Source organism: Collinsella sp. LCP19S3_A6 (assembly GCF_052122015.1).
GTDB lineage: Bacteria > Actinomycetota > Coriobacteriia > Coriobacteriales > Coriobacteriaceae > Collinsella.
Genome location: NZ_JBQKDD010000006.1, coordinates 1 through 115,343, shown reverse-complemented (window position 1 = coordinate 115,343; position 115,343 = coordinate 1). Strand labels below are relative to the sequence as shown.

The window sequence follows — 115,343 nt, the reverse complement described above, 5'->3', positions numbered from 1 at the left end:
TGGAGACCAGACCGTTCTTGGATTCGACGACCTCGTCGCCGGTGTTCATGAGCATAAAGCAACCAGTACCATAGGTGTTTTTGGTCTGGCCGGGATGGAAACAGCAGTGGCCGAACAGCGACGCCTGCTGGTCGCCCGCCACGCCCATGATGGATGGCATGTTGGTCATGATGTCGCTCGCGACGCGGCCGTAGTCGCCCGAACTCCAACGAACCTCGGGCATCATGGAACGTGGAACGTCAAAGAGCGCCAGCAGGTCGTCGTCCCAATCGAGCGTATGGATATTAAAGAGTGCCGTGCGGCTGGCATTGGTGTAGTCGGTGGCAAAGACCTGGCTGCCGGTGAGGTTGTAGATGAGCCAGGTGTCGATGGTGCCAAACATGAGGTCGCCCGCCGCCGCGCTCTCGCGTGCGCCGTCGACGTTGTCGAGAATCCACTGCACCTTGGAGGCCGAGAAATACGGGTCGAGCGTAAGCCCCGTGCGGGAGCGCACCAGCTCTTCTGCGCCCTGCTCAACCAAATTATCGATCAGAGACGCGGTGCGACGGCACTGCCATACGATGGCGTTATAGATGGGCTGGCCGCTCACGCGGTCCCAGACCACCGTGGTCTCACGCTGATTGGAGATACCGATGGCGGCGATGCGATCGGAATGAATCCCGCTCTTAAACTGAACCTCCATCATGACCGCAATCTGGCTGGCAAGGACCGCCATGGGGTCTTGCTCCACCCAGCCGGGACGCGGGAAGCTGGTTTTGACGCTGCGGCGCGCTTGGGCGACAATGCAGCCGTACTCGTCGACGATGGTCGCAAGTACCGAGGTGGTGCCGCAGTCGAGCGCCATGATGTAGGAACCGCCAAAGTCAAACGAGGCATCTTCCATGCCCAGGCTGCCCAGATTCAACGACATCGCTTACACCTTTCTGTTGCATCGGGTCGGACAGGACCCGCTCAATCTCTGACGCGGGAAGTGCGCCTTGGCGCAGGATCTGGAGCCCGCCGTGCTGGAACGACACGATGGTCGAAGCGTCGCGGCACGGCGTCTCGCCCGCGTCGACGGCCACGTCGACCCCTTCTAGAATGCGGTCTTCAACGTCGGCAAAGCTTGCCGGTGCGGGCGCGCCGTGTGTATTGGCGCTCGTACAGGCAAGTGGGCTGCCACAGGTGCGAATGAGCGCCTGTACCACGGGCGAGGCCGACGCGCGAAGAGCCACCGTGTCGTCGGCGGCACGCATAAAGGTCGGCACGCAGGGAGCCGCCTTGACCACAATAGTCAGGGCGCCCGGCCAGCATCGTCGGGCAAGTATGCGTGCCTCTTCTGGGATATCCACGCCGTAGCGGTCGAGGGCCTCGGCATCATCGACCAGCCAGGCGACCGTTTGGGTGAGCTCACGCTGCTTGAGGGTAAAGATGCGACGGTAGCCGGTACCGAGCGCGGGCACCGCGGCGCCGTTGACGGCAGCCTGCGGATCGCGCGGCCACGGCAGAGATTCGCTTGTATCTTGGGGCACGGCGTCCGAGAAGGTGTTGACTGCCACAGCGACGCCATAGACGGTCTCGGTTGGGATCAGGGCCAGGCCGCCACGGCCGAGCACCTCGGCCGTACGCTCGACGGCGAGCCGATGCGGCTCGCGCGCTCCCTCGAATACCCGATAGACCGTCTGCATGTGTATGCCAGCCCCTTACGCTCTGGTGAAAGTTTGTTTACTGAGGGGCATTCTCGCACGAAACGTTTAACCTATTTGTCCACAGCGCATGTTGGTTTGGTGAGCGGCTATAGCAGTCGGTGAAAGTGAGGGGTAATTGAGCTGTGACAAGCCTCTTTACATTTCCGGCGCAGCGCTCCCGCCGCCGCGCCGCCAATACGTTTCGTACTTTACTGACGTTGTTTGGGCTCGGTGACGATAGCTCGAACGATGCGGGGACGATCGGTGAGGTCACGGACGATGCGTACGTCCGAAAGACCCGCCTGGCGGCAGAGCTCGGCCGCGGCGTCGAGGGCACCCTCATAGAGCTCGCAGGCAAACAGGCCGCCGGCGCGCAGCATATAGGGCGCCGCATTGAGCAGGCGGCGGAAGATATCAAGGCCATCGGCGCCGCCCTCGAGCGCCAAATCGGGCTCAAAGTCCTTGACCTCGTGCGGCAGCGAGCGCATGACGTCAGTCGGGATATAAGGCGGGTTGGAAACGAGCACGTCAAAGGTGCCCCACTCCTCGCGGGGGATAGAGCTCACCAGGTTCGTGAGGCTGAAGGCGACCTCATCGGACGTAAGCCCGAGTGCATCGCGGTTTTTGGTGGCCAGGTCGATGGCACGCGGCTCGATATCGGTAGCGGTGCAGGCGACATGGCCGCGACGCTCCCAAGCAAGGGAGAGCGAAATGCAGCCCGTGCCGCAGCCGACCTCGAGAACTCGGGCAATGCGGGGGTCGGCAGGCACAGACGCGGCGGCATCCTGCACTAGGGCCGTCTCTTGTTCGACGCCTTCGATGGCAATGCCGTATTCGTCGAGCTCGGGCTCAGCGACTTCCGCGGTCTCGGCCTCAGCTGCCTGCGCGGCGGCTTCCTCGGCCTCACGATCGGCCAGCTCCTCGGCATAAGCTCGGCTGCCCAGCACGTCTCCGCCCAACGCCGCCTCATCGGCAGCCGTGAGGTTGGCGGCACGGCGCTCGGCAGTCGCGCGTTCGTCAGCCAATGCGACTTCGGCTTTACGCGCCTGCTCGACCTCGTCGTTCCATGGCAACTCTACGCGCTGGCGGGTGGCAGCCTCGGGGCTCAGAACCTCGGCATCCAGATAATTGAGGACTTCCTCGACGAGCATCTCGGTCTCGGGACGTGGAATGAGCACGCCGGGGGCGCACGCGACGTCGATCATGCGGAACTGCGTGCTGCCGGTGATGTACTGCAGCGGCTCGCCCTTGGCGCGACGGACAACCGCCGCGTGCATGGTCTCGAGCTGCGCTGCATCGAGCGTGTCGTCCATACGCATATATAAGTCGATGCGCGCTAGGCCTGTGGCTGCGCACAACAGCCACTCGGCAGAAAGACGGGGGTGCTCTTCGCCGCGCTCGGCTAGGTACTCCTTGGTCCACTCGAGACAACGCCTGATGGTCCAGATCTCGTTTGCCATGGGTCCTCCCCTCTTAAGCGCCGGGCGGCGCGCGAATGTCGGAGCAGATTGTACGCGAGGGCGGCACGCGGCAAGAGACGATTGGAAGCGATTATCGAGAATCAGCCCAGAATTTTGCACCGGGCTCGTTCAAAGTGTTCATTCGCCGACGTCTAGATTTGCATTCGTCAAGCTTTTGGCAAGGTTGCCCCAAAACTGACCAATATCTAACCAAGAACTTGCCAAATCACTTAACGTGCGACGCACCAAAAATGGCCCCGCGACTTCTTGGACGATTTTTCGAGCAATATTTTCAATAGCAGATGAAGGTTGTTAATTACTTTAAGCAGGTAGACAGCTCAATTTCCAACAAAGCAGATTAAATAAACTCGAAAAGTAATTTACCCAACCTAGTCATTTAAGAACGTCCCCAATGACTACCTCTGAGGCGCCGCAGGCTGAGCATAAGTCCCCAATGACTACCCGCCGCAGGTAGAGGACGGACAGCGAGCGCCGTCCAGGGCGAACAAGTTGGCATGAAAAAGGCAAGGCATAGACCTTCTGGTCATGCCTTGCCTTTTGAATGACAAATTGTCGCCCTGGGCGGCGCGCAGCGTCGGCCGGTCCGCCGTTCGGTAGAACGGCGGAACCTACTACACGGCCTGTGCCAGCTTCTCGGCACGCTCGGCGGCGGCAAGCGCCTCGATGACGGCACCGAGTTGGTCGCCCAGAAGGACGCCGTTGTAGGTGGAGTTGAAACCGATACGGTGGTCGGTCACGCGGTCCTGGGGCTGGTTGTAAGTACGGATCTTCTCGGAACGGTTTCCGTGGCCAATCTGGCTCTGGCGCTCGGCGCCGAGCTCGGCCTGCTGCTTCTCGAGTTCCATCTCGTACAGACGGGCACGCAGCATCTGCATGCAGACCTCGCGGTTTTGAATCTGGGAACGCTGCTCCTGCGACTGCACCACGGTATTGGTGGGCAGGTGGGTAATGCGCACGGCGGAGTAGGTGGTGTTAACGCACTGACCGCCAGGACCGGAGGCACAGTAGGTATCGATGCGCAGGTCGGACTGGTTGATCTGAACGTCGATCTCCTCGGCCTCGGGAAGCACGGCGACAGTTGCCGTGGAGGTCTGGATGCGGCCCTGGGACTCGGTCTTGGGAACGCGCTGGACACGGTGCACGCCGGACTCGAACTTCATGACGGAGTAGACACGGTCGCCCTCGACCTTGAACTCGATGGACTTAAAACCGCCGGCCTCGCTGGGGCTGGAGTCGAGCACGGTGGTCTTCCAGCCACGCGACTCGCAGAAGCGTTGGTACATCTTGTACAGGTCACCGGCGAAAATGGCCGCCTCGTCGCCACCTGCGGCGGAGCGGATCTCGACGATGGTGTTCTTGTCGTCATTGGGGTCACTCGGGATGAGCATGTACTTGATGTCTTCCTCGAGCTGGGGAAGCTTGTCCTCGTTCTCGGAGATGTCCATCTGGAGCATCTCCTTCTCGTCGGCATCGGTAGTGTCACGGAGCATTTCTTTGGCAGCCTCGATGTCGTCGAGCGCGCCGATGTACTCGCGCGCAGCGGCAATGAGGTCGGACTGGTGCGCGTACTCCTTGTTGAGACGCGTGAACTCCTTGATGTCGGAGGCGACGGCCGGGTCGGAAAGCTTCTTCTCGAGCTCCTCGTAGGCCTTGATGATCTTTTCGAGCTTGTCGCGCATGGCGGAACTCCTTTATATGCGTGAAGGTGAAAATCGGCGGAATTGATGGGGCGCATGGCGCCGTTGCGGGGTAAGCCCAGCTAGAACATGTCGATTTTCAGATACATGCGCATCCCTTCGCGTATAGGGTACATAGTTGCGGTCTAACCCATATATGATAGCGTGCGCAGGCAAACCTGCATATAACCCGCACGGAATGAGTGGACGTAGTCGTTGGGGACGTTCCTTAACGACGAGTCGTTTAAGAACGTCCCCAACGACTACAACGGCTAACAAAGGGACTGTCGCTTTGTCACATTCTAGAGCGTTTGAAGCAGAGCGATGAAAAAGTGGACACCTTGGAGGTAGGCACGGCGGGTAATGCGCTCGTTGGTGCCGTGGACACCGCGATCGCACTCGTCATCGTCGACCACAAACGCCGAAAAGCGAATGCATTCAGAGCAAATACGCTGATAGTTAGCCGCATCGGTGGCACCGATCACAGTTGAGGGCACAATGCCGACAGCAGCCCCGCCCGCCGCATTCGGTACGTTTTCCTCCGCCCCCTTTTGATCACGAAAGTAGCGGGCGGCAATAGCGCGAACGGCCTCGAGCCCCGGTCCGCCAACACGTGGGGACGGCGAAGGTTCTGAGCTGCCGGGGCCAAGTTCGACCTCCACGCGCCCGGTAAGGCCCGCAGCGGCAACGGCCTCGCGGCAACGATCAACAACATCAGCCACGCCCGTGCCCTCGAGCATGCGGAAGTTAATATTGGCCCACATATCCTGCGGCATCACGTTGGCGCCAGTGCTGCCGCCCTCAATCTGCGTGGGCGCACAGGTAGTGGTCACGAGCGGATAGAGCTTGTTGCTGGCGAGGCAGTCGCGAACAATGACGCCTCCGTTGGCGGCAATCTCATCCGCCGTGTAGAGCCCCAACTCGACAAGCTGCGCGGCAAGCAGATCGGTCACGCGCGTCGGCCACTCGATATCGCAGATTGCGGCGATAGCGCGGCTCAATACCTCGAGCGATGTGCCGCCGTAGGGGTTGGACGAATGTCCGCCTTCGCTCTTCGTCTTGAGCACGATATCGGCATAGCCCTTCTCGGCAAGGTCGGCATGCATAAGCCAGCCCTCGCCCGCGCCGTACTCGGCAGCCGAAACAATACGGTAGTCACCCTCGTCGATCAGGTATTCAAGTTCAACGCCGCGCTCCTCGAGCACGCGGCCGATGGCCCCCGCTCCATACTGCGTGGTTTCCTCGTCCTGGCCAAAGGCGAGCAGCAGCGTCCGCTCGTGCTCCCAGCCGTGCACCAACGCATACTCAACCGCCTCGAGAATACCTGCGACCTGGTCTTTCATGTCGATAGCGCCGCGACCCCAAATGTAGGTGTCGTCCACGTGACCGCTAAAGGGGGCATGCGTCCAGTCGGCCTCGGTGCCGGGCACCACGGGAACCACGTCCATGTGGCCCATGAGCATAACGGGCTTGAGGGCAGGGTCGGAACCGCCAAGTGTCACCAGCAGCGAGTGGTCGATGAGTTCGACCTCGCCCGCCGCGAACACATGTGGCCACGCCTGCTGCATATAGGCGCGCAGGTCATCGAACGGCTGCCAGTTCACCGCCTCGGCATCCATACTCGAAACGGTCGGAAACGACAGCACGCGCCCCAGACGCTCGCACGCGCCAACTTCGTCCAAATCGGCAAAATCATCCTCATGCGCAAAGAAGCGCCAAACCTCGGCCATGACATCCTTTCGATTGTGATGACGAGGGCCGCCCCACCGGAACGGCCCTGCCATGCAAACATTTGCGGTTGGTTATTTGTCCTCAAGATAGCGCGAGAGGAACTCGCGGGTACGCTGGTGCTTGGGGTTGCCAAAGAGCTCCGCCGGCGCGGCGTCCTCGAGGACCACGCCCTTGTCCATAAAGACCACGCGATCGGACACGGTGCGGGCAAAGGCCATCTCGTGCGTGACGACGACCATGGTCATGCCGTCGGCAGCGAGCTTGCGCATGACCTCGAGCACCTCTCCCACGATCTCGGGGTCGAGTGCGGAGGTCGGCTCGTCGAACAGCATGATCTGCGGATTCATGCATAGGGCACGAGCGATGGCCACGCGCTGCTTTTGACCACCGGACAGGCGACCCACGGCGGCGTGCGCGAACTTTTCGAGTCCCACGCTCGTCAGATGCTCCAGCGCGACCTTTTCGGCCTCGGCCTTGCTCATCTTTTTGAGCGTGACGGGCGCAAGCGTGCAGTTATCGAGCACGTCCATGTTGTTAAACAGGTTGAAGCCCTGGAACACCATGCCGATGTCCTCACGCAGCTTGTTAATGTTGCAGCGCTCGGCCGTGAGGTCCTGGCCATGGAACCAGATATGGCCCGCGTCCGGGGTCTCGAGCAGGTTGAGGCAGCGCAGAAAGGTCGATTTGCCCGAACCCGAAGCGCCGATAATGGTAACGACCTCGCCGGGGTTAACGGACAGGTCGATGCCCTTGAGCACCTCGAGCGAGCCGAAGCTCTTGTGCAGGCCCTCGACGCGGATGAGCGGCTCATTGATCTGTGCGGCGGCCGCAGCGCCGGTAGTGGCGGTATCTGCCATGATGATTCTCCTCGTCTTGAGCCTAGTTGGAGCTGGGCAGCGTGGCCGGGGCCTCGGCGCCGAGCTTTTTGCCAAAGGCCTCGAGCAGGCGGCTCGCCACGAGCGTCAGGATTAGGTAGACCACGAGCGTCACGCAGTAGACCTCCATCTGGCGGTAGTACACGCCGGCGACGGTGGTAGTGGCGTACATGAGGTCGAACACGCCGATGACCGAGAGCACCGACGAGTCCTTGATGTTGATGATGAGCTCGTTGGTGAGCGCCGGAATCGCGTTTTTAATGCCCTGGGGAAACACGACTTTACGCATAGCCTGCCACTGCGACAGACCCAGCGAGCGCGCCGCCTCGGCCTGACCGGAATCGATGGACTCGATGCCGCCGCGCAGGACCTCCATCATGTAGGCGGTGGAGTTGAGCGAGATGGTGACGAGGCCGGCGGTAAAGGTACTCCAAATCTGGTTGGCCTGGGCGGTCTCGAAGCCCATGCCGCGCAAAACGGTGAAGCCCGCGTAATAGATGAGCAGACCCTGGACCATCATGGGCGTGCCGCGCACGATGGTAGAGTAGACGGTCGTAAAGCCGCGGCCGATGCTCTTAAAGAAGCGCACCAGGTCGTTGTCCACGCGATCGAAGGTCTGAATGCGCAAAAACACAAAGAGCAGTGCCAGGAAAAAGGCGATAACGGTGCCGAAGGTCGCAAGTGCGACGGTGATCTCGATGCCGCGAATGAAGAAGTCGCCGCTTTTGTAGGTCATGTAGACCAGGCTCGACAAAAAGTCGCTGGGGTTGGAATCCGAGACAATGCTCACCTGCACCAGGTCGATAAACGACATGACGCAGCGGTCGATAAAGAAAACTGCCGCGATGGCGGCCGCGACGTAACTGCCCAAGCGTGCTCCACGACGGAAACGCTCGGATGCGAACGGCGACTTTTCGCGATAGTCGCTCCAGTGCATAAGCTTGGTGACCAGCGCCGCCGCCGACACGACGAGCCACGCCCACAGGATCGCCCAAAGGCAATCTTGGAACACGCCCGTGGGGGCCAGGAAGCTCAGCGGCGTGGGGTTGCGCTGGCTAAACGCCAGTCCGAGCGCCGCGATGACGCTCGTGCCCAGGTACACATAACGATGGTCGGCTTTGATAAAGGAGACCAGACGATTGATGGCTTTCATGCTGCCTCCCTATGCCGGCTGACGGTCGAGGCACGCGTCCCACATCTGGTCGCGCTCCTCCTGGCTGACGCCCTTGAGCGTCTTGTCGATGAGCTTAAGCAGCTTGTCCGAGCCCTTGCGGCAGCCGACGTTTGCCGCGACCTCCTGCTTAAAGCCCTCGCCCTCGGCAAAATGAATGGGGACGATACCGGGATTTTGGGCCATGTAGCCCTTTTCGTTTTCGGTGTTGTACGTCACGGCGTCGCAGGTGCCCTGCAGCAGGTTCGAGAACACCGTGGGGACGGAGTCGACCGGGTTTTTGTGAACGACGCCCGGGATCTCGTCGATGACGGTATCGAGCATGGTGTCCTTTTGGCCGAGCACCGTGGCGCCGCTGAAGTCACTGAGCTTGGTGGCGTTTTGGTAGGGGGAACCCTCTTTTACGAACAGGCCAAAGTAGCCAATAAAGTACGGGTCGGAGAAGCCGACCGACTCCTCACGCTCGGGCGTGGCGCTCATACCGGCGATGATGAGGTCGATCTGGCCGTTGTTGAGCGAATCGATAAGGCCCGAGAAGCTCTGCTTGACGGCAACGGGCTCGCCACCGAGGGCCTTGCAGACAATCTTGGCGATCTGCACGTCGTAGCCATCGGCATAGGCGCCTTGTACGTTGTCGATGGGGATGGTGTACTCACTGGCTTCGGAAACCTGCCAGTTGTACGGGGCGTAGGCCGCCTCCATGCCGATGCGGATCTTATCCTTGCCGATCACGGAATCGGACAGGTCGTCGCGACCGCCGCCCGTCGTGGGCTGAACCACCTTGAGCGTGGACGGGCGCTGACAGCCGGCGAGCGCGCCGGCGACGGCGGAAGCGCTCGCGGCAAGAGCGCTACCCAAGAAGATGCGACGGCTGCACACCGGCTGTGGATGCACGTCGCGCTGATGGGGAGAATGCATAATCTGCCTTCCCTGTTGAATCGTATGCTAATGACTTAACAGGATACCGCTCAGCGTTGCCTCCAGCAGATGCATATATACAAATTAACAAACTGAAAACGATTGGTAGCCGTTGGGGACGTTCTTAAACGACCAGTCAAACAAGTAGTCATCGGGGACAGTCGTTGGGGACGTCGATGATTCGGCAATGCCAGCGAGCGCCACCCAGAGCGAACAAGTTGGCATGAAAAAGGCAAGGCATAGACCTTCTGGTCATGCCTTGCCTTTTGAATGACAAATTGTCGCTCTGGGTGGCGCGCAGCGTCGACCGGTCCGCCGTTCGTTAGAACGGCGGAACCTCTAGAGCAGCGTAACCTCGAAGGCGCGCTTGTCGGTGGCGCCGGGAGCCAAGGTGATGGTGTTGACCTTGTGCTCGAAGACGTCGTCCTCGGTGTCCATGGTGGTATGTCCGGTCCAAGGCTCGAGCGCCACGAACGGGGCGTCGTTGGCGGCAGACCACACGCCAATGTACTTAAAGCCCTCAAAGTCAATCTTGACGCCGTGGCCCGACTTGCGACTGCGCAGCGTGAGCGTGGAGCCCGGGGTATCGGTGAACATAATGGCGTCGTTGTCGAAGCTGCGGTGTGTGATGGGCAGCACGTCCGAGTTATCGGGAGCCTTGTAGCTTCCCTCGAACGTCATAAGGCCATCGGGCGTGATGATGGGGGCCTCGTTAGTCCAAGCCTCGGTAAACGCCAGCTCGTAATCCTCGAACGCCTCGTCCTCGGCACCGGGAACGGGCACGTTAAATGCGGGGTGGCCGCCCACCGAAAACGGCAGGTCCACGTCGCCGGTGTTGGTGACGGCAAAGGTCTGCGTAAGAGTGGCGTCGCCAGTCAGGGCATAGGTCATGTTGAGCTTAAAGTGGAACGGGAAGGCCTTGAGCGACTCGGGCGTATCGGTGATCTCGTAGGTGACGGACGAACCGTCCTCCGACACCTCGACCAGCTTGTGCTCCACGATACGCGCGATGCCGTGGCGCGCCATCTCGCAGCTGCCGGCCGCAGACGTCGCCGTGTTGTTGCGCAGCGAGCCCACAATGGGGAACAGGATGGGCGCATGCTTGCCCCAAAAAGCGGGATCGCCCTGCCACAGATACTCGTTGCCGTTGAGGGCAAGGCTCGTGAGCTGGGCGCCCATGGAATCGATGGCCGCGGTGAGGCCGCCGCGCCTGATGGTAGTGACGGTAGACATGCTACTTCCTCCAAAAGTAAACAATAGTGTCGAGAACTATTGTCCCACTCTTGGCGGCGGGACGGGACGGCAGGCGATTATTGAGTAGCCATAGCGGAAATGGGCGGCGAGCGCCTACTGGGTATCCACGTAAAGGTCAAACCCGCCCTGCGAGGTGGTGTCGACCGTATCGGGCGCCCGCGAGTTAAAGCTCGCGGGAACCATTCTTTTCGAGGCACGAAAACGCGTGCCGTCGGTGGCGACAGGTGGCTCATCGACCGTAAGTTCGTAGTCGCCGGGCTTGAGCTCGATACCGTCACCTTCGGAATTGACGTATTGGTGCTCGTCGATCGCTTGTCCCTTGAGCGTACGGCCCACGATATGGATGAGCATCTGGCTGTCGCCGCGCGCGGTATCCCACGTCGCGCCGTCCTTGACCTCGACCGACACATGCACCGAGCGCGTACGGCTGAGCGATTGTTCGACGGAGATCTCGACCTTGGCGGCGTCTTGGCGCTGCTGCTCAACATGGCTCCAAACGCTGCCGATTGCCGAGCAGGCGATAACGCCGGCCATGAAGGCAATGAGGATGGGGCCGAGCGGAGAGCGCCGGCCCGCGCCTTCCTCGCGAGCCAGATCGGGGCGATGCGTGGGCGCAGGCGCCTGAGCGCCTTGCGCGGGCACGTCGAGAATGCTAAAGGATGCCGTGCTGTCTGGGTCGATAGTGTGACGCGGCTGCGGAGTCTTTGCCGGCGAGATGGACATGTCGGCCGGCTCACCCAGTGTGGCCGTAGCATCGGCCTTTGCCTCGTCGGCCTCAGCCTGGGCCCAGGCCTGTTCAAAGGTTAGGGGTTCGGCCGAGTCGGAAGCGGCATCCGTCTCGACGGTGTCGTTGCCGCTCTCGTCCTCGTCGCTCGACACGTCATGCGGCGCGGGCTCGTCCCACTCCTCGTCCGGAACCTCGCCCTCGCTATACCACCATTCAAAGTTATCGATATCCATACGGGGCGCCCCTTAGGCCTCGCAAATAAACACTTGCTAGCCTTATACCCCCAGACGGCACGAGGGCGCGCACGGAATGCGAAAAGGACTGCTCCTTTGTCGCATCGAAACGGATCTGTTTACGTTTAGCCGCGGGTAATCTTATTTCTCAACAAGAAGTCGACTGCCCCCACGATTCTGATGCCATCGATGTCCGTTGGATGGTCGCCATCCCTGACAATCAGGATCTTCTCATACGAATCAGGAATTTTTCCTAGCGTGCTTAGCTTGAGCGGTCGCAGCTCGCGTTCCCTCGTCGCCTCGGCATCGATCCGTTCGGTAACCTGGATATATTTGCGGTCTGATCCCTCGCCGATTGCGACAAAGTCGATTTCCCCCGCGCGTAGATGGCCGCAAAACACTTCGTATCCTTCAAAGACAAGCTGGTTGTAGATAACGTTCTCGAGCATCCTTCCGCTATCGCTACCTCTATATCCGTCAAGATAGCTGCGAATTCCCGTATCAGCTATGTAATATTTACCGCCTGTCTTAAGAAGCTCCCGCCCCTTGATGTCATACCTTTTTACTTTGGTAAACAGGTACGTCTCTTCCAGAGCGTCAATATATGCCGACACCGTCGATGCGTTGGTCTTACCGCCCGCTGATTCGTTGAGCGTCCCTACGATTTTGTTGACCGAGGTTTGGTTGGAGATGTTGTCTGTCAGATACGCACAGAGCCGCTCGAGAACATCGCGCTTGGTGATAGCTCCGCGACCCCTACGCGTCACACGCGACAGGATATCGCGCGCGACGATCGTCTGGTAGAGGCTACGGATATAGTCGCGACACAGCTCACGTCTCGGCTCATCATGGGCCAGAAACGGCATGCCGCCATAGGTTATGTACTGCTCAAGCACGGTATTTGAATTAAGGCGATCGCCCGTCTTGGAAACAAGTTCGACCCTCTCACCAAGCCCTTCAGCGGCGACCGCATCAATCGAGCGAAAATCAAGATATTCGCCAAACGTGAGAGGCTGCATCTTGACCTCGACATATCGGCCCGAGATAAGCGTTGCGAGCTCGCTCGATAGCAAAAAGGCATTGGAGCCCGTGACATAGATATCGCACGGCAAATCCACTCGGAGCGAGTTGACCGCCTTTTCCCAACCTTCGACATTCTGGAGCTCGTCAAAGAACAGGTAGGGATGATCGATGCCGTCGATGCGCTCCCGAACCATACGATAAAACGTCAGATAATCCGTAATTCCCGCGTACTCTAGAGATTCCATCTTAAAGGTCAGCAAACGCTCGGTTGGCACCCCCTGTTGCGCCAGATAGTCCCTCATCATGTCCAATAACGTTGATTTGCCACAACGGCGTATGCCCGTCACGATTTTGATGAGGTCGGTATCCTGAAAAGCAATGAGTCGATCAAGATAACGGCTTCGGCGAACGATATCCATAGAGTCTCCCTAGCGCCCGACCAGACATGAAATCTTATAAACTTGCATTTTTTGCAAGTTTATAAGATGTTACCTTAGAAACTTGCAGAATTTGCAAGTTTATAAGGCATGGAATGTGACAAACGGACTGCCCCTTTGTCACATTAGCTTGGCGCTGCTCATGTGCCTGTTCTCGGTGTCATGCTTCACGCACTTCATGGACGTGGCACGCCGCCGCCATCCCAAGTCGATGGTACTCGCAAGCTCGGTTAAGCCCATGGGTTTAGCGTCGGCATCACGTTTGGCACCGCAGTGGGCGGAGCCGTGGTAAGCAACATTGGCATTGCGTACGTAGGCGCAGTGGGCGCCGCGTTCTCGCTTGTGGCCTGGGCGCTCACGCTGGTGACGATTAAGCTCGCCCGCTGGGAACGCCGTCGTCAATCAACACAGCCCCGGATGCAGGCATAGGGGCGAACATAGCCCAAGGTGGCGAGCAACCGGTGAAAACCGTCCCATACGAGTAGTGTCTATCCGCCTGCAAGCTCCGACAGTGCAATTTCGTGTATTTCAAATACACGAAATGCGCGTGGGGCAACTCAAAGGCGGCGGCAGACACATTGTCTGCCACCGCCTTTTATACAGGATTTTATAGATATGTGGGGCGTTTACTCCATACCCAGCAGCTCGCGCATCTGGATTGCGTAGTTAGATGCCATGTTGCCGTAGACAATCTGCACACCGCCGTTAACATGCACGATGCCACGCGCTTCGAGCTTTTCGGTAAACTCGGCGTCATCAACCACCTTGTCACAGTCATTGAGCTGGATGCGCAGACGGGTGAAGCAGGCCTCGACAGACTTAATGTTGTTGTCGCCGCCCACTGCCTCAACGATGGCGGGAATGAGGTCGCTGATCACGGTCTTGGGAGCCTTTTCGGCCTCATCGCCAGACTCTTCCTCACGGCCAGGGGTCTTTAGATCCTTCTTAAGAATGATGAACTTGAAGACGAAGTAGTACACCACGAAGTAGATGGGGCCGAGGAACAGGATAACCTGCCAGTTGGAGCCCTTGGCTGCACCCATAATGCCGTTAAAGATCAACGACAAGAGCGGGCCGCCAAAGGATGCGGAGCCGGCCACGTTGAACTGCAGGATATAGGTCAGCGCATAGGCAAGACCAGCCATGAGAGCGTGGAACACGTAGAGGATGGGCGCGATAAACAGGAAGGAGTACTCGAGCGGCTCGGTAATGCCGGAGAGGATGCAAGGCACCACGATGGCAATCATGAGCGCTGCGGTCTTCTTCTTGTTCTTGGGAAGCGCCGTCTTGTAGAAGGCGAGTGCAGCACCGGGCAGGCCGAACATGGCGAAGATAACCTTACCGTTCATGACAAAACGGCTGACCTCGATGTTAAACGGCGTGCTAGGAGAGCCCAGGATCGCGTTGTAGATATTGATAGCGCCCTGAACGGTCTGGCCGTCGATGGTCTCGACGCCACCGAGCGACGTGAAGAAGAACGGTAAATAGACAAAGTGATGCAGACCAAAAGGCAGGAGCATGCGCTCGCCAGCGCCGTAGACAAATGCACCAAAGGCACCCGTAGTCTTGATGAACTCGGACAGCGCACCGAGAGCGTTCTGGATAAACGGGAAAACAAAGGACATGACCAATGCGAGGACACTGCATGAGAGCAGCGTTACCGCCGGGATAAAGCGTGTGCCGTTGAAGATGGAGAACACGGCAGGCAGCTCAATCTTGTAGTAACGGTTATGCAGCCATGCGACGATTGCACCCACCAGAAGACCGCCGATAACGCCCGTGTCGAGCGTGGTGATACCGAGGATCGTGCTCTGGCCCGTCGTAAGATTGGCGGGATCGATAACGCCAGTCGCCGTAAGGAACGTGCCCATCACGGAGTTCATGCACATGTAGCCCAAAAAGCCACAAAGCGCCGCGGTAGCCTTCTCGGACTTGGCGAAGCCATAGGCGAGGCAAATCGAGAAGATAACCGGGATGTTGCTCATAACGATGCCGGCTGCGGCCTTAAGAATCGAAAAGAAAATCGCAAAGCCCGGAGCAGCAAGCCAGGGAACAGCTGCCGTAAGGGTGGGGCTGGTAAAGGCATTGCCAAAGCCCTGAAGGATGCCGGCGATTGGCAGGATCAGGACAGGCGTCATGAGGACTTTGCCCAGGCGCTGGAACTTTGCCAGCAGCTCATCTTTGTTCATGGGATACCCCTCTTAAAGAAACGGGGCGTGCAGTTCTACAACCCACACGCCCCATAACAGTTATCAAACGCTATGGAACTAGCTACTTAAGCTCCGGCCAGTAATCCTTATTGGCCTCGATGAGCTTATCGAGCACCTTACGCGCCTTCTTTGCGTCACCGACCAGACGATTAAGCGTGAGTGCCTGCAGGGCCTTCTCGTAGGAACCCTCCATCCAAGCCTCAACAGTCAGGCGCTCATAGGCGTACTGGTTCTCCATAAGACCGCGATAGAAGGTGCCAATCTTGCCAACAGCATAGGGCTGCGGGCCATTGGCGCCCACGCTTGCCGCGACCTCGACCATGGCGTCATCGGGCATACCCTCGATAATGCCGTTGTTGGGCACGATGACAATGAAGGTCTTGTTGGTGTTGCGATAAATGGCCGAGGTGATTTCCACGATCATATCGCCATGAGCATCGTTCTGCACAACCGAGGAGTTCTTTGCGGTGCCGACTTTGGCAACACGCTCGCACTCGGCGAACACGCGCTTCTCGCGACCGTTGATAACCTCGTCGGAGCGAGTGTAGTCGGGGTCGAGGTGAGCGACCTTGTACTCGGGATACAGATAGTACTGCAGATAAGTGTTGGGCAGATAGTCGGGGAAGTCCTCGAGCATATCCTTGACCATGGCGTAGGTATCAAGCCAGGACTGGTCACGCTGCTCGGCATCGGCAGGAAGGAAGCCGTTCTTCTCCGTGTACTCCTTAATCTGCGGGACGAGGTCATGGCCCTCTTCATCGTAGATGTGCTTGAACCAACCGAAGTGATTGAGGCCAAAGTACACAGGCTCCGTCTTGCTCATATCGCGACCGAGCAGGCGACCGTAAGAGCGCATGAGGTTGACAGGCTGGTCGCAGATGTTGAGAACGCGATGCTCATCGGGCAGGACGCGCTCGAGACCATATGCCACAATAGCAGCCGGATTGGTGTAATTGATAATCCACGCCTCCGGGCTATGGGCGCGAACGTCGTTGACGATCTCAACCATGTCATGCATGGAGCGCATACCGTAAGCCATGCCGCCAGGGCCCACCGTTTCCTGGCCGATGATTCCCATATGCAGCGGAATCTTCTCGTCCTTGCTACGCATCTCGTAGCCGCCGGTACGAATCTGGCAGAGCACAAAGTCGACGTCGGTGTAAGCCTCGTCCTTATCGGTGGTGTAACCAAACTCCACACCGGGCTCCTCCTCGGCGAAGAGAATCTTGCCAAACTCGCCGATCGGACGCTGGCGCTCGGCATCGATGTCATAGAGCATCACGCGGTTCAGCGGCAGAATGTCCATGTGCTTGGTCAGGGCTTTAAGAATGCCAGGGCACCACGTGGAGCCGCCGCCAACGATCACAATATTGAGCTTATCCTTCATGTTCCGTCCCTCCAGGGTTGGCTGATCGGTGTTCTCGAAGACCTTGGGCTCCGCGGCTGTCCTCGGCTTGCTTCGTTTCGATTGGTATTTTGCGACATAAGGTCATTTGCAAGTCCCCGTGTGGGCCAATGCGAAACGGGGACACATGATTTCGCTCACGACACAGATATGTGTAGGCAGACACGCGCGTTTGCCCAGTTCATGGGCAATAGGCAATCTTGACCGATTACCGATTTCTCACCTGGCTACACAAAGCGGTACCATATGTACGGCGAGGTGCGAGGGGCTGAAACATCTTATGAAAGATCAAGAATCTTTTTATGATCATGTGCGAGCTGGCGAGAGCAAGCTCAACGATCTCGAAAGCGAGATCATGCGCTACATCATCGAGCTGCGTGATGATATTGACGATGTCACGCTTAAGAGCGTTGCCGAACGGTTCTTCGTCGCTCCCAATACAATCGTCAGGCTTGCCCATAAACTTGGCTTCTCGGGGTTTACGGAGCTCAAACAATCGTATTCCGCCTCGCTCGATCGCAATCGATTCACTATCGAGGCACTTCCTCTTGATACCCAGCTCGTACAGACCAAAGATCTGCTTAACGACCGGGTCATCGATTCGGTTGTGAGTCTTATCCAGGACGCCTCGCATATCGTCTTCTTCTGCTCGGGCTTTTCGAAATACCCGTGCCTCGAGATGGCTGAAAAGCTCAAAATAATGGGCAAGAATACCGACACGCTCAGTGAACGCCACGTCATGAGGCATTACGCAGAACTCCTCGGCAAAAACGACCTGGTCTTCAGCGTTTCCGTAAGCGGCGAGACGCAGGTGTCTATTGACGCCACATCGATAGCCAAAACGCGCGGATGCAAGGTTGTCACGCTCACCGGCTTTTCTCGAAATTCCCTCTCGAAACTAGCCGACTACCCTATCTACACCGTGCAAAAAGAAATCCGCTTGGGCAGCATGGACCTCGACAGTCGATTGATGTTCTATTACGTTTTCGAATTGATATTTGAGCGCTACTTCAAACTGGCCAAGAAATAAAACTTGGTATGCGCCCGGCTTCGACTCTTTAGCAGCCTTCTATATGAAAGGTATCGCCCTATGCAACGCGTACTGTTTATCTGTCATGGGAACATCTGCAGATTCAGAAAAATGCCTAGCTAGTTAGGATCCCGGCGAACCATATCGCGTACCTTACGACGTTTTTACGACTTTGAGCCCCGATGCGATATTGCCGTGATGGAGAAAAGCAACTCCTTTCGCCTTTCCCCAGTAGCTGAAGAACGGAGAATCGAGCATAAGCATTCCTTTCCGGTCGTCTCAAACCTCTGCAATTTGGAGGGTAAATCGCGAAAGCTAATATCTCAAACACCAGAAAAATCAAGTCGATGACCTCGCTCAACATTCACGATGTTAGTGTCGGAAAAATTTAGCCAAATATAGTCGGCCGAGATTGACCAATCCCGGCCGACCCATTTTGGCCAACACGCCCGCATCTATGACTTTCCTATCGCATTCCTACATCCCCTCGGGCTGGATCCCCCTCACCTTCACCGCCTGGGGGACGGCCTCCACCGAGTACGTGTCGAGCCCCCTGCCGCGGTAGCTCGGGCCCCGCATCACGAACACCGACGCCTTGTCGAGCAGCCTGTCGAGGGCGGCGTGTTGGCGCCACCAGCGTAGTGGCGGCGGGGAGGCACGGTGGCCATTATTCGGTGACCGGGATTGGTCAAAATCGGTTGACTATTAGCGGCTAAAATCGCCCGGCGCTAACAACGACGCCCACCATCGCATGCTAGTTACAAGAAGCGGATGCACTAGTATTCTTTCAATCGACTTGCAAACCCCTTCAAGCGTCCAACGCAATGGCGTGCTTTCAGACGCAACGCCTCCTTGCGTCCGCATTATTGCTTTGTTAGACTCTACGGAAGAATTCAGCGCAGGCCCATATGCCAAGCCAGCGCCCCGGAAAGGAAAAGGATTCGTGAAGCTGTAGACGATACATATCGACGCCAATTTGCAAATTGCCATCTATCCAAGAATAAATCTGGCTGCACATTTGTCGTATCGTCTTTTCACTGATCCTCGTATATCCTAAACACTACCTTTGCGAGCATTGCCGTCGACTCATTTTCTTTCAGCTTGACTCGAGTCGACGGGCGTTCACGTTGGTCGGAACGAGCCAATCAGAGCATATGCGGCAAAACGCGGCCTCCCATGCCGAGGAGGCACAATGTCAAGAACCAATTTGAACAGCTCCACCACCCTCGTTCTTTCCCATATTACTTATGCATATCCTGGCAGCGCAATGCCCGCACTCGACAACGTGTCGGCGACATTTGCCCCCGGCTGGCACGGCATCGTCGGAGACAACGGGTGCGGGAAATCAACTTTCGTCCGCATTGCGTGCGGACTTCTGATTCCAGATCGCGGCGTCGTTTCACCGCGTCTCGTCTCCGCATATTGCGCGCAAGAAGCCGGAGTCGAACCGCCCATGCTCTTCGATTTTGCGTGCGACTTCGCCCCGGCGACCACGCACCTCAGAAGGATGCTCCGCATCACCGATGATATGCTCTGGCGTTTTTCCGAGCTCTCCGGTGGCGAGCAGAAGAAAATTCAAATAGCCGTCGCGCTTTGGCAGAATCCCGATCTTCTGGCAATGGATGAACCGACTAACCATGTGGACGCAGAATGCAGAAGGCAGATTTGCAAAGCACTCGCCGAGTACAAGGGTATTGGCCTCCTCGTCTCGCACGACCGTGCGTTGCTCGACTCCTTGGCAAATGACTGCCTGTGCTTTGAGTCGGGGCACGTCACCATGCGCCCCGGCAACTACTCCCAAGCTCGCTCGCAGGCGAATCTGGAGCGCGAAAGCGCGGCGCGGGCCAAATCGATTGCGCGATCCGAAGAAAAGCGCATGAAGGCTGAGTATATCAGGCGCGTTGAAAACGCCTCACGGTCCGCATCCAAGAGAAGCGCCCGTCATGTCGATCCGAAGGATCACGACGCGAAAGCACGAATCAAACTCGCCATTCTCACTGGCAGAGACGGCGTTGCGGGCAAGCTCGCTTCGCGCATGGACTCCCGAATCCAGCGCGCGCAAGCCGCCGTCGACGCCCACCATGTCGAAAAGCGCTACGAAAGCACCTTGTGGATGGAAGCGCAACCCAGCCCGCGCAAAACACTGATTCACGTCAGCTCAGATCGCATACCGTGCGGCCCGAGGCAATCTTTGCGGGTTCCCGAGATTTATCTGGGAAATACCGATCATCTGGGCATAAGCGGCCCCAACGGAGCGGGGAAAACAACACTGGTCAAGCATATCCTGGAGATATTGGAAGGCCGCAAGGCCACGGGATTGGACATTCGCACGCTGTATATCCCTCAGGAAGTCGACGATTCATCCTCAATTGAATTCCTCTCGGAAATCAAGGACCTGCCCCAAGCCGAACGTGGAGCCCTGCTTTCGATCGTTGCGCAACTCAATTCGGATCCCGAACGAATATTGTCCGGCGAGAACATCAGCCCGGGGGAGCTGCGGAAGCTCATGCTCGCCCGCGGTATACTAGATGCCCCCGAAATCATCGTCATGGACGAACCCACGAATCACCTGGACCTGCACTCGGTGGAGGCACTCGAGCGAGCGCTTTCCGCCTTTCCCGGCGCGCTTGTTTTGGTGAGCCATGACGAGCAGTTCCTCTCGGCCTCATGCCCCCTCCGCTTGGATTTGGCCCCAGAAGAGGAGCACACTATTGGTCAGCCCCTCCTCTAGCGCTCAGGCATGTCTTCTGCAAGCCGCCTTCTTCTGATATCCCCTCCCCCGTTTTGCAAGCAACTCAGCGCAAATGGCCCATCCCCCTCAGCCTGAAGGCTCAGCGACACCAACGATACCGACGATTCAATATCTGGATGTCCATATTTGCCCCATCTGGGTGATTATTAAATTGTGTTTGTTCCGTGATTGAATACTTTGTCATCATTACGCCCCACTTCTTCTCATCAGAGGACGTCGAGAACGACAGGTCCTTGCGAAATAATCCCAGCTCAGAAGCTTATGGCATGATGTGCTCACCGAGTGCTCGATGACGGTTGACGAATCGTCGGTAATATCCAATTTTAGGAAAGAGGTGTGTATGACCCGACCGAAGATCATGCGCGGACCGTTTGAATGCGGCTCCATCTCAACAACCAGTACGGCAATGTCGTCTATAAAGGAGTCTTCGGCGAGCATGCCGACTTGTTCTGAACGAGCTGTTCGACATGCCCTGAAGGCCGAAGAGATGTTCTCTCGCGTCATGTATCGCCAGATTCTTTGTGCCCACACGAAGCTCCATGGGGCAATGTTTGGGGACGATGATCTTCATGCCGCAACAAGAAATGTCGAGGAGATCTTGCGCAACGTCCTGCGCCTCTATCTCGATGTCCACGGCGAGCCGCAACGCGGAGTCAGCAAATAATTGGATTGAGAGGAGTTCGAGTATGAGGAAATTGAATCAGTTTATGAAGTTCGATTGGGAAGCTTTTGCGAAAGGCAAGCGTTTCCTTTGTGTCGGAGGTGGTAAATGGGTTGATTAAAACACCAAAGAGCATCGCGGCACCAAGATCGACGTGGTGATCACAACCGATAACACGCAGTATCACCAAAACGAAGGCGAGGTGGTCAGCAATCGTTTCGAGAAGCTTTCCATCAAGGTTTCGAACGATATCGAGATTCCCGTCAATCAGCACGTCATTCCCACCGGCGTGGTCGCAAAGGTTTACGGTGATTATCGCAACCAGTTGTCCATCACGGCGGACGGCATTACCGTCATCCCCGCGAAGGGCTAGGTGATTGTGGTGCGTTACTCCAGTGGCGCACCGGCGATCGTGTATTCGACCCCCAGCGCAAAGCTTTGTGTGCTGGGGGTCGCTTTATTTGCGGTCGCCGCGTGCGTTTATTGCATCGGGCTATTCGTGAACACCATTCTTGCGCCCATCGCCATAGAGCCCAGTACGGTGATGGCGTTTGGCGGCAACCTTACCTCCGCAGCGGCCACTCTTAGCCTCGCTGGGACCATGTTGTTTGCGGGAGGGATCACACATTACGTCATGCTATCTGAATCAACACGGTTGCATGCACGCATTAGGAAGGGGCTCTTTGATCCACGTTACGGGAATCCTCTACACCTGCGAGAAGGCGAGCTTCTTCCCGACATCTCTTGCAAAGAGACGGCTCCTGGACAGTTCGAGCTCGCCATCTCAACCTCATCCTCAACGGCAGAAGAAATATCGAAGATGGGACCTAGCATTAGCTCCCGACTTCGCGGAAGGTTCTCCCGCTACGCCGTCGTACTTGCCGAAGCAGACGTCGCATGCAATCAAGTGACCTTCTTCCTTGAAGATGTGACGTTGCATCGAGAGATCAAGGCATCGCGTGTCGAGGATTTGTGCCCGGCGAACGCCTACGAATTCCGCGTTCAAAACGGCACGAGCATCGACCTCCGCACCTCCGGTTCCATGCTCATCGCTGGAAAGACCACGGGCGTGATCGCCCTCTTGCTCCAAGCCCTGTTGGCTGGTCCTGACGGACACGGATCGCAAGTCCTCATCATAGACCCCAAGCAGGCCGAGCCCTCCCGACTTCCTCGCGTGGTTTCACTGAATGCTGACAGGGACGCTCGCGCAATCCTGTCTGCGTTATCACGGTTCGCCGACAGCATCAAAGAGCGACAGAGCTTCCTCAACGACAGGTCGACAGAGACGGGAGACGCCGTGCACTGGTGGGATGCGAGGCTTCACGTTTCGCTTCTCTTCATGGATGAGTACGTGGCACTCCGCACGCTGTTTCCCAAGCGCGCGAGCAAGGAGGACCCCGATTACTGCCTCGCGACGTTTGATGGGCTGGTGAAGCGCATCGTAACGATGGGGGCGAGCGCGGGCTGCTACGCCATCATCTCGATCGCCGAGGCGTCTGTTGAGGAGGGGGGCTTGCCGTCGATGCTGCGCTCGGCGTGCAGCACCCGCGTCCTCTTCAAGCCGACGCTTCCCGAGGCGCGGCTCATATGGGGCGCGGAACGCCTGCTCGACCTCGGTGCACCTCGCACCTTCTCCCCGGGCGACGCTTGGTTCAGCAGTACGGACGGGGCGCACGACCGCATCGGCTTTGTGCATTTTCCGATCATGGACTTCCCCGTGTACCGCGAGCTTGGGCGGCTCCTTGACCTGTACTTCAGAGAATAACCACCGCGGGGTCCGCTTCGCGCAGCAAAAGCGGACCCCGTCGATTGTTCCATTACTTGAAATTCTGCTCATTTATGCGCCTTGGGGAGCTTGTTATCCCAAGGCGCACCCTCGGGCGCGTTCCAAAATCGTCCCGAAATAGCTCATTTACGAGAAAGGACTCGGAACCATGACCAATTCTCTGCCCATGAAGACCCGCGCGATGATGTACGAGCAGCAGCTCGATCACCTGCCCCGTCTTGTGGACGAAATGTACCGAAGAATCGAAACACTCGCCCCGAAGCGCTATGCGGGCATCGTGCACGACAGCGACACGACGGACGCGGGACGTCCGGCAGCCGCGCATCTTCACGTGATGATGGAGTTCCAGAATCCGCGCTCGCTCAATAGCATCGCGAAGCTCCTTGGAGATAAACCTGAGCGCATCGAGGCTTGGAAGGCAGGTGTGGAAAACGGTTTTTCCTACCTGTGCCACAGAACGGATGGCGCACGATCCAAGCATCAGTACGACCCCAAAATCGTGCGCTCCAATTTCGATTACCCAGCGCTACTTGCTTCTATTGAGTCGCGCGTTGCTCGAACGAGGTCCCATAGCAGCATCAAAGTCCTTCTCGATGACCTTCTCGAAGGTCGTATCGACAAGGAGTCCTTGATCTCTCAGCTCTCCGGATCCGAATATGCCCGGACATAGCGTCAGATCGAAGACGTTTATGCACGCCGCCTTCAGGTTCAGGCCCGGGAATGGCGGGGGTTGATGCTCAAGGGCGAAAGAAGGGTGGAATCAGTTTGGATCTTCGGGCCTGCTGGAACGGGGAAGTCCACCCTCGCAAAGCTCTATGCGAAGCGGAAGGGCGAACCGTTCTTCGTCTCTGGATCTACGAGAGACATCTTTCAGGGGTATGAGGGCAAGCACACGGTGATTCTTGACGAACTTCGTCCCTCATCCATCCCCTACGCCGACCTGCTTCGCATCACGGATCCCTATGCGATGGAGCATGAGGTGATGGCACCGTCCCGATATTCCGACAAAGCGATAGCCGCCGATCTCGTAATCGTCACGACGCCCTACAGCCCCTTGGAATTCTATGGAGAACAGATGCGCCGATCCGCGACTTATCGTCCGCAAAACGATGTCGACGGATTTGGTCAACTTGAGAGGCGCCTCTCCGTCGTTGCGGAGATGCAGACGAGGGAGATCTGTCTCTCTGAGTTTAGGCACGATCTCGACGGATACTGGCCGGTCGAAGGTTCCTCTCGTACAAACCCATATTCGAGTTATGCGCGAGGACTCGCCCCCTCGTCCTGCGCCAACGCTCTTTATAAAGAGCTTCTCGACACCGTTTCGCACTTGACAGCTTAACCAATCGGGCCCCGTGCGATAATCTTGAAATATCGCATCGGGGCTCTTTTCTGAACAGGAAGGAGCCTGCTAGTGACTGTGAGAAAAGACAGCAAAGGGCGAATCCTCAGACGCGGGGAAAGCCAGAGAAAAAACGGCCGTTACTGCTTCAAGTATGTGGATGCAAGAGGTAAAACGCGGAGCGTCTACTCGTGGACCTTGACAACTCATGATCTAACTCCGAAGGGGAAGAAAGCCAGTCCGTGCTTGCGCGCGTTGGAGCATGAGATCCAGCGCGATCTGCTTGATAAGGTCGCGCCGAACAATATGACAGTCTACGAACTCGCATCTCGTTACACTGAAACAAAGACTGCCGTGAAACAATCCACTCGAGCCGCCTACAAGACAATCCTCAATTTTCTTGCTACAGATGAATTCGGCTCGCGACGAATATGCGGTGTCACCTCCCTTGATGCCAAGGAATGGCTCATCAACCTGCAAAAAATCCACGGCAAGCGCTATAGCACAATCCATAGCATCCGTGGTGTTCTGAGACCGGCGTTTCAACTGGCAGAGGAGAACAGCCTGATTCGCCGAAATCCCTTCTATTTCGAGCTCGCAACGATACTGACAAACGACATGGTTACACGCAAGGCCTTGGCCACTAACCAAGAACGCAGATTTCTTGCTTTCGTGGAGGGCGATGAACACTTTCACCGCTATCGTGACGCCATCTACATCCTTCTAAATACGGGCCTGCGCATTTCTGAATTCTGCGGTCTTACCGTCGAAGACCTTGATTTCAAAAACGGAAGCATTCGGGTAAACAAGCAACTTCAGCGGACCAGCAACATGCGATACTACATCGAACGTCCCAAGACGGAGAGCGGGATCCGCTATGTTCCCATGACTCAAGCCGTGACAGAGTGTTTCAGGAGTATCCTTGCGCAACGTCTAAAGCCTTCGAGTGAGCCGGTCGTTGACGGTGTTAGCGGTTTTCTGTTTCTTGATAAAAACGAGATGCCGCGTGTTGCCCTGCACTGGGAGAAGTACTTCCACCACGCGATAGAGAAACATAATCGCATCTACAAGGATGAGCTTCCCAAAATCACACCACATGTCTGCCGACATACCTTCTGCTCGAAGATGGCACGCAGGGGAATGAACCCTGCGAAGCTAAAATGCATCATGGGCCACTCCGACATCAACGTGACTTTTAACACATACACCCATCTTGATTTCGACGACGTCAGAGAGGATATGCTGAAAATTGGATGCAAAGGACGGTCAACATTGTGACAACAAGTCGTAAACCCTCGTTCTTTACGACAATTCTTACGACGCTGGAAAGAAGAATAATCCGCTCATTTATGAATCAATTTGATATTCTGTCCTTGACGAGGGATCAAAAAGCAGTGCGATTATCTGCGAAAACTCTGATATTCGAGAGGTTTTAGCCAATGCGCAAAATCCTATTTGTCTGTCATGGGAACATCTGTCGCTCGACGATGGCTGAGTCGGTGTTTGCCGAGCTGGTGCGCCGTGCTGGGCGCGAGGCGGAGTTCGTCATTGATTCTGCCGCGACCTCGACCGAGGAGATTGGCAACCCTCCGCATCATGGCACCGTCGCCAAGCTGCGCGAGGTCGGGATTCCCGTCGTTGCGCACCGCGCGCGCCAGGTTCGTCGCGCGGAGTATGGTGACTGGGACCACATCGTCTATATGGATGCCGAGAACGCGCGCGGCCTGCGTCGCATCTTCGGCGACGATGCCGACGGCAAGATTTCGCGGCTGCTGGATTGGACCGATCGCCCCGGCGACGTCGCCGATCCCTGGTACACCGGCAACTTCGATGCCACCTACCGCGATGTGCTCGCCGGCTGCACGGCCATGCTCGAGCAACTGTAGGCGCCCGGGCGGCGCGGATGCGTGAGCCACGCCATCGGCATAAAATGAGCGTGGATAATCTCCCGCATACAAATTGAGCGTGGATAATCTCCCACTTTGAACGCAAAACGGCGCTCTAAACGGGAGATTATCCACGCTCATTATCTTGGTGGGAGAAAATCCACGCTCGATTACTCGTCGACGATCTCGGCGAGCCAGACGTTCAACGTATCGACCTCGGGGCAGCAGAACTTTGCCGTACCGGGCTCGTTGCCGGGCACGGTTCCGCCGTAGCGCAGGATGTCGATATAGGGAAAGCCCACATGGCAGGCCATGGAGCACATCTTGCCGCGATCGCGGTCGAAGTCGAAGACGTCGCCGGGCGTGTGGCCATGGTGGCAGCGGCACGTGCCCAGCTGGTCCACGCAGCTAATGCGGATACGTGGGCGCTTGCCGCGTGGCGCGCCGAGCAACTTGCCCTCGCTCGCGGGCTCGGGGCCGCTTTCGCTGGCGCTACTCATGGTCGATCACATCCAGGCAGGCCTCGATGGGCAGGCCGGCAGACTTGTCCTCCTGGTCAGCGTTGCGCTCGATAAGCTCGGCCACCACACGCATGGCATCGGCCGTTGCGTGCTGCAGGCTCCAGCCAGCCATAACGCGACCGACGAGCACCGCCGAGAACGTGTCACCGGTGCCCGGGAAATAGACCGGGATCAGGTCGAAGGGAATCGTGAAGTACTCCCCCGCCACGTGGTCGTAACCGATGACGGCGTTCGTGCCGTCGACCACAGCGCTCGTAATGACCACCGACTTGGCGCCCAGCGCGCGCATGGCGTCCACAAGGGCGTGGGCCTCTTCGGGCGTAATTTGCTCGGCAATAGGCCTATCGGCAAGCAGGCACGCCTCGGTATAGTTGGGCACCGCGTAGTCTGCGCACTCCAGCAGGTGCCGCATAAGGCCAATCGTGGACTCGGGCACGCCCGCATAGAGCTTGCCGTTGTCGCCCATGATGGGGTCGACGAATACCTTGGTGCCCTTTTGCGCGCGGCGGTGGCAAAAGTCTGAGATGATGCGCGTCTCTTCTTCGGTCACGATAAAGCCGGTCGAGATGGCGTCGAACTCAAAGCCGAGTTCTTCCCAGATGGCAAGACTCTGACGCACGTACTCCGTGGTGTCGTGGATGTAGAACTTGGGATAGTTGAGCGTATCGGACACAAGTGCCGTCGGCAGATTGTGGATACGGTAACCCATGTGCGACAGCACCGGCAGCATGGCGGAAAGCGCGACCTTGCCGTAGCCGCACATATCGTTGATCAGCAACAGCTGAGTGTTCTTCATGAGTGTCCCCCTTGGGTCGGGCGCGGCGCAACGGCGCCACAGTGCGACTAAGTGTAGCGCAGGGGACGTTGCGAGCGGAGTCGAGCGGCACGAAGGGCAAATTGTTGCGGAAAGGTTTCGGAAACGAGGGGCTAGCTTGCTTCATTGCGGCTCATTTGCCGCCACTTATTCAGTGCCATTTCAAAACTATGCCGGATTACGGGGCTGAACCTGAATGAGCCAACCACACCCCTTATTTTCAAATCATAGCGAACCTTCTACCTGCGGTTTTCTTTTTACCAATTTCGGCATGGTCGGCAATCCGTCATTCAGCCCCGTAATCCGGCATAGTTTTTAAGTTAGTCGTTGGGGACGTTCTTAAACGACTAGTCAAACAAGAACGTCCCCAACGACTATCCCAACAAGGGCAACGCCGATGTTTTGGCGAAGTCAGCGAAAACCCGCCAGAGTGAGCAAGGTGCCTTGAAACGAGGCGGCATTGACCTTCTGGTCATGCCGCCGAAGTTGAAAGGCAGATTGCCGCTCTGGCGGGTTTGCAGCGTCGAGCCGTTACGGCGTTTGGCAAAACGCCGTAACTATAAGTTTGGTACCTTGACATTGATTTCTCACGCTCCTAAATTGGTTAGGCACAAAACAATTCCACTACCTAACTAAAGAAAGGAGCAGCACTCATTCATGTGCGATGAACCTCTTAGCCTTTGTTCGCACGAGCCCGGCGGCGACCCGTCACAGCCGGCGGATGTATCCGAAGCGGTTAGCTCGGAAGACAAGCTTGCCAAGCGCATCCTCAATAACCTGGGCTTTTGCGGCCATTACATGCATTTTCATGGCGGAGGCGTGTCCGGCAAGGCGCCCATCATCTGCCTACTGGCCAAGCAGCCCGGCGGCGAGATGTCGCAGCAGGAACTCGGCATGCACTTCGGCCTCAAGCCGGGGTCGCTTTCCGAGATCCTGTCCAAGCTCGAGCTCAACGGCCTCATTGAGCGCAGCCGTAACCCCCAGGATCGACGGCAACTCACCATTCGCCTAACCGAGATCGGCTGGGAGAAGGCCCGCATCGACCAAGCCTCGCGCATCCGCTTTAGGGAACAGGCCTTTAGCGCGCTCACCCACGACGAGCGTGAACAGCTCGCCGAGATGCTCGAGAAAATCCGCGTAACCTGGGAGGAACTGGATGATTAAAACCCTTATGGGCAGCATCCGCGATTACATGAAGGTCACGATCGCTACGCCGCTGCTGGTGCTTGGCGAGGTAATCTGCCAGATGATGATCCCGTTTATCACCGCCGACATGATCGACGCCATCAAGGACGGCACCGCCGTTACCGAGATGCTGCCCACCGCCGGCCTTCTCGTACTCATCGCACTGACGTCACTCGCCTTTGGCGCCGCCGCGGGCATCACCTGCAGCCATGCCAGCTGCGGCTTTGCCAAGAACCTGCGTCGCGACCTGTTCTACAAGATCCAGACGTTCAGCTTCGCCAACATCGACGAGTTCTCGACCTCCTCGCTCGTCACGCGCCTCACCACCGACATCAACAACGTGCAGCAGGCCTTTATGATGCTCATCCGCATCGCCGTGCGCTCGCCGCTGGTGCTGGTCTTTGCCTTTACCATGGCATACGCCATGGGCGGCAGCGTCGCCATGGTCTACCTGGTCATCATTCCGCTGCTGGGCTTTGGCCTGTTCTTTATCATCTATAAGGTGCGCCCGATCTTTACCCGCGTGTTCCGCAAGTACGACGCGCTCAACGAATCGGTCGAGGAAAACGTCACCGGCATGCGCGTGGTCAAGAGCTACGTGCGCGAAGACTTTGAGAAGGAGAAGTTCGCCACCGCCGCGCGCGACGTCCAGATGGACTTCACCCGCGCCGAGAAGTTGCTCGCCTTCAACAACCCCATGATGAACATCTGCGTCAACGGCGCGTTCGTCGTCATCATCTACCTGGGCTCCAAGCTCATCATCACGAGCCAGGGCACCCTGTTCGATGTGGGCCAGCTCTCCTCCATCTTTACCTACGGCTTCCAGATTCTGATGAGCCTAATGCAGCTGTCGATGATCTTTGTCATGGTGACCATGGCAGATGAGTCGGCACACCGAATTACCGAGGTGCTGGCCGCCGAGCCCACGATCGCTAACCCGACCGAGCCCGTGCACGAGGTTGCCGACGGCTCCATCGACTTCGATCACGTGAGCTTTAAATATTCCGAGCATGCCCGCCGCCAGGCGCTCGACGATATCGACCTGCATATTAAGAGCGGCGAGACCATCGGCATTATCGGTGGCACCGGCTCGGCCAAGTCGACGCTCGTGAACCTGATCGCCCGTCTGTACGATGTCACGGAGGGCACCGTGCGCGTCGGCGGCGTGGACGTGCGCGACTACGACCTGGACGCGCTGCGCCACCAGGTAGCCATGGTCCTGCAGAAAAACGTGCTGTTTAGCGGCACCATCGCCGAGAACCTGCGCTGGGGCGACCCGAACGCCACCGACGAGGAAGTCCGCGAGGCCGCACATCTGGCCTGCGCCGACGAGTTTGTCGACGGCTTCCCCAAGGGCTACGACACCTGGATCGAGCAGGGCGGCTCCAACGTTTCCGGCGGCCAGAAGCAGCGCCTGTGCATCGCGCGTGCCCTGCTGCGTCGCCCCAAGATCTTGATCCTGGACGACTCCACGAGCGCCGTCGACACCAAGACCGACGCCAAGATCCGCGAGGGCCTGGCGAGCTACCTGCCCAACACGACCAAGCTCATCATCGCCCAGCGCATCAGCTCCGTTCAGGACGCCGACCGCATCATCGTCATGGAGGGCGGCCGCATCAAGGACATCGGCAACCACGATGAGCTGCTCAAGACGAGCGAGATCTACCGCGAGACCTTTACCTCGCAAAATAAGATGAGTGCCGAAGGCGAGGACGCGGTCGAGACCGCCGCAGCCGACACCGAGGCATCCGCACCGCAAGCTCAGACTCAGGAAGGAGGCGAGGCACATGAGTAAGGCCGCTACCGCCGAGCGCGCGCGCAACCGCAAGGGCGGCACCATGACGCGCCTGATCAAGATGCTCTTTGGCTTCTACCCGGTGCTTTTGCCCCTCGTCGTCGCCGGCGTTGTGCTCTGCGCCATCATCAACTCCATCGGCGCGACGTTTCTCCAGAGCGCGCTGCAGGTCATTAGCGAATCGTGGCAGTCGGGCGACTGGACGGCCGCGCAGCCCAAGATTCTGAAGCTCGTGACCACCCTCGGCTGCATCTACGCCGTGGGCGTCGCCTCCTCGCTCTTCTGGAACCGCGCCATGGCCGTCATCACGCAGGGCTCGCTCGAGAAGCTGCGCGAAAAGATGTTCAACCGCATGCAGGACCTGCCGATTCGCTACTTCGACACGCACCAGCGCGGCGACATCATGAGCCACTACACCAACGACATCGACACGCTGCGTCAGATGATCAGCCAATCGCTGCCCAACCTGCTCATGACGATCATCGTCATCGTCACCGTGTTCTTCATCATGCTGTATTACAGCGTGTGGATGTGTCTGGTCATTGTTGCCGGCGTCGCCTTTATGACCTTTATGACCAAGCTGCTCGGCTCCAACTCCGCGCGCTTCTTTATCGCGCAGCAGACCGAGCTCGGCGTGGTCGAGGGCCATATCGAGGAAGTCATGAACGGCCAGAAAGTCGTCAAGGCGTTCTGTCACGAGTCCGCTGCCGAGGCCGATTTTGACGAGCGCAACGAGAAGCTCTTCGAGGTCTCGCAGAAGGCCAACATGTACGCCAACATCCTCATGCCGATCCTCGGGAACCTGGGCGACTTGCTCTACGTGCTGGTCGCGCTGGCGGGCGGCATCTTCCTGGAGCTGGACGTGCCCAACCTGAGCCTCTCGGGCATGACGCTGTCCATCGCCGTCGTGGTGCCGTTCCTCAACATGACCAAGCAGTTCTGCGGACAGATCGGCCAGATCTCGCAGCAGATCAACGCCGTGGTCATGGGTCTCGCCGGCGCCGACCGCATCTTTGAGCTCATCGACGAGGAGCCCGAGGCCGACGAAGGCTACGTGACGCTCGTCAACGCGCAGGTGAACCCCGATACCTGGCAGCTCGAGGAGGCCGACCACCACACCGGCATGTGGGCATGGAAACACCCGCACCGTGCAACCGGCGAGATCGAGTACGTACCGCTGCGCGGCGACCTGGTCATGGACAACGTCGACTTTGGCTACACGCCCGACCACGAGGTGCTGCACGGCGTGTCCGTGTTTGCCAAGCCGGGCCAGAAGGTCGCGTTTGTCGGTGCCACCGGCGCGGGCAAGACGACCATCACCAACCTCATCAACCGCTTCTATGACATCGCCGACGGCAAGATCCGCTACGACGGCATCAACGTCAACAAGATCCGCAAGGCAGATCTGCGCCGCTCGCTGGGCGTGGTGCTGCAGGACGTGAACCTGTTCACCGGTACTGTAATGGACAACATCCGCTACGGCAACCTGGACGCCACCGACGAGGAGTGCATCGCGGCGGCCAAGCTCGCGGGCGCCGACGACTTTATCACCCGCCTGCCCGACGGTTACGACACCATGCTCACCGGCAACGGCGCGCAGCTGTCGCAGGGCCAGCGCCAGCTGATTTCGATCGCACGCGCTGCCGTCGCCGATCCGCCGGCAATGATTCTGGACGAGGCCACGTCGAGCATCGACACCCGCACCGAGGCCATCGTGCAAGCGGGCATGGATAAGCTCATGGAGGGCCGCACGACGTTTGTCATCGCGCACCGCCTGTCCACCGTGCGCAACGCCGACGCAATCATCTGCCTGGATCACGGCCGCATCATCGAGCGTGGCAACCACGACGAGCTGATCGCCAAGCGCGGATATTACTACCAGCTCTATACCGGAGCGTTTGAGCTGGAGTAGCTCAAAACATCCCCTACGCTCCCAACGGACCTCCCCGAGGGAGACGGGGTGTTTACTCCGTGCTCAAACATTCTCGCTTCGCTGCGGAACCGCGCGCGGAGCAAACACCCCGTCTCCCTCGGGGAGCTCCTGCGCACACGGTCTTTTCTCGCAGCCTGAAAAGAAGTGGTGAGGCCCTGGCCGTTTGGCCAGGGCCTCGTTTTGTAAGGATGATTTGGGAGGTGGTGGAGGACCAGTCTTTTTGGGACGGGGCTAAATTAGCTGGTTCTCCATCCCAATATCGATGAATCAACAAATCGCAACTGAGCCCTAATCCAAAAACAGCTAATTTAGCCCCGTCCCAAAAAGACTGCTTTGGCAGAACGTCGGGTGGTATCCTTGGTAGCCCTGTGCTGCAAACGCACCTTAAACGCAAGGAGTCCCATGGATCTTATCGCCCAGCTCGCCCGCGAGCTCAACTTTAAGGCCGCCAACATCGAGTCAGCCGTCAAGCTCATCGACGAGGGCAACACCATCCCCTTTATTTCGCGCTACCGCAAGGAAGCCACGGGCGGCATGGACGACGTCGCCCTGCGCGCACTCGACGAGCGCCTGTCCTACCTGCGCAATCTTGAGCAGCGTAAAGAGGACGTCATCCTGCTCATCGACGCCCAGGGCAAACTCACGCCCGAACTCGAGCAGCAGATTCGCGAGGCCACGCAGCTCCAGCGTGTCGAGGACCTCTACAAGCCCTACCGCAAAAAGCGCATGACTCGCGCGCAGAAGGCCCGCGAGGCAGGCCTTGAGCCGCTCGCCAACATGATCATCATGCAGGCCTCGGTCAAGGGCAGCGCACTCGACGCCGCCGCGGCATACGTCAACGAGGAGGCCGGCTTCGACACGACCGAAAAGGCGCTTGCCGGCGCGGCGGACATCGTGGCCGAGACGGTGGCCGAGGACCCCGAGAACGTCGCCGACCTGCGCGCCTTTACGCAGAACACCGCCGACATCGTCGTCGAGGCCACCGACCCCACCGAGAAGACTCCCTACGAGCCGTACTACAGCTATGACGAGCCGCTGCGCCGTATACCCAACCACCGCGTGCTGGCTATCGACCGCGGTGAGCGCGAGGGCAAGCTCCGCGTGCGCGTGAACGTCGACAGCGCCGCCGCCACGGCGCGCCTCGGCAGCCGCTGGCCCCGTCGTCAGGGCGTGTTCGCACCCGTCTTTGACGCCGCCATCGCCGACGGTTACAGGCGCCTCATGGCCCCCTCGCTGGAGCGCGAGGCCCGCGCCAAGCTCACCGTCCGCGCGCAGACCGAGGCCATCAACGTCTTTGCCAAGAATCTCGAGGGCCTGCTCTCGGCACGCCCCGTGCGCGGCGCCCGTGTGCTCGCACTCGATCCGGGCTACCGCACCGGCTGCAAGGTCGCCGTCATGGACGAGACCGGCAAGCTACTCGACCACGGCGTGGTCTACCCCACCAAGCCGCGCCACGACGTTGCCGGCACCAAGCGTGAGCTCGCCCGCCTCGTCAAGAAGGACGGCGTCAACACCATCGTCATCGGCAACGGTACCGCCAGCCGCGAGACCGAGGAAGTCGTCTCGGAGTTTATCGCCGAACAGGCGCCTGGACTGCGATACACCATCGTCAACGAGGCCGGCGCATCGGTGTACTCCGCCTCCGAGCTCGCAAGCCAGGAATATCCCGACCTGGACGTCACCGTGCGTGGCGCCATGAGCCTGGGCCGCCGCCTGCAAGACCCGCTGGCAGAGCTCGTCAAGATTCCGCCCCAGTCCATCGGCGTTGGCCAGTACCAGCACGACCTTGACCAGGCCGAGCTTTCGCGCACCCTGGGACATGTGGTGGAGGACGTCGTCAACCGCGTGGGCGTCGACGTAAACACTGCAAGTGCGAGCCTGCTGGGATACGTATCGGGCATCACGCCGAGCGTAGCCAAAAACATCGTGGCCTACCGCGAGGAGAACGGCGCCTTTACCGATCGCCGCCAGCTCAAGAAGGTCCCCAAGCTGGGACCCAAGGCATATCTCAACGCCGCGGGCTTCCTGCGCATCAGCGGCGGTAAGAACCCGCTCGATGCGACGAGCGTCCACCCCGAAAGCTACGAGGTGGCCACGGCCGTCCTGGAGCGTGCGGGTGTGGCGGCAAGCGAGCTCAGCCGCGGCGGCGTGCCCGACATCGAGCGACGCATCGGCAGCATCTCGGCGCTGGCAAGCGACCTGGACTGCGGCACCCTCACGCTCATCGACATCGTCAACGAGCTCAAGAAGCCCGGCCGAGACCCGCGCGACGACGCGCCCGAGGTGGTCTTTAGCCGCTCAGCACTTTCCATCGACGACTTGGAACCCGGCATGGAACTCAAGGGCACGGTGCGCAACGTTGTGGACTTTGGCGCCTTCGTCGACGTGGGTGTGCACCAGGACGGCCTCGTGCATATCTCCAAGCTGGCCAACCGCTTTGTCAAGCACCCCAGCGACGTGGTGCGCGTCGGCGACACGGTCAAGGTGTGGGTCGAAAAGGTCGATCGCGACCGCAAGAAAATCTCCCTCACCATGGTGCAGGGCAAATAGCCGCCAAAGCGGACGTCCCCCTCTTCGCGGCGTGCAAAATTGCGAGTATTCAGCATCTCCCGATAGCCCCGCGGCGCTTCAGAGGGCCATAAAAGCAAAAACGGCCCCCGTTTTGGCGTTTTAGGGCCAAAACGGGGGCCGTTCCGCGCTTCAACCAGCTGGTAAAAGTCTTTACCATGCTGAAAACTCGCGATTTTGCACGTCGCCGCAGGGGGTACCCTTGCTTAGGGCAGAATATGGAAACCCAAAGCGGCGATATCCTTGGCAAAACCGCGCACGGTATCAAGCGAGACCTCGTACGGGTCACGGCCGATGTTCTTGCGCTTGGCCAGGATGCTATTTGGCACCGTGATGATCTGGCAACCGCAGGCCTCGGCCTGGTAAATGTTGATAAGCTCGCGCGTGGACGCCCACAGGACCTCACAGTTGGGCTTGGCAGCGGCCTTCTTGACCGACTCCGTCATAAACGGAATGGGATCGACGCCGGTATCGGCAATACGGCCGGCAAAAAGCGAGATGATGGACGGCGTTTCGGCGTCAACGGCATCGATCATCTCGTCAACCTGCGTAGGCGTAAAGATAGTGGTGACGTTGACCTTGATGCCATCGGCCGAAAGCTTGCGGACCAGCTCGGAGGTGGACTCGCTCTTGGTGGTCACGCATGGAATCTTGACGTAGACGTTATCTGCCCAGGTAGCAATCTCGCGGGCCTCGACCTCCATGGTCTCGACGTCGTCGGCAAAGACCTCAAACGAGACGGACACATCGGTGATGTGGGCCAGAACCTCCTTGGCAAACGCGCGGTAATCCGTCACGCCACCCTTCTTCATAAGGGACGGGTTGGTCGTGAAACCCTGAACGTTGCCGTTCTCGTACATGTCGAGCATGCCCTCGAGGTTTACACCGTCAGCGAACACCTTGATTGCCATCTGCCTGATTCCTTTCGTTTGCATACGGGCATTGAGCTGCTAAACACTTTACCTACGTTTATTAAGGCGTGAACTGCGGTTTTTTATCTTCTCGGCGAACGGTTTTGCGGTTTTACCATTTTTATATCGACGCCCCAGCGGCAAAACGTTTTTGCTAATCATCGCGGTTGATTCCGTTGGCGGCGCTGAGACAGCGCTTCACCGGCGCGTTTTCGCAATCGCTCCAAAACAAAAAGCGGCGACGCCTCATTTGAGACGTCACCGCTTCCGTGTAGGAGCCGGTTATCGGAGCTCCGCCCGATTAGGGCTTAACGTATGCCTGGATTACTCTTCCTCAACGTGGTTGATCACAGCACCCTTGGTGTGGATGAAGTTGGGGACGAAGGCGACGATCAGAAGGACGGCGAGAATCGCGTAGACACCGGTGGTACCGAAGGCCTCGGCAGCGCGGCCGAGCGTAATACCAATGACGGAGAAGTCGAAGTCGCCGAACGTAGTGTTCTTGAAGCCAAAGACGTCAAGAACGGGCAGGAGCAGAGCAGGGGCAAAAGTGATGAGCAGGCCGTTGACGAAAGCGCCAAGAGCTGCGCCCTTGCGACCGCCCGTGGCATTGCCGTAGATACCGGCGGTAGCACCGCAGAAGAAGTGGGGAACCATGCCCGGGATGATGAAGATGCCCAGGGTAGCGCCCACGATGAACATACCGACAACGCCACCGATAAAGGAAGCGACAAAGCCGAGGATGACGGCGGTGGGAGCATAGGGGAAGAAGACAGCGCAGTCGACGGCGGGGATGGCACCGGGGATCAGCTTGTTGGAGATGCCCTGGAAAGCCGGGACCAGGTCGGCGAGAATCATACGGACGCCGTTGTAGACGATAGTGACACCGACGGCGAAGGACAGGGCACAAGTCAGGGCATAGACGATCACATTGTCGCCGCCAGCGGTCTTGGTAACGACCGCAGGATCTGCGATGTAAGCGGCAAAAGCGGTAACCAGGTAGAAGAAAGCCATGGTAAGAGCCGTGGAGATGGTGGTGTCGCGCAGGAAGGCAAACTTCTCGGGAACCTCGATCTTCTCGGTGCTGTTCTCCTCGGCGTCCTTAGCAAAAAGCGTACCGACTGCAGCGGAGATGTAATAGGCGAGTGAACCGAAGTGGCCCATGGCGATTTCATCGCCATCGGTAACCTTCTCGGTGAAACGCTGACCAACGGCGGGAAGCATAGCGCTCACGAGGCCCAGGAACATGCCGCCCACGATGACAAGCTGGACATCCTGGAAGCCAGATGCCTGCAGAACGGCAGACAGCAGGCAAGCCATAAACATGCTGTGATGGCCCGTCAGGAAGATGTACTTAAACTTGGTAAAGCGGGCAATGATAATGTTTACGACGTAGCCGAGAATCAGGATCATCATGGTCTGAACGCCAAGGACGCTCTGAGCCATCGAAACGACGACCTCGTTGTTAGGCACGACGCCGGTGATGTGGAAACCGGTCTCGATGAAGGTCCCCAGCGGAGCAAGGTTCTCCTGAACAACAGCGGCGCCAGCAGACAGCATGATGTAACCAAGAATGGGCTTCAGGGTTCCCGTCATCACCTTGTGGGCAGGGCGCTTGAGCGCAACAAGGCCCACAAAGGCAAACAGACCCATGATCCACGCTGGCTTGGTCAGAATCGATTGGATAAACTCAAGTATGGGAAGGATGGCTTGCATCTGCGCTTCCTTTCTCTCTAACGTGGGCGCGTTTCCCTCTTCCACAGGGAACCGCCCTTTTTTATGCCGCTTTAGGCGTTAGCAGCGGCCGCCTTGATTGCCTCAAGGGCGTCTTCGCGGATCTTCTTCTTGTTCACATAGCTGCGAACGATCACAACGTTGCCGTGGAGCTCGGGGGCGAGCTCCTTAACGGTGATGAACAGATCCGGATTTGCGGAAGAAGCACCGTTCAGGTCCATAGACTCAACGTCGGCCTTGATGCCCTCCTCCTCGCAAAGCTCCTCGACTTTGCCAGCGAGCATCAGGCTAGACCCGATGCCGTTTCCGCATACGGTGATGATATGCATGGCAACCTTCCTCTCCTACACGTGACGGTTTTCCGTCTATCCAAAAGCGGCGACGCATCGCCGTGCCATTAAGGCCTAAAAGAATGAACGCATGGTCTCCAAAACCTGCTCGGGCGTATCGCATGCGCTGAGCTTGGCAACGCAGTCCTCGTCCTCGAACATCTGCGAAAGCTCCGCCAAGCAGCCAAGATGAGCCTTGGGGTCGGGTGCGCAAATACCCACGAGCACGTGAACCGGATCGAAATCCTCATGTCCAAATGCAACGGCAGGGTCAAGCGTGACAATGCAGATGCCGGCCTCGCTCACATTGCCATCGGCCTGAGCGTGAGGCATGGCAATGCCCTCTTCCAAGACCATATAGGGACCGAATTTGTGAACCGACGAAATCATGGCGTCAACATAGCTCTGGTCGCATTTGCCGGCGTCAACTAGCAGCTTACCGCATGCCTTGATCGCTTCCTCCCAATCGGAGGCCTCGACGTGGCAGGCAACAAGCTCGGGCTTAAGAAGATCGGTCAGCATGCTCGCCCCCTACTCCTCGGGCAGGATATGGAAACCAAGTGCCTGAATGTCGCGGGCGAAGCCCTTGACCGTATCAAGCGAGTACTCGAGTAAATCTTTTCCGAAATTCTTGCGCTTGGCAAGAAGGGCATTGGGAACCGTAATGATCTGGCAGCCAACGGACTCCGCCTGGAAGATATTGAGGACCTCGCGCGTAGACGCCCAAAGAACCTCGGCAGCAGGCTTGACGGCAGCCTTCTTTACGGACTCCGCCATGAGGGGCAGCGGATCGACGCCGGTATCGGCAATGCGACCGGCAAAGATGGACAGAATAGAGGGGGTCTCGGCAGAGACGGCATCGACAAACTCGTCGACCTGCTCGGGCGTGAAGATGGTAGTGACATTCACCTTGATACCGTCGGCAGAAAGGCGCTTGACCAGCGCGGCGGTGGACTCGCCCTTGGTGTTGAGTGCCGGGATCTTAACGTAGACGTTGTCTGCCCAGGTTGCAATCTCGCGGGCCTCGGCTTCCATACCCGCCTCGTCGTCGGCAAATACCTCAAAAGAGACCGACACATCGGTGATGTGCTCAAGAACCGTCTTGGCAAAAGCGCGGTAGTCAGTCACGCCACCGGCCTTCATAAGGGAAGGATTGGTCGTGAAACCCTGAACGTTACCATTGTCATGCATGTCAAGCATGCCTTCGAGGTTAGCGCCGTCGGCAAACACCTTGATCGCCATGTTCGGTCCTTTCTCATCTAGCACTATTGCCATCGAAAGCCTTCTTCTTTGTTTCAAAAGCTTTTCGGTTTTCTTTTATAAACCATTTCAAAAGCTATCGAAAGCTCAATTGTCATCTTTCCGTGAACGGTCGAATATCGGGTGTGAACGTACTTCTTTTGGGCGGCACCTTCAGAACAAGACCCTCTACACGCTATTTAAGTGCAAACTATCTGCTACGCATGCATTTGGGACATGCCATTCCGTTCATTTGATTCATTCGATTTTGCCTTGTCCTTTTCATATCGATACGTTATATTTCGATTACGAAAGGCGTATCTTTTGCCTTTCGTTCAAAAGGAGCGGCATATGGCATCTACTTCAGACCTTTCACCGGCCGAGCGTCAGCGATTTATTATGAACTGGCTGGCCGAAAAGCCAAATATCTCGGTATCCGACATCGTTCGCCGTTTTTCGGTTTCGGAAGTCACCGCACGACACGACCTCGTCTCGCTGGAATCCGAAGGCAAGCTGCGTCGCGTACGCGGCGGAGCGGTATCGCTTTCTCGCTCCAACGCAATCTCGTATCCCGAGGAGCGTATCAATGTCCAAGTCGAGGCCAAAGAGGCCATCGCCGCAACCGCGGCAACTCTTGTTGATGATGGCGATGTTCTGGTAATTGATATCGGCACCACAGGCTTTTACTTCGCTAAGGCCCTCATGGACAAGCGTGAGATCACCATTATCACCGGCGATCTTGCAATCGCGAACTATGCCAGCTTTAATCTCCCCAATGCTTCGGTAGTGCTGCTGGGCGGCTCCGTGCGCAAGGGCCACCTCTATCTCGCGGGCGCGCTAACGCTCGACTGCATGAGCAAACTCCATGCCGACAAGGCGTTTGTCAGTGCCGACGGATTCCACCCCGACCACGGTTTTACCGTCGAGCACGACTTCTCAGCCATGATCAAGCATATGTACCTGACCAACTCAAACCAGAGTTACATGATGGTTGACCAGGGAAAGTTCAACAAGACCAGTTTTTATCAGTCCGCGCAGATCGATGACCTCGATGGCATCATCGTTGATGGAGACGACGAGGGCATCATGACGGCGGCGATCGAGAACAGTCGCAGCCATCCCAAGCTCTATATTGCAAAATAGCTCAAATGGCCGGGTCGCCCCCCCTGCGGGCGACCCGGCCATTTATTCAATCAACCCAAAATGCCGCATCGCTGTGACGGTGCCGTCGTGTGCGACATCGTCGGTCACGTAGTCGACGACCGCCTTGACCTCGGGCATGGCGTTGCCCATGGCGACAGCCGTCTCGACCGAAGCGAGCATGCCCAGGTCGTTGCCCGAATCGCCGAAGCCAAAGGTGCGCGCATTTCCTTCGCGGCCCAGATACGCCAGCGCTCGCGCCACGCCCACGCCCTTGTCAATACCCTTGGGGCTCAGCTCGCGATTCTGGCCACCGGTGTTGCACAGCTCAAACTCGCAATCGATAAAGCCGTCATCGTTGGCTACGCGAGCCAGGTCGCCCGCGGAGATACACACTTTGCCTACGCGCAAGCGGCCATCGACGCGCATCTGATCAACGCCATGCACCACGCCGGCGCCTAGCAGAAATGACTGTTCGACACCAACTGGCTCAAGTGAATAAGTGGCACCGTTCGTCTCGAACAACGCCTCGCCGCCTGCCACAGTAATGCGACGCGCAAGCTCCTCGATAACGTCTTCGTCAAAGCAGTCCTCGTGTACCACGCGTCCCTCGACTTCGAGCGTGGCACCTGCCATGGCCACGACGCCCGCGGGGTCGAGCGCACGCAGGCTATCGGCGATAAGCCACAGGGGGCGACCCGTGCAGATAAATGCCTTGTGCCCTGCATCGCGCAGTGCACGGAACGCCTCAACCACCGTCTGCGAGGGGCGAACCGCCGAAAAGTCCTTATCGGTCATATCGTCGGGATCGAACGACGTCAGCGTGCCGTCCACGTCAAAAAAGAGCACGGCGGAATCGGGGCACGCATCAATCATATGGGTTCCTTTCGAGGATAAGGGCAAACGAAGCATCCATCATATAATGGAGCGACGCAACCAGAGAGGTCACCCATGGAATTTTACGCAAGCTGCCCCGAGGGCTTTGAGTCCGCACTCGCCGATGAGCTTAAACGCCTCGGGCTTTCGCATGTCCGCCGGCTGAAGGGCCGCGCTACGTTTGAGGGCGAGCTCGAAGAAGGCTACCGCGCCTGTCTGTGGTCGCGCCTGGCGAGCCGCGTGTTCGTGGTTCTTGGGCGCTTTGAGGCGCAGGATGCCGACGAACTGTACGATAGCGTTTACGACATCGCCTGGGAGAACATCATCCGCCCCGGCGCCACCATCGCCATCACCGCCCGCGGCGTGACCGAGCAGCTGCGCAACACGCGCTTCTCGGCCCTGCGCGCCAAGGACGCGCTGTGCGACCGTCTGGCCGAGACCACGGGCCGTCGTGCCGATGTCGATGCCGCCGACCCCGATGTTCACCTACTGCTTTCGCTGCGCCAGCGCCGTGCGAGCATAAGCCTGGACCTTTCGGGCGACCCGCTGTTCAAACGCCTGCCGCCCGCAGCGACCCGCGCCGGCGAGGGCGCGCACGTGCTGCGCCCCGACTACGCCGCCCTGCTGCTGGCGCAGGTCGGCTGGACCGCACTATGCGAGCGCGAGTTGACGGCCGACGATTACGAGAACGAAGCCCTGCCCACGCTGATCGACGCCTCGTGCGCCGGCGGCGGTCTGCTGCTGGAAGCCGTGAACATTCTGACCGACCGCGCCCCGGGCGCTGCACGCGAGCGCTGGGGCTTTGAAGGCTGGCAGCCGCACGACGCCGCCCTGTGGGAGCAGCTGCTTGCCGAGGCACGCGAACGCGAGGCGGCGGCGCGCGAGCGCCAGGTGCGCATTGTCGCCGTGGACATTGACCCCGCTGCCCGCAAGACTGCCGAGCGCATGGTCAAGTGCGCCGGCTACAAGCGTTTTGTCGACTTTTGCGCTGCCAAGCCAGCCACCGTGCTGGACCATGCAGGCGCTGTTGCCGGTGCCGCCGTGGTCGCAGACACCACCGAGACCCCGCTTTCGCTCATGCACGACGCCATGACGCTGGTCGGCGAGCTGCGCCGCGCGCCCGAGCTTGCCGCGGCGCCGGTCGCCGCGCTCACCCGCGATGGATTGCTGGCCCGCTCGCTCCACGCCGAGCCCGAGCGCTCGATCGCCGTCATGCCCAACAACGAGGAGGCGACCGTCGAAGTCTGGCCGTCGCTCGACCACGCCGCCGCAGCGTTTGAGGCTGCGACCAGCGCAGATGCCGAGGCCGAGGTTGCGGATACCAACGAAGTCAACGACAAAGCCGCCAGCACCCCCATGCCCGAACCTGCCGCCACACTCGACCTGGGCGACGGCAAGCCGCTGCCCGTGCTCATCCCCGAGTCCGAGCAGTTCGCCAACCGCTTGCGCAAGAACGCCCGTCTGCGCCGCAAGTGGGCAAAGCGCGAGGGCGTGAGCTGCTACCGCGTCTACGATGCCGACCTACCCGATTACTCCGCCGCCATCGATCTATACGAGGGCTGCCCGCAGACGCCGGGCCGCTGGCTCGTCATCGCCGAATACGCCGCGCCCAAGACCATCGATCCCGCGCTTGCCCAGGCCCGCATGCTCGACATTCTGGCCATCGCGCCGCGCATCCTAGATGTTCCCGCCGAGCACGTGCACGCCAAGGCCCGCATGCGTTCGCGCGGCGGCTCGCAGTACGGCAAGCAGGGCGCCGGCAAGGGCGGCTCGGGCGAGCGCGCCAATATCGCACGCCGTCGTCTGCCGCTCATCGAGGAGGGCGGCCTTACCTTTGCCGTCAACTTTGACGACTACCTGGACGTCGGCATCTTCTTGGATCACCGCGTCACCCGCAACCTGGTGCGCGAGCACGCCAAGCAGGCGCGGCGCTTTCTCAACCTGTTCGCCTATACCGGCACCGCTACCTGCTATGCGGCAGACGGCGGCGTCGAGGAAACTGTGACGGTCGACCTCTCCAACACCTACCTGGACTGGGCCGAGCGCAATATGCGCCAGAACGGCTTTGTTGGTCCGCAGCATCATTTTGTGCGCGACGACGTGCTTGCCTGGATTCGCGACCAACGCCAGACGCGCAACCGCTGGGACCTGATTTTTGTCGATCCGCCCACGTTTTCGAACTCCTCAAAGATGGGCCGCCGCACCTGGGACGTCCAGCGCGACCATGTTGAGCTTTTGGCCGGCGTATCGCGCCTGCTCGCACAGGGCGGCCACGCCATCTTTAGCTGCAACCTGCGCGGCTTCCGCCCCGAGACGCGCAAGCTCGCGCGCGCGGGCGTCGTGCTAGAGGACATTACGGCGCAGACCATCCCGGAGGACTTTGCGCGCAACCAGAAGGTGCACCATTGCTATATCGTGCGCCGCCTGCCCATCGAGGACGCCATGGCCGAAGTCGGCTTTAGCGCCGAGGAGATTGCAGAGCGAACCGAAGAGCTGCGCAACCCCGAGGCCCGCAAGCCCCGCGCAACGACGCCCGCGCAAGCGCAGGCCGGAGATCGAGGGTCGCGCGGCGACGGCAAGCCTGCCTGCGCCGGCAAGCCCAAAAAGAAGAAGTTCTACGCCAGCAAGCCCAAGGGCAGATAAACCAAGTTGCGGTGGAATACGGACTGTTTTGCCTGGAATTAGGCAAATTTAGACCGTATTTCACCGCAACTCATATTGGGATGGTGGTTGGCGATCTAGCCTTGGGTGACCAGGCGATAGCCGATACCCACGTGCGTCTGGATATAGCGCGGATGCGCCGGATCGGACTCGATCTTCTTACGCAACGTGCCCATAAAGACACGAAGGCTCGCCAGGTCGCTCTTAGTTGCCGTGCCCCAAATCTCGTGCAGGATAAACTGGTGCGTCAGCACCTTGTCGGCGTTGTGCGCCAGCAGGCACAAGAGCTTGTACTCGATCGGCGTCAGATGCAGCTCCTCGCCATCCATCGTGGCGATGCCGGCATCAAAATCGATATGCAGCTCACCGGTATCGAACGAGCCCTCGGAGGCAACGCCGCCCGTTTGCGCATACGAAAGGCGCCTGAGCGTCGTGCGAATGCGCGCGAGCAGCTCCTCGACCGAAAACGGCTTGGTCAGGTAGTCGTCGGCACCGGCATCGAGTGCGCGAATCTTGTCCGCATCCTCGCTGCGCGCCGAGACCACAATGATCGGCATGCCCGACCATGCGCGCACCGACTCCACCACCTTGACGCCGTCCATATCGGGCAGGCCCAGATCGAGCAGCACAATACTCGGTGCCTGCGATGAGGCGGCGGCGATGGCGGCATGGGCGGTCTCCACGGCCATATGGCGCAAGCCGTGCGCCTCGAGCGCGGCAACGATAAGGTTGCGGACGGCGGGGTCGTCCTCAACGACCAAGATGAGCGGTTTCATGGCAGAGTTCGACACAGCGTTACTCCTTATCAAACGAAACGTCGGCGGCGGGAAGCCCAATCGTAAAGACCGAGCCGTGCGGGTCCGCCGCGGCAACCTCTATGCTACCGCCATGCGCCAACATAATGGATCGGCAGAGCGAAAGTCCCAAGCCCACGCTGCGATGGCTATCAGCCAAGCCATGGTTGACAGTGTAGAACGATTCAAAGATCCGGCCCTGCTCCTCGGGCGCAATACCGGGACCGTCATCGGCGACGGAACATGCCACCTGTCCATCGTTCGCCATAATCGAGATCACGATATGCGAGCCCGACGGCGTATAGGCAATAGCGTTGTTCACCAGGTTCACCACCAGCTGCACCATCAGGCGCGCATCGACGTTGACGAGCGCCGGCTCGTCGCACGGCACCACCTTAAGATCGTGCTCGCGTACAGCCGGATTCACGTGGCGCAGCGCCTCCTCGACGATATCGTCCATGAGCTCGAGCGTGGTCGACAGATGCATGCCGCCGCCCTCGAGCTTTGTGATGGCGAGCAAATTCTCGACGGTGGCGTTGAGCCATTGCGCATCCGCACGAATGGAAAGGAGCATGCCGCGGCGCGTCTGGCTATCGAGCACGGCCGTGCCGGTCGAACCCTGGTCGAGTAGCACGTCGGCATTGCCCGAAATGCTGGTAAGCGGTGTGCGCAGATCGTGCGAGATAGAGCGCAGCAGATTGGCGCGCAGCTGTTCGTTTTTGGCGAGCACCGCCGCCTCCTCGCGGGCCTCCATGGCGCGGGCGCGATCGAGTGCCAGCTCGCCTTCGCTCACGATGGCGTCGGCAAGTGTCCGTTCCTCGTGCGTCAGCACGTCGGGCTCGGCAACGATAGCCAGCACGCCCACCACCGAGGCGGGGTCGCCCGAGCGCACGAAGCTGTCGCCTGCGCAAACCGTCAGGTAGACGCCATAAAACGCCGAGCCGCCATAGGTGGCATCGAGCGGCGTTCCCACATAGGCGGACGCCGAGAGCCGCGGCGGCATCTGGGGCGTCAGCTGGTGCACCGGCGAGGCGTCACCCACGGCCGTGTACGTCGCACGCGGCAGCAAGTCATCATCGTCGGCGTCGGCGCTGTACCACACGACCGGACAGCCCGAAAGACGCGCCAGCTGCGTTGCCATGGCATGCACAATCTGCTGCTGATCGGAACACCGCTGCAGCATGCGGTTGGTCTCGAGCACCATATGCGTGCGACGGTCGCTGGCGGCAGCCTGTGCCAAGGCGCGGCGCAGGGCCAACGCAATCGAGCTCGACACAAGCGAGACCACAAACATGATGAAGAACATGCCGGGATAGACGCGGTCGATAAACGATAGCGAGCAGCGCGGGTCGACAAACAAGAAGTTGTAGAGCGCTACGGCGGCAGCCGAGCTCAGCAAGCAATACAGACGGCTCCAGGTAAAGAATGCGCACAGCTGCACGGCGAACACATAGACGATCATGATGCTCGGCGCGAGACCAGGATGGTCGAGAAGCGCACCCACAATCGTCGCCGCGACCAGCAGCCCCGCCGATACGCAGGCGTCATACAGAGGGCTGCGACGTGTCAGCGTTGTGCGCCGCCACCAAAAGTTATCGGCAATATCGCCGTCCGCACGGACATCCATCGGCACCCCGCCCCTCTCTTAAAAACAAAAACCACCACAGAGGGGACAGCACCTTTGTGGTGGTTTCCCTTGTGGTGGTTCCAAGTGTATAGCCTTTGCAGTCTGCGGTCGTTAGACAAACAGCACGTGCGCGAGCAGGGCGCACACTCCTGTCCATCGAAGGCCAACTCCATGCAACTTGTCGGCGACTACGGGCGCTCGTTGGGGGCCAGGCGCTGCATCTTGTTCACAGCCTTGAACTTGGTGAACAGCGGCACATACTCAAAGCTCACGTTGGAGTTCTCCAGGCCATACCAGCGCGCCGGCGTACCGGCAAAGCGGCGGATGATGTACTTGAGCGTGATGGCCGTGCGCTCGCTCGGCTCCACGTCACTCTCGGGCGCCAGGAGCTTGCGGATCATGACGAACTTAAACGTACCGATGTTGCCCGGATCCTTGTAGACCGAGTAGTCATGCATCTGCGGCGGCAGCTCGCCAGTGGCGGCCAGATCCTGAACAACCTGGCGCAGGTAGGCGTTCACGCGCTGGTTAACCTTGTAGCCCAGGTACAGATGCACGCGGAAAACATAGTCGGTGCCAAACGTCTCGACCGAATAGGCAAAGGTATGCGGTTCGTCCATGGTCTCGACGTTCACGAACCACCAGGCGCGGGCGCGCTTGGGATGCTTGTCCAGAATCGAGTAGACGATATCGCGGTCGATGTAGTCGGTATTGGTGTCCTTGGTCAGGTACACGATGTTGTCGCTCATAAGCTCATAGCGATCGTCGTCGCGCAGGCGCTTGAGCTGCGGCAGATAGCTGCGCAGCGGCAGCAGCGTAAACTGACGCCGCTCGACCGCCGTGCCGTTGTACCAGCACAGCATAACGCCCATGATGAGCATGGCCATAAGAATAGTGAAATAGCCACCGTGGAAAAATTTGGTGAGCGAACTCACAAAGAAGAAGCCCTCGAGCAAAAGGAAGAACGCAACGAAGATATACGGGACGACCTTAAGGCCGCGATCAACATGCAGGTAGAAGAAGAGCAGCAGCGTCGTGCACATCATGGTCAGGGTGATCGCCAAGCCGTAGGCGGCCTCCATGTGCGCCGAGCTCTGGAACAGCAGCACCACGATGACGCAGCCCACAAGCATGACGTTGTTGACCATGGGAATATAGAGCTGGCCCTTGGTCTCGGCAGGATAGAAGACCTGCATGTGCGGCATGAGGTCCAGGCGGCTGGCCTCGGACACCAACGAGAAAGCGCCGGTGATGAGCGCCTGCGAGGCAATGATGGCCGCGACGGTGGAAAGGCCGACGGCAAAGGGACGCAGGCCCGGGGTGAGCATCTGGTAGAAGGGGTTGAGGTCGGCGATACCCATGAGCTCCGGGTTGCCGGCGTTGTTGATAAGCCACGCGCCCTGGCCCATGTAGGACAGCAGCAAGCAGCACTTAACGAACGGCCAGGTTGCGTAGATGTTGCCGCGGCCCACGTGGCCCATGTCGGAATAAAGCGCCTCGGCGCCGGTGGTGGCGAGGAAGCAGCTGCCCAGAATCATGATGCCCGCATGGTTGTTGGGGCTCAACAAAAAGGCGATGCCGCGCACCGGGTTGAGGCACAGCAGCACGGCGGGGTGCTGGAAGACAAAGAACAGACCCGTGCCGCCCAGGAACAGGAACCACAGCGTCATGATGGGGCCAAAGGCGTGGCCGATCTTGGCCGTGCCGATGCGCTGCACCAAGAAGAGCGCAATGATGATGGCAAGCGTGATGGCCACGACGCGGGCCTGATCGTCGCCCAGCACGGCATGGACTGCCGGAATGGTGCGCAGGCCTTCGATAGCCGTAGTCACGGTAACGGCAGGCGTGAGGATGCCATCGGCGAGCAGCGCCGCGCCGCCCAGCATGGCGGGGATGATGAGCCATTTGCCGCAGCGCTTAACCAGGCTGTATAGAGCAAAGATGCCACCCTCGCCATGGTTGTCGGCGCGCAGCGAGATGAGCACGTACTTGACGGTCGTCAGCAGCGTGACCGTCCATACGACGAGCGAGAGCGCGCCGAGCACGAACTCCTCCGTGACGCTTCCGATGCCGCCGTTGCCGGCAACGAGCGCCTTGGTTACATACATGGGGCTGGTGCCGATATCGCCATACACCACGCCCAGCGTGACGAGCATCGCCGAGATGCTCACAGGAATCGCAGCGTGCGAGGCTGCCTCCTTGGCCTTTTGTTCCATAAGCCGGTTTCCTCCCAACTTTAACGTTCGAGGGGATTATAGATAATCACCCCATGTTTTAATGCACTGTTTTCCCAGCTAGATAAACATTTATACGGCCTTTAGGCCACCGCGGCGATATGGAATGTGACAAAGGGACTGTCCCTTTGTCACATTCGTCATTTTCCGAGCCAGTTTTTGAACCACCACTCCATGGATCGGCTCATCTCGGCCATAAAGGGGCTCGTGTGCTTGCGGGTGTAGATATCCACGACGCGCTCCCCCACCTCGCGGGCATGCGGACGGAACATCATGTCCATCTCGGCAACCTGCGCATCCATGGTCGCGGCATCGGCGCGGCGATAGCGCTCCTCGTGCACCAGGTTCACCACGGGATGCGCAATCGCCGGGCGCTCCTTGCGGGGCGTGCCGATGATGAGCATCGACAGCGGCATGGTATAGGGCGGCAAGTCCAGCAGCGCAGCAACTTCCTCGGCGTTCTCGACGACATCGCCGATATAGCAGCTCCCCAGCCCCAGGGCCTCGGCGGCGACCACGGCGTTTTGGGCAGCGATCACGGCATCCTGCGCCGCGATGGCAAAGTCGCCTAAACCCGGCGCGCGGCGGGGCGCCTTGCCCGTGCGCTCGACAAACTCGGGCTCAAAGCAACCCACGTGCTCAAACAGATCGATCCACTTGGCATAGTCGACCACAAATATAAGTGCCCAGGGCGCCTTGGCGATCATGGGCTGGTGGTCGCACAGGTCGGCCAGGCGATCGAGCGTTGTCTGCTCGCGGACACTCACGATGGAATACATCATCATGGCGCCTGCCGACGGCGCGCGGCTCGCCGCATGCAGAATCGCCGCCCGCTGCTCGTCGGTCACTGCTACGGGACGGTCGTTGTCATCGCGCGCAAAAGCGCGCGTGGACGAACGGTGCTCCAAAATGTCCAGCACCGCGTTGCCCGTGGTCTCGACCGGATAGCCGCCCGCGCCCATGCCAGCGCCCACGTCGCCCGCACTCGTCATACAAACCTGCTCGTTCATCGCCTCATCCTCGCCATTTCTTTAAGAAGCCTTTACGTTTCCGTGTAATTCCCGTCCATTATCGCGCAGGTCGCCACTACATTGCGCCACACCGCCACACATGCGCGCTAATATGGCTGGTTGTTGTGCGCAGCCCGCAAATGCAGTGCATATTTAGGTAACAATCGGGTAAACCCCCGCTTTCGTAGTTTTAAGTTTGTGAGGAGTCTCAGCATGTTCGCAGCCGCCATCTCGCTCGTCGGTCTTGCGGCGACCGTCTTCCTTGTCTTGCGCGAGGCCAAAGCCATTCGCGCGCAGTCGGGCACCGTTGCCAAGGGCGCTCTTGCCTGGAGCGTCGCCTTCGGTCTGTTCCAGGTCTTTTTGACCATTTGGGGTGCCATGGGCCTCGTCGCCCAAAACGAGCCGCTCGCCTTTGTGATGCTCATCCTGACCAACGCCATCCTCACCGGCTGCGCCTGGGCCAGCATCGCACGCGACCGCATCGCCCCGCGCGTCTTTGCGTTCGCCGCGCCCGACGCCCCCGCCCCCACCGGCAAGCTCGCCCGTCTGCGCGGCGCCTTTGTGGGCAAACCGCTCGTCGCCGCCGTGCTGTGCCTGCTGCTCGCCGGCGTCTTTGCGCTGCTGGGCATGGAGGTCTCGTCCAACCACGACTTTACCTGGGTCTACCCCCTGTGCATACTGCTCGAGTGGGCCATCATCACCACGCTCATGGTCGGCCTGTTCTTCCTGTTCCAGCGCCGCGGCGCAGCTCCCGCCGCCCTGGCCTTCGCCCTCTTTATCCTGGGCATTGCCGAGTTCTTCGTCATCACGTTTAAATCCATGCCCATCCAGCCGGGCGACCTTTCGGCCATCTCCACCGCCGCCGCGGTCGCCGGCAACGGCTACACCTACTCGATCTCGCTGTTCTGCGTGCTGTCCATGGGCTTTACCGCCATCGCCATGCTGCTATGCGAGTACGCCGGCCTGGTAGCACCGCACCGTCAGAAGGGCGCCGCCAACGCCAAGCGCATGCTGCTCACCAACCTGCTCGTGGCGGTGCTGTGCCTGGGCGGCGTGACCGCGCATGTCACGCTTATCGACTACTACAACACCCTCGGCATCACCGTCTACACCTGGCGCCCGCTCGAGAGCTACTGGCGCGAGGGTTATCTGCCTGCCTTTATTAGTGCGGCACAGTCCATCAAGCCGCCCAAACCCGCCAACTACTCCGCCGACGACGCCAAGGCAACGCTCAAAAAGTATGCCAAGGCCTATGACAAGTCCGATGCCGCCACAAGCGACGCCCGTACCGCCGCCCAAGAGCAGTTCGATAGCGAGAAGCCCACGGTCATCGCCATTATGAACGAGACCTTCTCGGATCTTTCGATCTATCAGGAGATGCACGCCGGCTACGAGGGCCCGCAGTACTTTAAGAACCTGTCCGACTGCCTCAGCCGCGGCAAGCTCTACGTGAGTGCCTACGGCGGCGGCACCGCCAATACCGAGTTTGAGTTTATGACCGGCAACTCCATGGCCAACCTGGGCTCGGGCGTGTACCCCTACACCATCTACAACATGGAAACGACCGGAAACCTGGCAGAGCAGTTCAAGTCGCTCGGATATTCCACAACGGCCATGCACCCCAACCACGCAACCAACTGGAACCGTGAGAACGTCTACAAGGACTTTGGCTTTGACCAGTTCCTGTCTATCAACGACTTCCAGGGAGCCGACACCTTGCGCGGCATGGTGACCGACCAGGCAACCTACGACAAAATCCTTGAGCTGCTCAACCAGAACGCCGACCCGCAGTTCATCTTTGACGTGACCATGCAGAACCACTCGGGCTACGATACGGGCCTGCTGCCGGCAGATAAGCAGATGCACCTGAACATCGACACGACCGATCTGGACGCCAAGACCATCGAGGACGGCACACTCTCCGATGTCGACGAGTACGTCTCGTGCATCGAGCAGTCCGACCAGGCGCTGCGCTACTTCCTCAATGCCCTGCGCAATCTCGACCGCAAGGTGGTCGTGGTGTTCTGGGGCGACCATCAGCCGTTCTTCCCGTCCAAGTTCAACGATAAGTGGTTTACCGGCGAGGACGACGCTACGCATCAGGAGCGCCTTTGGCAGACCGACTACATCATCTGGGCAAACTACGACGTTGCCGGCTGCGACCAGACGAGCGAGGTCGACGACCTGTCCACCAACTACCTGTCCACCCAGCTGATGCAGCTGATCGGCGCACCACTGACCGACTACCAGAAAGCGCACATGACGCTGCGCAAGTCGCTGCCCGCCATCAACTCGGTGGGCTACGAGGACGCTAGCCTGCGCTGGGCGCTCTCCTCCAACGTCACCGGCGAAGACGCCGTCGCCGCAGCGGCCACCAAGGCGCGCGAGGATTACGCCAAGATGCAGTACTACGAGATGTTCCGCGACGGCAAGAACGTGTACACCGAGCACCTCCAGACCGAGGCCAACGAGACCGACCCCAATCTGGCACCGGGTACGACCAAGATCAAGTAGCGGCGCATCTTACCTGGTTCGTCTGCCCGGCGGCGCGGAACGTAAGGTTCCCTGCTCGGACAGTCCTGCTCGCACGGAGAGCACATTAAGTGCTCTCCGGCTCGTGCGGAACCCGCGATGAACCTTACATTCCGCGTCGCCGGGCAGACGCCTCGGTGTTGAAGCGCGGCTTGTCATGGGGGCATCTGCAACATATATAAGATGAAGGCCACGTTACGTGGCCTTCTTTGTATCCGGAAAGCGTATCCCGGAATCTGCCTTCGGAATGGGACGCAGTTTCCGCTTGAGGGCCTGTTGGGAAAGCGCATCCCACTTCAAGAGTAAATTCCGGGTCGCACTTTCCGCTAAGGCTCTCAACCGGAAAGTACATCCCGTTCCAAGCCTTAATTCCGGGACACAGTTTCCGGACAGGGCGTAAAGCGGAAAGTGTATCCCAGTCTGCGCGCCGATTCCGGGACGCACTTTCCGAAACCCCGCCCATCTGGAAAGCCCGTCCCACGCTCAATACATCCAGCGAACGCATGCGAGCGTGTCGTCCAGGACGGGCTCGTCATCGGGGTGATGGAAAATGTCATCCCAAACGCTTGCCACGGTTGCGTCCGCGAGTGTCAAGAAAAAAGCCTCGAGAATTTCGAGGCTTACGCTTCTGTATTATTTCGCACGCACGACGGCGATAGACCTACTCGCCCAGCACGGCCTTCTTGGCGGCTGCCGCTATGTTGTCCAGATCTTCCTTGGTCGGATGGTCCTTCGCGGCAACCCAGTTGTCGAGTAGCATCTTAGCGCGGGCGTTGTCGGGATCTTGCTCGAGCATGGCCTCGTAGCGCTGCTTGACCGCAGGGCCCATCTTGCCCTGGCACATCGCCCAGCCTACAAGCTCGGCATCATTGGCCAAATTGGAGGTCACGCGATCGATAATCTGCTGATAATAGCTCTGGTCGGCGCCAAAACCGCAGGTGCCAAACAGGAAGACGCGCTTGCCGTGCAAGGTGGAGAGCAACGCCGCGACCGAAGGCGTGCACGCGCCCTTGTCACACCAAAAACCGACGAGCACCGTGTCGGCCGCGCAGGCGCCCTGCGCCTCGAGCGCAACCTGATCTGCATCCGCATCGTCGCTCAACGCCGCGGCATGGACAAACTCAACACCCGCAGCCTGCAGAGCGCGCTTGATCGCACCCGAAACCATCCTGGTATTGCCGCTCTTGCTGTTAACCACCAAAGAGCACGTCATAGTCACGCTGCCTCGTTTCCCCCAAAACTAAAGCCACTAATGCAATTTATTAGATGAATATCTTAATACCAACGTGACAGATGTAAACCACCTGCCGCTAATCGGTGGCCCCTACTGGGCAAACTGGCTGCGGTAAAGATCGGCATAGAAGCCGTCTGCCGCCAGCAGCTCGTCGTGTGTGCCGCGCTCGATAATCTCGCCGTCGCGCATCACCAGAATGCAGTCGGCGTTGCGAATGGTGCTCAGGCGGTGCGCCACCACAAAGCTTGTGCGACCGGCCATGAGCTCGTCGAATGCCGCCTGCACCTGCAGCTCGGTGCGGGTATCGATGCTCGAGGTCGCCTCGTCCAGCAGCAAGATCGCCGGGTCGGTGAGCATGACGCGCGCGATGCACAGCAGCTGTTTTTGACCCTGGCTAAACGTGCCGCCGTCCTCGCCAATCACCGTGTCGTAGCCCTGCGGCAGCTGCACGATAAACTTGTGCGCATGCGCGCGCTTGGCAGCTTCGATAACCTGCTCGCGCGTGGCATCGGGACAGCCGTAGGCGATGTTATCTGCCACCGTGCCCTCGAACAGCCACGTATCCTGCAACACCATGCCAAAGGCACGGCGCAAGCTTGCGCGCGTGTATTCACGCGAGGAACGGCCATCGACCGCAATGCGGCCGGCATCGATATCATAAAAACGCAGCAGCAAATTGATGAGCGTTGTCTTGCCACAGCCCGTAGGGCCGACCAGGGCAAAGCGCATGCCGGGCTTGGCCTCGATGCAGATATCCTGCAGCAGCTTGCGGTCGGACACGTAGCTAAAGTCCACATGCTCAAAGGCGACCTCGCCCTGCGGTGCGGCAAGCTCTACAGCGTCCGACGCGTCGGGCTCCTGCTCGCGCGCATCGAGCAGCGCAAACATGCGGCGCGCCGAGGCATACGCCGCCTGGATCTGCGTAATAACGTTGGTGACCTCGTTGAACGGCTTGGTGTACTGGTTAGCATAGGACAGGAAAATCTGCACGCCGCCCACCGTAAGCGCCGCCGGCACGCCCGTGATCACGCCCACGCAGCCGATCACAGCGACCACGGCATAGATGATGTTATTGATAAAGCGCGTGCCGGGGTTGGAGAGCGAACCCATAAACTGTGCACGCTCACCTGCCGTATAGAGCTCGGCGTTGAGCGCGTCAAAGCGCGCTTGGGCGTTCGGGCCGTAGGCAAATGCATCAACCAGCTTTTGCTCGCCCACATACTCCTCGATATGACCACCGAGCTGCCCTTGAATGCGCTGCTGTGCCGTAAAGCTCTTGTTGGAAAGCCTGGCGATGGCGCCGGCTGCAAAAATGGAAAGCGGCGTGACGAGCACCACCACGAGCGTCATGGTCAGGTTGATGGAAAGCATAAACGCGAGCGTGCCCACGATGGTGATAACGCCGGTGAAAAGCTGGGTAAAGCCCTGCAGCAGGCCATCGCCCACCTGATCGACATCGTTAACCACGCGGCTCATGAGGTCGCCGTGGGCGTGGCTGTCGATAAAGCTGAGCGGCATGCGGCTGAGCTTGTCGCTCGCCTCCACGCGCATGTCGCGCACCGTCTCGTAGGACAGGCGGTTTACGCAGTAGCCCTGCAGCCACTGAAAGGCCGCGGCCCCCACCACGACGAGCGCGAGTCTGGTAACGAGCGGCAGCAGCGCATCGAAGTCCACCTGCCCGGCGGCGACAATCAGGTCGATGCCCTCGCCGACGAGGATGGGCGTGTAGAGCTGCAAGATCACCGAAGCGGCGGCACTCACAAACGACGCTACAAACGAAATGCGGTGCGGACGAACATAGCCCAGCAGGCGGCGAGTTACCGCGCCCACGGGATAGCGCTCGGGATCGCCGGGCTGGCGCGGACCGTCGCCCAGGTCGTTGAGGTTATCGTTGCCGGACACGTTGGCCGTCATCGTGGCGACCGAACCGGAGGATGTGTAGGGATTCATTTAGCAGCCCTCCTTTGCGCAGACGGATGCGGGGGCGGTCGGGGCGCCTGGGACGGGCGCGGGGCTTGGAGCGGGCGTGGGCGCCGTACTCCTCTGCTGACCCTCGAGCTCCTCGCGGCGAAGCTGCGACTGGCAAATCTCTCGGTAGAGCTGGCAGCTTGCATACAGCTCATCGTGCGTGCCCAGGCCCGCGACCGAGCCGTGGTCGAGTACGCAAATCACGTCGACGTCGCGCACGGTCGAGACGCGCTGGCTCACGATGATGGTCGTCAGCGGCAGCCCGCCCTCGGCGGCACCGCGCATGCTGCGCTCGCGGATGGCGTGGCGAAGCGTCGCATCGGTCTTAAAGTCGAGCGCCGAGGCGGAGTCATCCATGATCAGGATCTGCGGAGAGCCCACCAGGGCACGTGCGATGGTCAGGCGCTGGCGCTGGCCACCGCTAAAGTTCTTGCCGCCCGCCTCGACCGGGGCGTCGAGCCCCTGCGGCTTGTTGCGCACAAACTCGCTGGCCTGCGCCATATCGAGCGCCGCCCAAAGCTCCTCGTCGGTTGCCGCCTCGTCGCGCCAGGTCAAGTTGCTGCGGATAGTGCCGCTCACCAGCGATGCACGTTGCGGAACGGTCGCAACCACACGGCGCAGCTGGTCGAGCGGCCAGGTGCGCACGTCGGCGCCCATCACGCTCACGCTGCCGGTGCTCGCATCGTACAGGCGTGGGATAAGCGAGACGAGTGTGGACTTTCCGCTACCCGTGCCACCGATAATGCCGAGCGTTTTGCCCAGCGGCAGTTCCAGGGTCACATCGTTGACGGCGTTGGCAGCGCCGGCGCCAAACGAAAAGCTCGCATGGTCAAAGCTCAGTGCGGGAACCGGAACAGCGCCACCCGCCAGTTCGCTCGGCTTGGGCAGCGCGACCGGCTGATTGCCCTCGTCGGTGATGCTCGGCTCACAATTGAGCACCTCGTTGATGCGCGACGCGCTGGCGCTCGCCTTGGTAAAGACCACGACCAGGTTGGCGACGTACACGATGGAGGTGAGCGTCTGCGTCATGTAGTTGACGAACGCCATGACCTGGCCCTGCGTAAGCTCACCCACGTTGACCTGGATGCCGCCCACCCACAGGATGGCGCACACGCCCAGGTTCATCATCAAAAACGTGACGGGGTTAAGGATTGATGAGAGCTTGCCCACCGCGATGGCAACATGCGCCTGCTCATCGGCGGCTAGGGCAAAACGCTCGCGCTCGTGGTCTTCGCGCACAAACGCGCGGACCACGCGGGCACCCGAAAGCCCCTCGCGGCAGACAAGCGCGATGCGGTCGAGCTTTGCCTGCAGCTGCTTGTAGTACGGAATGCAGCGCGCCATGACAAACCAAAACACCAAGCCGATGGCAGGCGTGCAGATCAAGAAAATCACACCGAGCTTAAGGTCGATGGCAAGGGCCGCGCACATGGAGCCCACCGCCAAAAAGGGCCAGCGGATGAGCATGCGCACGCCCAGCGCCACGGCAAGCTGCACCTGGTTGACGTCGTTGGTGATGCGCGTGATGAGCGACGGCGTGCCAAAGCGGTCGAGCTCGGCATAGCTCAGCTTATTGATGTGCTGGTAGAGTGCGCCGCGAATGTCGGTGCCCATGCCCTGCGAGGTGAGCGCCGCCATCTTTTGGCAGACGAGCGTAAACGAGATGCCGATCACAGCCATGGCGGCGAGCACCATACCGTAGTGGACGACGGCGTTGACATCGCGTGCGCCAATACCCTTATCGATCATCTGGGCAATCACGAGCGGCGTAAGTAGGTCAAAAATCACTTCGATCAACTTACACGCAGGGCCAATCACCATATACCGGCGAAACTTACCACCAAAACGCCTGAGCAGCTCAATCATAAAAAGGCGCTCCCCATCATCATCTCTCTTCAATCTGATTCATGATAGTACGGCGAGCCCTGGAGATGCGTAAGCAACTCGTTACAGATGTAAGGGCGACGGTCACTAGCGCCCAAGGCATGTAGCAGCCGATGTTTTGGCAACGCCAGCGAGCGCCGCAAGACACGGGATTGAGTTGTTCAGATAAATGCGCCCTCTACGGGTGATTTTTGGACGAAGTGGTCCCGGTGCCGGCGGGCTGTTTGGTAGTCGAGCGATCCCGCAGGCAAAGCCGAGGACCAGCGAGACACCAAACAGCCCGCCGGCACCGGGACCGCATCGCGGCACCAAAAAGCGCCCGTGCGCTCGATGGATTCGGATGCCCGACAGAGGCTCCTTATGGCTGCTTCCTTCCGGACCTGACCAGATTCGGAACATGTCGTCATCCGAACCCATCGAGCGCGCTTGGCGCTCGGTATATATTACCCGCTCCCGTCCAGCAGAGCAAGATGCCCCGCGGTCAAAGGGAAAACCACATGAGTGCACGGCAACAAAAAGGCGCGGTCGCAAGTATGCGACCGCGCCTCATCAGTTGCTTCGCAGAGAGCATTCAAGCGTTGCGTAAGCGCTGGGAAGCGAAACATCGTTCGACGTCAACGCCGTTAGTGATTACGGCGCTTGAGGATAATGCCGGCAACGCAAACGGCTGCACCGGCTACGACCAGCCCAATGACAGGCAGAATTGAGAAGGTATCACCCGTCATCGGCATGGTGCCCTTCTCGCTCTTCGTCGTCTTGACGGGCTTCTTATCGTTCGGCTTAGTGGGTTTAACCTCGGGCTCGGGCTTAGGCTCGGGAGCAGCAACCGTGTAGGTAACCGTCGGAACCGGGAACTTATACGCATCACCGCGCATGCCGTTGCCGTCAATAGGCTGCAGGATTGCACTCTCGTTGACGTTAAGGGTATGGGTACCGGGCTCGGTGGGCACATTGACCAGGCGCTCGCTGTACTCGAGCACGACGGGCTTGCTCGGAGATGCAGCCTCGTTCAGCGTAAGCTTGAGCATCTCCTGGTCGCCATTCACGTAGTCCAAGGTGAACCTATAGGAGCCGTCCTCACGCTTGCCGAAGCCATAGGACCCGTCGCCGATCTTTACGGGGGCAAGCTTCTCGCCGTTGGCGGTCAGGCTGATCTTGGCAGGGTCGTTGATGAAGTCAAAATCAGCGCCAATAAAGTCCTCGACCGTCGAGCCGGCGGCAATCTTGTCAACAAGCTTAGCCTTGATATCGGCAAAGTCGGTGTCGAGCTGGCTACTGTTGGAATTCCTGGTGAGGTACTGCAGGAATACCTGGCCATCAAAGTCGGCGGCGTTCTTGTAGTAGACGTTCATGTCGTAGCCAGCGTTGACCATCGATTGGAACGTGTCGTCCGTGCTCCAGAACGCGACGTCAATGTTGCACGGCGCGTTCACATCGACGGGGATGGGGTTCGTGGTGCCGTTATTGCGGGCGTCGTCGGTGTACTCGTAGTCGTACTGAGCCCAGTTCTTGTCAGAGTTCTCGTACTGGTCGCGATAGTACTTAAGATACTCGCCGAGCTTCTCGGGGCTCTTCATGGCCTGCGAGAAAATGAAGTTAGAGCCGTCGGAGAACTTCTTCCAGTCGTTCTTGAGATTGTACTCGCGAGACTGCCACTCCCAGATACCGCCCATTTTGTTCGATCCATAGGGGTATGCAGCGTGGGTCTCTGGATTCGTCTGCTTGGTTGGATCGCCAAACGACCTCGTATACGGTTTGGTATAATCGCCGTTCTTGCAGTAAAGGTAGGTTGCACCGTCACTAATAAGGATCACGTGCTTGTTCTCGGCCTTAACGGCAGTATCCGCGTCGAGGATGCTCTTTGCGGCAAGAAGGCCAGCGTCCATGTTAGTGCCCGAATGCAGGCTGGAGTTCATTGCGTTCAGGATGTCATTATACCCCGTGACGACGTCGGTCAGCGGCTGCTGGATGTTACCGACCCTGTTGAAGAGGACTACGCCCACCTTGATGTCCAGACCATCAGCCTTGGCTTTCTGGCTAATTTGCTCCAAGAATTCTTTGGCTTGTTTGTAAATGTCCGTCTGCGCGGAAGCGCCCGACTTATCGAGCACAAACACAACGTCGGACGGCTCGGCCTCGCGCTTGCCCGGGAACGAAAGCGTAACCTTCGTCTCCAGATTCTCGTCAAGCTCGGTCGCCGTCTTCTGGTTCTGCTCTAACGTGGACGATTGACCGGCGCCCCCCCGCGGCATCGTCTGCGAATGACATGGTCGCCGGAGTGGCCATGCCTAACGTCAGCGCCAACACCGCGCCAACCGTAACCGCGCGCTTAAGCGTATTTCCCAATCTGTGCATCCTAGCCCCTTTCATGTAATTTCCGTTTGCGGACAGGCGCATACGACACCAGTGATACAGCAATAGTATAGACCGTAAAATGCCAACGCAATTAACATATATTTACAAATAACGAGCTGGACAGGCAAATCAGATTTGATATTTATATCTATATGCGACCAAGATCGTATGCTCGGGCAGCCTCCTCGCCTGCGCACGCCAAATTGGCTACAGCCTCCTGCATGCCAAGCGCCTCCTCAAGGCTCATGGGCTTGCGGCATATCGGCAGTACTAGGTCGATACCCTGCTCATACACTACATCCAAGTTGTCCGCACGACCGCCCACGACGGCGGCTACCGACTTGCCATATCGCTTCGCACGACGGGCCACGCCCACCGGCGCCTTACCGGCGGCGGATTGCTCGTCCATATTACCCTCGCCCGTTATGACCAGGTCGGCATCGCGAACGCACTCGTCAAACCCAATCAAATCGAGCACCGTCTCCACGCCCGAGCGCAGCTCCGCACCGAGCGCCAGCAGCGCGGCACCCAAGCCGCCGGCGGCACCGGCACCGGGCACACCAAGCACCGAGCCAAATGACCGTGCACCCTCGGGCGCGCGCAGAAGCTTCTGGGCTCGCATCTCGAAAATCGCCGCATCGAGCAGACGACCGTAGCCGACCATCCAGCCGTCGTACCCGCGCAGCGCCTCGACGTCACCCGTCGGCAGACCCTTCTGTCCACCGAACACCGCAAGCGCGCCGCGACGCCCCACGAGTGGGTTCTCGACATCGGAGAGCACCACGACACGCACGCCGCCCAGTACCTCAAGCGCCGACGCCAAATCAACGCTCGCTACCTGCTCAAGGCCCGCAAGACCGGGGGCGACATCGCAGCCCTGATCATCGACCACACGCGCGCCCAGCGCCTGCAGCATACCGGCGCCGCCATCGTTGGTAGCGCTGCCGCCCAAGCCAATATAGATAGTCTTTGCCCCAGCACGGACCGCGCGAAGCATGAGCTCGCCCACGCCATAGGTCGAAGCCGCAAGCGCCGCCGATTCCGTGCAGGGCGAATACCCAATACCCGCCGCCTCGGCCATCTCAACTAAAGCCGACTCGTGCTCGCCGTCCACCAGCATCCGGGCAGACACGCGGTCGCCCAAGGGGCCTGCAACCTCGCAGGTCACAAGCTCGCCGCCGCGCGCGGCGACGGCATCGAGCGTTCCCTCGCCACCATCTGCCAGCGGCAAAGCGCTCAGCTCGGCATCGGGCCACACCTGGCACACGCCTTCGGCAACGGCCGCCTCCGCCTGCGCGCTCGAAACGCTGCCCTTAAAGGAGTCGATCGCCAGCAGCACACGGCGGGGCCGGCGCTGCACAGGACCAAAGTGGAGTGTCTCGTCGGCGAGATCCCCAACACCCGCAAGTGCCTCGGCATGGACGGCATGCGCCTCAAGGCTTAGACCGCAGCCGCACGCGGCGCCACCCACACCGCGCAAACCGGCAAAATAGCTGCTCAGTACCCTGCGACACTCGTCTGCCAGCACGCCGGCGGTCACATTAAACCGATGGTTCAGGCGCGAATCGGCATTGAGGTCATACAGCGAGCCCACCGCGCCCGCCTTGGCATCGGCCGCACCATACACGCAACGCCCCACGCGCGCGTTAACCATAAGCCCCGCGCACATGCAGCAGGGTTCGAGCGTCACGTAGACCGTACAATCGGAAAGGCGCCAACGCCCAAGCGTCTGAGCGGCGGCGCACAGGGCCAAAAACTCGGCATGTGCCGAAGGGTCCTGGTCGAGCTCACGGCGATTATGCGCCCTCGCGACAATCTCGCCCGCACGCACCACCACAGCACCAATCGGCACCTCGCCCACTGTCGCAGCGGCGCGCGCCTCCGCCAGCGCCTCGCGCATGAACTTCTCGTCGATTTCGGTGATCGTCATCGTTCGCCTTCCCTGTTGCAAATTCAAAACGATGCTATCATTACGACTCACGGAGAGATGGCAGAGCGGTTGAATGCGGCGGTCTTGAAAACCGTTGAGCGCGAGAGCGTTCCGGGGGTTCGAATCCCCCTCTCTCCGCCACCTTAGTGATTCACCGGCGTCATGGTGCGCTCAAACAGCGCATCGACCACGTCGGCCATCTCGGGTCGACGCTCAAGATCGTGGCCCGATTCCCACCAATTTGTGAACACTCGAATAATGCCACCGGCGATAAATTCCGATGTCGTCTCGAGCGAAACGGGCGCCAGGGCGTCTTCGGCAAGCGAGCTCATCACGCGCTCACGGATGGAATGCGCGATGCGGTCGCAAATCATGCCGGTCAGCATGCCCGACATGCTGCTCGCCAAAAGGTTATCCATGAGCTTCTCATGCGCCAGTACCATATTCATGGCATCGTCAAAGACCTCATGGCGAAGCGCCTGTACATCCACAAGCGGCTCCGCGTCCACTGCGTCGGTCTGGTTTTGCGGCAAGCCCGTCATAAGCTCATCGATATAGAAGGCAAAGTAATCGTTTTTATCGCGAAAATGCTTATAGAACGTCGTGCGGCGAATCAGGGCCCGGTCGCAAAGCATGGCAACCGTCAAATCCTCAAACCGATGCTCTTCCAAAAGCTCGGTAAAGGCGTCGAACAGGGCACGATAGGTTTTCTTGATGCGAAGGTCCATCCGTATCGCCATCCTCAAGGCGTAGACAGCATTCCGTAATTTGTCGCATATCTTACACCTGTACCACCCGTTCGATATTGGCGCCCCCTCCCTGGTTGAAACAAAACGCTTACCGGAAAGTTCGGCACCGCCAAAGGTTGCGGGTATACTAGATACGTTATACCAACAACGGCCGGCGCAAAACGCCGCTGCCATTCGAAACGGAGACATCATGCTTCCCGTCATCATCGGTATCGTTGTTGTCGTTGTGATCGTCTGCGCCATCGCTGGCATCTACAACAACATGGTTACCAAGCGCAATCGTATCGATAACGCCTGGCAGAACATCGACACGCAGCTGCAGCGCCGCAACGACCTGATCCCCAACCTGGTCGAGACCGTCAAGGGCTACGCCAAGCACGAGCAGGACACGCTCGCCGCCGTGATCAACGCGCGCAACACCGCCGTAAGCGCCACCACCCCCGAGGCCAAAATGGAAGCCGACAACGTGCTGACCGGTGCACTGCGCCAGCTCTTTGCCGTGGCCGAGGCCTACCCCGACCTTAAGGCGAACACCAACTTTATGCAGCTCCAGGCTACGCTCGAGGACACCGAGAACAAGGTGAGCTACGCGCGCCAGAGCTACAACGACTGCGTGCTCAGCTACAACAACGCCATCCAGACGTTCCCGGCCGTTATCTTTGCCGGCATCTTCCAGTTTAAGGAGCGCCAGGGCTTCGAGGCAGTTGAAGCCGCCCGCCAGGCCCCGACCGTCAAGTTCTAACAAGTTGGCAACGCATCCTGAATCGGCTATATACATAAACCGCATAAACCGTCCCGTCGAATGCATACTTCGGCGGGACGGTTGCTTTTTGCCCACAGGTACCCCAGAGGGCGGCGTGCAAATTTTGGAGTTTTCAGCATCCTGGAGCCCAAAGGAACAGGAATGGGCCCACAAAACCGCGTTGAAAACCCTGATTCTGAGCCCTCAGCACCTCAGGGATCACTCATTTTCTACAGGATGCGGCTCACGGCGCCTGACTTTCGCCCAAAATCCCGTATGCATGCGCACCCGGCTGCTGAAAACTCCCAAAAATGTACGCCCCGTCCCACCCCAGGCGAGCGGCAACCGGAAAACCGCGCACGCACCTCTTCCTGGTGCGCGGTTTTCCTACAGAACTGCGCGGGGTCACTAGGGCCAAGCTCCTTATGGAGCCCACACCCAGGCGCACTCCGCAGGATGAAAGAACCCCCGCCGCACGTAGTGCGCAGCGGGGGTTCTTTCATGTCCGAGGACGCGCCGGAAAGGAAGGTCGCCCTCGGGCCGAACGTACAAGACAGCTTACGCGACGGTGTAAACCCAGTTGTGCTTATCCTCGACAGCACCAGACTGAATACCAGTCAGGGTCTCGCGAAGTTTCTTCATAACAGGGCCGATCTCGGTGCAGCCAGCCGGGAAGGTCACGGTCTCGTCGGCACCATATACCTTGTTGTCAATCTCGCCGACCGGGGAGATAACAGCAGCGGTGCCGCACAGACCGCACTCGACAAAGGTGCCGGCCTTGACCTCGGCCCACTCGACGGGACGCTGATCAACGGTCATGCCCAGGTCCTGAGCGACCTGAACGAGCGAGCGACGGGTGATGGAGGGCAGGATCGAGTCGGTGTGCGACTGCGGAACGACGAGGGTGCCGTCCTCTTTCACGAACAGGACGTTGGCGCCACCGGTCTCCTCGACATAGGTGCGAGACTCGGAGTCAAGATACAGGTTCTCGGCATAGCCCTCGCGATGGGCCTCCATCGTGGGCTTGAGAGACATGGCGTAGTTCAGGCCGGCCTTGATGTTGCCGGTGCCATGCGGGGCTGCACGGTCATACTCGGAAACGCGCAGCTTAACGGGCTTAAGGCCGCCCTTAAAGTACGGACCGACCGGAGTCACGAGAATGCGGAACGTGTACTCAGGAGCAGGAGCCACGCCAATCACGTCACCAGAGCCAATCATAAACGGACGCACGTACAGGGTCGCACCGGAGCCGAAAGGCGGAACCCAGGCGGCGTTGGCAGAAACGACCTGCTTGACGGCCTCAACGAACTTGTCCTTGGGGAACGGGGGCATCTCGAGGCGCTGGGCAGAGTTATACATGCGCTCAGCGTTCATGTCGGGACGGAAGCAGACGATGCTGCCATCCTCGGCGGTGTAGGCCTTCAGGCCCTCAAAGACCTCCTGGCAGTAATGGAAGATGCCGCCGCACTCGGAGACATGCATGGTGTGATCGGTGGTCAGGCCGCCCTCGTCCCACTCGCCATCCTTCCAATGAGCCTCGTAGCTGTAATCGGTCTTCATGTAGCCAAAGCCGAGGCTACCCCAATCGATATCCTTCTTCTCGACAGTCATATGTCGCTCCTTACATACACAGTTGCATACTCGCGAACCCGCACGCAAGGACCGAGGCCGACCGTGTCGCAACGTCGCACGCCCGGAGCGTAGAGCCGGACGGGACACGCGGGCAACATCGAAGCCGATGGCACGTCGATTCGCATGGACGAGATTGTACTCCCCGCGCGCGTCGGATAAAACGTTTTTCTTTAACTAAGTAAAGTATTTTCATTTGCTTCGGAATTCACCAGGGTCAATAGGCGTCCTCCAAGCCGCGGCGTCCACTCGCCCCATGCGCCCCGCGACCGCCCTATCGATATACTCTAAGTCGAGACGATGATTGGAGCCCCCTTGGCAACTCAGAACAAACGCGAACACTTGACGGAAGACCTGCTCAAGCGGCTGTTGGCCAGTTCGAGCATCGACGCCTATCTGGACGAAGGCGAAACCGTCGACCAAACGCTTCCCTCGTACTTGCGCTGCCTCATCGACGAGCGCCGCATCAAGCGCTCGGACGTCGCACGCAACTCGGGCCTTAACCCGACCGTTGTGTACGACATCTTTGCCGGCAAAAGCCGCCCTGGCCGCGACCACGCCATCATGTTGGCACTCGGTATCGGCTGCACGCTTCGAGAGACGCAGCGCCTTCTGAGACTCGATAGCGTCGCCGAGCTTTGGTGCAAGGATCGCCGCGACGCCATCGTCATCTGGTGCATCGAACGCGGCATGAGCCGAGCGTGCACCGACGACGAGCTCTACCGCCTGGGTGAAAAAACGCTTCTGGGAACCAACCCACTCAAATAAACGCCACGTCCGCGCGAGCCCCGCGGCTCTATCGTCTCCATACGCGATTCAGTTGCCAACTGAACAAACAGAACAATCGTTGGCATATTATTTTTGGGGCATTTGCCCAGCTACCATGAAGGGAGGACGGCTTGAACGACAACCAACTCATGCATGCCATGAGCCTTGACGACACCTATCGCGTCGAGCAGGTGCTCGCACGCGGCGAAGACGGCATTACCGAACTCGTCACGATTGACGGAGCCGGTCCCTTCGTGCGAAAGAAGATTCGACAGGAGCTTGCCCGCCGCAATGTATGGTCGGCACTCACAGAATGCAGCTCGCCCCGCCTTCCCCGCGTCGAGGCGACCTACGAACTACCCGAGCACTTTGTTGTCGTCTACGACTTTGTGCCGGGTCGGCCGCTTTCCAAAGTTATCGAAACCGATGGGCCGTTGACGCCGGAAGAGACGACATCGCTTGGCATCGAGCTTTGCGAGGCGGCCGAGGAGCTCCACAGACACGGTATCGTCCACCGTGACATTTCCCCCAACAATATCGTGGTTGCCGCGAACGGCGCGCACCTCATCGACCTCGGTATTGCCCGCATGCGCGTCGAAGGGGCAAGCAAGGACACGACTTCCCTCGGAACTTGGGGGTTCGCCTCGCCCGAACAATACGGCTTTGCCCAGACCGATGCGCGAAGTGATGTCTACTCCATCGGACGCGTTCTTGGCTTTGCGCTTACGGGTGTCCGGCCCGATGACGAGGCTTACGAGCAGATTCTTAAGAAGAATCTTGATAATGCACCCGCGACGCTCGCCCATGCCATCACGTGCGCCTGCTCGTTTGAGCCAAGCGCGCGATTTCAGTCTGCAGCAGAGATGGCAGGGGCGCTCGCCGGCTTGTCTCGACCGGGAAACGACAGGGCATCTTCTGGCACAGATGGGCATGCCGACCATGCCCAAATGGCAGCGGGTACGCATGCGCCTAAGCGCAATCCAGACAAAAGCAGGACGCGGACCTTTGGCGGCTTGTTGCTAAAACTGGCACTCGTCACCGCGATGCTTGCCGGGCTGATGGCAGTCGGCGCGATTGCCATCTCGACATTCCACGCCGACCGAGAAAGCAACAACGGGCCCACGTCCTCATCGCAAGCCGGCCAGTCTGATGGCGTTTCGACATCCAAAAAAGCAAATTCGGCAAGCAATACCAACCGTTTATCCGCCGAGCTCTCGATTGCGGAATCAGGCTGGTCGGTTGATGGGCACGGGTACGTCCATTTTGGCATCGGCCTTAAAAACTCCGTCGGCCCTGCCGCTATCGCATTTCCCACCATTAAGGTCTCCGGATACGATGCGGACGATAACCTGATCTTTACGGATGAGAAAACCTACAGCGCCATCGAGCCCGGCCAGACCGTCTACTTTGGCGATCAGACGGGAAATGGCACCGCTCCCGCGCGCGTTGAGTTCGAGGCAGTCACACCCAGCGGCGTTGCACTTGCCACCGCCACCGAAGCGCCGGTGTACGAATTTTTCGATAGTACCGAATCCGCTGGGACAGACGGCATGCAGTCATTCTTGGCAAAGCTCAAACTCCAAAGCGCCCCGAGCGGCTTTGATAAGACCCAGGTGTTCCTATCGGCCATCCTGCGCGACAAGCAGGGCAACATCGTTGCTGGCTATAACAACTTTTCCGACTGCCCCGCCGTCGGTTCCACGACCCCCGTTTCGGTCGATGTCCACAATCCGCCCCCGCACGCAAGCTGCGATATCTACGCCGCCCAGTGGTAGAACCGGAGGGCACCGCGAATAATTCCGCAGCACAAAGAAGGACCGGCATCGCGCCGGCCCTTCCATACTTCTACAGCCCTAGAATCTCACGCTTCTTGGCATCAAACTCCTCTTGCGTCAAAATCCCGGCATCGAGAAGCTCTTTGAATTTCTTAACGGCCTCTATTTGATCCTCAAGCGTCCGAGCGGACTCGGCACCACCCCCTGGCGCCTCCTTGGGCTCCGTCGTATCCGGCGTACAGACCGCACCCGCGCCGCCTTCTACAGAAGCGTTACGGGGGTTGAGCATTCCCGCCAGCCCCATGCCGAGCACCATGCCTCCCGCGGCGCCAAACCCGTTCTCGCGTACGCCCTCGGCAATCATCTGCTGAGCCGCCACATCGGCTGCCTGCTTAGAAACCCCCTCGTAAGCGCTAACATCCAGCTTCTTTTTCGCATAGCTCTTGATAAGCTCGCGCGATTCATCGGAGAATTCAATGTTTTCGATGGCGACTTGCACAAGCTTGATGCCAAAGCGATCTTGCCATGACCCCGCGTTATCGCCCTCGTCCAGGATCATATGGCGAATTTCGTTGACGTGTGACGGCAGCTGCGAAATTCGGACCTCGGACGACATGGCATTCGTGGCCACGATGAGCGAAGCCAGAAACTCTGCAATCAGCATGCTCCGTGCGCGCGGGTCGTCAAACGAATAGCTATAGACGTTCGCAGGAAGAAAATTCCTGATAAAACGCTCGGCATCCACCACCTGCAGCGACAGCTGACCATACGCGAAGACCTCAAGATCCGCGCCGTAAAACAAGTCGTTATACGCAAGCGGTCCACGCGTGCCAAACCTGATGCCGCGGATTTCGCGCAGATTGACAAACGCCACACGCTTCTGCGACGGTGACATACCCGCATAGCCGACGCGACGCGCCGCCTGTCCGAGGACCATTTTGAGGACGCCTTGCTCCTCACGGTCGTGGTCATCAAAAACCGAAGCCTCGCCGTCGCGATACTCAAAACCGCCCGGCTCCGTTATAACTTGCTCGATGCCCGCCTGACTAAAAATAAACGCCGCGGTGTTCTCGGGAACAAAAATGAGCGAGCCGTTGGACAGAACGTCACTCGATCCGTAGTTTCCGCCACGCCCGTTTTGCCCAACCTTACGCACCCCCGGGGCGACAACAACGTGCTCGTCAAAATGACTGGCAGTGACAATATCTTTCCATTGATCGGCAAGGACGCCGCCAAGCGAGTCAATCGCAACATTTACAATACCCACGATTACCTCACCCTACAGCACAAACTTGGTATCGCAGTACGAACAAACAACGCCTTGGCCTTTGCGCCCCGCGACGGGCGCATGGCATCCGGGACACTTTGCTGTCACCTTTGCGGCCATCTTCTCGGCATGAGGCTTTTGCGCCTTCAGAGAAGCACCCAAGGCACTGCCAATGGAGTCGCCAACTGCCCCGACAACGCCCACGGCACCGTCTACAAAATCTGCAATCTCTGCCGCCGTACCCGAGGGAAGCTCTGAAGTATCGATGGCATCGATGTTGCCCGCCGCCGCGCGGCGCACGCTTTCGGCCCAACGGTCGGCAAGGCGCTTGCGCCTTCGGTAAAGCTCACGGTAATGGTCTCCTCCGAAAATGCGACTCGCAGCACCGGCGTACTATTCACGCGTGCGGCGATAGCCTGGGGGACATCCGTCGAGCACAGAATCGAATCGAGCGGGCAGCGCTTGAGATAGCGTCGAGTTTTAAACAGCCCCTCGGAGACCGTTGCGACCAAGATTAGATTCATATTTGTAAGAACGATCTCATCGAGAGCCTCGCTACCAGAGCCAACGCCCAAGCGCACATTCGAGGTCTGCATGATGATGAGTTCGCCGGGTGCCAGATTGTACTCGTCCACGCCGCCATCCCCCGTCCAACGTTTTCCTCCCATCCTAAACACCGGGCAAATAATTTCATCAGCTGCCAACTGAATTTCTCACCAGATTCAGTTGGCAGCTGATGAAATCCCCGCAGCCCACAGCCACAATTCGAAGCAGTGTCATCCATATCGAGGGAAGGAACAACTATGGATTGGGAAGCTTCGGGCAGCAGGGATAATGGCGTCCCCCAAACGGTGTCGACGCCTGACGGCAAGCCGCCCAAAGGTAAGAAAAAATGGCCGATCGTTCTGGCAGTGCTCGTTATCCTGATTATCGCGGCACGCATCAGCTCCTGTGTGGGCGGCTGCAGTTCTTCGGGCCCCTCAAAAACCGTCGAAACATTCACCTGGCCCAGCAGCGGTCTCGCGACCGAACTGCCCAAGCCCAAGACAAACAAGGGCGAGATATACGAGAACAGCTCCGAATCTTTCTCGGCAACGCTGAAAGAAGTCTCACAAGCCGACTACGATAGCTACGTCGAAGCTTGCAAAGAAGCCGGCTATACCGATTTCTCGGGCGAAGGCACTGATGATTTTGAGGCAACGGCACCCAGCGGAGCAAAACTGACCTTGTCCTACTACAGCAGCTCAAAGTCCCTCGACATCGAGCTCGAGAAGCCGCAGGACAGCAGCGAGCAGACAGGCGCAGCCAACGATACCGCTGCGGCAGCCGCTGATTCGCAGACCGAAACCGCACCGGCCGCATCCTCTTCTGACTTCCGTGCCATGATGGACGGCTACGAACAGTTTATGAACAGCTACGTCGAGTTCATGAAGAAGTACGAATCGTCCGACGACACCGCTTCGATGCTTGCCGACTACGGATCGATGATGCAGCAGTACAGCGATTGGTCGCAGAAATTTGACAGCGTCGATGAAAGCTCGCTGTCCGCCGAGGATCAGGCTTACTATCTCGAGGTCCAGGGGCGCGTTCTGCAGAAGCTGAGCGAGGTCCAATAGCCTCGCACTTAACGCCACATATCGTTCCCACAACAAAAAAGACCCGTCATCCAAGTGGCGGGTCTTTTTGCACCAATCGGTTTTAGACGCCTACGCGTTCTGTTTGCCCAGCTTAGCCTTAACCAGGCCGACTACAGTCGGGATGATCGACACGGCTACGATGCCAATGATCAGCAACTCAAAGTGCTCCTGCACAAAGGGGATGCCACCAAAGAAGTAGCCCAGCAGTGTAAAGACCGTCGACCAGGTAATGCCGCCCAGCACGTTGTAGATGACAAAGTTGCGCCAGTGCATGCCGCCCATGCCGGCAATGAAGGGCACAAAGGTGCGGATAAACGGGAAGAAGCGGCCGAGGAAGATGGCCAGGTGACCCCACTTGTCCAAGAAGTCCTCGGACTTTTTGATACGCTCGGGCGTCATGGCCTTGACCTTGCCCGAAGCGATGATCTTTTTGCCAAAGAAGTGACCGATCATAAAGTTGCACTGGTCTCCCAGGATGGCAGCGGCCCATGCTACGGCCAGCAGGGCCACGATGTTAAAGCCACCGTTATGGGCAAAGAAGCCCGAAGCAAACAGCAGTGAATCGCCGGGAAGGAACGGGAAGAACACCACGCCTGTCTCAACGAAGATAATGAGGAACACGCAGCCGTAGGCCATAAGCGGGCCGGCGGCGATCCAGCTGGCAATCGCGGTGCGCGGGTCTTTGAGTAGCTCGGCGATAAAATTGATGAAACCCATGAAGTAAAACCTCTCAGTTGTGGGCGCGGATACGTCCAAGTTGACCAGTATACGGTTGCGGTGCCCCCTCGTGCGCAACCCCACAAAAGCATGACTCCATTACCAGCAAGTTTGCATAACTGACACCTGTCATGCAAAGCCGCCAAGATTATTCTTCCTAATCCCTAGCGAATCGCTATACTTTATTGAATCGCATTGCCATGGCGCTAAGGGAGGGCGGCCGGTGAGCTTTATCAATACCATTCGCGAGGACATCAAGACCGTCCAGACGCAGGACCCCGCCGCGCAAAACGGTTTGGTCATCTTCCTTTCCTATCCTGGCCTGCACGCCAAGTGGAACCACGTGCCCGAGCACTGGCTGTGGGAGCACGGTCATCGCTCGCTCGCCCGTGTGCTCTCGCAAATCACCCGCCACATCACCGGGGTCGAGATTCATCCCGCTGCACAGATCGGCAAGCATTTCTTTATCGACCACGCCATGGGCGTCGTCATCGGCGAAACCACCATCGTGGGCGACAACTGCGTGCTCTACCAGGGCGTCACGCTTGGCGGCACCGGCAACGAAACCGGCAAGCGCCACCCCACCCTGGGCAACAACGTCACCGTGGGCACGGGCGCCAAGGTGCTCGGCAACATTCGCATCGGCAACAACGTCAAAATCGGCGGCAACTCGGTTGTCGTCAAGGACGTGCCCGACAACTGCACCGTCGTGGGCGTGCCGGGACGCATCATCAAGCGCAACGGCTGCCGCGTGTTCGAGGAGAGCTTCGACGCCAAGCAGCACCGCGAGTACATGCCTGACGATGCCGCCGAGCAGTCCGCCCTCAACCGTCAGGGCATCACCGAGAACGCCCGCCGCGTCAAAGAACTCGAGCAAGAGGTAGCCGAGCTCAAAGCCCTCGTTGCCAAACTTGTGGACGAACGCTAGACGCGGACGGCCAATGACAACATTCACGCCAGCGCAAAGGCGCGCCAGGGAATCTATCCCCGGCGCGCCTTATTTCCGATGCGACAAGGGGGCCGTCCCCATGTCGCATTATGCGAACTGGCTCAGATAGAGGTCGGCGTAGGCGCCCTCGGCAGCCAGCAACTCCTTATGCGTGCCCTGCTCGATAATGTTGCCGTGATCCATGACCAAGATCAGGTCGGCGTCCACGATCGTCGACAGGCGATGCGCGATCACAAAACTCGTGCGCCCGCGCATAAGCGCATCCATAGCACGGCCGATGGCGAGCTCGGTGCGCGTATCCACGCTCGACGTCGCCTCGTCCAGGATGAGAATCGCCGGGTTGTTGAGCAGCACGCGTGCGATGGTCAGCAGTTGACGCTGCCCTTGGCTAATGCTCTCGGCATCGTTTGCCACCCGCGTGTCATAACCCTGCGGCATGGTACGCACAAAGAAGTCGACCTGCGCGGCGCGCGCAGCCGCCACGATCTCGTCGCGCGTCGCCTCGGGACAGCCGTAGGCGATGTTTTCGGCAATCGTGCCATCGAATAGCCAGGCGTCCTGCAGCACCATGCCAAATTGCTGGCGCAGCTCGCCGCGGTCCATACCGCTCGTGTCCACGCCGTCGAGCGTAATGCGCCCGCCATCGATCTCGTAAAAACGCATGAGCAGGTTGATGAGCGTGGTCTTGCCCGCGCCCGTGGTTCCCACCACGGCGATCTTCTGGCCCGGCTCGGCGGTAAACGACACGTCACGCATAAGCGGCTTGTCGGGCAAATAACCAAAACGCACGTGCTCAAAGGAGACGCGGCCCTCAATGCGACCCGGCAGCCTGGCAGCCTCACCCGGCAGTGGATCGGCTTCCATCTCGGGCTCATCGAGCAGGTCGAACACGCGCTCCGCACTCGCCAGCGCGCTCTGCAGCGAGTTGAAAGTGAACGACAGCTGCGTCATGGGTTCGGACGCCCCGTAGATAAACTGGAAGAACGCCTGGAACACGCCGACGGTCATGTGGCCGGCGACCAGCATGCTGCAGCCCACCAGCGCGATCACGATCTGCGCCAAACGGCCGATAAAGCGAACCGCAGGGCCGACGGCATTGATCATAAAGTCGGCCTTGGTACTCACGCGCGCTAGCTCCCTCGAGGCCTCGTGCACCTCAGCAGAGCTCTGATGCTCGCGGTTGAATGCGCGAATCACCAAACGGCCTGAATAGCCTTCCTCGACCGCGCTCGTGATTTTGGACACCCACTCCTGACGCTCGCCCGTCACATCATGCGTTCGGCGCGAAACCACCTTGGTCACCAGCAACGATACCGCCGTAAAGCCCAAAAAGACCAACGTGAGCTTGACGCTATAGACGAACATCATGATGATGGCACCCGTCACGGTACCGATCGATACCAGCAGCTGCAGCAATCCGCGCTGCATACTCTCGGACATCTTGTCCAAGTCGTTGGTCGCGCGGCTGACCACTTCGCCGGGTCGATGCGCGTCAAAGTAGGCGAGCGGCAGGCGGCTGAGCTTCTGCGCGATGCGGTTGCGCAGACGCAGGTTGAGTCGCTCGGCGACGCTCGACATCAAAAAACTCTGCAGCGCATAGAACGATCCGGCGGCCGTCCAGATCAAAAAGTAGACAAAGATGGTCTTACCGCACTGATCCCAGGTGATGCTGAAGGTCGTTCCGCTGGCAAACGCCACCTGTATATGGCCCCACAGCTCGTCGATAACATGAGCGCTATATGCCGGCGCGGCGGTGTTAAAGATGACGTAGAACACAATGCTCGCGAATACAATATAGAAGCGCCAATGGTCGCCGGCGGCCTCGCTCCACAAGCGACGCACCGTCGCCCAGGTGTCCCGGGGCGTCTCGTCCTCTTCTTCGTCGTCCACGTCGCGCATACGCTCTGCCTCGGCACGGGCGCGCTCGTCCTCGGCACGCTCGTTTTCCTCGTACAGCGCCTGGCGACGAGCCTCGCGCTCGGCCGCGGCCCTGGCGGCGGCATCCAGCTCGGTCGACGCGGCAGACTGCTCGACCGCTTCCTCGGCCGCGTCCACAACGACGGCATCGATAGCGTCGCTGCGCTTCTTGAGCTCCTCGGTCATGCTACTCACCTCCCTTCATCTGCGATTCCGCGATGGCGCGGTACACCTCGCAGGTTTCCATAAGTTCCTCGTGCGCGCCCAGGCCCACGACCTCGCCATCCTTGAGCACGACAATCTGGTCGGCATGCAAAATCGTCGAGATGCGCTGCGCGATGATGAGCACCGCGGCGTCGCGCGTCTCGTCCTGCAGCGCATGGCGCAAGGCCGCATCGGTCTTAAAGTCCAGGGCCGAAAAACTGTCATCGAAGATATACAGATCGGCATGCTTCATGAGCGCACGGGCAATTGCCAGACGCTGGCGCTGGCCGCCCGAAAAGTTCGTACCGCCCTGGGCAACCGGAGTATCGAGCCCCTGCGGCTGATCGAGCACAAAGGTGCTCTGGGCAACCTGCAGCGCATGAAGCATGTCCGCCTCGGTCGCATCCTCGTTGCCAAAGCGCAGATTGCTTGCCACGGTGCCCGAGAACAGCCACGCCTTCTGCGGCACATAGGCGATGCGCCCGCGAATCTCATCTTGCGAAAGCTCGCGCAGGTCGATGCCGTCCAGGCGAATGGCGCCCTTGGTGGCATCGTGGAAGCGCAGCAGAAGCTTTGCCACCGTCGACTTGCCCGAGCCCGTCGAGCCCACAATCGCGGTCGTCTGACCGCGACGACAGGCAAAGCTCAGGTCGCACAGGGTGTCCTCGTCGGCATCGTCAAAGCGAAACGACATGTGGTCGAACACGGCAACAGCATCCGTATCGTCCTCGGAGGCAGGCGTCCCGTCACCCAGTGTACGCTCGCCGTCCACGATGCTCGGCTCAATCTCCAACACCTGCTGCGCACGGTTCAGGCACGCGGCAGCACGCGGAAGCGTCAGCACCACCATCTGGGCCATCATCACAAAGAACAGGATCAGAATTGCATACTCCAGCACCGCCGAGATACTCGCGATCTGCATGGCATGGGCGCCCACCCGGTTACCGCCCACCCACAGCACCGCCACCTCGGCGATGTTCATCAAAAAGAAGCTGGAGCTGTCAAGGCCCACAAACAGGTGGTTGACCTTTATGGCGTTGGCGGCGTAGTCGCTAAACACCTCGTCCAGGCGCCGCTCCTCGTGATGCTCTTTATTAAAAGCACGAATAACGCGCACGCCCACAATATTCTCGCGCAGCACCACGTTCATGCGGTCGATAAAGCCCTGTAGGCGCATAAAAATCGGTGCCGCATTGGCAACCGTAAAGACCGCCGCAACCAGCACGATCGCAACCACGACGCCCAGAAGCACGCCCATAGCCGGATCGATAAACCAGGCGAAGATGATGCCCGCCACAGCCAAGAACGGCACGGGCAGCACCAGCTGAATCGTCTGAAGGACAGCCTGTTGAATCACGTTGATGTCGTTGAGTGAGCGCGTGATCATCGATCCGGTGCCAAAGCGCTCAAAATCGCTGGCAGACAGCTCGAGTGATTTGTCGTAGACGGCATTGCGGATGTCGCAGGCCACGTTAGCCGCCAGACGCGCCGAAAGATAGCAGCCCAGCACCGTGCCGCCGCTCGCCATGCTCGTCGCGATAAACATGTATAGGCCGTTGCATAAGATGTAGTCGACATCGCCCGTGGTAATACCGGTGTTGACCATGTTCGCCAGCATCGTGGGAACCAACAGCGTACCGACGTTATCCACCAGCAGCGCCAGCAGCGTCACTGCGACAAGCCCTCGATAGGGCTTCAAAAACCTCATTAACAGTCGCACGACTCACCCTCACCTTGATTCTCGGCAGCGATATGCTGCTTAAAGACATCGCACTCATCGCCGAGCGCATGGGAAAATTTTTCGATGAGGCGCATGATTTCGCGCTGTTCCCAGGGCTCGAGCACTTCGAAAGCCTGTTGCTCGGCTTCTTGCGCCGGCAGCGCATATTGCTCGGCAAACCGCATGCCCGCTTCGGTCAAACGCACAACCTTGTTCTTACGGCTGCCTTCGGCAAACTCCAACGTTGCGAAGCCCCGCGCCGTCAAGGTTTTAATTGCCGAGTTGATGGTCTGCTTGCTGTAGAACCATTCGCTTGTCAGACGGCTTACGGCAATACTGCCGCCTGCCGTGCTGGTATCGACGAGCATCCAGTAAGCGCAGTCCGAAAGGCCGCAGGCGCGCGAGAACTCCGAATAGATATGGTCGAGTCTATTGAGCAACCGGTCGAAGTCGACCGGCGTAACCGCGCTATTCATCTATCCCACCATTCGATTGTCCGATTTTTGACCAATTTCGTGTCTCTAGATTAGTCCGAGCTTTGACTATCGTCAACAGGTTCTCCGCAAATGCCTACGCTTTTATGGCCTATCGGCAGAAAAAGACCGCCGGCGCGGGGGCGGCGCCAGCGGTCACGTGAAAATCGGGTTTCATTGCCTGTTAAGCGGCGACAGCCTCGTAGACCGTAGCGCTCGAGAAGCTATCGTGCAGGCTTTTGCCGCAGATCCAAGGCAGCTCGACGACCTCGCAGAGCGTTTTGACCAGCTCGGAGCAGTCAGTAAAGTGGCCCTTATCGTTGAGGGCCTCGCAATCCTGAACACGCCAATAGCCATCGGTGTGCGTGATGTAGTACTCGTGATCGTCAATCGTCACAAAAGCGCGTGTCTTGGAACGCAGCAGCTTCAGAAATCCTTCGAAATCGGTCTCGACGACATCTCCAGCCTGGAACATGATAGTTACCTCCTGGCCCGGCGCCACCACGGCGCGTTGATAAACGTTGGTACTCCTTTAGTAAAACCTTTATCAGAGGTTATGCGTTCGTCATTTAGGCAAGTGGTAAAAACCGCAGGGCAGACGGGATAAAACGTTTAACCATCCCATTGGCTTGTCACATTTTGAAGGTACTTTTATGCAAACCTACTTACCCAATTGGAATCTATCCTTTTGCCGGGCACATGACCGTCTATCGTTTGAGCCCGACGGGTATGAACGGGGCATCTGCAACGCCACCGCAAGGAGACACCATGGAGACTATCGAAGCACTCATTCACCGCCGCAGCTGCCGCAAATACAGCGATCGTCCCGTCGAGGCCAAAAAGCTTGCACGTATTATCGAAGCCGGCCAATATGCACCGAGCGGCATGGGCCGCCAGCCGGTGACGTTTGTCGCCGTCACCGACCCCGCGACCGTCGAGCGTCTCTCACAGCTCAACGCCCAGGTCATGGGCAGCAACAGCGACCCCTTCTATGGCGCCAAGACCGTTGTGGTGGTGCTGGTTGACCGCAGCGTGCCAACACATCTGGAAGACGGCTCGCTCGCCATGGGCAACTTGCTCAACGCCGCCTATGCACTGGGTGTCGATTCGTGCTGGATTCACCGCGCGCATGAGGTCTTTGACTCGCCCGAGGGCCTGGAGCTGCTGGCCAGCTGGGGCCTGCCCGCCGACGGCAGCCTGCGTGGTGTCGGTAACTGCATTCTGGGCTATGCCGAGGACACGCTACCCGAGGCAAAGCCGCGCCGCGACAACGTGGTGTATGTTAGGTAATTTGTTCCGCCGTTCTACCGAACGGCGGAACAAATTAGTCGACCGGGTGGTAGAAGGTGTCGACGACCGTCTGTTTTACGTTGTCTTGGTCTAAGTAGAACTCGGCAAAGGTGTCGCCCTGCTGCATGGTTCCCTGCAGCGTCACAACATCAAACGAGGTCAGGCCGTGCTCGAGCATCGTGGTCGCCAGATAGCTAAACTCATCGAGGCCCAGATTGGTCCACGTATAGTCGCCCATCGTCTGGTACAAGTTAATCAGCACAGCCGGATTACTCTTGGCGCTGTTGAGCACCTTGGCCGCAAACGCCTGCACATAGCTCACCTGACGTGCCGTACGATCGAGCGACGAGGTCAACTCCGTGGTATCGCGCCACTGCACATACTTTTCGGCCGAGATTCCAAACAGTGTCGTCTCCTGCCCCTCAACCGCTGCCGTACCCGGCACGGTCTGTGTCGGCACAAGCGTCACGCCGCCAATAGAATCATTGATAGGCGCCACGCCCTCAATGTTGAGCGTGTAGTAATAGTCGACTGGGATATTGTCGAGTACGCGTGAAGCGGCTGCCGCCGTCAGCTGCGAGGAATTATCACCGTCGGTACCGTAGGCAAACTGCAGGCAGAGCTGCTCGGTCACCTGACCCGAAAACGAACCACCCGCATACGTATCGACGGCAACCATGCTGTCGCGCGGAATAACGATGCCGCGGGCCTCGCCTGTATCGGTATTAAGGGCTACAACCATAACGGTATCCGACTGGCCTTCTTTGGCGCCATCATCAGACGCGCGATTATCGAAGCCGATAAACGCCACCGTAGCCATATGCTTGTTGAGTGCATACTTCTTGCCGTTATAGGTGATGGTGTCACCTTTGGCCTTAATGACCTTTTCGGCCTTTTCCTCGATCTTCTTTTTGCCTTGGTTCACGCTGTGGTTCACAAAGCCCCAGCCGGCAGCAGCAATCGCGCCGATCATGAGCAACACAATCACGAGTGTGCGGATGCGGCGACGACGTTTGATGCGCTTAATCGACTCCTGGGAACGGCGACGGCGCTGCGGTGGCGCCTCATCGAGCGAAGGCCATTCGGTCTCATCAGCAGGCTGCGGTGCATCATCCGCAACCTGCGCCGAAGTCTCGGCCTGGCCCACGGTTTTGCTCGACGCCCCATTTTGTGTGTCAGATGCCGAATCGACATCGGCACCCTGCTGCGCGCTGGCAGGCTCCGCCACATCGGAAACCTGTTGCTGGGAAGTGTTCTCCTGGCTATTTTCGTCGGGATCCACCGCATCGATAAAGTGCTTGCCACGGGGGTTCATGTCTATTTTGTCTCCTGGTCGTTTGTTAACACACCACTCACAATATAGCGCGAGTTGCCCTGCGAGCTATCGAGCATGCAGGTGCTCAGTTGCACAACCTTGCTATCCGCGTCAAGCGCAATACCTTCCCGTACGTTTTTGAGGAGCGCGTCGGGATTGCAGACGGTATTGAAATACTCCTGGCGCACAGCGGGATCGGCAAAGTTAAATGAGTTGAGGATGTGGCGATCGTCGTACTGGTAGGCCGAAACGATCTGGTACGTCAGAATATGGCCGGGCGTGTAGATGAAGAACTCGGTATTCTCGTTAAAGAAGTCCGCATCCTCAAAATAATGCAAGTTATGGAACACGCCGCCGTTCACGTGGCCGTAGATCACCGTCACGGGATCGCTAAAGTCACGCGCATTGGCCATCTGGCTAAACGCGGTGCCATACGCGTCGTACTTACCGTCCTTGTCGTGATCCAAATAGAACAGGTCGTCGGTCGCACTCTGCAGTAGAGGTGTGTTGATGTCGGCTCCCGGAATATAGAGCCAAGCGTAAATGTCAGCGTTTTCTTTGATAAGCGAGGCAAAGTCGATGGGATTGTCTGCCAGCTCCCTGTCCTTCGATTCGACCTTGGTAGCAGGCTTGCCCGTTGCACTCATCTCCTGCGCGCGCTGCTGCTCCAGATGGTTCATATAGAGTACGTAGCCGCCGCAGCCGACTGCGATCAGTAACAACACCACGAAAACGCCCTTGAGTATCGTGGCGCGACGCTTTTTGTCCGAGTCGTCCATATGCTGAACGTCCATATACTTGCCCTCTGGCTGCTGTGCCATGGTGTTCCCTTACCCTGTAAATCGGCTAAAAAAAGGACCCGCACAAGTACGGGTCCTCAAATCTTACGGTTGAAACCGTATGCGTACTAGTTGTTCTTGCGAAGAGCAACAAAAGCGCAAGCGGCGCCAGCGGCGGCAACAGCAGCCACGGCGGCAACGGCGGTGGTGTTCACACCGGTGGCCGGGGACTTAGCACCCTTGTCGGCAGTCACAGTCGTGCTAGCGGCAGCAGAGGCGCCACTCGTGGGCTGAGCAACCAGAGAGATGATGCAGAGCTTGTCCATCGTGAAGGAAACGTTGCCGTTGGCGTCGGCGGTAAGCTCCTTCACATCGGGGGAACCAGAGTCATGCTGGATGTAGACGGTCACCTTGGCGCCTGCATACTGAGAACCAAGAGCAAAGGTGAAGTTGTACGGGCCGCTCGTGTTATATTGGGTGACCGCAAAAGAAGCAACCACATTGGAGCCAGAGGGAACGTTGTTGGCGGCAGTATCGGTACCGACAACATTAAGCCATGCATCGCTGCCGGTGACAACGCCGGTAGCATTTGCGGTCACGCCATTGGACGTGACAGGCTGGCTGCTAACCTTCTCGGGGCTGTTGGCGGCGAAAGCGGCCACGGGCAGAGCCAGGGCAAGAGCGAGCACGCTCAGCGCTGCCATGAATCTCTTCTTCATGTTGGGTACTCCTCAACTTGCAGCTTACGAATTTTCAAGTTTATAAGTAGTATAGCTTTTTTCTTCAAATTGTAACTAAAGAGCTCTACATGAAACGATTTTGCAGATTTTTGTTCGCCTATAGCTCAAAACGGCACCTAGCTGTGACTATTTTATGTTCCGGCAGGTCTATGCCGTTTGATTTGGAGCTGAATTCGCCCCACCATCACTCGCCTGTGCCGCTCCCTCTGCTTTTTGTTCGCCTTCATCCTTTTGAGCATCGGCAATGGTGGCAGCGGCTGCGACCAGGCCGCGCTGGGGCGCGACGCCCGTCTGGGTCTGAACGCCCTCGACAACTTCTGTGCCTGCATGCGCAAGCTCGGGCGACTTAAACATTGCGTCCAGATTGGCCCCGCCGCCGGCGTAACCAAGCGCCGCGAGCGCGATGACAATCACCGCGACAACGACCGCGATCGGAACATAGCGATGCCAGCCTGTGGGATTGAGGCCGCTACGGCGAGCAGCGCCACGGCTAATGTAGCCGAGCGTTCCATCGTGCTTGAGCTTTGACCCCACCACACGCTTACGGCCCCACAGCGATGATTCGGCCTGCATGGCCAAGCGAGCGCTTGCCGAAGGATAACCATATTTAGTGCGTTTGAACGAGCCGTCGAACCCCGAGGCGCTTTTGCCCCACGTCCGTGAAGTCGTGCGACGGTTGACCGGCGCCGCGGGCTTTCGAACCCGATTTGTTTTTGAAGTCTCCGCCATACTCCCCGCACGCCGTAACACAGTCGAAACAATACTGCTTTGGACTGTATCACACGCGCCGCGCGCGGTCACGGGCGCCTCGCTTAACGGTCGTCGTCCTTCAGCAGGCGCCACAGGGTCGTACGGCTTATGCCTAGCACTTCGGCAGCTCGGGTCCTGTTGCCGTGAAGGTGACCTACGACCAGCCGCGCGATATCGCGCTCGGTATCGGCCAGTGGGCGCAAGATATACAGATCGCTATCGAGCGTCGGGGCACCAAAGGTCGCGGTCTTGATAACGTCCTCCTGAGCGAGCACCTCCTCCGCCACCGCCCGCTCGGCCGTACCCATCCTCACTAATATATAAAGTCGTTCCGAAACCTCACGAAGCTGTAGATAGTTACGGGGCCATCGATAGGCATCGAGTGTCTTTGCCGCCCCAGACGACAAGGCGGGTGTTGCCGTCTCAAACATATCTGCCAGATACTCCAGATAGCGCGCAACCTTTTCCGACGCGCCGCCCTGCTCGGCAATCGCCGGCGCCACACTCACTGCACAGGCCAGACGCTCGGTTACAAAAGCAGCCTGATCGCTTTCGCCGCCGCCTGGCATGTCGTTTGCCGTCAACACCACATGGCAACGAGTTGCGAGCGCCGTGTCGATCATTGCGGACACGAGCTCGCGCAGGCGTTGGGGGCCAACGGCATGCCAGCCGCCCATGCAAAGTGTCAGCCCCGTTTGGAATAGCGGCGATTCGGAACTTTTGAGCAGATGGCGCCAACCGCGATCCGTAAGCTCATCGAGCGCAACGGACACAAAGGGCTGATCGGCATAGGGTCCATCCAGGTACAGGCGTTTTGCAATCTGATCCTGTCCCGCGCCCAGCTCGCCCTCGAGCATAAGGGGCACTCCGCGCGCATAGCTCTCCCGTACGGGGGCAGCGACCGCTGCCGCGTCTTCGACGATGCCGTATGCGCTCGATTCGTAGCGGGCCTCAACTTCGTCGGCGTTGAGCCACTCGATGCCCGCATGCGCCGCGGCGGCGCGCACCTCGCGGACCACGATGACCCAAAGGCCCCCGCCCCCTTTGTCGGTGGGGCGAACGGTCAGGCTCAGGCGCGTACCCGCACGCCCCATAACCAGACGCGCGCCGTCTCCTATGCGGTCGAGGCGCTCAGCGACAAAAGCCGCCACATCCCGCTCAAGCGCCGCGTCATTCATGGTCGAGATCGCGACGTCCCCACGCGCATCGATTGCCAATGCCGAGGCCCCGGCAGCAGCTAGGGCATCGGTCAAGATCTTCAGCTTGGCATCGCTATCCATGATTTGCCCCTGTCCGCTGCGACGTACAACCGCCGACGGTCGCACGACCGAGTGTTTCAAAATTGAACGATATTGCTCACCAAACACTATAGGACAGAAAGCGTCGTCCTGCGAGTATAGGTGTTGCCCCGCATCGCCATCCTGGCGGGGCGATAAGAGCTCTTCGGGATCTATTAACCTGCGGACAAGCCATACCCGCAAGAGCTCCTATCGCTCCACCGCGAGGATGCGGCCACCGGCAACCAGCACGTAAATGGGCTACTTCTCTACCAGATTCCCAGCACGTGCTGCATTCCCAAACCCATGCACGCAATGCCAATCCAGCAGCAAAAGCCCAATGCGATGGGCTTGCCGCCTTTTTTGACCAGCTCGACGATATCGGTATTAAAGCCAATAGCCGCCATGGCCATCACGATAAAGAACTTCGACAGCTCCTTGATGGGCGCCGTAACGGACGCGGGAAGCTGAAACACTGTGGTGACCACACTCGCCAGCACAAAGAACAGCACAAACATGGGAAACGCGCGCTTAAGGGAGAACGTGTTTTTGGCGTCGCCGCCGGCCTTGCGCGCCAGATGCATCTGCCAGCATGCGAGGACCAACGTGATGGGAATAATGGCCAGCGTCCTGGTGAGCTTGACTACCGTAGCGCTCTCGAGCACATTGGCGCCGGGATGCATACTGTCCCAGGCGCTCGCCGCAGCCGTTACAGACGAGGTGTCGTTGATAGCGGTACCGGCAAACAGGCCAAAGCCCTCGTTGGTCAGCCCAAGCATGCCTCCAAGCGTTGGAAACACGAGCGCCGCGATAACGTTAAACAGGAAGATGACCGAAATAGCCTGGGCAATCTCGCGATCGTCGGCATCGATGACGGGCGCGGTCGCGGCGATGGCGGAACCGCCGCAAATCGACGAACCCACACCCACAAGCGTCGCGATCTTGTCCGGCACGTTCATAACGCGGCAGAGCACAAAAGCGATGATGAGCGAGGTCAAGATCGTAGCCACGATAATCGGCAACGACTGGGCGCCTTTGGACAGAATCTGCGAGAGGTTCATGCCAAAGCCAAGCAGGATAACCGCGTACTGCAAGACTTTTTTAGACGTATAGGTGACGCCGGCGGCGAGCTGTTCGCGACGATTCTTGGGAAAGACGAGCGCCAGAACCATGCCAAAGAGGATGGCAAATACCGGCCCACCGACCACCTCAATCTGTTTGCCGAGCAACGACGCAGGGATGGCGATGATCAGGCAGAACAAGACACCCTTCCAGCGCTCGCGTACGATATTTACCAGTTGCATACGGGATTCCTTCTTTCTATTTCACGTTTGCGACGGCTTATGATACGGCAACATCGAGCACAGCCATACGCAAAAACAGACTAAGATGCCGCAATAGTTCTCGGGCAACAACCGAATTACCCAGCGCGGAGAGCTGATTCGCGGCATAATTAACAACTGACATATGAGTGTGATAGAACAGTTGCGAGGCACTATGGAAGAATCGATGCACGTCGGCGAGCAGGAAACGAGCCTACAGGACCAGTCCTACCACACCATTCGACGCAAAATAGTCTACCTGGACTACAAGCCGGGCGAAAAGCTGGGCGTCAAGCAGCTTTGTGACGACCTAGATATGGGGCGCACCCCTGTGCGCGAGGCACTGGTGCGTCTGGCGCAAGAGGGCTTAGTGCGCACCGTGCCCCAAAGCGGCACCTATGTCTCGCCCATCAACCTCACCCTTGCCGAGAGTGCCTGCTACATTCGCGAACACCTGGAAAAGCAGGTGATTGTGGAGTGCTGCGCCCGTGCCACCTCGGTAGCCATCGAGCAGCTCGACCGAGCCATCGCGCTGCAGGAAAAAGCCATGGCCGAAGAGGACCGCATCGGCTTCTTTTTAAGCGACAACCTCATGCACCGCATGATCTTTAGCATCGCGTGCCGCAGCACCGTGTGGTCGTGGCTCGAGGCGACCAATGCCGACCTGGAGCGCTTTCGCTGGCTGCGCGCCGCTACGCAGGCGCTCGACAATCAGGAGATTGTTAACGAGCACAAGCAAATCCGCCGCGCCATCGCCGGTCGCGATCCTATCGAGGCAAGCTTTTTGGTCAGCAAGCACCTGCATATGATGTTCCGCAACCAGACCGAAGTCCTGGACCAATATCCCGAGTACTTCGAGACCAGCAAGCTCCGCTAACCTGCCAAAAAGGGACAGGTTTATTTTGGCAGGTTTTATCTGGGCAAATGCAACAAGGCCCAGCTCCGCTGCAACGAAGCCGGGCCTTAGTTGTTAGGACGTAGGAACTCGATTACTCTACCGTGACACTCTTGGCCAGGTTGCGGGGCTGGTCAACGTCGCAACCGCGCAGGATGGCAACCTCGCGGGCGAGCAGCTGCAGCGGAACGCTCGCCGTGATGGGGCTGAATACGTCGCGGACGGCCGGCACGCGAATGACGCAGTCGGCGATCTTGTTGATTTCCTCGTCGCCCTCGGTAGCAACGACGATGACCTTGGCGCCGCGCGCCTTGCACTCCATGAGGTTCGACACCGTCTTGTCGTATGTTGCGCTTTTGGTTGCAACCGCGATAACGGGGAAACCCGGGTCGATCAGCGCGATAGGGCCGTGCTTCATCTCGCCGGCAGCATATGCCTCGGCATGCAGGTAGCTGACTTCCTTGAGCTTGAGCGCGCCCTCGTAGGAAATGGCGGCGCCCATGCCGCGACCCACGAACAGTGCAGACTGCGCGTCCTTGCAGACAAGCGCGGCCTCGTGCACGGCCTCGGTCTGCGTATCCAGGATCCACTGGATCTGCTCGGCCGTATCGGAAAGCTCGCGGAACAGCATGCGCGCCTGCTTGGTGGTCAGACGGTACTTAACCTGCGCCAGCAGCAGGGCCAAAAGCGTAAGGCTCACGACCTGACCGATGAAGCTCTTGGTCGAGGCAACTGCAATCTCCTTGTTGGCCTTGGTGTAGATAACGCCGTCGCTCTCGCGCGCCACCGGGCTGCCCAGCACGTTGGTGATGCCAAAGACCTTGGCGCCCTTGATGCGTGCATCGCGAATGGCGGCAAGGGTGTCGGCCGTCTCGCCCGACTGGGACACGGCCACGACAAGCGTCGTCGGCGTGATGATGGGGTTGCGATAGCGGAACTCGCTTGCCGCCTCGACCTCGGTAGGAATACGAGCCCAACCCTCAATAAGGTTCTTGGCGATAAGTCCGGCATGGTAGCTGGTGCCGCAGGCAATCACATACACGCGGTCGATATCGTTGAGCTCCTCGAGCGAAAGGCCCAGCTCGTCGATATCGAGCTCACCGGCGGGGGTCATGCGGCCCACCAGGGTATCACGCACGACGCGAGGCTGCTCATGGATCTCCTTAAGCATAAAGTCGGGATAACCGCCCTTTTCGGCCATATCCAGGTCCCAGTCGATATGGGTAAGCTTGGGCTCAATCACGTTGCCAGCCTCGTCGGTATACTCGACGCCTGCGGGCGTAAGCTTGGCAAACTGACCGTCTTCGAGCACCACGACATCGCGGGTGGCATCGATAAGCGCGATCACGTCGGAGGCAACGTAGGAGCCGGTTTCGCCGACGCCGACCACAATCGGGGAGTCCTTGCGGGCCACGGCGATCACGCCAGGCTCATCGGCAGAAACGGCGGCCAAACCATAGGCGCCCACCACGTGGGTGCAGGCCTCGCGCACAGAAGCCATCAGGTCGTGTGTCTCGGCATAGGCCTCTTCGATCAAGTGCGCAAAGACCTCGGTGTCGGTCTCGCTCTTAAAGTGATGGCCGCGGCCCTCCAGCTCCTCACGCAGCTCGGCAAAGTTCTCGATGATGCCGTTGTGGACGATGGCGATGCGACCGTCGCAGCTGGTGTGGGGATGGGCGTTGACAACGGAGGGCTTGCCGTGGGTAGCCCAGCGGGTGTGGCCGATGCCGCAGGTGGCGTCGCTGTCGACATTGGTAAGTTCGCTCTCCAGGCCCGCGACCTTGCCCACGCGGCGAATGACGTCGAGGTGAGCCGCCGTGCCCTCGCCCACCTCGAGCGCGACGCCCGAGGAGTCATAGCCGCGATATTCCATACGCTTAAGGCCCGTGACAAGGATGTTCTTTGCAATATCAGAGCCGGTGTAGCCGACAATTCCGCACATAGGATAAATCCCTTCGCTCGCGTGACTGCAAAACGTCCACGCACAAGGGGCGCTGAGACGTATAACGTTCGAGTATTGTACTCACGCAAGCGCAAGCTGATATACCAGAAGTGGTATCTCAACTTAGATACCACCCGATGCACACACGTTCAGCCGGTCCAAACCACCACAAAGGTGCCTGTCCCCTTCGTGGTAGTCGCGTTGGCAATAGCGTTTCCCCAGATAAAACCTGTCAAAATAAACCTGTCCCTAATTGGCAGGTTTTGACACCCTAGGGACGGGCGATGCTACAATCTGGCTTGTACTTGAAACGCATCAAAGGGGCCGCTATGGCAAAGGTAAAAATCAGCGACGTCGCGCGCGAGGCAGGGGTCTCGCTGGGCACGGTATCCAACGCGCTCAACCATCCCGAAAAGCTGCGCCCCGAGACCCTCAAACTCATCAACGAGACCATCAATCGCCTTGGCTACCTGCCCAACCAAAGCGCCCGCCAGCTCGCAGGAGGCACCACCAAGTCCTTTGGCCTGGTCCTCCCCCGTCTCGACCACGGCTTCTCGCTCCAAATTGCCAGCGGCGCCCATAACGAGGCCCGCAAGCACGGTTACGACCTGCTTATCGCCAACGCCGATAACGACGACATCCTCGAAGACCACTACCTGCGCTATTTTATGGGCACGCAGATGTCCGGCGTCATGGTTCAGCCCATGGCATCCCCCGATTGGCACCCCGCCATGACCAAGATGCCCGTGCCGATTGTCCATCTGGACATCCACTGTTCCGAGCCCGGTTACTACGTGGCCGCCGATAACGAGGCACAGGGGCGCATTATCGCCGAGCTCGCCATTGCCCGCGGCGCACGCCATATCACCGTTGTGGGCAGAGCGGCATTTATGCAGCTCACCCTGCGCGTGCTTGGCATTCACAAGGCCCTCGCCCTTCATCCCGACATCAAAATTGAGGTCATTGACGCCGGAGAATGGAATACCGCAGCCGACGGTTACGGCATCGGCGCCCAGATTGCCGAGCGCTCTGCTGACGAGCGTCCGGATTTTGTCATCGGCCTAACCGACGTATTGGCCTCGGGTGTTATCTCAGCGTTGATCGACAAAGGCATCTCCGTCCCCAAGCAAGTTCGCGTGGCCGGCTGCGACGGTAACCCGCTTGCATGGAGCGGCGCAGTACCGCTCACCACCGTAGCACCCCCGGGCTACGAGATTGGCCGCAAGGGTGTCCAGCTGCTCATGGAGCAGATCGAGAACACGGCGCCGACAAAAACCAAACGCGTCCGTATCGGCTCCGCCGCACGCACCGTCACCGAGGTCACAGCCGCCGAGGACATCAACCGTCAGGAACTCGTGCGGCCGTTCCTCTTAGAGCGCGCCAGTACCCAGGCGGGCAGCCAAGCCGAAGCCACCGCCATCAACCTGGGCGCGTATCTATAGCACGTCGACCAGTATGCCAAAACGCAGCTTAAGCAAAAGAGGCCCGGCCATTGCCGGACCCCTTATGCTTAAGCGTAAATGTGGGCAATTGCCCGTTTCAACGCCGCAGCTGTCTAGCGCACGGCCTTGACCGCCGCCGCAAGGTCGAACAGCGTATCGAGCACGGCCTCGCAGCCATCCACCACATTCTGCGGCAGCGGCACAATGTCGGGGACGGCAAAGACATGGCAGCCGGCCGTAATACCCGAGACGCAGCCGTTGCGTGAATCCTCGACCACGGCGCATTCCTCGGGGGCGAAGCCCGCGCGCTCGCAAGCAAGCAGATACATCTCGGGGTCGGGCTTGCCGTGCACGACGTCCTCGCCGCAGGTCACCGTCTCAAACTTGTCAAAAAGGCCGACCATCTTAAGGTTGCGCTCGGCCGTAGCGAGGCGCGACGACGTCGCTAGACCCACGTGATAGCCCGCAGCCAGCAGCTCGCCTATGCACTCGGCGGCACCGGCCTTAAGCTCCAAATCGGTCTTGACCATCTCGTCGCGAATCTCCTTGTGGCGAACATAGATCGCCTCGGTGGTTTCATGGCTGCCGTAATGCTTATCAAGGATGTCCATGACATCGGGCAGAGTGCGGCCGATAAACTGATGGATCAGCGCATCATCAATCGCGACCCCCAGCTCGGCAGCGCCCGCCTTCCATGCCTTGATGCCCAAACGCTCGGTATCGACCAGCGTTCCGTCCATGTCAAAAATTACAGTCTTGATCATATCGGTCCCCTAACCGGATTGCATTACGGCCACTCTAGCGCACTTTACAAACTTGTATATAACGTATATAGCATATTGCACTATCGTTACATAGGCAAAAGTCATATGACGAGCAGTCCGATAGGATTATAGTTTTCGACCGAGTACTCAATGGTAAGGATTGTTTTATGCTTTCAGACACTACCGCACCTGCAAAGGAGCTTCAGGACAAACTCGCGGCGCTCGAACAGCTGCTTTTGGCATACGGACGCGTCGCCATCGGCTTTTCCGGTGGCGTCGACAGCAGCTTTTTGGCCGCGGTCTGCGCCCGCATCATGCCTGCCAGCACGCTTCTCGTTCACCTCACCACGCCGCTCATCGGCACGCCCGAACAGACCTCGTTTGAGCGATCCGTTGACAGGCAAACCAATGAGGGACCGCATTTTAAGCTCCCCGTGCTCAATCTTTCGGTCGATCAGCTGCAGCTCCCCCAAGTAGCCTGCAACGACGCCAACCGTTGCTACCACTGCAAGCACGCCGGCTTTACCGCCATCGTCAACCACGCTAAGTCGCTCGGCTTTCCCACCGTCATCGATGGCAGCAATGCAAGCGATCGCGGTGACTACCGTCCCGGCATGCGCGCTGCCAAAGAGCTCGGCGTACGCTCCCCTCTTATGGAGGTCGGCTTTACCAAGGACGAAGAGCGCGAGCTGCTGCGCGCATGGGGCTATCCCGTTTGGAACCTGCCGGCGGGAGCCTGTCTTGCCACGCGCGTCCCCACAGGCGAGGAGCTTACGCACGAGAAGGTCGATTTAATCCGCGCCTGCGAGGACTACCTGCACGATCTTGGTCTGTCGCAGGTACGCGCGCGCTTGGTCGGCGGCCGCATGCGTATCGAGGCCGCTCACGCAGATGTCGCCAAAATTGCCGCCCTCGGCGGTGCTACCGTCAATGCCGAGGGCAAGACCCCATTGCCCGCCGCCATCGAGTCCGCGCTGCGCGAGCTGGGCTGCGCCCACATCTCCCCCGAAGTCACCCCCTACATCCACGGCAATATGAACCAGTAACCTACCAAAAAGGGACAGGTTTATTTTGGCAGGTTTTATCTTGGGAAACGCGAAGAGTGCCACGCCAAATCACCGTTACGGACAGGGAGGCATTCATGCAGCTCGCCCTGCGCATACTTGGCATCCACAAGGCCCTCGCCCTGTATCCCGATATCAAAATTGAGATCATTGACGCCGGAGAGCGGAATGCCGCAGCCGACGGCCACGGCATCGGCGCCCAGATCGCCGAGCGCGCCGGCACCCAGGCAAGCGGCCACTCCGAAGCCACCGTCATCGATCTCGGCGCATACCTTTAGCGCACGGCCTTGACCGCCGCCGTCAGGTCGAACAGCGTATCGAGCACGGCCTCGCAGCCATCCACCACATTCTGCGGCAGCGGCACAATGTCGGGGACGGCAAAGACATGGCAGCCGGCCGTGATGCCAGAGACGCAGCCGTTGCGCGAATCCTCGACCACGGCGCATTCCTCGGGGGCAAAGCCCGCGCGCTCGCAGGCAAGCAGATACATCTCGGGGTCGGGCTTGCCGTGCACGACGTCCTCGCCGCAGGTCACCGTCTCAAACTTGTCAAAGAGGCCGACCGTCTTAAGATTGCGCTCGGCCGCGACGCGGCGTGACGACGTCGCAAGGCCCACGTGATAGCCCGCAGCCAGCAGCTCGTCGAGGCACTCGGCGGCGCCGGCCTTAAGCTCCAGGTCGGTCTTGGCCATCTCGCTGTGTAGCTCAATGTTGCGGGCAAAAATCGCGTCGGCGGTTTCGCCCTTGCCGTAATGCGCCTCAAGGATGTCCTTAACATCGGCATTCGAACGGCCGATAAACTGATGGATTAACGCATCATCAATCGCGATCCCCAGCTCGGCCGCGCCCACCTTCCATGCCCTCATGTCCAAACGCTCGGTATCGATCAGCGTTCCATCCATGTCAAAAATAACAGCCTTGATCATATCGACCCCTTCATCGGCTTGCGTTACCGCAAATCTGCTGCGCGTTATAAGCTTGTATATAACGTATATATCATATTGTACTTTTATTACATAGACAGAAGCTTTATGACGCAGCCTGCCAAAAAGGGACAGGTTTATTTTGGCAGGTTTTATCTGGGGAAACGCAAACAGGGCCGCGACACCTCTATGGCGTCGCGGCCCTTTTCCTTGGAGAAGGATCGATTGGTTGAACGGGATGACCGTTCTAGTCTTCGAGTCCGCTATTGATGAGCTCCGCAATCTCAATGGGATCGCTGCTCGCGCGCACCTTGTCACGGAAGCCGGCGTCCATCAGCATCACGGCAGCCTTGGAGAGCAAGCGCAGGTGCGTGGTTCCAGCCTCGCCGGCAGGCACGTACAGTGCGAGCGCAACATCGACGGGCACCCCATCGAAGCTCGGCCATTCAACGGGCTCGGCCAGTTTAAGCACGGCAACGCCCGGCGTGTGAATCGCGTCGCTTTTGGCATGCGGAACGGCAAAACCGGCGACAAGGCCGGTCTCGGCCTCGTTCTCGCGAGCAATAAAGGCAGCCTCTACGGCAGATGCGTCATCGGCAAAACCGAGCTCGATGGCCTGCTCGGACAAATAATGCAGGGCGTCCTCGTGCGAGGCGGCGGTATACCCGATCGTCACTTGGTTGGCAGATACAAATCCCATGGAAACCTTCCTTACAACACAGACCTGACCGCAGCTTCGATACCGTCGGCGTCCAAACCGAACTCGTGCAGCAAATCGACCGCAGGGCCAGACTCGCCGTACACATCACGCACGCCGACGCGTCGCATCGGCACCGGATGCTGTTCCGCGAGCACCGAGGCCACGGCCTCGCCAAGACCGCCGATAATCGAGTGCTCCTCGGCAGTGACCACGCGACCAGTCTTCTTGGCGCTGGCAACTACCAGGCGCTCATCAAGCGGCTTGATCGTGTGCATGTTGATAACCTCGGCATCGATACCATCGACAGCGAGGGCCTCGGCAGCTTCAAGCGCCTCGGCAACCATGAGGCCACAAGCGATGATGGTCACATCGGACCCCTCGCGCACGACCACGCCGCGACCAATCTTGAACTCATAGTCCTCGCGGTCGTTGATGACCGGTGTTGCCAGGCGGCCGAAACGCATGTAGACCGGCCCCTCAAACTCATAGGCGGCGCGCACGCAAGCGCGAGCCTCGATGTCATCGGCGGGAACGATCACCGTCATACCCGGGATCGTGCGCATGAGCGCGATGTCCTCGCAGCACTGATGCGTGGCGCCGTCTTCACCGACCGAGATGCCCGCGTGCGTAGCGCCGATTTTGACGTTGAGGTGCGGATAGCCGATGGAATTACGCACTTGTTCGTACGCGCGGCCGGCGGCGAACATGGCAAAGGTGCTCGCAAAGGCGACGTGACCCGTGGTTGCAATGCCGGCGGCAAGCCCCATCAAGTTGCTCTCGGCAATGCCGGCGTCGTAGAAGCGCTCAGGGTGCGCGGCCTTAAACTTACCGGTCTGCGTTGCGGCGGCCAGGTCGGCATCGAGAACCACAAAGTCATCGTGCTCATTGCCCAGCTCGACAAGTGCCTCGCCATAGCTAACGCGCGTGGCGACTTTCTTGACGTCTGCCATTAGAGCTCCTCCCCTGCTGCTGCGAGCTCGGCCATGGCCTGCTCAAACTGTTCATCGTTGGGTGCCTTGCCGTGCCAGCCCACCTGGTTTTCCATAAAGGAAACGCCCTTGCCCTTCACCGTCTCGGCGATAATGGCCACAGGCGAGTCGCTCACTTTGCGGGCCTCGGCAAAGGCGGCGGCAATCTGCGCCATGTCGTTACCGTCGGCGAGCTCAATCACATGCCACTTAAAGGCACGGAACTTGTCGGCAAGCGGCATAGCCGAGTTAACTTCGTCGATACTGCCGTCAATTTGCAGGCCATTGTGATCGACGATAGCGACGAGGTTATCCAGGTCGTGGTTGCCGGCGAACATGGCCGCCTCCCATACCTGCCCCTCCTCGCACTCGCCGTCGCCCAACAGCGTGTAGACGCGATGGCTGTCACCCCAGTGCTTTGCGGCGAGCGCCATTCCAACCGCGGCGGAGATACCCTGACCGAGCGATCCGGTAGACATGTCGACGCCCGGCGTGTCGTTCATATTGGGATGGCCCTGCAGGCGGCTGCCGATATGACGGAGCGTCTCGAGCTCCTCCTTGGGAAAGAACCCGCGTTCGGCGAGCACGGCATAGAGTGCCGGAGCGCAATGGCCCTTGGAGAGCACAAAGCGGTCGCGGTCGGCGCGGCTCGGATTTGCCGGGTCGACATCCATTTCCTCAAAGTAGAGGTAGGTCATAATGTCGGCGGCGCCAAGCGACCCGCTCGGATGCCCCGACTTGGCGGCATGGACGCCCGCGACAATACCGCGGCGAACCTCATTGGCAATCTTGGCCAGTTCCTGATCGGTCATGGAGTTTCCTCTCTTGAGCACGCCGGCCCGGCATAACAAATGCTGGGCCGGCAGAACCATCGTTACTGTGCCTCGACGACCTTTTTCCAGTCGGCCTCGAACGAAGCAAGGCCCTGGTCGGTCAGCGGGTGATGCAGGCATTTCTTAAGAGCGGCCATGGGGACGGTCGCAATATCGGCACCGAGCAGCGCCGCCTGGGTCACGTGATTGGGCGTGCGGACGGATGCAGTGATGATCTCGACGGTGTCGTCGACGTTCTTACCGGTCCAGTCATAGTTCTTGATGCAGGTCACAACGTTGTCGAGCTGCGAGATACCGTCCTCGGCGATGTCATCGAAGCGTCCCACAAACGGGCTGATGTAGCGAGCGCCGGCGTTGGCGGCCATCAAGGCCTGGGTCGGCGAGAAGACGAGCGTCATGTTGACGCGCACGCCCGCATCGGCCAGCGCGCGGCAGGCGGCGAGGCCGGCCTCGCAGACGGGGAGCTTGACCACAATGTTGGGAGCCAGGGCGGCAAGACGCTTGCCCTCCTCGATCATGCCCTCGGCAGTAGTCGCGGTGGACTCGGCAGACACGGGCAGACCCTCGCAGAGCTCGGCAATCTTGAGCATATGGGGCTCAAAGTCGGCGAGCTTACCGCCGGTCTTGGCGTACAGGGACGGATTGGTGGTGACGCCGGCAAGGCAGCCCCAGCTCTTGGCCTCGGCGATCTCGTCAAGGTTGGCGGTATCGATAAAGAACTTCATGGTACAAACTCCTTCGAATGAATAGCTAGCAATCTAAGGACAACGGCTCAATCACTGGTCGACCCAACGTCAGCGAGCGGGCAGCTGCCGTGGCAAGGTGGTGCGAAAGAGGAGCGAAGCGTACTTTGGTACGCGAGCGACGGCTTGAGCGCCAGATTGCCCGGCAGATGCTCGCGCAGCGTCGACCGGTCCGGCGTTTGTCAAAACGCCGGAACTACTTAGTCCTCGAGAGCCTTCTCGATGCGGCTCGTGACGCCCTTGAGGTTAAGACCGACGACGTACTGCTTAATCGGGCGCTTGATGTGCTCGATCACAAAGCGCTTGCCGTCGATGTCCTGGGCAGCGAGGTTGCGATAGAGCTTCTCGACCTGCTCCTTGACCTCGGGATCGTTGAACGCGTAGTGGCCGGAGACATCCAGAATCTTCAGGCTGAGCTCGTCGTCGGCCAGAATGTCGTCAACCTGCAGGTTGACATCATCGCCGGTCATCCACTTGCGCCAGCGCTCGGTCTTGATAGCCTTGACCAGCAGCGTGTGATACAGGTCGGAGGGATCGTCACACAGGCCGTTGTCGACCAGAATCTGCTCGGTAGCGCAGAGCTTGAGGTAGGCGCGGGTCTCCTCGGTGCCGTACTGAGGGGCGACATTGGAAGCCGTCACGTGAGCCGGAATGTGCTCGAGCAGCGTCGCGTCGTCCAGGTAGTCGGCGTTGTGCTCCTTCAGGCCCACGCCGTAGCGCTTTGCCATGTCGGCGAGCTCGCGGGCGTTCTTAAAGTTGTAATGGCCAACCTGCTCGGTCCAACGGGTGAGCGTACCGGTCTGGCCGACGATAAAGGTGGGCATGGGGCAGCCGCGCTTCTCGAGCTCGGGCTGCAGCTGAGAAATGAACTCCTCGTACTTATCGGTAGAGGTCAAGCCGCCATTGGTCTCCTCGGTACCGACCTCATAGGCGACCTCGGGCAGGTTATGCTCGCGACGGTACTGCTCAAGGTAGTCGATAAGATCGATCGTGCGGCGAAGCACCACGTCGAGCGGAATAACCTTGCCGATCTGATAGGGGTCCTTGGTGGGGTCGACCATCAGCAGGTCAAAGCCTGCCTCCATGTCGGCGACGAAGGACTTGCGGGCGAGCTCCATGGCCTCGTCCTCGGGCAGGTGGGCGTTACGCTCCTCGTCGCGCTGCCACGGACCGCCGTGATCGCGGCACAGGTAGTACGGGCCGGTGTAACCCACCTCGTCGGCAACCTTCTTGATGTCGGCGGCAAAGCGCTTCTGGTCCCAACCGTTGACGTAGCCGGCGCCCATCTCGTCCATATCGACCTGGTTGCGGCTGGCGATAAACATGGGCGGGAAATCCTCGTCCTTGGCAAGCTCGAACACGGCCTGAATCAGGTTGGGGCTCATGGGGCCAATGCCGACCATGGTTGCGTGATCGCCGCTATCCTGCAGCTTGAGCATGCCCTGAACGGCCTGGCGGATGGTGAGGTTGGACATTTTGTTCTCCTTCTCCAGAGGATTGTTGACAAAAGTTCCCTGGGACCCAGATGCGGGCCCTATCAGTACGGATGGATTTTGTTGTGTAGGGGCGGTTGTGCGGAGTCAAATCCATCCCTCCGCACAACCGGAGTCCTTAAAGGGTTACTTGGCCTGCTTATCGAGCGTGGGCTTCATGGCAATCAGGATTGCAGCGGCGACCACGGAGCCAATCACGATGTCCAGGCAGAACAGCGCGACGTTGTTGGTGGCAAGGGCGACGATAAAGCCACCGTGCGGGACGTAGCAGTCGATACCCTGGAAGGCGGCAAGCGCCGCACCCACGGCAGAACCGATGCAGATGCCGGGAAGGGTGTGACCGAGATCCTTGACCGCGAAGGGGATAGCGCCCTCGGTAATACCGATGCAGCCCATAAACAGTGCGGAAATACCCATCTGACGGTCAGCGTCATCGAACTTGTTCTTGGCGATGAGCGCAGCGAGGCCGCAAGCAATCGGGGGAATGGCGACAGCGACGCGGAACATACCGTTGGGGCCGTAGATGCCGGAGGCCATGATGGCCATGGTAAAGGTCGAAGCGGTCTTGTTGACGGGACCACCCATATCGAAGGCGGTCATAACGCCAATGACCAGGCCCAGGACGACGGCGGAGCCGCCCTGCAGGCTACCGAGCACGCTGGTGAGCCAATCCATCACAAAGCCAAGCGGCGTGGCCAGGATGTAGATGTAGGCCATGCCCAGGACGAGCGAGGTCAGAATCGGGATGATCAGGATCGGCATGATGGTCTGGATGGTGTTGTTGACCTTCCAGGTCTTCATCCAGCGGACAAAGTAACCACAGATGACAGCCATAATCATGGCGCCCAAGAAGCCGGTCGAAACGCTGTTGCCACTCGGGGTGACGACGGCGTTGTTGACCAAGTAGCCCAGGACAAAACCGGGGGCAAGCGCGGGCTTGCCGGCCATCGAGTAAGCGATGTATGCCGCAAGCACCGGAATCATCATAGAGATGCCGGCCATACCGATGGTGTTAAGGCTCACCATCAACGGGTTGGTGACCTCCATGCCGTTAGCACCGGCGGTACCGGATGCCAACGAGAAGGCGAGGAACACGCCACCGATAACGACAATGGGGATAAAATAGGAAACGCCGGTATTGAATGCATTGAGCAGCGTCTTGCCAGGATCGGCAAAGATAGACTGCTTGGACGCCGGTGTCGGGGCCTGCGGGGCAGCGGAGACGGCCTTCTTCTCTGCCTTGGCCTCGGCCTTGGGCGCGTCAACGGCGCCACCCGTCGCCTTGATAATCTCAACAGCCTGGTCGATGATCTTGACCGGATCGGCGATCACATCGGAAGTACCGACCTTGAGGAACTTGCCCTCGGCCATCTTCTGCTCAAAACGGTCCTCGTTCTCGACACCCACGTCGACGGACTCCAGGACCAGGTCGGCGGAGTCCACGTCTTCCTGCGTGAGCTCATTCTCGATACCCAGGCCACCCTGAGCCTCGACCTTGCACTCGATGCCACGGGCGGCGCATTCATCCTGAATCGCCTTCTGGGCCATATACGTGTGGGCGATACCCACGGTACAGGCGGCAACGCCTACGATCTTCATTGCTTCCCTCTTTTCATAGAGTTGCGTGCGCAAGACACCGTTTGCGGAGGCCTCCGGAGCATCCCCTGCCGTTTGGACTTGCTGTCTTTTCGACAAGACCAATATAGGTGCTCATTTTTCTTAATACCAGCTTATTTCGGTAAACGCGCAGGTCAGAGCGTTGGTTATGCAATTTAGTTATGCGTTTAACCAAAAATGAATCCTGCGTTTTTGATCTCTTTTTTAAAAGTCAAGAAGTATTTAGATTTCTCGGTAGACGGCAGGCTTGCATAACCGCCACGAATTTCGGACCCCACGGATACGGTATTGTTGCATACTCATAAAAGGGCGAAAGGACAGGCAGAATCGTGTGCCCGCAACCCGAACGTGAACCACCGCGCCAAACAACGCAATTTGTCGGAAGGAGTCGCTGTGACCAAACAGCGCGTTACGATCGCAGACGTCGCCCGCGAGGCGGGAACTTCAACAGCCAGCGTCTCGTATTACCTCAACGACAAACGAGACAAGCTCAGCGACAAAACGCAGGCAAAGATCGCGCGCGTTATAAAGGAGCTGGGATACGTCCCCAACGCCCAGGCGCAAACACTCACCGGCAAACAGACCCGCGTCATCGCCATCATCATCTTGGATAACACCAACAAATGGGCGGGCCTCGTCCTCAACGGCATGGAGCAGGTCATGCTCCCCGCGGGCTACCAGACGGTTGTTTGCACGAGCAACTTTAACCCCGAGACCGAGCTCATGTATGTCGACAAAATGCTCTCGCTGGGCGTCGATGGCTTTATCATCCAGCCCACGGCAAACTTCAAAGCCGTGCACGACCGCATTAGACGCGCCGGCAAGCCGGTCGTCTTTTTCGATGCGGCCATCTATAGCCCAGGTACCAGCTGGATCAAGACCAACCTTTACGACGGTGTGTACAACGCCACGCAAGTACTCCTCGACGCCGGTTACGAAGATTTCTTTTCCATTGCCGCCAACATGACCGAAATGCGCACCCGCATGGAGCGTTTTCAGGGGTATGCCGAGGCGCTGGCAGCGAACGGACAGCTCTACAAAGCGATTTCCATCGACCACAACAAGCCGTCGGTCAGTGAGCTTACCGAGTACTTTAAATACAAGCTCAACCCCGCCAAGCGAACCCTTATCTTCGTGCAAAATCAGTGGGCACTTCCCCGTGTCTACAAGGCCCTCCAGCCCATGGCCCATCTGCTTCCGCAGCAAATCGGCCTTTTGGGACTCAACTGCGAAGACTGGACCAACCTCACCACGCCGACCGTCTCCACCATCATCGAGCCCGTCGACCAGGAAGGCAGAGAGGCGGCCGAGATGCTCCTCGCGCTACTCGATGGTAGCAGCACGCCCGGTGAGCAGCGTATTCTCGAATGCAAACTCAATTGGCTCGGTTCTACCTCGATCTAGCCATACGTCAAATATGAGGCAAATGAATCCGTAGCGTTTGTCCCAAATCTTAAGTATTTGTTCGATAGAACGGCCCTCGGCGGCTCCTGCTAGACTGGTAGACTCCCAACCGTCCGTCCAGGAGTCACCATGTCGCGCAAGTCCGCCTACAAGCAAGCACTTTCTATCGGCACCGCTGTGGTGCTGGGGTTTGCGCTGTTTACGGGATCGCTCGACGGGGCGCCCAGACTGCTCTCGCCGCAAGGTGATGAACAGGCGGCGGCTCTGGCCGAGAAGCAAGACGAGAGTCCCAGCCGCACCGACGACGAGGCAGACCTGGTTGCCCGACTCGAATCGGGAACGGCAAACTCCACAGACTCCCAAAACAGCCCGAACTCTGGCGACAAGCCACATTCCGCCGCACCCGACACCGGTGATGACGCTTCCGCGGACAGCGCCGCCACCCCCATCGACGAGGTCGAAAACCCCAATCTCGACCGCGCCCGCGGCGTATACCTCAGCAGCATTCCTGACTACGCGGGTAACCCCTATGTTGCCCTGCGAGCCGACAGCACGCACCCGTTGGGCACACCATCATTCACGCTCGATGAATACGAGCGCGCTACAGAAGAAGGTTGCTTTAAGAAGTTCTCCAAGCTCGACAGCCTGGGCCGCACCCGCAAAGCGCTCGCTTGCGTGGGCCCCGAATCGCTCGGTCAAGGCGAGCGCGGCGATATCTCGCGTATCCATCCCGCCGGATGGCGCCAGCAGCGCTACGACTTTATTCCGGGCCAGAGCCTCTACAATCGCTGTCACCTCATCGCCTGGTCGCTCTGCGGCGAAAACGCTAACCGCAAGAATCTCCTCACCGGCACGCGTTATCTCAACGAAACGGGTATGCTGCCATTTGAGGAGCAGATTCTCGGCTACATCCGCGAGACGGGCAACCATGTGCTCTACCGTGTCACGCCCATGTACAACGAAGAGGAACTCGTCTGCCGTGGCGTGCGTCTTGAGGCGCAATCGGTCGAGGACCACGGCAAGACCCTGTGCTTCCACGTGTACTGCTACAACCTGCAGCCGCATGTGCAGATCGACTACGCTACCGGCCGCAATCAGGCCTCGGGAGACTAGGGCCGGCCAAGCTGCCCCAAAACTTAAAATGAACCGTTTTCCTCCATCCCCCAGGGATCAAAAAGGGCCGCCCTGGATTGGCCAGAGCGGCCCTTGCATCGGCATGTATGTTACAGGCAACGCCCAACGCTACTTGGCACGGCCCTCCTCATAGCGCTCGACCAGCTTGGCCTGAACGTCATAAGGCACCTGCTCATAGCCCGCAGGCTTCATGGTAAAGTCGCCCGTGCCGCGCGTGATGGAGCGCAGACGCGTCGAGTAATCCGTCAGCTCGGCGAGAGGCGCCTGAGCGATGACCACGGTGTCTCCGCGCTCATCGGTCTCCATACCCGTCACGCGACCGCGCGAGGCCGAGATGTCGCCCATCACGGCGCCGGCGTAGCTCTCGGGAATAGTCACCGTGATTTCCTCGATGGGTTCCAGCACCACCGGGTCGGCGTCGGCGCATGCCTTGCGCAGGCCGATGCGAGCCGCCGCGCGGAACGCCATCTCGTTGGAGTCGACGCTGTGATACGAGCCGTCGTACACAGCCACGCGAATGCCCGTAAGCGGGTAGCCGGCAATGATGCCGTCCTTCATGGTCTCCTGGACGCCCTTGTCCACGGCAGGGATCAGCGAGCGCGGAATGCGGCCGCCTACGACCTCGTCCACAAACTCATAGCCGTCGCTCGTACCGTCGGGCCCAATGAGCGGCTCTACGCGCAGCCAGCAGTCACCATACTGGCCGGCGCCGCCGGTCTGCTTCTTGTGGCGGCCCTGGGCAGTTGCCGTGCGGCGAATGGTCTCGCGATACGGGATGCGAATCGGCACGCTCTTGGCCGCGACCTTGGTACGGTCCTCAAGACGATTGAGCAGGACCGAAACCTGCGCCTCGCCCACCGCCGAAATGATAGTCTGGCCGGTCTCCTCGTCGCGGTCGATGCTCATGGTCGGATCGGCCTTGCATGCCTTCTCGATAAACGTGTAGAGCTTCTCTTCGTCGCCGCGATTCTCGGCCTCGATGGCGATGCGGTACTGCGAGTTGGGGAACTTAAACGCCGCAGCCTCGACCTTGCCGGTAATCGAGAGCGTATCGCCCGTCTCGGCCGCCAGCTTGGGCGCCACGATGATATCGCCGGCATAGGCGTGACCGACCTCGGTCATGTCGCGGCCGCACATCACATACAGGTGAGCCAGACGATCGCTCTTGCGGGTGCGCGCGTTGATCAGCTCAAGGCCCGGCTCAAGCGTGCCCGTCAGCACCTTGATGAAGCTGATGCGACCCTGCTGAGGATCGGCCAGGGTCTTAAACACAAACGCCACCGGGCGGTCATCGTCGCTCGAGATCTTGAGCGAATCACCGTCGATGAGCGGCATCTCGCCGTAGTCCGTCGGCGCCGGGAAGTACGTGGCGATGTCGTCCATCAGCGAGTTGACGCCCTGCTCCTTAATGCAATCGCCCGCAAAGACCGGCACAAAGATGCGCTCGGCGATCGCCTTCGACAGCAGGCCTTCAAGCTCCTCCTGCGTCAGCGTCTCCTCGCCTTCCAAGTACTTCATCATCAGTTCGTCGTCAGCCTCGGACACCAGCTCGCACAGATGGTCATGGGCCTCCTCGGCCTGGGCACGATACTCCTCGGGAATCTCCGACTCAACGGCTTCGGCGCCGTTGCAATGGCGCGCCTTCATGCGCACCAGGTCGATGATGCCGTCAAAGTCCTCGCCCTCGCCCCAGGGAAGGGTCACGGCGCCCAGGCGCGTGCCGAAGCGTTCCTGCAGCAGGTCCATCGTGGTCGCAAAGCTGGCCTCGGAGCGCGACAGGCGGTTTACGAACACCGCACGCGCCAGACGCAGGTCCTCGGCGGCATACCAGAGCTTAACCGTCGTAGGCTGCGGGCCGGCCTCGGCGTCGACCACAAACAGAGCCGTCTCGCAGACGCTCATCGCGGCAAAGGCGTCGCCGATAAAATCGGGGTAGCACGGGGCATCGAGCACATTGATGCGCGCACCCTTCCAGTCGATCGGCGCAATGGTCGTCGAGATGGAAAACGCACGCTTGACCTCTTCGGGGTCATAGTCGAGCGTGGGCTTGGTGCCGTCGTGGCCGCCCAGGCGGGCGGTCTTGCCGGAAAGGTGGAGCATGGCCTCGGCGAGTGAAGTCTTGCCCACCCCACCTTGGCCTACGAGCACCACGTTCCTTACGTTACCGGTCTTGGGAGCACCCATGATGACCTCCTTGCAGGGCCGCGCGCAATGCGCGACGCCAACGGGGAGAGTTCGCGGTCGATGCCGTCCCGGGAGCAGCATGGTCGGCAGCCGATCCGGCTCACCCTCCAAATGTCCTATGCCACCACCCTACCCTCGCGGGCGACTGTCCATGCACACCTTTCGGCGCACGTATGAATACGGGCGGCGAGAGGAAGGGCAAACGCCTGAGGCGGTTATTAAGCCCCATCGGCGCAAATAAAACCGCCGCAGGCCATAAGACCTGCAGCGGTTTCGCCTCAATGTCTACTTGAGCCTATCCCTCGATACGGCTCAGGAACTCGCGTGTGCGCCGTTCGCGCGGATGACCGATAACCTGCTCGGCAGGACCCTCCTCTACAATGCGACCGCCGTCCATAAAGACCACGCGATCGGCAACATCGCGCGCAAACTGCATCGCATGGGTCACGATCACCATCGTCATATTCTGCGCGGCAAGGTCTTTAATGACACGCAGCACCTCGGCCGTTAGCTCGGGATCGAGTGCCGAGGTCGGCTCATCGAAGAACAAGATCTCTGGATCGAGCACCAAGGCGCGCGCAATACTCACACGTTGCTGCTGACCGCCCGAAAGCTCGCATGGCACCTTGTTCTCGTTGCCCGTAAGCCCCATCTGCGCGATCAACTCACGCGCACGTGCTTCGACCTGCTCGCGCGGGCGCTTGAGCACGCGGATCGGAGCGTCGGTAATGTTTTTCATCACGGTATAGTGCGGGAACAAATTGTAGTTCTGAAACACCAGGCCAAAGCGCGAGCGCGCCTGCTTGGGCACATCGCCTTTCGCATACACCGTGCCCGATCCCGCATCCGTCGCAACGGCTAGATCACCAAACGAAAGCGAGCCGCCGTCAAGCGTCTCGAGCAGCGTGGCGCAGCGCAACAGCGTTGACTTACCGCCGCCCGAAGGTCCGATAATCGCCACGACCTCGCCGCGCTTTACCTCGAGCGAGATATCCTTGAGCACCTCATTGCCACCAAACGCCTTGCGCGCGCTCGTTATATTCATTACCGTTCCGGACACGGGAACCTCCATGTGTTTGAAAAGCACGACGGAACAGGCTAGTCGTGGTAGTAGTCAAGTCGCTTTTCGGCGGCGCCCAGCAGCATCTCGACCACAAAGTTAAAGACCCAGTAGATCAGTGCCGCAATCGCAAACGGCACCATGCTCACTTGAGAGGCAACCAGTGCCTTGGCCGTCGAGAACATCTCCCCCACGCCGATGGCAAATGCCAGCGACGTGTCCTTGACCAGCGTGATGATCTCGTTGCCCATCGCCGGCAAAATGCGCTTGGCGACCTGCGGCATCACAATGTACAAAAACGTCTGCAGGCGTGAATAGCCCAGCACCTCGGCGGCCTCATATTGACCACGCGGGATAGACTGCAAACCCGAGCGATAGATCTCGGCAAAGTAGCCGGCATAGTTGATGATGAATGCCACGACGCACGCTGTCCACTTGGAATCGGGCGTGAGCGAAATACCAAAGACGTAATACGGAGCAAAGTAGATGGCAAACATCTGCAGCATGAGCGGCGTACCGCGCATGACCGAAATGTAGATGCGCGCAATCCAACGCAGCGGAGCGATTTTGCTCATACGCATAAACGCCACGGGAATTCCCAAGGGAATCGAGCCCAACAGCGTGAGCAAAAACAACTGCAAACTGACCAAGAAACCCTGGCCAAGCATCTGCATCATGACCTGAATAGACAACCCAAGCTCTCTTTCACAGCAACAGAACAGCAGGTGTTAATTGAAATAGGCACAGTGCCCAAGATTGCGAGCGACAAGCCCGACGAAGCGTACTTTGGTACGCGAGGAGGGTTGGAGCCGCAAGGTTGGGTGCTGTGGCTATTTCAAAACCCAGTTGTCGAAGGATAGACCGTAGCTCGCATACTTGTCGCACAGGTCCTTGACTGTACCGTCCTCATAGAGCGCCTTGAGCGACTCGGTCACGGCGTCGGCCGACTTGGTGTCGCCCTTCTTAAAGCCAACGGCGTAGTGCTCGCTGGACAGCGGCTTGTCAAGTTGCGTATAGGCATCGGGCTTGGCGGCAAGCTGATACTGGGCGATCGAAAGGTCGCAAGCCACCGCATCGACCGCGCCGCTCTCGAGCTGCATAAAAGCCGTGTTGTACTCGCCGATGGTATCGAGCGTGGCAAACGTCGCCGCCAGATCCTTCTGGTCACCCTCTAGCACATCCTGCGCGGCAGAATCGGTCTGGGTAATCACGGTCTTGCCGGCAAGGTCGTCCCAATTCTTGATGCCCGCATCCTTCTTAACCACCAGCACCTGCTCATTGAGCATGTACGGCTCGGAGAACGTGTAGTCGTCCTCGCGGCCCTCCATGGTAAAGCCGTTCCAGATGCAGTTGATGGCGCCCGAGTTGAGCAGCGTATCCTTGGCGTCCCAGTCGATGGCCTCGTACTTGACCTCCCAGCCCTGCTTATCGGCAACTGCCTTGGCCAAATCGAGATCAAAGCCGGTGTACTCGCCATCGTCGCCCACAAAGCCATACGGAGGATAGGACTTGTCAAAGCCCACCACGAGCTTCTTAGACTCCACAGCGCCCTTGGCGTCCTTTGCCGCGGCAGAGCCGGCAGTGGAACCCTTGTCGGCACCACCGCCGCAGCCGACAAGACCAAGGCCAAGCACCGTGGCGAGCGAGCCGGCTAGACCAACAAACTGACGACGAGACATATCGGTATTCATGGTATTCCCCCTTGATGGCACTTTAGCTAAGTAAAGTGAGTCATGTAACGTTCAGAATCATACACTTTAGCGTGATAGAGCACAAGGCGAGTTTGCCCGCCGCGTGAGGGGTGTGGGGGTTAAGTTTCCTGCTCTACAGTCCTGCTCACGACGGAGAGCACATTAAGTGCTCTCCTGTTCGTGCGGAACTCGCGATAAACTTAACCCCCACACCCCTCACGCGGCGGGCAACCGTCGTTGGGCTTATCACTGACACCATTAAACCGCTTGCATATCGTCTGCTTGCTTGGCACGGTACAATACTTGCAGCTTTAATTCATGAATTAGTGGAGTTATTGATGGCAGAATCTCGTGCGGAGCGTAAGGCTCGTCGTGCTTTGATCGAGGCGGCTGAGGGGTCGGAAGAGAAAAAATCTTCTAAGAAATCCAAGTCGTCTCAGGACACGAAGGGTAAGTCGGCCAAGGGCAAGGCTAAGACCAAGCGTCCCAGCCCTCGTCGGAGCGAGGGTAAGGCACCTCAAGCTCGTTCCAAGCGCTCGCATAATGAGTCGTCCCGGTCCGCTCATAAGGCCGTTGATCCCAAGTCGCCTTGTTCCATCATGAAAGCTTGCGGTGGATGCACGGCGCTCAACAGGCCTTATAAGAAGCAGCTGGCGACCAAGCAGGCTGCTATGGATGAACTTTTTGCTGCTCTTTGCGAGCGTGAGGGCATAACCGTCGACCCCATTCGCGGTATGGACGTTACCCTGGGCGACCCGGGCAAATATCCTGCGCCGCGTGGTTTTCGCCATAAGGCCGCCACTCCCTTTGCCCCCGGCAAAGGGGGCGCTGTCCGCTGCGGCTTTTTTGAGCGCGGCACGCACAGAATCGTCGCTGTTCCCGAATGCCCCGTCGAGGCACCGGGAGCCCGTCAGATTCTTAACGGCATTGCGCGTGAGGCCGAGCGCCTGCACATTCCCGCCTTTAACGAGGACAAGCATCTGGGCCTGCTTCGCTATGCCGTCGTTCGCTGCGGCTGGCGCACCGACCAGATCATGATCACCCTCGTTACCGCCCAGCGCGACCTGCCGCATGCGCAGGAATTCTTTGAGGCCATCGCCGCACTCGATCCGCGTATCGTCACCGTCGCCCAAAACATCAACGGACGCCCTGGCAACGCCATCCTGGGTGAGGAAACCCACATCGTGTATGGCGCTGAATGCATGCGCGACCAGCTACTCGGCTGCGAGTTTGATATCTCCCCCACCGCGTTCTACCAGACCAACCCGCAGCAGACCGAGCTGCTCTACCAGCTCGCTATCGACGGTATGGATCTGCACCAGGGCGATGTTCTCATGGATGCCTACTGCGGCAGCGGCACCATCGGTCTTTGCGCAGCTAAAGAAGCTCAGAACAAGGGCATCGGCATCATGTTACTTGGCGTGGAGCGCAACCCGGCGGGCATTGCCGACGCACGCCGCAACGCCGAGCTCAACGGTCTTACCCGCAGCGCCTGGTTTATGGCCGACGATGCCACCGACTACATCCTAGATGCCGCCGACAACAACGAGCGCATCGACGTCCTTTCCATCGATCCGCCGCGTGCCGGCTCTACCCTCGAGTTCCTCGAAGCCGCCTGCGCGCTTAGACCTCGCCGCATCACCTATATCAGCTGCAATCCCGTGACCCAAGAGCGTGACCTGCACCAGCTCCTCGACGGTGGCTATCGCCTGCTCAAGATCACGCCCGTCGACATGTTCCCCCATACCGACCACACCGAAACTGTAGCGGTCCTCGAGCGCCGCTAATCCACCGGCACAAGAAGGGGGCGACCCGTCTGGGCCGCCCCCTTACTTGGTTTATGCACTCCGCTACATCCTCTTGCGCAGGTCACACACGCCGGCTGCCGCCATCTCGCGCAGTAGCGTCTCGCGGTCGCGCGTCACGATCAAATCCAGCGGAAAGTGAATCTCGTCGAGCATCTTGCGCGCTTGGTCGAGCTTACCAATTGCCATACCAATGTGCGCATCGGTCGAGACGCCAATTCCCACGCCCAGCTCGGCGCACCGCTCGGCAATCTTGCGGCACACGTCCCAATGCTCGGCATCCGCGCCATGCTCAAGACTGTGATTGTTGATCTCGATGATCTTGTGCTTAGCCTTAGCAGCAAGCAACACCTCGTCGATATCGAACGGCACGCCCGATCGACCCGTATGCCCCAGCATAAACACCTTGGGATGCTCCAGAGCATTGATATACATCTCGGTCGTCTGGGCCAGCGTCGCGCCTTCAGCGAACTGCGGATTATGCACGCTTGCAACCAAATAATCCAAATTACGCGTAACCCGATCGAACAGCGAATGCTGACGGCTGTACGAATCGCCGGCAATATCGAGCGTGACAGGAGTGTCCTCGCCAAACAGACTTCCGTCCAGCGAAACGATATCGGCCTCGGCGCCACGCAGCACCAACACGCCACTCCAAATGCGCGGCCATATATCCTGGTTGATAAAGAACTGGTAACTGCGCAGGTCATTGGGGCAAGCCGTAACCATAGAGCTCAGATGGTCGGCAGATCCAAGCACCTGCAGGCCACGCTCTGCCGCCCAGTACACATTCTCCTCAATGGTCGAATATGCATGCGCAGAGAACATCGTATGGGTATGAATGTCACAGGAAAGCAGGTAGGGCATCAGGTCTCCTTATCCGGTATGGCCGTCGCGTATATTCATTGTACGCATAGCCTTCGATAGTCGTAAAACCGCTCCATCCCAAAGACACAACGTCCATGACAACGGGGTCCGGTTTAACACCAAACCCCGTTTCACGTAAAACATTGTAGGCAGAGCGCTCTGCTTTTAACGATACTCGTCCGCCAACTGTTTCCAAGCGGGTAGCGAATTGATAATCGTTTCGTAACTCACGCAATAACCCAAGCGGAACCAACCCGGCATGCCAAAGCTATCCGAAGGCACCGCGAGCAACTCGTACTTCTTTGCACGCTCGCAAAAAGCGTTTGCGTCGGGCTCGAGCGCCTTCACCCACAGATAGAAAGCGCCGTCCGGTTCAACGTAGGTGTAGCCGTACTCCGCCAATGCGTCGGTGAGCGCCGTTCGGTTGCGAGCATAGGCTTCGACATCACTCGGCTCATCGATGCAATCGATAATCACGCGCTGGAAGAGCGCCGGTGCGCACACAAAACCCAGTGTACGGGCGGCACCGGCGACGGCCGGCATAAGGCGAGCAGCCTGAGGATTGGTGTTGGGAACCAAAATCCAACCCACACGCTCACCCGGCAGCGACAGCGACTTGGAATACGAATAGCACACGACGGTGTTCTCGTAGATTGAGGGTACCCAGGGCACCTCGGCACCGTACACAATCTCGCGGTACGGCTCATCCGAGATGAGCATAATCGGATTCTCGGGATCACGCTTGGCATTGACCTCGCGCAGAACATTGGCCAGTCGCGTCAGCGTGTCGCGCGTATATACGGCACCGGTCGGGTTGTTGGGCGAGTCGATAATGACGGCCGCCGTCTTATCAGTAATCGCCTTGAGCACGTTGCCCACGCTCAGCTGGAACGTGCCTTCATCGGCGGGTGCCTCGACACACGTACAGCCGGCCTTCTCAATCCACACGCGATACTCCGGAAAGTACGGGGCGATAACAATGACCTCGTCACCGGGATTGGTAACAGCGTTGAGCGTGCAGGTGAGCGAAGCCGCCGCACCCACGGTCATAAAGACATCTTTACCCTCATAGCTCGTGCCAAAACGACGGTTGAGCGACTCGGCCACAGCGACACGACATTGCGGCAGGCCTGGTGCGGGCGTGTATCCGTGCAGTTGGTCGCTCGGCAGCTCCAAGGCCTTTTTGATGGACTCCGCCACGGCAGCGGGCGCCGGAACACTCGGGTTGCCCAGCGAAAAATCGAATACGTTCTCCGCACCGATCTGTGCCTTGCGTTCAAGTCCATAGCTAAAGATCTCGCGGATGATAGAGCTTTCCGCGCCGCGAGCAAACATGGTTTCGTTGATCATCTGTTCCCCTTTCGCATAGGCGGTATTGTACGCTTTAGTCAAGCAAAGTACCGCAGCAATGTTAATTGGGGACAGACTTAAATGCGTGAAAACGCTCATTTAAGTCTGTCCCCAATCAACAGATGGCCCCATATCGCTCAAAAAAGCCTCCGCAGGTTTCCCCGCGGAGGCTCTCACGACAAAGATTACTCGTCAGCCTCGGTGTCGCCATCGGCCTTTTTTGTGTCAGCAGCCTCGACATCGTCAGCGCTATCGGATGCGACTTCGGCATCCTCCTGCATGGCCGCCTGCGCAAAAGCTGCGGCATCAGCCGCCAGCTCCTCCTCGCTCATACGAGGCGCGCGCTTTTTGGTCGGCACGCCGGCCGCCTTGGCATTGCGCTCCTCCTTGGCTGCCAGAATGTCGTCCTCGCGCTCAAGGTAGGCATCCCAGTCGTTGTCGAGCAGGGCGTTCACGGCGTCGCCTTCGACGGTCTCGCGCTCAAGCAGCACCTTCGCCATCAGATCGAGCTGATCGCGACGGGCATCCAAAATCTCAACAGCACGGCGATGGGCCTCACGCATGATGCGCTGAACCTCGATATCGATGCGGCGCGCCGTCTCCTCGGAGTAATCCTGGTGATCGGCATAATCGCGACCAAGGAACACCTGATGCTGTGCCTCGCCAAACACCTGCGTGCCCAGCTCCTCGCTCATGCCCAAACGCGTAACCATCTCGCGCGCCATCTTGGTCGCGCGCTCCAGATCGTTGCTCGCGCCCGATGTAATGTCATCGCACATGAGCTCCTCGGCAACGCGACCGCCCAAGAACACGGCAAGCTCGTCGAGCATCTCGTTCTTGGTCTTGAGGAAGTGATCCTCCTGCGGAAGCTGCAGCGTATAGCCCAGAGCCTGACCGCGGCTGACAATCGAAATCTTGTGAACCGGATCGGAGTGCTCCAGGATGTGACCCACCAGAGCATGACCGCTCTCGTGGTAGGCAATCGTGGTGCGCTCGGCTTCGGTCATCACGCGCCCCTTGCGCTGCGGTCCTGCAATCACGCGCTCCATCGATTCTTCGACCTCGTCCATCGAGATCACGGAGCGATGACGGCGAGCGGCAAGCAGTGCGGACTCGTTGAGCAGGTTTGCCAGATCGGCACCGGTAAAGCCAACGGTCATCTGGGCGAGCTTCTCAAACTTAACGTCCTCATCCATTGGCTTGTTCTCGGCATGCACGCGCAAGATCTGCTCGCGCCCCTTCACATCCGGGCGGTCGACCGTAACCTGGCGGTCAAAACGACCGGGGCGCAGCAATGCCGGATCCAGAATATCGGGGCGGTTGGTCGCGGCGATCAGGATGACCGATTCGCTTTCCTCAAAACCGTCCATTTCGACCAGCAGCTGGTTGAGCGTCTGCTCGCGCTCGTCGTGACCGCCGCCCAGGCCGGCTCCGCGCTGACGTCCCACGGCATCAATCTCGTCAATGAAGATGATCGACGGAGCCTGAGACTTGGCCTCCTTAAAGAGGTCGCGCACGCGGCTGGCGCCGACGCCCACGAACATCTCGACAAAGTCAGAGCCCGAGATGCTAAAGAACGGGACACCGGCCTCTCCGGCAACGGCCTTGGCCAGTAACGTCTTACCGGTACCCGGAGGGCCCACCAGCAAAACGCCGCGCGGGATCTTGGCACCCAGCTTGCGATAACGGTCCGGATCGCTCAAGAAATCGCGAATCTCTTCGAGCTCCTCAACAGCCTCGTCCACGCCGGCAACGTCTTCGAACTTGACCTTGGGACGTGTAGCCTCGTTGGTCTTGGCGTTGGTCTTGCCAAACTGCATGTTCCTATTATTGGCGCCCATCATCTGGCGCATAAAGTAGAACATGATGGCGATCAGGGCAATCGTCGGCAGTACGCTCATCGCCAAGTCGCCCCAAAAATCGGGGTCGTTGGTGTTGACGATGTACTTAGTGTCGGGATGCTCCGCCATGAGCTCGGCAAGCGAATCGGAGCCGACATAGGTCGAGGAAAAGCTCTTGAGCTCACTCGTGTCGCCCTTGTCCTTTTTCGCCTTCCAGTAATGACCCGTCACGCTTCCGTCCTGAACCGTATAGGTCAGATCTTCGACGCGATCCTGCTTGATGGCGCTCACCATCTCGCTCGTCGCGAGCTTAACGGTATTGCTGGAGCTGGCAAAGCCGGAGCCCATATTAAAGAAGGCATAGCCCAGAAGTGCGCAAGCCAAAAGAAAATACAGCCAGCCCGTACGTGTGGGTTTCTTGCCTCCGGGCATCCCCGGAATCTTAGGGTCCCGGGGTGTCTGGGAATTGTAGTCGTTACGGTCGTCGGGCATCTTACGAATAAACCTCCGGTTTCAAAATGCCCAGATACGGAAGGTTACGATAGCGCTCGGCATAGTCGAGGCCGTAGCCCACCACAAAGGCATCGGGGCAATGGGTTCCAACATACTTGGGCGTAATGGCCGAGATGCGATCCTCAACGTCCTTCCACAGGAAGGCGGCGACCTCCAGAGAAGCGGGCTTGCGGCTCTCAAGGTTCTTCATCAGATACTTGAGCGTCAGGCCCGAGTCCAGAATGTCTTCAACGATCAGCACGTCACGACCGCGGATATCGATATCAAGGTCTTTGATGATACGCACGATGCCCGAGGACTTCACACCGTCGCCATAGCTCGAAACGGCCATGAAATCGATATTGGTCGGCAGCTCGATCTTGCGCATCAGGTCGCCCATAAAGACCACGGCGCCGCGCAAGACCGCAATCAGCACCAAATCCTTACCCGCGTAGTCGCGCGTAATCTCCTCGCCCAGGCGAGAGACGATACCGTCGATATCCTCCTGCGTAAACAGAACCTTCTCGATATCCGGATGTTGAGAAGCCATGACAACCCTTTCTTGTGCTTAATCGCCCACACACCGCCGTATGGACGCGAACTACACATTCTAGCAGCGCACGGGGTATATTTTCCAGCCCGTGCACCATCAGCGCGGGAATACCGTCAACGCCGCACAGAAAAACTGGTGCGAGGGGCTAATCCGCGTCAACCACGCGAAGCAGATAGGCCACACGCGTCGCCGCCGTGCACTTAAAGCGTTCGTCCGCGCGAACTCCGGCGACCCACACCACGACACCCCCCGGTGCCGTCCTTACCATGGGCACGCCGGTGCGCTCGGAAACGGGAATACGAGCCTCGCACAACAAGTCGGATACCTTCTTGCTTCGGCCACTCATGCCTAACGGGCACATCACGTCTCCCGGTGCGGGACCGTCCACCCACAGGCGCGCCAATCGCCCCTCGGCAGGAACCTCGCCGCGCGAGCCAGCCAAGATCCGCTCGCTATCGCTGTTGGCAAAACCCAGGGCAGCCGCGTCCACCAAAGCTGTCACTTCCCCAGCAGCCGCAAACTCACGGGCGCGGCGCACGATATCGCATCCCGGCTCAACGGCTATCGCTTCTGTGACCAGCATACGTCCCCCGCCCAACGACATACGGCCGGGTATGGTAATCCAGTCCGCAACCAAGCCCTCACGAGCCGCCGGCGCCTTAAACGCCAGCATGCCAAACTCGACACGTGCGTCAATCCCCGCCGGAAGCGTAACCGAACCCGCACCCTCGGCAACACAGGAGAGGACTCGCTCCACATGGCGCATCTCTGGGCGAGCGTCCGGATCGATGCGTTTAATCGCCAGTCGCACGATGCGCCGCGCGATTACCACCTCGGCCGCAGCAAGGCGTCTGGCATCGAGCACCAGCGCGGCCGCTGCCTCTTTGCGCAGGCAGCTTCGAAACGCCTGTGCCGACAACTGGGATAGAAACGCATCCTCATCACCCAAGATCTCACAGGCGGCACCAATCGTCTTGCACACGCTCGCATTACGCTGCGCCAGCACTGGCATTACCCGGTGGCGAACGTAGTTTCGCAGATACGAGATATCTTCGTTGGTCTCGTCCTCGCGCCACGGCTGACCATGCACCTGCAGATAGCCCACAAGCTCGCCATGAGTTAGGTCGAGCAAGGGGCGTACCACAATATTCCTTCGGCGGGGAATGCTCGAGAGCCCAGCAGGGCCCGACCCCTTAATGGCGTTCATCAAAAATGTTTCCGCGCGGTCTGAAGAGGTATGGGCAGTACAGATGCGCGCCGCCGTTCTCGGCGCCCCCATCTTGGCACAAAGCTCGCGAACATACCTTCGCGCCGCGGCATAACGCACCTCGCGCGCAGCCGCCTCGATATTGCCCGACTCCCCATCAAAATAGGCGTGCTCCACACACAGCGGCAAGCCATATTGTGCGCAGAGCTCGCGCACAAAGGCCTCGTCGCCGTCGGACGCCTTGCCTCGCAGGTGATGGTTTACATGAAGCACATGTAGGCGCTCGCGAGCAATGGGGGCAACGCCGCGTCCATCTTGGATATCCAGCTTTGATGTGCACGCCATAAGAAGCAGTGCCGTCGAGTCCGCACCGCCTGATACCATGAGCACCACAGGAGCAGCCTGCTGCCTCGTCCGGGTCTCATCGACTGCCCCGGGTACGGCATGGTGTCCGTAATGCTGTGATACCGTTGGCATTCGCTTCCTCCTCTATTCGTCAGCACTCATTGTATCCTTTGGAATCTTATGTCTCGCCTGCACCTTCATATCCTCGGCAGCGGCTCTAAAGGCAACTGCGCACTCATCGAGGGCCCGCAGGGGCTCATTATGGTCGATGACGGACTGTCCCGCCGCGAAACGCTCAAACGCATGGCTGAGCTCGGCCTTTCGGCAGACGACGTGTCCGCCCTTGTTGTCACCCATGAGCACAGCGACCACATTAAGGGGCTTGAGGTGTGGTGTAAACATTGGAACGGACCGGTCTTTTCCAGCAGAGGCACGCTCGCATCAAAGGAAAGCCTCGCACATCTGTCTGTTGAGGAATTCGACCCAGGTGACGCCCTCTCTATTGCCGGGGTCCACATTCAAACGTATTCGACATCGCACGACGTCGTCAATCCTGTCGGCTACCGTTTTGATACCCAGGGTGATTCGGTTGGCTTTGCCACCGACACCGGCGAGTTGTCTAAGCATGCCATCGATACGCTCAGGGACTGTCGCATTCTTGCGCTCGAAAGCAACCACGATGTAGCCATGCTGAGTCAAGGAGACTATCCTCGCTTTCTTCAGGAACGCATCCTGTCTGCAAAAGGGCATCTCTCCAACGATCAGGCCGCCGATGCCGCACGCGCGCTGGTAACCGATCGCACCGAGCAGCTTATCGCGATGCACATTAGCCAAGACAACAATCGCCCAAGCCTTACCGTCAAAAGCTACGCAAGCTCACTTGGGGCGACACTCGACAACGAGCTTGGTAGCACCGCCACTCGCATTGAGGGGCCACATAAACTCACAATACGTCCCGCTGGGCAATATCGGCCCATGACCATTCAGTAGGCCGTCTCAAATATTCAGTAGGCTGTCTCAAATAGAAAAGGGGGCCGGGAATCGCTTCCCAGCCCCCTTAGCTCAGGCACCGATGTTAATGGCCGATAACGTTAGTCGATGAAAATCTTCGTAACGTTCTTCTTTTCGACAATCTTAGGAACCGTAACGGTAAGGATGCCGTCAGCATACTTTGCAGAAAGTCCCTCGCTCGAAGCATCCTTCAGGTACACACCGCGCGTCGCGCTGTAAGAGCAAAACTCCTTCTGCAGGTAGTTCTTGTCCTTGTTCTCTTCGCTCTCCTCAACATTCACGCTAATGGAAAGACGACCCTCATTGAGCTCAACGTCGATGTCGTCCTTCGCGACGCCGGTCAAATAAGCCTTGACCTCGTAACCGTCGCCCTTGTCCTCAACATCAACGGGAAACGCCTTGGAGGCGATCGAGTTGTTTGCCAGATCGGTCATATCATCAAACAGATCGAACAACGAGCTAGCAGAGGGACGAACACCAAAAACCGAACGATAAGGAACCATGCTTGCCATGACTACCACTCCTTTAAGGGACTGCCGAGCCATCTTCTAGGTGGCAGGGACTTCTTTTGACGCTTTAATATATGCCCATCCATTTCTTATATATACATTTTGATATAAAGTTTTTTAAGTCTCTATCTATAAGCATATCTAAGTCTATGTGACTAAGGTTTAATGAGGTCAAGCTTCTTTGAACCGTGTCTTAAATACCAAATGTGCCCTAGCTAAACAAAGCTGGGGCTTACAATGAGCGTATACACAATATTAATGACAACCTAAGGGCATCATGGACGATCAAACCTCCGACAATTCGTATGATCAGATGCAGAACGATAAATCAACCTATCCGCAGACCATACGCTACCATCGTCCCCATATTTCCCAAGAGCCTATTGACGATACAGAGCCTGAATATGTAACTCGCAATCGTTATCAAACCCTTGAAGAATCTCAATCACGTCGCAAACACATGGGCGTCGCCCCGAGCGAATCGGCGTATCTCAAAGATGCCCCCTTATCCAAAAACAGCGCATGCAACCAGGAGCAGGCCCAAACACCCGCCAAGCAACAACGAAGAGAGCCTCGCCCTAAACAGACCCTAACGCATTCTGCCCGCTATTTAGAGACGCCGAAGCAAGGAAAATCGATATTTATATCGTCTAGCAGGCGACGCAAACAGCACCGGCTCCAAATCGCGCTCTTGATCATTGCCATCGCGGCAATCGCGCTGGTCATTCGTTTTATTTTCTTCAAATAGAAAAGACAATTAAGCCGTAGAGGCTTTAGGTTTACAACGCCCAAACGAAAAAGGGGGAGGCCGCGAGGCCTCCCCCTTCTCAGTCCAAGCGCACGGCTCGGTGCCGTCCACCGGTCAGCGGCGCCCTGGCCTCCCACGGGCTGGCCCCGCAGTACTCTCGGCGCGATGGGGCTTAGCTTCCGGGTTCGGAACGGGACCGGGCG

At 59.0% G+C, this 115,343-nt stretch carries 97 protein-coding genes, 1 tRNA gene, 1 rRNA gene and 1 other RNA gene (1 of these 100 running past the window's edge); 34 read left to right on the top strand and 66 right to left on the bottom strand.

Annotation, left to right across the window (positions count from 1 at the left end):
- The 11 genes from glpK to ACTQVX_RS05540 all read right to left on the bottom strand — a co-directional run.
- Nucleotides 1-910: the 5' portion of a glycerol kinase GlpK gene (glpK, locus tag ACTQVX_RS05590; RefSeq protein ID WP_441540812.1), read on the bottom strand. Its footprint begins 632 nt before the window's first position; 910 of the gene's 1,542 nt are visible here — the first part of the coding sequence; the start codon lies at nucleotides 908-910; its stop codon lies beyond the left edge, outside the window.
- A complete protein-coding gene (locus tag ACTQVX_RS05585) occupies nucleotides 864-1,667 on the bottom strand; it encodes an L-threonylcarbamoyladenylate synthase (protein ID WP_441540811.1) in 804 nt (267 codons plus the stop codon). Before ACTQVX_RS05585 ends, glpK begins: the two co-directional genes overlap by 47 nt.
- A gap of 209 nt (nucleotides 1,668-1,876) precedes the next feature.
- A complete protein-coding gene (locus tag ACTQVX_RS05580; protein WP_441031993.1) occupies nucleotides 1,877-3,127 on the bottom strand; it encodes a N5-glutamine methyltransferase family protein in 1,251 nt (416 codons plus the stop codon).
- A gap of 632 nt (nucleotides 3,128-3,759) precedes the next feature.
- On the bottom strand, nucleotides 3,760-4,827 hold the full coding sequence (gene prfA, locus ACTQVX_RS05575) for a peptide chain release factor 1 (protein WP_154518366.1): 1,068 nt from the start codon (nucleotides 4,825-4,827) through the stop codon (nucleotides 3,760-3,762).
- A 299-nt stretch (nucleotides 4,828-5,126) separates the two neighbouring features.
- Complete coding sequence (locus ACTQVX_RS05570; RefSeq protein ID WP_441067853.1) at nucleotides 5,127-6,554, bottom strand: M20/M25/M40 family metallo-hydrolase; 1,428 nt, start codon at nucleotides 6,552-6,554, stop codon at nucleotides 5,127-5,129.
- 72 nt (nucleotides 6,555-6,626) lie between these two features.
- Nucleotides 6,627-7,412, bottom strand: a complete 786-nt coding sequence (locus ACTQVX_RS05565; protein WP_427747814.1) for an amino acid ABC transporter ATP-binding protein — start codon at nucleotides 7,410-7,412, stop codon at nucleotides 6,627-6,629.
- A gap of 22 nt (nucleotides 7,413-7,434) precedes the next feature.
- The gene (locus ACTQVX_RS05560) at nucleotides 7,435-8,583 is read right to left on the bottom strand and encodes an amino acid ABC transporter permease (protein WP_441560517.1); all 1,149 of its coding nucleotides are present in this window, start codon (nucleotides 8,581-8,583) and stop codon (nucleotides 7,435-7,437) included.
- A gap of 9 nt (nucleotides 8,584-8,592) precedes the next feature.
- On the bottom strand, nucleotides 8,593-9,519 hold the full coding sequence (locus ACTQVX_RS05555; protein WP_427794053.1) for a transporter substrate-binding domain-containing protein: 927 nt from the start codon (nucleotides 9,517-9,519) through the stop codon (nucleotides 8,593-8,595).
- 339 nt (nucleotides 9,520-9,858) lie between these two features.
- Nucleotides 9,859-10,752, bottom strand: coding sequence for an aldose 1-epimerase family protein (locus tag ACTQVX_RS05550; RefSeq protein WP_427719707.1), 894 nt, complete (start codon nucleotides 10,750-10,752; stop codon nucleotides 9,859-9,861).
- A 114-nt stretch (nucleotides 10,753-10,866) separates the two neighbouring features.
- On the bottom strand, nucleotides 10,867-11,733 hold the full coding sequence (locus ACTQVX_RS05545; RefSeq protein WP_441560515.1) for a hypothetical protein: 867 nt from the start codon (nucleotides 11,731-11,733) through the stop codon (nucleotides 10,867-10,869).
- A gap of 125 nt (nucleotides 11,734-11,858) precedes the next feature.
- Entirely contained in the window at nucleotides 11,859-13,175 is a 1,317-nt protein-coding gene (locus ACTQVX_RS05540) for an ATP-binding protein (RefSeq protein ID WP_441055372.1), read from the bottom strand.
- 115 nt (nucleotides 13,176-13,290) lie between these two features.
- Here ACTQVX_RS05540 and ACTQVX_RS05535 point away from each other — a divergent pair, with 115 nt between their 5' ends.
- Entirely contained in the window at nucleotides 13,291-13,485 is a 195-nt protein-coding gene (locus ACTQVX_RS05535; RefSeq protein WP_441016976.1) for a hypothetical protein, read from the top strand.
- On the top strand, nucleotides 13,479-13,622 hold the full coding sequence (locus tag ACTQVX_RS05530) for a hypothetical protein (protein ID WP_195838622.1): 144 nt from the start codon (nucleotides 13,479-13,481) through the stop codon (nucleotides 13,620-13,622). Before ACTQVX_RS05535 ends, ACTQVX_RS05530 begins: the two co-directional genes overlap by 7 nt.
- A gap of 197 nt (nucleotides 13,623-13,819) precedes the next feature.
- On the opposite strand, the gene ACTQVX_RS05525 is transcribed toward ACTQVX_RS05530, so the two are convergent.
- Nucleotides 13,820-15,382, bottom strand: coding sequence for a PTS transporter subunit EIIC (locus ACTQVX_RS05525; protein ID WP_441560513.1), 1,563 nt, complete (start codon nucleotides 15,380-15,382; stop codon nucleotides 13,820-13,822).
- A gap of 82 nt (nucleotides 15,383-15,464) precedes the next feature.
- The gene (locus ACTQVX_RS05520) at nucleotides 15,465-16,790 is read right to left on the bottom strand and encodes a 6-phospho-alpha-glucosidase (protein ID WP_089573127.1); all 1,326 of its coding nucleotides are present in this window, start codon (nucleotides 16,788-16,790) and stop codon (nucleotides 15,465-15,467) included.
- A gap of 298 nt (nucleotides 16,791-17,088) precedes the next feature.
- On the opposite strand from ACTQVX_RS05520, the gene ACTQVX_RS05515 reads away from it, so the two are divergent.
- The 9 genes from ACTQVX_RS05515 to ACTQVX_RS05475 all read left to right on the top strand — a co-directional run bounded on the left by ACTQVX_RS05515 (nucleotide 17,089) and on the right by ACTQVX_RS05475 (nucleotide 26,262).
- Nucleotides 17,089-17,838 (top strand): MurR/RpiR family transcriptional regulator, encoded by a 750-nt coding sequence (locus ACTQVX_RS05515; protein ID WP_117757480.1) that lies wholly within the window; start codon nucleotides 17,089-17,091, stop codon nucleotides 17,836-17,838.
- Nucleotides 17,839-19,030: 1,192 nt separating this feature from the next.
- Nucleotides 19,031-20,569: an ATP-binding cassette domain-containing protein gene (locus ACTQVX_RS05510; protein ID WP_441016970.1), complete on the top strand. Its 1,539-nt coding sequence runs from the start codon at nucleotides 19,031-19,033 to the stop codon at nucleotides 20,567-20,569.
- Nucleotides 20,570-20,930: 361 nt separating this feature from the next.
- On the top strand, nucleotides 20,931-21,254 hold the full coding sequence (locus ACTQVX_RS05505; protein ID WP_117734898.1) for a hypothetical protein: 324 nt from the start codon (nucleotides 20,931-20,933) through the stop codon (nucleotides 21,252-21,254).
- A gap of 154 nt (nucleotides 21,255-21,408) precedes the next feature.
- A complete protein-coding gene (locus ACTQVX_RS05500) occupies nucleotides 21,409-21,624 on the top strand; it encodes a hypothetical protein (RefSeq protein ID WP_117743463.1) in 216 nt (71 codons plus the stop codon).
- Nucleotides 21,625-21,750: 126 nt separating this feature from the next.
- Complete coding sequence (locus tag ACTQVX_RS05495; protein ID WP_441016964.1) at nucleotides 21,751-23,016, top strand: hypothetical protein; 1,266 nt, start codon at nucleotides 21,751-21,753, stop codon at nucleotides 23,014-23,016.
- Between the two features lie 169 nt (nucleotides 23,017-23,185).
- Nucleotides 23,186-23,707, top strand: coding sequence for a Rep family protein (locus tag ACTQVX_RS05490; protein ID WP_117743461.1), 522 nt, complete (start codon nucleotides 23,186-23,188; stop codon nucleotides 23,705-23,707).
- 63 nt (nucleotides 23,708-23,770) lie between these two features.
- Nucleotides 23,771-24,376 carry a hypothetical protein gene (locus ACTQVX_RS05485; RefSeq protein WP_117734894.1) on the top strand — a complete coding sequence of 202 codons (606 nt, stop codon included), beginning with the start codon at nucleotides 23,771-23,773 and terminating at the stop codon, nucleotides 24,374-24,376.
- 72 nt (nucleotides 24,377-24,448) lie between these two features.
- Nucleotides 24,449-25,654 (top strand): site-specific integrase, encoded by a 1,206-nt coding sequence (locus ACTQVX_RS05480; RefSeq protein WP_199407132.1) that lies wholly within the window; start codon nucleotides 24,449-24,451, stop codon nucleotides 25,652-25,654.
- A 161-nt stretch (nucleotides 25,655-25,815) separates the two neighbouring features.
- A complete protein-coding gene (locus ACTQVX_RS05475) occupies nucleotides 25,816-26,262 on the top strand; it encodes a low molecular weight protein-tyrosine-phosphatase (RefSeq protein ID WP_117743459.1) in 447 nt (148 codons plus the stop codon).
- Between the two features lie 170 nt (nucleotides 26,263-26,432).
- On the opposite strand, the gene ACTQVX_RS05470 is transcribed toward ACTQVX_RS05475, so the two are convergent.
- Together ACTQVX_RS05470 and ACTQVX_RS05465 are read right to left on the bottom strand one after the other, a co-directional pair.
- Nucleotides 26,433-26,762, bottom strand: coding sequence for a TIGR04076 family protein (locus ACTQVX_RS05470; protein WP_441017131.1), 330 nt, complete (start codon nucleotides 26,760-26,762; stop codon nucleotides 26,433-26,435).
- A complete protein-coding gene (locus ACTQVX_RS05465) occupies nucleotides 26,755-27,579 on the bottom strand; it encodes a PfkB family carbohydrate kinase (protein ID WP_441031977.1) in 825 nt (274 codons plus the stop codon). Before ACTQVX_RS05465 ends, ACTQVX_RS05470 begins: the two co-directional genes overlap by 8 nt.
- A 675-nt stretch (nucleotides 27,580-28,254) precedes the next feature.
- Here ACTQVX_RS05465 and ACTQVX_RS05460 point away from each other — a divergent pair.
- The 4 genes from ACTQVX_RS05460 to ACTQVX_RS05445 all read left to right on the top strand — a co-directional run bounded on the left by ACTQVX_RS05460 (nucleotide 28,255) and on the right by ACTQVX_RS05445 (nucleotide 35,060).
- Nucleotides 28,255-28,761, top strand: coding sequence for a MarR family winged helix-turn-helix transcriptional regulator (locus ACTQVX_RS05460; protein ID WP_441540806.1), 507 nt, complete (start codon nucleotides 28,255-28,257; stop codon nucleotides 28,759-28,761).
- On the top strand, nucleotides 28,754-30,577 hold the full coding sequence (locus ACTQVX_RS05455; protein ID WP_441057599.1) for an ABC transporter ATP-binding protein: 1,824 nt from the start codon (nucleotides 28,754-28,756) through the stop codon (nucleotides 30,575-30,577). Before ACTQVX_RS05460 ends, ACTQVX_RS05455 begins: the two co-directional genes overlap by 8 nt.
- Complete coding sequence (locus ACTQVX_RS05450; protein ID WP_441540805.1) at nucleotides 30,570-32,489, top strand: ABC transporter ATP-binding protein; 1,920 nt, start codon at nucleotides 30,570-30,572, stop codon at nucleotides 32,487-32,489. The genes ACTQVX_RS05455 and ACTQVX_RS05450 overlap by 8 nt, the downstream gene beginning before the upstream one ends.
- A 423-nt stretch (nucleotides 32,490-32,912) precedes the next feature.
- Nucleotides 32,913-35,060 (top strand): Tex family protein, encoded by a 2,148-nt coding sequence (locus tag ACTQVX_RS05445; RefSeq protein WP_441560511.1) that lies wholly within the window; start codon nucleotides 32,913-32,915, stop codon nucleotides 35,058-35,060.
- A 224-nt stretch (nucleotides 35,061-35,284) separates the two neighbouring features.
- Here the strand turns inward: ACTQVX_RS05445 and ACTQVX_RS05440 are convergent, their stop codons facing one another.
- The 5 genes from ACTQVX_RS05440 to ACTQVX_RS05420 form a co-directional block, all read right to left on the bottom strand.
- Entirely contained in the window at nucleotides 35,285-35,989 is a 705-nt protein-coding gene (locus tag ACTQVX_RS05440) for a transaldolase (RefSeq protein ID WP_441560510.1), read from the bottom strand.
- A gap of 324 nt (nucleotides 35,990-36,313) precedes the next feature.
- The gene (locus tag ACTQVX_RS05435; protein ID WP_117635569.1) at nucleotides 36,314-37,705 is read right to left on the bottom strand and encodes a PTS ascorbate transporter subunit IIC; all 1,392 of its coding nucleotides are present in this window, start codon (nucleotides 37,703-37,705) and stop codon (nucleotides 36,314-36,316) included.
- 71 nt (nucleotides 37,706-37,776) lie between these two features.
- A complete protein-coding gene (locus ACTQVX_RS05430) occupies nucleotides 37,777-38,052 on the bottom strand; it encodes a PTS sugar transporter subunit IIB (protein WP_022094539.1) in 276 nt (91 codons plus the stop codon).
- Nucleotides 38,053-38,127: 75 nt separating this feature from the next.
- Nucleotides 38,128-38,574 (bottom strand): PTS sugar transporter subunit IIA, encoded by a 447-nt coding sequence (locus ACTQVX_RS05425; RefSeq protein WP_154517874.1) that lies wholly within the window; start codon nucleotides 38,572-38,574, stop codon nucleotides 38,128-38,130.
- A 9-nt stretch (nucleotides 38,575-38,583) separates the two neighbouring features.
- A complete protein-coding gene (locus ACTQVX_RS05420; RefSeq protein WP_117564350.1) occupies nucleotides 38,584-39,294 on the bottom strand; it encodes a transaldolase in 711 nt (236 codons plus the stop codon).
- Nucleotides 39,295-39,642: 348 nt separating this feature from the next.
- Between ACTQVX_RS05420 and ACTQVX_RS05415 the strand changes: the two genes are divergently transcribed.
- Nucleotides 39,643-40,434, top strand: a complete 792-nt coding sequence (locus ACTQVX_RS05415) for a DeoR/GlpR family DNA-binding transcription regulator (protein WP_320677128.1) — start codon at nucleotides 39,643-39,645, stop codon at nucleotides 40,432-40,434.
- Nucleotides 40,435-40,476: 42 nt separating this feature from the next.
- Here the strand turns inward: ACTQVX_RS05415 and ACTQVX_RS05410 are convergent, their stop codons facing one another.
- Nucleotides 40,477-41,307, bottom strand: a complete 831-nt coding sequence (locus ACTQVX_RS05410; RefSeq protein ID WP_441540802.1) for an HAD hydrolase family protein — start codon at nucleotides 41,305-41,307, stop codon at nucleotides 40,477-40,479.
- 75 nt (nucleotides 41,308-41,382) lie between these two features.
- Between ACTQVX_RS05410 and rlmKL the strand changes: the two genes are divergently transcribed.
- The gene (gene rlmKL / locus ACTQVX_RS05405) at nucleotides 41,383-43,950 is read left to right on the top strand and encodes a bifunctional 23S rRNA (guanine(2069)-N(7))-methyltransferase RlmK/23S rRNA (guanine(2445)-N(2))-methyltransferase RlmL (RefSeq protein ID WP_441559364.1); all 2,568 of its coding nucleotides are present in this window, start codon (nucleotides 41,383-41,385) and stop codon (nucleotides 43,948-43,950) included.
- 95 nt (nucleotides 43,951-44,045) lie between these two features.
- On the opposite strand, the gene ACTQVX_RS05400 is transcribed toward rlmKL, so the two are convergent.
- From ACTQVX_RS05400 to ACTQVX_RS05385, 4 genes are all read right to left on the bottom strand, one after another.
- Nucleotides 44,046-44,759: a response regulator gene (locus ACTQVX_RS05400; protein WP_370450656.1), complete on the bottom strand. Its 714-nt coding sequence runs from the start codon at nucleotides 44,757-44,759 to the stop codon at nucleotides 44,046-44,048.
- Between the two features lie 4 nt (nucleotides 44,760-44,763).
- Nucleotides 44,764-46,389 (bottom strand): sensor histidine kinase, encoded by a 1,626-nt coding sequence (locus ACTQVX_RS05395; protein ID WP_441560508.1) that lies wholly within the window; start codon nucleotides 46,387-46,389, stop codon nucleotides 44,764-44,766.
- Between the two features lie 188 nt (nucleotides 46,390-46,577).
- Nucleotides 46,578-48,605: a KUP/HAK/KT family potassium transporter gene (locus tag ACTQVX_RS05390; protein ID WP_441540800.1), complete on the bottom strand. Its 2,028-nt coding sequence runs from the start codon at nucleotides 48,603-48,605 to the stop codon at nucleotides 46,578-46,580.
- 158 nt (nucleotides 48,606-48,763) lie between these two features.
- A complete protein-coding gene (locus tag ACTQVX_RS05385) occupies nucleotides 48,764-49,633 on the bottom strand; it encodes a nitroreductase family protein (RefSeq protein WP_441540799.1) in 870 nt (289 codons plus the stop codon).
- 213 nt (nucleotides 49,634-49,846) lie between these two features.
- On the opposite strand from ACTQVX_RS05385, the gene ACTQVX_RS05380 reads away from it, so the two are divergent.
- Entirely contained in the window at nucleotides 49,847-52,147 is a 2,301-nt protein-coding gene (locus ACTQVX_RS05380; RefSeq protein WP_441560507.1) for an LTA synthase family protein, read from the top strand.
- A gap of 679 nt (nucleotides 52,148-52,826) precedes the next feature.
- Here the strand turns inward: ACTQVX_RS05380 and bilS are convergent.
- The 6 genes from bilS to tadA form a co-directional block, all read right to left on the bottom strand.
- The gene (bilS, locus tag ACTQVX_RS05375) at nucleotides 52,827-53,378 is read right to left on the bottom strand and encodes a flavodoxin family protein BilS (protein ID WP_441540797.1); all 552 of its coding nucleotides are present in this window, start codon (nucleotides 53,376-53,378) and stop codon (nucleotides 52,827-52,829) included.
- A gap of 111 nt (nucleotides 53,379-53,489) precedes the next feature.
- Nucleotides 53,490-55,349, bottom strand: coding sequence for an ABC transporter ATP-binding protein (locus ACTQVX_RS05370; RefSeq protein WP_441540796.1), 1,860 nt, complete (start codon nucleotides 55,347-55,349; stop codon nucleotides 53,490-53,492).
- Nucleotides 55,350-57,233: an ABC transporter ATP-binding protein gene (locus ACTQVX_RS05365; RefSeq protein ID WP_441559362.1), complete on the bottom strand. Its 1,884-nt coding sequence runs from the start codon at nucleotides 57,231-57,233 to the stop codon at nucleotides 55,350-55,352.
- 342 nt (nucleotides 57,234-57,575) lie between these two features.
- Nucleotides 57,576-57,671, bottom strand: an RNA gene (ffs, locus tag ACTQVX_RS05360) — signal recognition particle sRNA small type.
- 203 nt (nucleotides 57,672-57,874) lie between these two features.
- Complete coding sequence (locus ACTQVX_RS05355; protein WP_441560505.1) at nucleotides 57,875-59,503, bottom strand: vWA domain-containing protein; 1,629 nt, start codon at nucleotides 59,501-59,503, stop codon at nucleotides 57,875-57,877.
- Nucleotides 59,504-59,754: 251 nt separating this feature from the next.
- Nucleotides 59,755-61,536: a tRNA adenosine(34) deaminase TadA gene (gene tadA, locus ACTQVX_RS05350; RefSeq protein WP_441560503.1), complete on the bottom strand. Its 1,782-nt coding sequence runs from the start codon at nucleotides 61,534-61,536 to the stop codon at nucleotides 59,755-59,757.
- Between the two features lie 51 nt (nucleotides 61,537-61,587).
- Between tadA and ACTQVX_RS05345 the strand changes: the two genes are divergently transcribed.
- Nucleotides 61,588-61,677, top strand: a tRNA-Ser gene (locus ACTQVX_RS05345).
- Between the two features lie 2 nt (nucleotides 61,678-61,679).
- Here the strand turns inward: ACTQVX_RS05345 and ACTQVX_RS05340 are convergent.
- Nucleotides 61,680-62,264 carry a TetR/AcrR family transcriptional regulator gene (locus ACTQVX_RS05340; RefSeq protein WP_441560501.1) on the bottom strand — a complete coding sequence of 195 codons (585 nt, stop codon included), beginning with the start codon at nucleotides 62,262-62,264 and terminating at the stop codon, nucleotides 61,680-61,682.
- Between the two features lie 211 nt (nucleotides 62,265-62,475).
- Between ACTQVX_RS05340 and ACTQVX_RS05335 the strand changes: the two genes are divergently transcribed.
- A complete protein-coding gene (locus ACTQVX_RS05335) occupies nucleotides 62,476-63,027 on the top strand; it encodes a LemA family protein (protein ID WP_441041402.1) in 552 nt (183 codons plus the stop codon).
- 558 nt (nucleotides 63,028-63,585) lie between these two features.
- Here ACTQVX_RS05335 and ACTQVX_RS05330 read toward each other — a convergent pair.
- Complete coding sequence (locus tag ACTQVX_RS05330) at nucleotides 63,586-64,638, bottom strand: branched-chain amino acid aminotransferase (protein ID WP_427728837.1); 1,053 nt, start codon at nucleotides 64,636-64,638, stop codon at nucleotides 63,586-63,588.
- Between the two features lie 333 nt (nucleotides 64,639-64,971).
- Here ACTQVX_RS05330 and ACTQVX_RS05325 point away from each other — a divergent pair, with 333 nt between their 5' ends.
- Nucleotides 64,972-65,424, top strand: a complete 453-nt coding sequence (locus ACTQVX_RS05325; RefSeq protein WP_138340479.1) for a helix-turn-helix domain-containing protein — start codon at nucleotides 64,972-64,974, stop codon at nucleotides 65,422-65,424.
- A 131-nt stretch (nucleotides 65,425-65,555) separates the two neighbouring features.
- A complete protein-coding gene (locus tag ACTQVX_RS05320; protein ID WP_441560499.1) occupies nucleotides 65,556-67,199 on the top strand; it encodes a serine/threonine-protein kinase in 1,644 nt (547 codons plus the stop codon).
- 70 nt (nucleotides 67,200-67,269) lie between these two features.
- Here the strand turns inward: ACTQVX_RS05320 and ACTQVX_RS05315 are convergent, their stop codons facing one another.
- Complete coding sequence (locus ACTQVX_RS05315; protein WP_441560498.1) at nucleotides 67,270-68,466, bottom strand: SPFH domain-containing protein; 1,197 nt, start codon at nucleotides 68,464-68,466, stop codon at nucleotides 67,270-67,272.
- A 212-nt stretch (nucleotides 68,467-68,678) separates the two neighbouring features.
- Entirely contained in the window at nucleotides 68,679-69,101 is a 423-nt protein-coding gene (locus ACTQVX_RS05310) for a hypothetical protein (protein ID WP_441560497.1), read from the bottom strand.
- Between the two features lie 168 nt (nucleotides 69,102-69,269).
- Between ACTQVX_RS05310 and ACTQVX_RS05305 the strand changes: the two genes are divergently transcribed.
- Entirely contained in the window at nucleotides 69,270-70,082 is an 813-nt protein-coding gene (locus ACTQVX_RS05305; RefSeq protein WP_441560495.1) for a DUF6591 domain-containing protein, read from the top strand.
- A 90-nt stretch (nucleotides 70,083-70,172) separates the two neighbouring features.
- Here ACTQVX_RS05305 and ACTQVX_RS05300 read toward each other — a convergent pair whose 3' ends face one another.
- Nucleotides 70,173-70,820, bottom strand: coding sequence for a VTT domain-containing protein (locus ACTQVX_RS05300; RefSeq protein WP_154517831.1), 648 nt, complete (start codon nucleotides 70,818-70,820; stop codon nucleotides 70,173-70,175).
- Nucleotides 70,821-71,043: 223 nt separating this feature from the next.
- Between ACTQVX_RS05300 and cysE the strand changes: the two genes are divergently transcribed.
- Entirely contained in the window at nucleotides 71,044-71,748 is a 705-nt protein-coding gene (cysE, locus tag ACTQVX_RS05295; RefSeq protein WP_370450655.1) for a serine O-acetyltransferase, read from the top strand.
- 108 nt (nucleotides 71,749-71,856) lie between these two features.
- Here cysE and ACTQVX_RS05290 read toward each other — a convergent pair whose 3' ends face one another.
- From ACTQVX_RS05290 to ACTQVX_RS05275, 4 genes are all read right to left on the bottom strand, one after another.
- The gene (locus ACTQVX_RS05290) at nucleotides 71,857-73,872 is read right to left on the bottom strand and encodes an ABC transporter ATP-binding protein (protein WP_441560493.1); all 2,016 of its coding nucleotides are present in this window, start codon (nucleotides 73,870-73,872) and stop codon (nucleotides 71,857-71,859) included.
- A 1-nt stretch (nucleotide 73,873) separates the two neighbouring features.
- Complete coding sequence (locus tag ACTQVX_RS05285; protein WP_441560524.1) at nucleotides 73,874-75,598, bottom strand: ABC transporter ATP-binding protein; 1,725 nt, start codon at nucleotides 75,596-75,598, stop codon at nucleotides 73,874-73,876.
- Nucleotides 75,598-76,086: a MarR family winged helix-turn-helix transcriptional regulator gene (locus ACTQVX_RS05280; RefSeq protein WP_441041392.1), complete on the bottom strand. Its 489-nt coding sequence runs from the start codon at nucleotides 76,084-76,086 to the stop codon at nucleotides 75,598-75,600. Before ACTQVX_RS05280 ends, ACTQVX_RS05285 begins: the two co-directional genes overlap by 1 nt.
- Nucleotides 76,087-76,267: 181 nt before the next feature.
- Complete coding sequence (locus tag ACTQVX_RS05275; RefSeq protein WP_441560491.1) at nucleotides 76,268-76,558, bottom strand: CDP-alcohol phosphatidyltransferase; 291 nt, start codon at nucleotides 76,556-76,558, stop codon at nucleotides 76,268-76,270.
- A 293-nt stretch (nucleotides 76,559-76,851) separates the two neighbouring features.
- On the opposite strand from ACTQVX_RS05275, the gene ACTQVX_RS05270 reads away from it, so the two are divergent.
- On the top strand, nucleotides 76,852-77,373 hold the full coding sequence (locus ACTQVX_RS05270; RefSeq protein WP_427794362.1) for a nitroreductase family protein: 522 nt from the start codon (nucleotides 76,852-76,854) through the stop codon (nucleotides 77,371-77,373).
- 34 nt (nucleotides 77,374-77,407) lie between these two features.
- Here ACTQVX_RS05270 and ACTQVX_RS05265 read toward each other — a convergent pair whose 3' ends face one another.
- The 6 genes from ACTQVX_RS05265 to ACTQVX_RS05240 form a co-directional block, all read right to left on the bottom strand.
- A complete protein-coding gene (locus ACTQVX_RS05265) occupies nucleotides 77,408-78,688 on the bottom strand; it encodes an LCP family protein (protein WP_441560489.1) in 1,281 nt (426 codons plus the stop codon).
- Between the two features lie 2 nt (nucleotides 78,689-78,690).
- Nucleotides 78,691-79,509 carry a class B sortase gene (locus ACTQVX_RS05260; protein WP_441560488.1) on the bottom strand — a complete coding sequence of 273 codons (819 nt, stop codon included), beginning with the start codon at nucleotides 79,507-79,509 and terminating at the stop codon, nucleotides 78,691-78,693.
- Between the two features lie 86 nt (nucleotides 79,510-79,595).
- Nucleotides 79,596-80,186 carry a hypothetical protein gene (locus tag ACTQVX_RS05255; RefSeq protein WP_441560487.1) on the bottom strand — a complete coding sequence of 197 codons (591 nt, stop codon included), beginning with the start codon at nucleotides 80,184-80,186 and terminating at the stop codon, nucleotides 79,596-79,598.
- A 168-nt stretch (nucleotides 80,187-80,354) separates the two neighbouring features.
- Nucleotides 80,355-80,936: a hypothetical protein gene (locus ACTQVX_RS05250; protein ID WP_441560485.1), complete on the bottom strand. Its 582-nt coding sequence runs from the start codon at nucleotides 80,934-80,936 to the stop codon at nucleotides 80,355-80,357.
- 83 nt (nucleotides 80,937-81,019) lie between these two features.
- Nucleotides 81,020-82,237, bottom strand: coding sequence for a helix-turn-helix domain-containing protein (locus tag ACTQVX_RS05245; protein ID WP_441560483.1), 1,218 nt, complete (start codon nucleotides 82,235-82,237; stop codon nucleotides 81,020-81,022).
- Between the two features lie 266 nt (nucleotides 82,238-82,503).
- Entirely contained in the window at nucleotides 82,504-83,538 is a 1,035-nt protein-coding gene (locus tag ACTQVX_RS05240) for a YeiH family protein (RefSeq protein ID WP_441560481.1), read from the bottom strand.
- 193 nt (nucleotides 83,539-83,731) lie between these two features.
- Between ACTQVX_RS05240 and ACTQVX_RS05235 the strand changes: the two genes are divergently transcribed.
- A complete protein-coding gene (locus tag ACTQVX_RS05235) occupies nucleotides 83,732-84,433 on the top strand; it encodes a GntR family transcriptional regulator (RefSeq protein ID WP_441016618.1) in 702 nt (233 codons plus the stop codon).
- 112 nt (nucleotides 84,434-84,545) lie between these two features.
- Here the strand turns inward: ACTQVX_RS05235 and glmS are convergent, their stop codons facing one another.
- A complete protein-coding gene (gene glmS, locus ACTQVX_RS05230) occupies nucleotides 84,546-86,393 on the bottom strand; it encodes a glutamine--fructose-6-phosphate transaminase (isomerizing) (RefSeq protein ID WP_427794357.1) in 1,848 nt (615 codons plus the stop codon).
- Nucleotides 86,394-86,722: 329 nt separating this feature from the next.
- On the opposite strand from glmS, the gene ACTQVX_RS05225 reads away from it, so the two are divergent.
- A complete protein-coding gene (locus tag ACTQVX_RS05225) occupies nucleotides 86,723-87,835 on the top strand; it encodes a LacI family DNA-binding transcriptional regulator (RefSeq protein WP_441560479.1) in 1,113 nt (370 codons plus the stop codon).
- Nucleotides 87,836-87,948: 113 nt separating this feature from the next.
- Here the strand turns inward: ACTQVX_RS05225 and ACTQVX_RS05220 are convergent, their stop codons facing one another.
- Nucleotides 87,949-88,599 carry an HAD family hydrolase gene (locus tag ACTQVX_RS05220; RefSeq protein ID WP_441555001.1) on the bottom strand — a complete coding sequence of 217 codons (651 nt, stop codon included), beginning with the start codon at nucleotides 88,597-88,599 and terminating at the stop codon, nucleotides 87,949-87,951.
- A 167-nt stretch (nucleotides 88,600-88,766) separates the two neighbouring features.
- Here ACTQVX_RS05220 and ACTQVX_RS05215 point away from each other — a divergent pair, with 167 nt between their 5' ends.
- Nucleotides 88,767-89,645 carry a hypothetical protein gene (locus tag ACTQVX_RS05215; protein WP_441540786.1) on the top strand — a complete coding sequence of 293 codons (879 nt, stop codon included), beginning with the start codon at nucleotides 88,767-88,769 and terminating at the stop codon, nucleotides 89,643-89,645.
- 95 nt (nucleotides 89,646-89,740) lie between these two features.
- Nucleotides 89,741-89,941: a hypothetical protein gene (locus ACTQVX_RS05210; RefSeq protein WP_441016603.1), complete on the top strand. Its 201-nt coding sequence runs from the start codon at nucleotides 89,741-89,743 to the stop codon at nucleotides 89,939-89,941.
- Here the strand turns inward: ACTQVX_RS05210 and ACTQVX_RS05205 are convergent.
- From ACTQVX_RS05205 to ACTQVX_RS05175, 7 genes are all read right to left on the bottom strand, one after another.
- A complete protein-coding gene (locus tag ACTQVX_RS05205; protein WP_427795280.1) occupies nucleotides 89,938-90,588 on the bottom strand; it encodes an HAD family hydrolase in 651 nt (216 codons plus the stop codon). The two genes, ACTQVX_RS05210 and ACTQVX_RS05205, sit on opposite strands and share 4 nt — an antisense overlap.
- Nucleotides 90,589-90,832: 244 nt before the next feature.
- Nucleotides 90,833-91,285 carry a PTS sugar transporter subunit IIA gene (locus ACTQVX_RS05200; RefSeq protein ID WP_441560477.1) on the bottom strand — a complete coding sequence of 151 codons (453 nt, stop codon included), beginning with the start codon at nucleotides 91,283-91,285 and terminating at the stop codon, nucleotides 90,833-90,835.
- An 11-nt stretch (nucleotides 91,286-91,296) separates the two neighbouring features.
- Nucleotides 91,297-92,235 carry a transketolase family protein gene (locus ACTQVX_RS05195; RefSeq protein WP_427795278.1) on the bottom strand — a complete coding sequence of 313 codons (939 nt, stop codon included), beginning with the start codon at nucleotides 92,233-92,235 and terminating at the stop codon, nucleotides 91,297-91,299.
- On the bottom strand, nucleotides 92,235-93,065 hold the full coding sequence (locus ACTQVX_RS05190; RefSeq protein WP_441560475.1) for a transketolase: 831 nt from the start codon (nucleotides 93,063-93,065) through the stop codon (nucleotides 92,235-92,237). The genes ACTQVX_RS05195 and ACTQVX_RS05190 overlap by 1 nt, the downstream gene beginning before the upstream one ends.
- A gap of 62 nt (nucleotides 93,066-93,127) precedes the next feature.
- On the bottom strand, nucleotides 93,128-93,811 hold the full coding sequence (gene fsa / locus ACTQVX_RS05185; RefSeq protein WP_117757862.1) for a fructose-6-phosphate aldolase: 684 nt from the start codon (nucleotides 93,809-93,811) through the stop codon (nucleotides 93,128-93,130).
- Between the two features lie 218 nt (nucleotides 93,812-94,029).
- A complete protein-coding gene (locus ACTQVX_RS05180) occupies nucleotides 94,030-95,304 on the bottom strand; it encodes a class II D-tagatose-bisphosphate aldolase non-catalytic subunit (protein ID WP_427719788.1) in 1,275 nt (424 codons plus the stop codon).
- Nucleotides 95,305-95,448: 144 nt separating this feature from the next.
- Nucleotides 95,449-96,921: a PTS fructose transporter subunit IIC gene (locus ACTQVX_RS05175; protein WP_441016594.1), complete on the bottom strand. Its 1,473-nt coding sequence runs from the start codon at nucleotides 96,919-96,921 to the stop codon at nucleotides 95,449-95,451.
- Nucleotides 96,922-97,332: 411 nt separating this feature from the next.
- On the opposite strand from ACTQVX_RS05175, the gene ACTQVX_RS05170 reads away from it, so the two are divergent.
- Both ACTQVX_RS05170 and ACTQVX_RS05165 read left to right on the top strand, forming a co-directional pair.
- Nucleotides 97,333-98,343, top strand: coding sequence for a LacI family DNA-binding transcriptional regulator (locus tag ACTQVX_RS05170; RefSeq protein ID WP_441048885.1), 1,011 nt, complete (start codon nucleotides 97,333-97,335; stop codon nucleotides 98,341-98,343).
- Nucleotides 98,344-98,472: 129 nt separating this feature from the next.
- A complete protein-coding gene (locus ACTQVX_RS05165) occupies nucleotides 98,473-99,456 on the top strand; it encodes a DNA/RNA non-specific endonuclease (RefSeq protein ID WP_441560472.1) in 984 nt (327 codons plus the stop codon).
- A gap of 129 nt (nucleotides 99,457-99,585) precedes the next feature.
- Here the strand turns inward: ACTQVX_RS05165 and ACTQVX_RS05160 are convergent, their stop codons facing one another.
- From ACTQVX_RS05160 to ACTQVX_RS05145, 4 genes are all read right to left on the bottom strand, one after another.
- Nucleotides 99,586-101,661, bottom strand: a complete 2,076-nt coding sequence (locus ACTQVX_RS05160; protein ID WP_154517778.1) for an elongation factor G — start codon at nucleotides 101,659-101,661, stop codon at nucleotides 99,586-99,588.
- Nucleotides 101,662-101,956: 295 nt separating this feature from the next.
- The gene (locus ACTQVX_RS05155; protein ID WP_441560470.1) at nucleotides 101,957-102,721 is read right to left on the bottom strand and encodes an amino acid ABC transporter ATP-binding protein; all 765 of its coding nucleotides are present in this window, start codon (nucleotides 102,719-102,721) and stop codon (nucleotides 101,957-101,959) included.
- Nucleotides 102,722-102,759: 38 nt separating this feature from the next.
- A complete protein-coding gene (locus ACTQVX_RS05150) occupies nucleotides 102,760-103,413 on the bottom strand; it encodes an amino acid ABC transporter permease (RefSeq protein ID WP_441547484.1) in 654 nt (217 codons plus the stop codon).
- Between the two features lie 138 nt (nucleotides 103,414-103,551).
- Complete coding sequence (locus ACTQVX_RS05145; RefSeq protein ID WP_441546548.1) at nucleotides 103,552-104,412, bottom strand: transporter substrate-binding domain-containing protein; 861 nt, start codon at nucleotides 104,410-104,412, stop codon at nucleotides 103,552-103,554.
- A 338-nt stretch (nucleotides 104,413-104,750) separates the two neighbouring features.
- Here ACTQVX_RS05145 and rlmD point away from each other — a divergent pair, with 338 nt between their 5' ends.
- The gene (gene rlmD / locus ACTQVX_RS05140) at nucleotides 104,751-106,199 is read left to right on the top strand and encodes a 23S rRNA (uracil(1939)-C(5))-methyltransferase RlmD (RefSeq protein WP_441546547.1); all 1,449 of its coding nucleotides are present in this window, start codon (nucleotides 104,751-104,753) and stop codon (nucleotides 106,197-106,199) included.
- Nucleotides 106,200-106,262: 63 nt separating this feature from the next.
- Here the strand turns inward: rlmD and ACTQVX_RS05135 are convergent, their stop codons facing one another.
- From ACTQVX_RS05135 to tilS, 5 genes are all read right to left on the bottom strand, one after another.
- Complete coding sequence (locus ACTQVX_RS05135) at nucleotides 106,263-107,084, bottom strand: phosphatase (RefSeq protein WP_154517764.1); 822 nt, start codon at nucleotides 107,082-107,084, stop codon at nucleotides 106,263-106,265.
- A gap of 165 nt (nucleotides 107,085-107,249) precedes the next feature.
- On the bottom strand, nucleotides 107,250-108,434 hold the full coding sequence (locus tag ACTQVX_RS05130; protein ID WP_441546546.1) for a pyridoxal phosphate-dependent aminotransferase: 1,185 nt from the start codon (nucleotides 108,432-108,434) through the stop codon (nucleotides 107,250-107,252).
- Between the two features lie 185 nt (nucleotides 108,435-108,619).
- On the bottom strand, nucleotides 108,620-110,767 hold the full coding sequence (gene ftsH / locus ACTQVX_RS05125; protein ID WP_441546545.1) for an ATP-dependent zinc metalloprotease FtsH: 2,148 nt from the start codon (nucleotides 110,765-110,767) through the stop codon (nucleotides 108,620-108,622).
- 1 nt (nucleotide 110,768) lies between these two features.
- Nucleotides 110,769-111,317, bottom strand: a complete 549-nt coding sequence (gene hpt, locus ACTQVX_RS05120) for a hypoxanthine phosphoribosyltransferase (RefSeq protein WP_154517754.1) — start codon at nucleotides 111,315-111,317, stop codon at nucleotides 110,769-110,771.
- 148 nt (nucleotides 111,318-111,465) lie between these two features.
- Nucleotides 111,466-113,004, bottom strand: a complete 1,539-nt coding sequence (gene tilS, locus ACTQVX_RS05115; protein WP_441546544.1) for a tRNA lysidine(34) synthetase TilS — start codon at nucleotides 113,002-113,004, stop codon at nucleotides 111,466-111,468.
- Nucleotides 113,005-113,052: 48 nt separating this feature from the next.
- Between tilS and ACTQVX_RS05110 the strand changes: the two genes are divergently transcribed.
- Entirely contained in the window at nucleotides 113,053-113,862 is an 810-nt protein-coding gene (locus ACTQVX_RS05110; protein WP_441546543.1) for an MBL fold metallo-hydrolase, read from the top strand.
- A 101-nt stretch (nucleotides 113,863-113,963) separates the two neighbouring features.
- On the opposite strand, the gene ACTQVX_RS05105 is transcribed toward ACTQVX_RS05110, so the two are convergent.
- On the bottom strand, nucleotides 113,964-114,395 hold the full coding sequence (locus ACTQVX_RS05105; RefSeq protein WP_427728790.1) for an Hsp20 family protein: 432 nt from the start codon (nucleotides 114,393-114,395) through the stop codon (nucleotides 113,964-113,966).
- A gap of 274 nt (nucleotides 114,396-114,669) precedes the next feature.
- Here ACTQVX_RS05105 and ACTQVX_RS05100 point away from each other — a divergent pair, with 274 nt between their 5' ends.
- Nucleotides 114,670-115,140, top strand: coding sequence for a hypothetical protein (locus tag ACTQVX_RS05100; protein ID WP_441546542.1), 471 nt, complete (start codon nucleotides 114,670-114,672; stop codon nucleotides 115,138-115,140).
- A gap of 112 nt (nucleotides 115,141-115,252) precedes the next feature.
- Here ACTQVX_RS05100 and rrf read toward each other — a convergent pair.
- A 5S ribosomal RNA gene (rrf, locus tag ACTQVX_RS05095) occupies nucleotides 115,253-115,343 on the bottom strand; the annotation flags it as partial.

Excerpts from the sequence above, each read along its gene's own strand:
- ACTQVX_RS05520 (WP_089573127.1), bottom strand. The coding sequence starts at position 16,790 with ATGAAGGATAAGCTCAATATTGTGATCGTTGGCGGCGGCTCCACGTGG.
- ACTQVX_RS05470 (WP_441017131.1), bottom strand. The coding sequence starts at position 26,762 with ATGAGTAGCGCCAGCGAAAGCGGCCCCGAGCCCGCGAGCGAGGGCAAG.
- ACTQVX_RS05475 (WP_117743459.1), top strand. The coding sequence starts at position 25,816 with ATGCGCAAAATCCTATTTGTCTGTCATGGGAACATCTGTCGCTCGACG.
- ACTQVX_RS05305 (WP_441560495.1), top strand. The coding sequence starts at position 69,270 with ATGGATTGGGAAGCTTCGGGCAGCAGGGATAATGGCGTCCCCCAAACG.
- ACTQVX_RS05365 (WP_441559362.1), bottom strand. The coding sequence starts at position 57,233 with ATGATTGAGCTGCTCAGGCGTTTTGGTGGTAAGTTTCGCCGGTATATG.
- ACTQVX_RS05245 (WP_441560483.1), bottom strand. The coding sequence starts at position 82,237 with ATGGATAGCGATGCCAAGCTGAAGATCTTGACCGATGCCCTAGCTGCT.
- ACTQVX_RS05415 (WP_320677128.1), top strand. The coding sequence starts at position 39,643 with ATGGCATCTACTTCAGACCTTTCACCGGCCGAGCGTCAGCGATTTATT.
- hpt (WP_154517754.1), bottom strand. The coding sequence starts at position 111,317 with ATGGCTTCTCAACATCCGGATATCGAGAAGGTTCTGTTTACGCAGGAG.
- ACTQVX_RS05510 (WP_441016970.1), top strand. The coding sequence starts at position 19,031 with ATGTCAAGAACCAATTTGAACAGCTCCACCACCCTCGTTCTTTCCCAT.
- ACTQVX_RS05270 (WP_427794362.1), top strand. The coding sequence starts at position 76,852 with ATGGAGACTATCGAAGCACTCATTCACCGCCGCAGCTGCCGCAAATAC.
- ACTQVX_RS05450 (WP_441540805.1), top strand. The coding sequence starts at position 30,570 with ATGAGTAAGGCCGCTACCGCCGAGCGCGCGCGCAACCGCAAGGGCGGC.
- fsa (WP_117757862.1), bottom strand. The coding sequence starts at position 93,811 with ATGAAGTTCTTTATCGATACCGCCAACCTTGACGAGATCGCCGAGGCC.
- ACTQVX_RS05545 (WP_441560515.1), bottom strand. The coding sequence starts at position 11,733 with ATGGATATCGATAACTTTGAATGGTGGTATAGCGAGGGCGAGGTTCCG.
- ACTQVX_RS05280 (WP_441041392.1), bottom strand. The coding sequence starts at position 76,086 with ATGAATAGCGCGGTTACGCCGGTCGACTTCGACCGGTTGCTCAATAGA.
- rlmKL (WP_441559364.1), top strand. The coding sequence starts at position 41,383 with ATGGAATTTTACGCAAGCTGCCCCGAGGGCTTTGAGTCCGCACTCGCC.
- ACTQVX_RS05555 (WP_427794053.1), bottom strand. The coding sequence starts at position 9,519 with ATGCATTCTCCCCATCAGCGCGACGTGCATCCACAGCCGGTGTGCAGC.
- ACTQVX_RS05165 (WP_441560472.1), top strand. The coding sequence starts at position 98,473 with ATGTCGCGCAAGTCCGCCTACAAGCAAGCACTTTCTATCGGCACCGCT.
- ACTQVX_RS05490 (WP_117743461.1), top strand. The coding sequence starts at position 23,186 with ATGACCAATTCTCTGCCCATGAAGACCCGCGCGATGATGTACGAGCAG.
- tilS (WP_441546544.1), bottom strand. The coding sequence starts at position 113,004 with ATGCCAACGGTATCACAGCATTACGGACACCATGCCGTACCCGGGGCA.
- ACTQVX_RS05410 (WP_441540802.1), bottom strand. The coding sequence starts at position 41,307 with ATGATTGATGCGTGCCCCGATTCCGCCGTGCTCTTTTTTGACGTGGAC.
- rlmD (WP_441546547.1), top strand. The coding sequence starts at position 104,751 with ATGGCAGAATCTCGTGCGGAGCGTAAGGCTCGTCGTGCTTTGATCGAG.
- ACTQVX_RS05505 (WP_117734898.1), top strand. The coding sequence starts at position 20,931 with ATGACCCGACCGAAGATCATGCGCGGACCGTTTGAATGCGGCTCCATC.
- ACTQVX_RS05430 (WP_022094539.1), bottom strand. The coding sequence starts at position 38,052 with ATGCATATCATCACCGTATGCGGAAACGGCATCGGGTCTAGCCTGATG.
- ACTQVX_RS05235 (WP_441016618.1), top strand. The coding sequence starts at position 83,732 with ATGGAAGAATCGATGCACGTCGGCGAGCAGGAAACGAGCCTACAGGAC.
- ACTQVX_RS05145 (WP_441546548.1), bottom strand. The coding sequence starts at position 104,412 with ATGAATACCGATATGTCTCGTCGTCAGTTTGTTGGTCTAGCCGGCTCG.
- ACTQVX_RS05440 (WP_441560510.1), bottom strand. The coding sequence starts at position 35,989 with ATGGCAATCAAGGTGTTCGCTGACGGTGTAAACCTCGAGGGCATGCTC.
- ACTQVX_RS05135 (WP_154517764.1), bottom strand. The coding sequence starts at position 107,084 with ATGCCCTACCTGCTTTCCTGTGACATTCATACCCATACGATGTTCTCT.
- ACTQVX_RS05445 (WP_441560511.1), top strand. The coding sequence starts at position 32,913 with ATGGATCTTATCGCCCAGCTCGCCCGCGAGCTCAACTTTAAGGCCGCC.
- ACTQVX_RS05460 (WP_441540806.1), top strand. The coding sequence starts at position 28,255 with ATGTGCGATGAACCTCTTAGCCTTTGTTCGCACGAGCCCGGCGGCGAC.
- ACTQVX_RS05340 (WP_441560501.1), bottom strand. The coding sequence starts at position 62,264 with ATGGACCTTCGCATCAAGAAAACCTATCGTGCCCTGTTCGACGCCTTT.
- ACTQVX_RS05420 (WP_117564350.1), bottom strand. The coding sequence starts at position 39,294 with ATGGCGATCAAGGTGTTTGCCGACGGCGCTAACCTCGAAGGCATGCTT.
- ACTQVX_RS05380 (WP_441560507.1), top strand. The coding sequence starts at position 49,847 with ATGTTCGCAGCCGCCATCTCGCTCGTCGGTCTTGCGGCGACCGTCTTC.
- ACTQVX_RS05265 (WP_441560489.1), bottom strand. The coding sequence starts at position 78,688 with ATGAACCCCCGTGGCAAGCACTTTATCGATGCGGTGGATCCCGACGAA.
- ACTQVX_RS05425 (WP_154517874.1), bottom strand. The coding sequence starts at position 38,574 with ATGCTGACCGATCTTCTTAAGCCCGAGCTTGTTGCCTGCCACGTCGAG.
- ACTQVX_RS05105 (WP_427728790.1), bottom strand. The coding sequence starts at position 114,395 with ATGGCAAGCATGGTTCCTTATCGTTCGGTTTTTGGTGTTCGTCCCTCT.
- ACTQVX_RS05335 (WP_441041402.1), top strand. The coding sequence starts at position 62,476 with ATGCTTCCCGTCATCATCGGTATCGTTGTTGTCGTTGTGATCGTCTGC.
- ACTQVX_RS05195 (WP_427795278.1), bottom strand. The coding sequence starts at position 92,235 with ATGGCAGACGTCAAGAAAGTCGCCACGCGCGTTAGCTATGGCGAGGCA.
- ACTQVX_RS05560 (WP_441560517.1), bottom strand. The coding sequence starts at position 8,583 with ATGAAAGCCATCAATCGTCTGGTCTCCTTTATCAAAGCCGACCATCGT.
- ACTQVX_RS05225 (WP_441560479.1), top strand. The coding sequence starts at position 86,723 with ATGGCAAAGGTAAAAATCAGCGACGTCGCGCGCGAGGCAGGGGTCTCG.
- ACTQVX_RS05455 (WP_441057599.1), top strand. The coding sequence starts at position 28,754 with ATGATTAAAACCCTTATGGGCAGCATCCGCGATTACATGAAGGTCACG.
- ACTQVX_RS05275 (WP_441560491.1), bottom strand. The coding sequence starts at position 76,558 with ATGTTCCAGGCTGGAGATGTCGTCGAGACCGATTTCGAAGGATTTCTG.
- ACTQVX_RS05330 (WP_427728837.1), bottom strand. The coding sequence starts at position 64,638 with ATGACTGTCGAGAAGAAGGATATCGATTGGGGTAGCCTCGGCTTTGGC.
- ACTQVX_RS05290 (WP_441560493.1), bottom strand. The coding sequence starts at position 73,872 with ATGACCGAGGAGCTCAAGAAGCGCAGCGACGCTATCGATGCCGTCGTT.
- ACTQVX_RS05525 (WP_441560513.1), bottom strand. The coding sequence starts at position 15,382 with ATGAACAAAGATGAGCTGCTGGCAAAGTTCCAGCGCCTGGGCAAAGTC.
- ACTQVX_RS05550 (WP_427719707.1), bottom strand. The coding sequence starts at position 10,752 with ATGTCTACCGTCACTACCATCAGGCGCGGCGGCCTCACCGCGGCCATC.
- ftsH (WP_441546545.1), bottom strand. The coding sequence starts at position 110,767 with ATGCCCGACGACCGTAACGACTACAATTCCCAGACACCCCGGGACCCT.
- ACTQVX_RS05385 (WP_441540799.1), bottom strand. The coding sequence starts at position 49,633 with ATGAACGAGCAGGTTTGTATGACGAGTGCGGGCGACGTGGGCGCTGGC.
- glmS (WP_427794357.1), bottom strand. The coding sequence starts at position 86,393 with ATGTGCGGAATTGTCGGCTACACCGGCTCTGATATTGCAAAGAACATC.
- ACTQVX_RS05240 (WP_441560481.1), bottom strand. The coding sequence starts at position 83,538 with ATGCAACTGGTAAATATCGTACGCGAGCGCTGGAAGGGTGTCTTGTTC.
- ACTQVX_RS05390 (WP_441540800.1), bottom strand. The coding sequence starts at position 48,605 with ATGGAACAAAAGGCCAAGGAGGCAGCCTCGCACGCTGCGATTCCTGTG.
- ACTQVX_RS05300 (WP_154517831.1), bottom strand. The coding sequence starts at position 70,820 with ATGGGTTTCATCAATTTTATCGCCGAGCTACTCAAAGACCCGCGCACC.
- ACTQVX_RS05540 (WP_441055372.1), bottom strand. The coding sequence starts at position 13,175 with ATGGATATCGTTCGCCGAAGCCGTTATCTTGATCGACTCATTGCTTTT.
- ACTQVX_RS05100 (WP_441546542.1), top strand. The coding sequence starts at position 114,670 with ATGGACGATCAAACCTCCGACAATTCGTATGATCAGATGCAGAACGAT.
- ACTQVX_RS05355 (WP_441560505.1), bottom strand. The coding sequence starts at position 59,503 with ATGCCGCGGGGGGGCGCCGGTCAATCGTCCACGTTAGAGCAGAACCAG.
- prfA (WP_154518366.1), bottom strand. The coding sequence starts at position 4,827 with ATGCGCGACAAGCTCGAAAAGATCATCAAGGCCTACGAGGAGCTCGAG.
- ACTQVX_RS05200 (WP_441560477.1), bottom strand. The coding sequence starts at position 91,285 with ATGGGATTTGTATCTGCCAACCAAGTGACGATCGGGTATACCGCCGCC.
- ACTQVX_RS05465 (WP_441031977.1), bottom strand. The coding sequence starts at position 27,579 with ATGAAGAACACTCAGCTGTTGCTGATCAACGATATGTGCGGCTACGGC.
- ACTQVX_RS05160 (WP_154517778.1), bottom strand. The coding sequence starts at position 101,661 with ATGGGTGCTCCCAAGACCGGTAACGTAAGGAACGTGGTGCTCGTAGGC.
- ACTQVX_RS05370 (WP_441540796.1), bottom strand. The coding sequence starts at position 55,349 with ATGAATCCCTACACATCCTCCGGTTCGGTCGCCACGATGACGGCCAAC.
- bilS (WP_441540797.1), bottom strand. The coding sequence starts at position 53,378 with ATGACGTGCTCTTTGGTGGTTAACAGCAAGAGCGGCAATACCAGGATG.
- ACTQVX_RS05515 (WP_117757480.1), top strand. The coding sequence starts at position 17,089 with ATGAAAGATCAAGAATCTTTTTATGATCATGTGCGAGCTGGCGAGAGC.
- ACTQVX_RS05485 (WP_117734894.1), top strand. The coding sequence starts at position 23,771 with ATGCTCAAGGGCGAAAGAAGGGTGGAATCAGTTTGGATCTTCGGGCCT.
- ACTQVX_RS05585 (WP_441540811.1), bottom strand. The coding sequence starts at position 1,667 with ATGCAGACGGTCTATCGGGTATTCGAGGGAGCGCGCGAGCCGCATCGG.
- tadA (WP_441560503.1), bottom strand. The coding sequence starts at position 61,536 with ATGACGATCACCGAAATCGACGAGAAGTTCATGCGCGAGGCGCTGGCG.
- ACTQVX_RS05180 (WP_427719788.1), bottom strand. The coding sequence starts at position 95,304 with ATGTCCAACCTCACCATCCGCCAGGCCGTTCAGGGCATGCTCAAGCTG.
- ACTQVX_RS05130 (WP_441546546.1), bottom strand. The coding sequence starts at position 108,434 with ATGATCAACGAAACCATGTTTGCTCGCGGCGCGGAAAGCTCTATCATC.
- ACTQVX_RS05570 (WP_441067853.1), bottom strand. The coding sequence starts at position 6,554 with ATGGCCGAGGTTTGGCGCTTCTTTGCGCATGAGGATGATTTTGCCGAT.
- ACTQVX_RS05255 (WP_441560487.1), bottom strand. The coding sequence starts at position 80,186 with ATGAAGAAGAGATTCATGGCAGCGCTGAGCGTGCTCGCTCTTGCCCTG.
- ACTQVX_RS05205 (WP_427795280.1), bottom strand. The coding sequence starts at position 90,588 with ATGATCAAGGCTGTTATTTTTGACATGGATGGAACGCTGATCGATACC.
- ACTQVX_RS05175 (WP_441016594.1), bottom strand. The coding sequence starts at position 96,921 with ATGAAGATCGTAGGCGTTGCCGCCTGTACCGTGGGTATCGCCCACACG.
- ACTQVX_RS05395 (WP_441560508.1), bottom strand. The coding sequence starts at position 46,389 with ATGGATGTCCGTGCGGACGGCGATATTGCCGATAACTTTTGGTGGCGG.
- ACTQVX_RS05215 (WP_441540786.1), top strand. The coding sequence starts at position 88,767 with ATGCTTTCAGACACTACCGCACCTGCAAAGGAGCTTCAGGACAAACTC.
- ACTQVX_RS05285 (WP_441560524.1), bottom strand. The coding sequence starts at position 75,598 with ATGAGGTTTTTGAAGCCCTATCGAGGGCTTGTCGCAGTGACGCTGCTG.
- ACTQVX_RS05190 (WP_441560475.1), bottom strand. The coding sequence starts at position 93,065 with ATGACCGATCAGGAACTGGCCAAGATTGCCAATGAGGTTCGCCGCGGT.
- ACTQVX_RS05260 (WP_441560488.1), bottom strand. The coding sequence starts at position 79,509 with ATGGCACAGCAGCCAGAGGGCAAGTATATGGACGTTCAGCATATGGAC.
- ACTQVX_RS05110 (WP_441546543.1), top strand. The coding sequence starts at position 113,053 with ATGTCTCGCCTGCACCTTCATATCCTCGGCAGCGGCTCTAAAGGCAAC.
- ACTQVX_RS05435 (WP_117635569.1), bottom strand. The coding sequence starts at position 37,705 with ATGCAAGCCATCCTTCCCATACTTGAGTTTATCCAATCGATTCTGACC.
- ACTQVX_RS05210 (WP_441016603.1), top strand. The coding sequence starts at position 89,741 with ATGCAGCTCGCCCTGCGCATACTTGGCATCCACAAGGCCCTCGCCCTG.
- ACTQVX_RS05565 (WP_427747814.1), bottom strand. The coding sequence starts at position 7,412 with ATGGCAGATACCGCCACTACCGGCGCTGCGGCCGCCGCACAGATCAAT.
- ACTQVX_RS05580 (WP_441031993.1), bottom strand. The coding sequence starts at position 3,127 with ATGGCAAACGAGATCTGGACCATCAGGCGTTGTCTCGAGTGGACCAAG.
- ACTQVX_RS05250 (WP_441560485.1), bottom strand. The coding sequence starts at position 80,936 with ATGGCGGAGACTTCAAAAACAAATCGGGTTCGAAAGCCCGCGGCGCCG.
- ACTQVX_RS05220 (WP_441555001.1), bottom strand. The coding sequence starts at position 88,599 with ATGATCAAGACTGTAATTTTTGACATGGACGGAACGCTGGTCGATACC.